The 113,585-nt window shown below is 68.2% G+C and carries 95 protein-coding genes (1 of these 95 running past the window's edge); 58 read left to right on the forward strand and 37 right to left on the reverse strand.

The annotated features are described in order from the left end of the window. Positions 1-204: 204 nt before the first annotated feature. The 4 genes from ACJ8AT_RS11245 to ACJ8AT_RS11260 all read right to left on the reverse strand — a co-directional run bounded on the left by ACJ8AT_RS11245 (position 205) and on the right by ACJ8AT_RS11260 (position 6,285). Entirely contained in the window at positions 205-1,902 is a 1,698-nt protein-coding gene (locus ACJ8AT_RS11245) for a vWA domain-containing protein (RefSeq protein WP_407737678.1), read from the reverse strand. Positions 1,903-1,999: 97 nt separating this feature from the next. Beyond that, positions 2,000-4,738: a hypothetical protein gene (locus tag ACJ8AT_RS11250; protein ID WP_407737679.1), complete on the reverse strand. Its 2,739-nt coding sequence runs from the start codon at positions 4,736-4,738 to the stop codon at positions 2,000-2,002. Between the two features lie 82 nt (positions 4,739-4,820). Beyond that, positions 4,821-5,531 (reverse strand): lytic transglycosylase domain-containing protein, encoded by a 711-nt coding sequence (locus ACJ8AT_RS11255; RefSeq protein WP_407737680.1) that lies wholly within the window; start codon positions 5,529-5,531, stop codon positions 4,821-4,823. 10 nt (positions 5,532-5,541) lie between these two features. After that, positions 5,542-6,285 carry a TetR/AcrR family transcriptional regulator gene (locus tag ACJ8AT_RS11260; RefSeq protein WP_407737681.1) on the reverse strand — a complete coding sequence of 248 codons (744 nt, stop codon included), beginning with the start codon at positions 6,283-6,285 and terminating at the stop codon, positions 5,542-5,544. Positions 6,286-6,374: 89 nt separating this feature from the next. Here ACJ8AT_RS11260 and ACJ8AT_RS11265 point away from each other — a divergent pair, with 89 nt between their 5' ends. Further along, entirely contained in the window at positions 6,375-6,923 is a 549-nt protein-coding gene (locus ACJ8AT_RS11265) for a hypothetical protein (protein WP_407737682.1), read from the forward strand. Positions 6,924-6,977: 54 nt separating this feature from the next. Here ACJ8AT_RS11265 and ACJ8AT_RS11270 read toward each other — a convergent pair whose 3' ends face one another. Next, positions 6,978-7,514 (reverse strand): CBS domain-containing protein, encoded by a 537-nt coding sequence (locus ACJ8AT_RS11270; RefSeq protein WP_407737683.1) that lies wholly within the window; start codon positions 7,512-7,514, stop codon positions 6,978-6,980. 219 nt (positions 7,515-7,733) lie between these two features. On the opposite strand from ACJ8AT_RS11270, the gene ACJ8AT_RS11275 reads away from it, so the two are divergent. Continuing rightward, positions 7,734-8,273 carry a hypothetical protein gene (locus ACJ8AT_RS11275; protein ID WP_407737684.1) on the forward strand — a complete coding sequence of 180 codons (540 nt, stop codon included), beginning with the start codon at positions 7,734-7,736 and terminating at the stop codon, positions 8,271-8,273. Between the two features lie 15 nt (positions 8,274-8,288). Here the strand turns inward: ACJ8AT_RS11275 and ACJ8AT_RS11280 are convergent, their stop codons facing one another. Both ACJ8AT_RS11280 and ACJ8AT_RS11285 read right to left on the reverse strand, forming a co-directional pair. Beyond that, entirely contained in the window at positions 8,289-8,837 is a 549-nt protein-coding gene (locus ACJ8AT_RS11280; RefSeq protein ID WP_407737685.1) for a hypothetical protein, read from the reverse strand. 11 nt (positions 8,838-8,848) lie between these two features. Then, the gene (locus ACJ8AT_RS11285) at positions 8,849-9,499 is read right to left on the reverse strand and encodes an autotransporter outer membrane beta-barrel domain-containing protein (RefSeq protein WP_407737686.1); all 651 of its coding nucleotides are present in this window, start codon (positions 9,497-9,499) and stop codon (positions 8,849-8,851) included. Between the two features lie 174 nt (positions 9,500-9,673). Between ACJ8AT_RS11285 and ACJ8AT_RS11290 the strand changes: the two genes are divergently transcribed. The 12 genes from ACJ8AT_RS11290 (at position 9,674) to ACJ8AT_RS11345 (ending at position 20,841) form a co-directional block, all read left to right on the forward strand. After that, positions 9,674-10,357 carry a carboxypeptidase-like regulatory domain-containing protein gene (locus tag ACJ8AT_RS11290; protein WP_407737687.1) on the forward strand — a complete coding sequence of 228 codons (684 nt, stop codon included), beginning with the start codon at positions 9,674-9,676 and terminating at the stop codon, positions 10,355-10,357. A gap of 1 nt (position 10,358) precedes the next feature. After that, the gene (locus tag ACJ8AT_RS11295; RefSeq protein ID WP_407737688.1) at positions 10,359-11,573 is read left to right on the forward strand and encodes a phage tail sheath family protein; all 1,215 of its coding nucleotides are present in this window, start codon (positions 10,359-10,361) and stop codon (positions 11,571-11,573) included. After that, on the forward strand, positions 11,566-12,054 hold the full coding sequence (locus ACJ8AT_RS11300; RefSeq protein ID WP_407737689.1) for a phage tail protein: 489 nt from the start codon (positions 11,566-11,568) through the stop codon (positions 12,052-12,054). Before ACJ8AT_RS11295 ends, ACJ8AT_RS11300 begins: the two co-directional genes overlap by 8 nt. 814 nt (positions 12,055-12,868) lie before the next feature. Then, positions 12,869-13,135 (forward strand): hypothetical protein, encoded by a 267-nt coding sequence (locus ACJ8AT_RS11305; protein WP_407737690.1) that lies wholly within the window; start codon positions 12,869-12,871, stop codon positions 13,133-13,135. 8 nt (positions 13,136-13,143) lie between these two features. Next, positions 13,144-13,887, forward strand: coding sequence for a hypothetical protein (locus ACJ8AT_RS11310; RefSeq protein WP_407737691.1), 744 nt, complete (start codon positions 13,144-13,146; stop codon positions 13,885-13,887). Next, positions 13,884-15,401, forward strand: a complete 1,518-nt coding sequence (locus ACJ8AT_RS11315; protein WP_407737692.1) for a phage baseplate assembly protein V — start codon at positions 13,884-13,886, stop codon at positions 15,399-15,401. The genes ACJ8AT_RS11310 and ACJ8AT_RS11315 overlap by 4 nt, the downstream gene beginning before the upstream one ends. Further along, positions 15,402-15,743 carry a hypothetical protein gene (locus tag ACJ8AT_RS11320; RefSeq protein ID WP_407737693.1) on the forward strand — a complete coding sequence of 114 codons (342 nt, stop codon included), beginning with the start codon at positions 15,402-15,404 and terminating at the stop codon, positions 15,741-15,743. Then, a complete protein-coding gene (locus ACJ8AT_RS11325; protein ID WP_407737694.1) occupies positions 15,740-16,171 on the forward strand; it encodes a GPW/gp25 family protein in 432 nt (143 codons plus the stop codon). Before ACJ8AT_RS11320 ends, ACJ8AT_RS11325 begins: the two co-directional genes overlap by 4 nt. Continuing rightward, the gene (locus tag ACJ8AT_RS11330; protein ID WP_407737695.1) at positions 16,171-18,762 is read left to right on the forward strand and encodes a putative baseplate assembly protein; all 2,592 of its coding nucleotides are present in this window, start codon (positions 16,171-16,173) and stop codon (positions 18,760-18,762) included. The genes ACJ8AT_RS11325 and ACJ8AT_RS11330 overlap by 1 nt, the downstream gene beginning before the upstream one ends. Next, positions 18,749-19,267 carry a phage tail protein gene (locus ACJ8AT_RS11335; RefSeq protein WP_407737696.1) on the forward strand — a complete coding sequence of 173 codons (519 nt, stop codon included), beginning with the start codon at positions 18,749-18,751 and terminating at the stop codon, positions 19,265-19,267. The genes ACJ8AT_RS11330 and ACJ8AT_RS11335 overlap by 14 nt, the downstream gene beginning before the upstream one ends. Next, entirely contained in the window at positions 19,267-20,337 is a 1,071-nt protein-coding gene (locus ACJ8AT_RS11340; RefSeq protein WP_407737697.1) for a hypothetical protein, read from the forward strand. Before ACJ8AT_RS11335 ends, ACJ8AT_RS11340 begins: the two co-directional genes overlap by 1 nt. Positions 20,338-20,364: 27 nt before the next feature. Continuing rightward, positions 20,365-20,841, forward strand: coding sequence for a hypothetical protein (locus tag ACJ8AT_RS11345; protein ID WP_407737698.1), 477 nt, complete (start codon positions 20,365-20,367; stop codon positions 20,839-20,841). Positions 20,842-20,844: 3 nt separating this feature from the next. Here ACJ8AT_RS11345 and ACJ8AT_RS11350 read toward each other — a convergent pair whose 3' ends face one another. Next, a complete protein-coding gene (locus tag ACJ8AT_RS11350; protein WP_407737699.1) occupies positions 20,845-21,621 on the reverse strand; it encodes a hypothetical protein in 777 nt (258 codons plus the stop codon). A gap of 276 nt (positions 21,622-21,897) precedes the next feature. Between ACJ8AT_RS11350 and ACJ8AT_RS11355 the strand changes: the two genes are divergently transcribed. From ACJ8AT_RS11355 to ACJ8AT_RS11365, 3 genes are all read left to right on the forward strand, one after another. Beyond that, entirely contained in the window at positions 21,898-23,319 is a 1,422-nt protein-coding gene (locus tag ACJ8AT_RS11355) for a vWA domain-containing protein (RefSeq protein WP_407737700.1), read from the forward strand. Positions 23,320-23,397: 78 nt separating this feature from the next. Next, a complete protein-coding gene (locus ACJ8AT_RS11360; RefSeq protein WP_407737777.1) occupies positions 23,398-24,807 on the forward strand; it encodes an FAD-binding oxidoreductase in 1,410 nt (469 codons plus the stop codon). Positions 24,808-24,892: 85 nt separating this feature from the next. Next, a complete protein-coding gene (locus ACJ8AT_RS11365; RefSeq protein WP_407737701.1) occupies positions 24,893-25,627 on the forward strand; it encodes a hypothetical protein in 735 nt (244 codons plus the stop codon). Positions 25,628-25,708: 81 nt separating this feature from the next. Here ACJ8AT_RS11365 and serA read toward each other — a convergent pair whose 3' ends face one another. Both serA and ACJ8AT_RS11375 read right to left on the reverse strand, forming a co-directional pair. Then, entirely contained in the window at positions 25,709-26,959 is a 1,251-nt protein-coding gene (gene serA / locus ACJ8AT_RS11370) for a phosphoglycerate dehydrogenase (protein ID WP_407737702.1), read from the reverse strand. 40 nt (positions 26,960-26,999) lie between these two features. Continuing rightward, positions 27,000-27,377 (reverse strand): STAS/SEC14 domain-containing protein, encoded by a 378-nt coding sequence (locus ACJ8AT_RS11375; protein WP_407737703.1) that lies wholly within the window; start codon positions 27,375-27,377, stop codon positions 27,000-27,002. A gap of 245 nt (positions 27,378-27,622) precedes the next feature. Between ACJ8AT_RS11375 and ACJ8AT_RS11380 the strand changes: the two genes are divergently transcribed. The 3 genes from ACJ8AT_RS11380 to ACJ8AT_RS11390 all read left to right on the forward strand — a co-directional run bounded on the left by ACJ8AT_RS11380 (position 27,623) and on the right by ACJ8AT_RS11390 (position 30,290). After that, positions 27,623-28,090, forward strand: a complete 468-nt coding sequence (locus ACJ8AT_RS11380) for a pilus assembly protein PilB (protein ID WP_407737704.1) — start codon at positions 27,623-27,625, stop codon at positions 28,088-28,090. Positions 28,091-28,295: 205 nt separating this feature from the next. Further along, positions 28,296-29,144 carry an alpha/beta fold hydrolase gene (locus ACJ8AT_RS11385; RefSeq protein WP_407737705.1) on the forward strand — a complete coding sequence of 283 codons (849 nt, stop codon included), beginning with the start codon at positions 28,296-28,298 and terminating at the stop codon, positions 29,142-29,144. A 234-nt stretch (positions 29,145-29,378) separates the two neighbouring features. Further along, on the forward strand, positions 29,379-30,290 hold the full coding sequence (locus ACJ8AT_RS11390; protein ID WP_407737706.1) for a class I SAM-dependent methyltransferase: 912 nt from the start codon (positions 29,379-29,381) through the stop codon (positions 30,288-30,290). On the opposite strand, the gene ACJ8AT_RS11395 is transcribed toward ACJ8AT_RS11390, so the two are convergent. Next, the gene (locus ACJ8AT_RS11395) at positions 30,262-35,274 is read right to left on the reverse strand and encodes an ATP-binding protein (protein ID WP_407737707.1); all 5,013 of its coding nucleotides are present in this window, start codon (positions 35,272-35,274) and stop codon (positions 30,262-30,264) included. The genes ACJ8AT_RS11390 and ACJ8AT_RS11395 overlap by 29 nt on opposite strands. Before the next feature lie 390 nt (positions 35,275-35,664). On the opposite strand from ACJ8AT_RS11395, the gene ACJ8AT_RS11400 reads away from it, so the two are divergent. The 6 genes from ACJ8AT_RS11400 (at position 35,665) to ACJ8AT_RS11425 (ending at position 41,395) form a co-directional block, all read left to right on the forward strand. Continuing rightward, positions 35,665-36,639, forward strand: a complete 975-nt coding sequence (locus ACJ8AT_RS11400; RefSeq protein ID WP_407737708.1) for a fumarylacetoacetate hydrolase family protein — start codon at positions 35,665-35,667, stop codon at positions 36,637-36,639. Beyond that, on the forward strand, positions 36,636-37,283 hold the full coding sequence (maiA, locus tag ACJ8AT_RS11405; RefSeq protein WP_407737709.1) for a maleylacetoacetate isomerase: 648 nt from the start codon (positions 36,636-36,638) through the stop codon (positions 37,281-37,283). The genes ACJ8AT_RS11400 and maiA overlap by 4 nt, the downstream gene beginning before the upstream one ends. A 29-nt stretch (positions 37,284-37,312) precedes the next feature. Continuing rightward, positions 37,313-38,479, forward strand: coding sequence for a 4-hydroxyphenylpyruvate dioxygenase (gene hppD / locus ACJ8AT_RS11410; RefSeq protein ID WP_407737710.1), 1,167 nt, complete (start codon positions 37,313-37,315; stop codon positions 38,477-38,479). A 3-nt stretch (positions 38,480-38,482) separates the two neighbouring features. Further along, positions 38,483-39,643 (forward strand): homogentisate 1,2-dioxygenase, encoded by a 1,161-nt coding sequence (locus tag ACJ8AT_RS11415; RefSeq protein WP_407737711.1) that lies wholly within the window; start codon positions 38,483-38,485, stop codon positions 39,641-39,643. A 48-nt stretch (positions 39,644-39,691) separates the two neighbouring features. Beyond that, positions 39,692-40,564: a HEPN domain-containing protein gene (locus ACJ8AT_RS11420; protein ID WP_407737712.1), complete on the forward strand. Its 873-nt coding sequence runs from the start codon at positions 39,692-39,694 to the stop codon at positions 40,562-40,564. Between the two features lie 72 nt (positions 40,565-40,636). Next, entirely contained in the window at positions 40,637-41,395 is a 759-nt protein-coding gene (locus ACJ8AT_RS11425; protein ID WP_407737713.1) for a hypothetical protein, read from the forward strand. Positions 41,396-41,467: 72 nt separating this feature from the next. Here ACJ8AT_RS11425 and ACJ8AT_RS11430 read toward each other — a convergent pair whose 3' ends face one another. Both ACJ8AT_RS11430 and ACJ8AT_RS11435 read right to left on the reverse strand, forming a co-directional pair. Then, positions 41,468-43,267, reverse strand: coding sequence for a serine/threonine protein kinase (locus ACJ8AT_RS11430; protein WP_407737714.1), 1,800 nt, complete (start codon positions 43,265-43,267; stop codon positions 41,468-41,470). A gap of 13 nt (positions 43,268-43,280) precedes the next feature. Beyond that, positions 43,281-44,165, reverse strand: a complete 885-nt coding sequence (locus ACJ8AT_RS11435; protein ID WP_407737715.1) for a DUF2381 family protein — start codon at positions 44,163-44,165, stop codon at positions 43,281-43,283. An 88-nt stretch (positions 44,166-44,253) separates the two neighbouring features. Between ACJ8AT_RS11435 and ACJ8AT_RS11440 the strand changes: the two genes are divergently transcribed. Both ACJ8AT_RS11440 and ACJ8AT_RS11445 read left to right on the forward strand, forming a co-directional pair. Next, positions 44,254-44,817: an imm11 family protein gene (locus tag ACJ8AT_RS11440; RefSeq protein ID WP_407737716.1), complete on the forward strand. Its 564-nt coding sequence runs from the start codon at positions 44,254-44,256 to the stop codon at positions 44,815-44,817. Between the two features lie 114 nt (positions 44,818-44,931). Continuing rightward, positions 44,932-45,495, forward strand: coding sequence for a hypothetical protein (locus ACJ8AT_RS11445; protein WP_407737717.1), 564 nt, complete (start codon positions 44,932-44,934; stop codon positions 45,493-45,495). Between the two features lie 24 nt (positions 45,496-45,519). Here the strand turns inward: ACJ8AT_RS11445 and ACJ8AT_RS11450 are convergent, their stop codons facing one another. Then, positions 45,520-46,584, reverse strand: coding sequence for a YgfZ/GcvT domain-containing protein (locus ACJ8AT_RS11450; protein WP_407737718.1), 1,065 nt, complete (start codon positions 46,582-46,584; stop codon positions 45,520-45,522). 38 nt (positions 46,585-46,622) lie between these two features. Here ACJ8AT_RS11450 and ACJ8AT_RS11455 point away from each other — a divergent pair, with 38 nt between their 5' ends. The 4 genes from ACJ8AT_RS11455 (at position 46,623) to ACJ8AT_RS11470 (ending at position 49,246) form a co-directional block, all read left to right on the forward strand. Next, a complete protein-coding gene (locus ACJ8AT_RS11455; protein WP_407737719.1) occupies positions 46,623-46,949 on the forward strand; it encodes a cupin domain-containing protein in 327 nt (108 codons plus the stop codon). Then, the gene (locus ACJ8AT_RS11460; RefSeq protein WP_407737720.1) at positions 46,946-48,271 is read left to right on the forward strand and encodes a thioredoxin domain-containing protein; all 1,326 of its coding nucleotides are present in this window, start codon (positions 46,946-46,948) and stop codon (positions 48,269-48,271) included. Before ACJ8AT_RS11455 ends, ACJ8AT_RS11460 begins: the two co-directional genes overlap by 4 nt. 9 nt (positions 48,272-48,280) lie before the next feature. Beyond that, the gene (locus tag ACJ8AT_RS11465; RefSeq protein WP_407737721.1) at positions 48,281-48,664 is read left to right on the forward strand and encodes a translation initiation factor; all 384 of its coding nucleotides are present in this window, start codon (positions 48,281-48,283) and stop codon (positions 48,662-48,664) included. Between the two features lie 90 nt (positions 48,665-48,754). Beyond that, a complete protein-coding gene (locus ACJ8AT_RS11470; protein WP_407737722.1) occupies positions 48,755-49,246 on the forward strand; it encodes a DUF4437 domain-containing protein in 492 nt (163 codons plus the stop codon). A gap of 51 nt (positions 49,247-49,297) precedes the next feature. Here ACJ8AT_RS11470 and ACJ8AT_RS11475 read toward each other — a convergent pair whose 3' ends face one another. Then, positions 49,298-51,073, reverse strand: coding sequence for a protein kinase domain-containing protein (locus tag ACJ8AT_RS11475; RefSeq protein WP_407737723.1), 1,776 nt, complete (start codon positions 51,071-51,073; stop codon positions 49,298-49,300). 133 nt (positions 51,074-51,206) lie between these two features. On the opposite strand from ACJ8AT_RS11475, the gene ACJ8AT_RS11480 reads away from it, so the two are divergent. Next, positions 51,207-51,662, forward strand: coding sequence for a YaiI/YqxD family protein (locus ACJ8AT_RS11480; RefSeq protein ID WP_407737724.1), 456 nt, complete (start codon positions 51,207-51,209; stop codon positions 51,660-51,662). 466 nt (positions 51,663-52,128) lie between these two features. On the opposite strand, the gene ACJ8AT_RS11485 is transcribed toward ACJ8AT_RS11480, so the two are convergent. Genes ACJ8AT_RS11485 through ACJ8AT_RS11495 form a run of 3 tightly spaced genes read right to left on the reverse strand, consistent with a single transcriptional unit; the run spans position 52,129 to position 58,293 of the window. After that, entirely contained in the window at positions 52,129-56,313 is a 4,185-nt protein-coding gene (locus ACJ8AT_RS11485) for a protein kinase domain-containing protein (protein ID WP_407737725.1), read from the reverse strand. Between the two features lie 57 nt (positions 56,314-56,370). Continuing rightward, complete coding sequence (locus tag ACJ8AT_RS11490; protein ID WP_407737726.1) at positions 56,371-57,012, reverse strand: hypothetical protein; 642 nt, start codon at positions 57,010-57,012, stop codon at positions 56,371-56,373. 12 nt (positions 57,013-57,024) lie between these two features. Next, positions 57,025-58,293, reverse strand: coding sequence for a hypothetical protein (locus ACJ8AT_RS11495; RefSeq protein ID WP_407737727.1), 1,269 nt, complete (start codon positions 58,291-58,293; stop codon positions 57,025-57,027). 138 nt (positions 58,294-58,431) lie between these two features. Here ACJ8AT_RS11495 and ACJ8AT_RS11500 point away from each other — a divergent pair, with 138 nt between their 5' ends. From ACJ8AT_RS11500 to ACJ8AT_RS11515, 4 genes are all read left to right on the forward strand, one after another. After that, positions 58,432-59,484 carry a saccharopine dehydrogenase family protein gene (locus tag ACJ8AT_RS11500; protein ID WP_407737728.1) on the forward strand — a complete coding sequence of 351 codons (1,053 nt, stop codon included), beginning with the start codon at positions 58,432-58,434 and terminating at the stop codon, positions 59,482-59,484. Between the two features lie 93 nt (positions 59,485-59,577). Next, a complete protein-coding gene (locus ACJ8AT_RS11505) occupies positions 59,578-61,743 on the forward strand; it encodes an FAD-dependent oxidoreductase (protein ID WP_407737729.1) in 2,166 nt (721 codons plus the stop codon). Positions 61,744-61,748: 5 nt separating this feature from the next. After that, on the forward strand, positions 61,749-62,543 hold the full coding sequence (locus ACJ8AT_RS11510) for a hypothetical protein (protein ID WP_407737730.1): 795 nt from the start codon (positions 61,749-61,751) through the stop codon (positions 62,541-62,543). Between the two features lie 11 nt (positions 62,544-62,554). Next, positions 62,555-63,592, forward strand: a complete 1,038-nt coding sequence (locus ACJ8AT_RS11515; RefSeq protein ID WP_407737731.1) for a polyprenyl synthetase family protein — start codon at positions 62,555-62,557, stop codon at positions 63,590-63,592. A gap of 61 nt (positions 63,593-63,653) precedes the next feature. Here the strand turns inward: ACJ8AT_RS11515 and ACJ8AT_RS11520 are convergent, their stop codons facing one another. From ACJ8AT_RS11520 to ACJ8AT_RS11545, 6 genes are all read right to left on the reverse strand, one after another. Then, positions 63,654-65,228 (reverse strand): M36 family metallopeptidase, encoded by a 1,575-nt coding sequence (locus ACJ8AT_RS11520; RefSeq protein ID WP_407737732.1) that lies wholly within the window; start codon positions 65,226-65,228, stop codon positions 63,654-63,656. A 131-nt stretch (positions 65,229-65,359) separates the two neighbouring features. Beyond that, a complete protein-coding gene (locus ACJ8AT_RS11525) occupies positions 65,360-67,585 on the reverse strand; it encodes a peptidase domain-containing ABC transporter (protein WP_407737733.1) in 2,226 nt (741 codons plus the stop codon). After that, the gene (locus ACJ8AT_RS11530; protein ID WP_407737734.1) at positions 67,572-68,519 is read right to left on the reverse strand and encodes an HlyD family efflux transporter periplasmic adaptor subunit; all 948 of its coding nucleotides are present in this window, start codon (positions 68,517-68,519) and stop codon (positions 67,572-67,574) included. Before ACJ8AT_RS11530 ends, ACJ8AT_RS11525 begins: the two co-directional genes overlap by 14 nt. Before the next feature lie 57 nt (positions 68,520-68,576). Beyond that, a complete protein-coding gene (locus ACJ8AT_RS11535) occupies positions 68,577-69,488 on the reverse strand; it encodes an efflux RND transporter periplasmic adaptor subunit (RefSeq protein WP_407737735.1) in 912 nt (303 codons plus the stop codon). Positions 69,489-69,609: 121 nt separating this feature from the next. Continuing rightward, the gene (locus ACJ8AT_RS11540; RefSeq protein ID WP_407737736.1) at positions 69,610-71,133 is read right to left on the reverse strand and encodes a Dyp-type peroxidase; all 1,524 of its coding nucleotides are present in this window, start codon (positions 71,131-71,133) and stop codon (positions 69,610-69,612) included. Positions 71,134-72,624: 1,491 nt separating this feature from the next. Next, on the reverse strand, positions 72,625-73,071 hold the full coding sequence (locus tag ACJ8AT_RS11545; protein WP_407737737.1) for a response regulator: 447 nt from the start codon (positions 73,069-73,071) through the stop codon (positions 72,625-72,627). A gap of 338 nt (positions 73,072-73,409) precedes the next feature. On the opposite strand from ACJ8AT_RS11545, the gene ACJ8AT_RS11550 reads away from it, so the two are divergent. Continuing rightward, on the forward strand, positions 73,410-77,474 hold the full coding sequence (locus ACJ8AT_RS11550; protein ID WP_407737738.1) for a protein kinase domain-containing protein: 4,065 nt from the start codon (positions 73,410-73,412) through the stop codon (positions 77,472-77,474). An 84-nt stretch (positions 77,475-77,558) separates the two neighbouring features. After that, on the forward strand, positions 77,559-78,206 hold the full coding sequence (locus tag ACJ8AT_RS11555; protein WP_407737739.1) for an RNA polymerase sigma factor: 648 nt from the start codon (positions 77,559-77,561) through the stop codon (positions 78,204-78,206). A 30-nt stretch (positions 78,207-78,236) separates the two neighbouring features. On the opposite strand, the gene ACJ8AT_RS11560 is transcribed toward ACJ8AT_RS11555, so the two are convergent. Then, the gene (locus ACJ8AT_RS11560) at positions 78,237-78,962 is read right to left on the reverse strand and encodes a class I SAM-dependent methyltransferase (RefSeq protein ID WP_407737740.1); all 726 of its coding nucleotides are present in this window, start codon (positions 78,960-78,962) and stop codon (positions 78,237-78,239) included. Positions 78,963-79,006: 44 nt separating this feature from the next. Between ACJ8AT_RS11560 and ACJ8AT_RS11565 the strand changes: the two genes are divergently transcribed. Together ACJ8AT_RS11565 and ACJ8AT_RS11570 are read left to right on the forward strand one after the other, a co-directional pair. Further along, positions 79,007-80,059 carry a hypothetical protein gene (locus tag ACJ8AT_RS11565; RefSeq protein WP_407737741.1) on the forward strand — a complete coding sequence of 351 codons (1,053 nt, stop codon included), beginning with the start codon at positions 79,007-79,009 and terminating at the stop codon, positions 80,057-80,059. 33 nt (positions 80,060-80,092) lie between these two features. Further along, positions 80,093-81,748 (forward strand): DUF692 family multinuclear iron-containing protein, encoded by a 1,656-nt coding sequence (locus ACJ8AT_RS11570; RefSeq protein ID WP_407737742.1) that lies wholly within the window; start codon positions 80,093-80,095, stop codon positions 81,746-81,748. A 321-nt stretch (positions 81,749-82,069) separates the two neighbouring features. Here the strand turns inward: ACJ8AT_RS11570 and ACJ8AT_RS11575 are convergent, their stop codons facing one another. Continuing rightward, positions 82,070-83,449, reverse strand: a complete 1,380-nt coding sequence (locus tag ACJ8AT_RS11575) for a cytochrome P450 (protein ID WP_407737743.1) — start codon at positions 83,447-83,449, stop codon at positions 82,070-82,072. Between the two features lie 177 nt (positions 83,450-83,626). Here ACJ8AT_RS11575 and udk point away from each other — a divergent pair, with 177 nt between their 5' ends. Next, entirely contained in the window at positions 83,627-84,271 is a 645-nt protein-coding gene (gene udk / locus ACJ8AT_RS11580; RefSeq protein WP_407737744.1) for a uridine kinase, read from the forward strand. A gap of 10 nt (positions 84,272-84,281) precedes the next feature. Here the strand turns inward: udk and ACJ8AT_RS11585 are convergent, their stop codons facing one another. Next, complete coding sequence (locus tag ACJ8AT_RS11585; RefSeq protein WP_407737745.1) at positions 84,282-85,316, reverse strand: alpha/beta fold hydrolase; 1,035 nt, start codon at positions 85,314-85,316, stop codon at positions 84,282-84,284. Positions 85,317-85,372: 56 nt separating this feature from the next. On the opposite strand from ACJ8AT_RS11585, the gene ACJ8AT_RS11590 reads away from it, so the two are divergent. Continuing rightward, entirely contained in the window at positions 85,373-86,287 is a 915-nt protein-coding gene (locus tag ACJ8AT_RS11590) for a hypothetical protein (protein ID WP_407737778.1), read from the forward strand. A gap of 42 nt (positions 86,288-86,329) precedes the next feature. Here the strand turns inward: ACJ8AT_RS11590 and ACJ8AT_RS11595 are convergent, their stop codons facing one another. Next, the gene (locus ACJ8AT_RS11595; RefSeq protein ID WP_407737746.1) at positions 86,330-88,522 is read right to left on the reverse strand and encodes a PQQ-binding-like beta-propeller repeat protein; all 2,193 of its coding nucleotides are present in this window, start codon (positions 88,520-88,522) and stop codon (positions 86,330-86,332) included. A 122-nt stretch (positions 88,523-88,644) separates the two neighbouring features. Here ACJ8AT_RS11595 and ACJ8AT_RS11600 point away from each other — a divergent pair, with 122 nt between their 5' ends. The 10 genes from ACJ8AT_RS11600 to ACJ8AT_RS11645 all read left to right on the forward strand — a co-directional run bounded on the left by ACJ8AT_RS11600 (position 88,645) and on the right by ACJ8AT_RS11645 (position 97,996). After that, positions 88,645-90,549 carry an HTH domain-containing protein gene (locus ACJ8AT_RS11600; protein WP_407737747.1) on the forward strand — a complete coding sequence of 635 codons (1,905 nt, stop codon included), beginning with the start codon at positions 88,645-88,647 and terminating at the stop codon, positions 90,547-90,549. Positions 90,550-90,596: 47 nt separating this feature from the next. Further along, a complete protein-coding gene (locus ACJ8AT_RS11605) occupies positions 90,597-91,511 on the forward strand; it encodes a HEAT repeat domain-containing protein (RefSeq protein ID WP_407737748.1) in 915 nt (304 codons plus the stop codon). Positions 91,512-91,514: 3 nt separating this feature from the next. Next, on the forward strand, positions 91,515-92,105 hold the full coding sequence (locus ACJ8AT_RS11610; RefSeq protein WP_407737749.1) for a hypothetical protein: 591 nt from the start codon (positions 91,515-91,517) through the stop codon (positions 92,103-92,105). A 9-nt stretch (positions 92,106-92,114) separates the two neighbouring features. After that, a complete protein-coding gene (locus ACJ8AT_RS11615; protein ID WP_407737750.1) occupies positions 92,115-93,440 on the forward strand; it encodes a homoserine dehydrogenase in 1,326 nt (441 codons plus the stop codon). 95 nt (positions 93,441-93,535) lie between these two features. Next, positions 93,536-94,552: a biotin--[acetyl-CoA-carboxylase] ligase gene (locus ACJ8AT_RS11620; protein WP_407737751.1), complete on the forward strand. Its 1,017-nt coding sequence runs from the start codon at positions 93,536-93,538 to the stop codon at positions 94,550-94,552. A gap of 42 nt (positions 94,553-94,594) precedes the next feature. Continuing rightward, a complete protein-coding gene (locus tag ACJ8AT_RS11625) occupies positions 94,595-95,365 on the forward strand; it encodes a type III pantothenate kinase (protein WP_407737779.1) in 771 nt (256 codons plus the stop codon). Then, positions 95,362-96,492, forward strand: coding sequence for a hypothetical protein (locus ACJ8AT_RS11630; protein WP_407737752.1), 1,131 nt, complete (start codon positions 95,362-95,364; stop codon positions 96,490-96,492). Before ACJ8AT_RS11625 ends, ACJ8AT_RS11630 begins: the two co-directional genes overlap by 4 nt. Before the next feature lie 57 nt (positions 96,493-96,549). Further along, positions 96,550-97,104, forward strand: coding sequence for a Wall-associated protein precursor (locus ACJ8AT_RS11635; protein ID WP_407737753.1), 555 nt, complete (start codon positions 96,550-96,552; stop codon positions 97,102-97,104). After that, positions 97,094-97,786 carry an imm11 family protein gene (locus tag ACJ8AT_RS11640; protein ID WP_407737754.1) on the forward strand — a complete coding sequence of 231 codons (693 nt, stop codon included), beginning with the start codon at positions 97,094-97,096 and terminating at the stop codon, positions 97,784-97,786. Before ACJ8AT_RS11635 ends, ACJ8AT_RS11640 begins: the two co-directional genes overlap by 11 nt. Before the next feature lie 57 nt (positions 97,787-97,843). Further along, positions 97,844-97,996 carry a hypothetical protein gene (locus ACJ8AT_RS11645; protein ID WP_407737755.1) on the forward strand — a complete coding sequence of 51 codons (153 nt, stop codon included), beginning with the start codon at positions 97,844-97,846 and terminating at the stop codon, positions 97,994-97,996. A 146-nt stretch (positions 97,997-98,142) separates the two neighbouring features. Here ACJ8AT_RS11645 and ACJ8AT_RS11650 read toward each other — a convergent pair whose 3' ends face one another. From ACJ8AT_RS11650 to ald, 6 genes are all read right to left on the reverse strand, one after another. Then, positions 98,143-98,736: a hypothetical protein gene (locus tag ACJ8AT_RS11650; RefSeq protein ID WP_407737756.1), complete on the reverse strand. Its 594-nt coding sequence runs from the start codon at positions 98,734-98,736 to the stop codon at positions 98,143-98,145. Positions 98,737-98,744: 8 nt separating this feature from the next. After that, positions 98,745-99,464 carry a hypothetical protein gene (locus ACJ8AT_RS11655; RefSeq protein WP_407737757.1) on the reverse strand — a complete coding sequence of 240 codons (720 nt, stop codon included), beginning with the start codon at positions 99,462-99,464 and terminating at the stop codon, positions 98,745-98,747. 403 nt (positions 99,465-99,867) lie between these two features. Continuing rightward, complete coding sequence (locus ACJ8AT_RS11660) at positions 99,868-101,718, reverse strand: response regulator (protein WP_407737758.1); 1,851 nt, start codon at positions 101,716-101,718, stop codon at positions 99,868-99,870. A gap of 216 nt (positions 101,719-101,934) precedes the next feature. Next, positions 101,935-102,768, reverse strand: a complete 834-nt coding sequence (locus ACJ8AT_RS11665; protein ID WP_407737759.1) for an anti-sigma factor family protein — start codon at positions 102,766-102,768, stop codon at positions 101,935-101,937. Between the two features lie 71 nt (positions 102,769-102,839). Then, complete coding sequence (locus ACJ8AT_RS11670; protein WP_407737760.1) at positions 102,840-103,481, reverse strand: sigma-70 family RNA polymerase sigma factor; 642 nt, start codon at positions 103,479-103,481, stop codon at positions 102,840-102,842. A gap of 231 nt (positions 103,482-103,712) precedes the next feature. Continuing rightward, complete coding sequence (gene ald, locus ACJ8AT_RS11675) at positions 103,713-104,843, reverse strand: alanine dehydrogenase (protein WP_407737761.1); 1,131 nt, start codon at positions 104,841-104,843, stop codon at positions 103,713-103,715. A gap of 206 nt (positions 104,844-105,049) precedes the next feature. On the opposite strand from ald, the gene ACJ8AT_RS11680 reads away from it, so the two are divergent. Then, complete coding sequence (locus tag ACJ8AT_RS11680) at positions 105,050-106,354, forward strand: radical SAM protein (RefSeq protein ID WP_407737762.1); 1,305 nt, start codon at positions 105,050-105,052, stop codon at positions 106,352-106,354. Between the two features lie 342 nt (positions 106,355-106,696). Here ACJ8AT_RS11680 and ACJ8AT_RS11685 read toward each other — a convergent pair whose 3' ends face one another. The 3 genes from ACJ8AT_RS11685 to ACJ8AT_RS11695 all read right to left on the reverse strand — a co-directional run bounded on the left by ACJ8AT_RS11685 (position 106,697) and on the right by ACJ8AT_RS11695 (position 110,553). Then, complete coding sequence (locus ACJ8AT_RS11685) at positions 106,697-107,821, reverse strand: cytochrome-c peroxidase (RefSeq protein ID WP_407737763.1); 1,125 nt, start codon at positions 107,819-107,821, stop codon at positions 106,697-106,699. 659 nt (positions 107,822-108,480) lie between these two features. Next, positions 108,481-109,368 (reverse strand): hypothetical protein, encoded by an 888-nt coding sequence (locus ACJ8AT_RS11690; RefSeq protein WP_407737764.1) that lies wholly within the window; start codon positions 109,366-109,368, stop codon positions 108,481-108,483. A 315-nt stretch (positions 109,369-109,683) separates the two neighbouring features. Further along, positions 109,684-110,553, reverse strand: a complete 870-nt coding sequence (locus ACJ8AT_RS11695; RefSeq protein WP_407737765.1) for a response regulator — start codon at positions 110,551-110,553, stop codon at positions 109,684-109,686. A 162-nt stretch (positions 110,554-110,715) separates the two neighbouring features. Between ACJ8AT_RS11695 and ACJ8AT_RS11700 the strand changes: the two genes are divergently transcribed. The 4 genes from ACJ8AT_RS11700 to ACJ8AT_RS11715 all read left to right on the forward strand — a co-directional run. Beyond that, positions 110,716-111,198 (forward strand): chemotaxis protein CheW, encoded by a 483-nt coding sequence (locus tag ACJ8AT_RS11700; protein ID WP_407737780.1) that lies wholly within the window; start codon positions 110,716-110,718, stop codon positions 111,196-111,198. Then, positions 111,195-111,569, forward strand: a complete 375-nt coding sequence (locus ACJ8AT_RS11705; RefSeq protein WP_407737766.1) for a Frizzy aggregation protein FrzB — start codon at positions 111,195-111,197, stop codon at positions 111,567-111,569. The genes ACJ8AT_RS11700 and ACJ8AT_RS11705 overlap by 4 nt, the downstream gene beginning before the upstream one ends. Positions 111,570-111,574: 5 nt before the next feature. Beyond that, positions 111,575-112,831 carry a methyl-accepting chemotaxis protein gene (locus ACJ8AT_RS11710; RefSeq protein WP_407737767.1) on the forward strand — a complete coding sequence of 419 codons (1,257 nt, stop codon included), beginning with the start codon at positions 111,575-111,577 and terminating at the stop codon, positions 112,829-112,831. Positions 112,832-112,893: 62 nt separating this feature from the next. Beyond that, positions 112,894-113,585, forward strand: the start of a protein-coding gene (locus tag ACJ8AT_RS11715) for a hybrid sensor histidine kinase/response regulator (RefSeq protein ID WP_407737768.1). 1,576 nt of this gene lie beyond the right edge of the window; only the first 692 of its 2,268 coding nucleotides appear in the window; the start codon lies at positions 112,894-112,896; its stop codon lies beyond the right edge, outside the window.

A 113,585-nucleotide genomic window follows, 5' to 3' on the forward strand; every position in this document is an offset into this window, starting at 1 on the left:
AGGGACGGCAGGTGCACCTGATCGCCTTCGGCGCGAGCAAGGGGGCGGCGGTCACGGCCATGGTGCACGGCCCCATCAGCCCGCGGTGCCCGGCGTCCTTCCTCCAACTCCACCAGAACGTGCACCTGTGGCTGGACTCGGTCGCGGCCCGCGGAGTGCAGCGCCGCTGAGTCTTGAAGCGCAGCGGCGCCTGTGGACTTTGGATCAGTAGGTGTTGTTGGCGGACACGCTCTGCAGCTTCGCCTCGCGCACGCGGCGCAGCAGCGAGACGAACTCCTGGCGATCCTCCATGCCGTCGGTGGCGCCCTGGGCGAGCTCCTCCGCCACGGCGAGGCTCCAGTCGCTGGCCTGCGGCGCGCCTCGGAGGATGTCCGCCGTGCCGGCCACCGCCGTGGCGAAGCGCATGTCCGCCGAGGCCTCGGCCAGCTTGCTCCGGAGCTGCTCTCGCGCGAACGAGAAGCTCTGCTCGGCCGCCTCGCTGCCCGAGGGCGTCTTGGCGCGCACGCGCACCGTCGCCACCTTCGTGCCCTCGCCCGTCAGCTCCACCTCGTACAGCGCCGTGACGGTGTGGCCCGCGCCGATCTCGCCCGCGTCCACCTTGTCGTTGCGGAAGTCCCGGTCCGCGATGGCCCGGTTCTCGTAGCCGATCAGCCGGTAGCCGCGCACCGCCGTCTTGTCGAACTCCACCTGCACCTTCACGTCCTTGGCGATCACCTCCAGCACCCCCGCGAGCTGCTCCTGGAACACCCGGCGGGCCTCCTTCTCGCTGTCGATGTAGAAGCAGTTGCCGTTGCCCTTGTCGGCCAGCCGCTCCATCAGGTCATCGCGGTAGTTGCCCATGCCGAAGCCGATGGTCGACAGCGTCACCCCCTCGTCCACGTAGCCGTGGATGGCCTCCAGCATCTCGTTCGCGCTGCGGAAGTGCCCCAGGTTGGTATCTCCATCCGTGAGGACGATCACGCGCGAGACGGCGTTCGGCCCCGCGTACTTCACCGCGTGCTGATAGGCCAGCTTCAGCCCATCCCCCATGGCGGTGCCGCCTCTCGCGCTCAGCGAGTCGAGCGCGGCGAAGATCTCCTGACGCTGCGAGGCCGGCGTGGGCGGCAGCACGTCACGCACGTCCCCCGCGTAGGTGGTGATGGCCACGGTGTCCGCCTCGTTGAGCCCGTCCACCGCCAGCTTGATCGAGCGCACGGCCAGCGGCAGCTTGTCCGGCTGACCCATGGAGCCGCTGGTGTCCACCAGGAAGACGATATGGGTCGGCTTGCGCTCGCTGCGGCCCAACCGGCGGCCCTGGAGCCCCACCTTGAGCAGCTGCCTCCCCGGTGAGAAGGGAGAGGGCGCGCCCTCGAGATCCACCCGGAAGTCCCCCTCCGTGGGCGCCGGGAGGTGATACTTGAAATAGTTCACCCACTCCTCCACGCGGACCGAGTCCCGGGGCGGCAGCGAGCCCTCGTTCACGTAGCGGCGGAACAGGGCGTAGGAGGCCGTGTCCACGTCCACCGCGAAGGTGGAGAGGGCGTCCTCGGAGGTGAGGGTGAACGGGTTGGGGCGCGTCCCGGCGTGGGTGTTGCCGGTGGGCAGCGGCTCGGCGGCCAGCATGGCCTTCTTCGAGGACGGGCTGGTGAAGCCGTGGATGGATCTGAGCGCCACGGGAGGAGGCGCAGTCGGCGAGGGGGCCGAGCCGTACTCGTTGTTCTCCGCGAAGCTCTTCATCGTCTTGCGGCTGAGGCTGTCCGCTCGCACCGGGTACGCCTCGGGGGAAGCCGAGCCCAGTGATGACGCGCTCGCGCCCATGAGCTTACGGAAGTTGTCACCGAACAGGGTGATGGCGCCTACCAGGACCACGACTGCCGCCAAGGTGAAGAAGATGACCTTGGACATCCTTCCGGAACCCTTCATGTGCGCGAACCTCATTGAAGCGTGGGGGGTGGCACCAACGCAGGCATGATTCGCACGTCGCGCCGCCGCGCGCGTCCGTCATTCGACCGAGGGTCGGTCATCGGGAGGATGGGGCAGGCGCTGACCCAGGGATCGGCTCGAGCCACACGGAGTGGCCGTCCGTATCCTGCTCGCTCAAGTCGATGACCCAGGTGCGATACCAGGTGTGGTCCTGCACGATCAGGTGGTCGCGCTCATCGAACGCGAGATCTCCCGGGGCTCCCATGGGCAATCGGATGGTCGCGTCCGGTGACTGCTGATGGAGCGGGTCGCGGTAGAAGTAGAGCTGTTTCCAGGCCCGGGCCCGAGCATCGGGGTAGTAGCCATCGTTGCCGATGACGGCCTCGTTCCGGCTGTTGAAGGCGATCGTGACGGGCGAGTAGGGGACATTCTCGGGGCCCCAGCCGCAGCTCTGCGGCGAAGCCGGGTCACCGTTCAGGTGGGCGTTGAAGATGTTCCGGGCCTTCACCTGGGGGAACAGCCCCTTCGCGTCCGCCAGATCCTGCGCGAAGAAGACGGAGATGCGATCGTTGCCGTGGCACTCGTAGGTGTTCTCCACGACGTAGAGGTTGCCGAGACGGTCGAACTGGATCTTCAGCGGCTCGCACAGCGTGGTGGCGTCAGGGTGGTCCTGGCCTCGGCCCTGGTTGCACTCGACGCCCGTCCTGTCCGTCTGCCCCAACACCATGTCCACGTGCAGCCGGCCACCGAGGTTGCCGGAGTCACTCACTCGCAGCATCCGGCTGTGGCCTCGGTCGGCGATCCAGAGCTTGCGCTGGCGCGGATCGAAGGCCACCCCCTCGGCGCGGTAGTCCACGGGCGCCTCGGTGTCCGCCCAGTACAGCGGGACGCGAGGGGCCAACGGCCTGGAGGTGTTCGTGAGGGGGAGCTGGAAGACCATGAGCGGCCCGCCTGAGTTGAGGGTCCACAGCCGCTGCGCGTCATCGATCGCGGAGAAGGCCCGGCTTGGCATCTGGAAGAGGTTGTCGTCGCGGGTGTTGGGCCGGCGCTGGTTCACCACTACATCCGCGGGGGCACCCCAGGGCTTGTGGAGGTAGTCGTTCCATACGAGCAGCCGAAGCTCGTCCTGGACGATGAGCTGGTCGCGGAAGACGGCCACTCCCACCGCCTCGCCCACCTTGCGGTTTGCTACCGCTGGACGGCCCAGCAGGACCGCGTCCGGGTGCGGCGGGCAGCTCTGGCCCCCCACGGTGACGAAGTCATACGGCAGGCGGTGGCGCACGACGTTGGACAGGGGAATGAACTCATTGGCGAAGTACAGGTTGCCCGCGTCGTCCTGGCCGATGGATCCACCGGGATTCATCAGCCCCTTGTCCTGGTAGAGGTTGTAGGGGCACCCCGCGTACTGCTGATCTCCACCGAGCTCGGCCATGGAGCGCGAGCCGATGATGTGCACCACGTTCCCCTCGTCGTCGAGCAGCAGGGCCCGCTGGCCGCTGTGCTCGTTGACCCAGAAGACGCCCTGCCCATAGGGGGCCTGCGTGGAGCGGTTGAACTCGAGCCCCGTGGCTTGGAAGTAGTAGGAGTCGATCCACTGAGCCACGGGCCCCTTGTACTGAGGGGTGATCACGCGAGTGGCGGACATTCCGTTGGAGAAGGGCGGCTCGAACACCAGCAGGCGGGCGGCGAACGGGCCCTCTGTGCCCGTCTCGTCGAGGACGTAGAGTGCCCCGGTGGCGGGGTTCACCTTGGCCAGGGTGGGGTGGCAGAGGCGATTGAGTTCGAACGCCGAGGGCTGGGGAGGGCTGCAGCCCTCCTCATTGAAGGAGGTGAAGTCGCTCTGTCCCAGCACCAGATCCGCCGTCTGCTCCCCAGGAGGGAAGCGCAAGACGCGCCGGTTGCCCAGGTCCGCCACCCACACGTTCCCCTTTGGATCGATCGACACCGAGCCCTTGTTGGTGCTGTCCCACCAGGTGTCGAAGCTGAGCGAGCGCGCATCGCGCTGGGTCCGGCCCTTCCCACGGTTGGGCCCGGTGGTGGTGAAGTCCTCCTGGCCGATGACCCGGTCCGCGAGCGTGTCGCCCTTGCCCTCCGTCTTGTCCGGGCTGAAGGGCTGATCGAAGCGCAGGACGCGGTGGTTGTACGCGTCTCCCAGGTAGAGGTTGCCCTGCGCGTCGACATCGAAGTTGAAGCGCCCCCATTGCTCGGCGGTGTTGGTGCCGTGGGGATAGTTCAGCAGGCACAGGGAGCTGGCGCTCGCTGGCCCATCCGAGCCGAGGTTGACGTCTCCGTTGCAGGCCCCGCTCGAAGGGTCTGGCTGGCCGAAGATCAAGTCGGCGTCGCGCGCCGGGTTGATCACACAGCGATTGTTGGGGGCACAGTCCGTGTCGTTGGTGCACTCCTGCGTCCGGGTGCCCTGGCAGGTGCCCAGTGCTCGGAAGCCCAGCACCCGGCTGTTTCCCGCGTCCACCACGTAGACGTGGTTGGGCTTGGCGCTCCGGTCCACCACCACGCCCGCCGGGTGGTACGCGGAGTGTCCGTTGGGCAGGTCGCGCGAGGCCTCGCGGTACGTCTTCTGCCCGAAGAGCTTCAGCAGGCGCACCGGGCGCCCGTAGAAGACGATGCTTTCATCCTCGCCACCAATGGCCACGCCTTGGGTGCCCGCGTCCACGGAGCTCGTTGCTCCCGTGGTACCTGGCGCTCCCGCGTCCCAGGGGGCCTCCTGAGAGAGGCCAGGACCGGGCTCAGCAGTGGAGAGCCTCCGCAGGTACAGGAAGGCAAACCATGCGAGCAGCACCGCGGTTCCCAGCAGGAGGCTTGCCTTGCGAGCGTTCACGAGGATCTCCTGAACATCAGGCCGGGCGCGACGCTAGCACGCGCCCTTCTCAACCCAGGGCATGGTCTCGATCGAGTTCGCGCTATCGCCGGGCTTGAGGCTCCAGCCGAGCCTTGGGAGCGGCAGGAGGCGCGGGGCGTGGCGCGGGACGCGTGGCCACGGCGGGCCTGCTCTTCGAGGCGAGCACCGGGCGCGGGGGTGGAGGCGGAGGCCGCAGGCGCTCGTAGGCGGACATCACCTTCGCTACGTAGAACTCCGTCTCTCCGTTGTGCGGCACCTGCCCATCCACCGCGCCCGGCCCCGCGTTGTACGCCGCGACGGCCAGGCGTACGTCGTTGAACCGCGCGAGCTGCTCGGACAGGTAGCGCGCGCTGGCCTCCACTGCGGGCCCGGGCTCGAAGGGATCCTCCACCTTCAGCATCTGCGCGGTGCCGGGCATGAGCTGGCCAGGACCCATGGCGCCCGCGGGGGAGATGCGGTGCGGGTGCACCTCGGACTCCACCTCCACGAGCGCATGGAGCAGCCCCGCGGGCAGGTGGTGACGGTGCTCGGCCTGGGCGATGAGGGGCTCCATCGGCGCGTGCCCGCTCAGCAGGCACGCGGGCCGGTGCCGCGCGTACGCCCCCAGCGCGTGCAGCTTCGCCTCCAGGAACGAGAAGGAGAGGGGAGACACCGCGCTCTCACCAAAGAACCCGACCGCCAGGTTGAGCAGCACCAGCGGCCCCAGGACGCACAGCCCCAGCCACACCCACCCCGGAATGGGGAGTCCGCTCCTGACCCGCTTGCGCGCCACGGCTCTACCCTTAAGGGCGCTTGGGCTTGCCGTCCATCTTCCGGCGGCCCGGCGCCTCGCCCGGAGGCAGCCGCAGGCCGTCCAGCACCAGCGTGGTGAGGGCGTCCGGCAGCTCCAGCGGATTGCCGATCTCCTCCTCGCTGAGCAGCGCTAGCAGCAGCCGCTCCACCGCGCCCACCACCGCGAGCCCGCTCACCGCCGGGCGGATCGGGCGCAGCAGCCCATGGGTGTGGGCCTTCTCGGTGATGTCCACCGCGTGCCGGGACAGCAGCCGCGCCAGCTCCACGACTTTTACTCGCGCCCCCACGGCGGGGCCTCGGCACTCCTGCAGGTAGAGCCGCACCACGTCCGGATACTGCAGCAGCGAGCCAGCGATGATGGCCGCCACCGCCCGGTACGCATCGAACATGGCCTCCACGTCACGCGCCGCGGCCAGGGCTCGGCCGCACGTCTCCAGGCCGGTGAGCAGCTCCCGCCGCACCGGTTCCAGCAGCGCGTCCACCAGGGCCGTCTGATCCTCGAAGTACCGGTAGAACGTCCCCTTGGCGACTCCCGCGGCCTGGGTGATGTCGTCAATCGTCACCCCGTCCAACCCCCGCTCGACGAACAGGCGCAGGCCCGCCTCGCTCAGCTCCTTCATCCGCTCGCGGCGGTTGGTGTCCCTCGCCCCTCCCTGAGGTCCAGGGCGGCGCCGAGGCGATGCGGCGGGTGGAGTGGTGGCGGACGGACGGTGCGGGTTTCGTGGCGAGCGCATTTCGTTGCGATTTATAAAAAAAGTGACCAAATAGTCATTATTTGGTGCGGTAAGCCGTGGGGGCCAGGACGCGCCAGGGGAGAAGAACCATGATCGGCATTCCACTGGGCTTGCTCTACAGCAACTTCGGCGAGTGGTTGCTGCATAAGTACGTGCTGCACGGGCTGGGAAAGAACCCCAAGAGTTTCTGGAGCTTCCACTGGCACGAGCACCACCAGAAGTCTCGCCGTCACGACATGGTGGACGACCAGTACACCGGGCCCTTGTGGTCCTGGACCCCCCAATCGAAGGAGCTGCTGGGGCTGGCCGCCGTCGTGGTGGGCCACCTGCCGCTGCTCCCCGTGGCGCCCTTCTTCACCGCGACGGTCTGGTTCTCGACGGTGAGGTACTACCGCATCCACAAGCGGGCTCACCTCGACTCGCAGTGGGCGAAGGAGCACCTGCCGTGGCACTACGATCACCACATGGGGCGTGACCAGAACTCGAACTGGTGTGTCACCCATCCGTTCTTCGACATCATCCTGGGCACGCGCAAGGAGTTCCTCGGCGTGCAGCCGAGTGCGCCCCCGGCCCCGAAGCCGGAGCGTCACCCGGAGCCAGCCTCCGAGCCGCTTGTCACCGCCGCGCCTGCCGCTTGAGCCCGCGCCCCTCGCGTCGAGCGAGGGACGTGGAGGCTGTAGCGCTCTCGGGGCTCAGCGCCGCGAGCGCTTGGCGGCCTGCCCGGAGCCCTTCCGGCTCTTCGACGCGCTGCGCCGCGCCGGGGCCTTCGCCGCGGCCTTTCGGGATGCCGGCTTGGAGGCCTTGCGAGCGACCGCCTTCTTCGTCACGGGCTCCTGCTGCGCGGCGCTGAGGACCGTGTCCAGCGCCCGGAGCGCATCCGTGGTGGTGAAGATGCCCAGCACCTGAGCGCCGCGGCTGACCACGGCCGAGCCGTACTTGTGCAGCGCCATCTCCCGAGCCACGGCGGCCAGCTCCGTCTCCGGAGTGACCGTATAGGCGTCCTGGGACATGGCCTCCTCGACGAGGACCTCCTTGGGGTCCACGTCCTTGAGCGTCTCGATCAGGTGCAGATCCCGCTGCGAGAGCAGGCCCACGAGCCGCCCTCCCTCGAGCACGGGGAGGTGACGGATGGCGTGGTCGTTCATCATCCGGTGCGCTTCGGCGAGCGGGCTCTTCGTCCCAATGGTGTGGACGGAGCGGGTCATGAAGTTCTCGATGGCGTCATTCATTGGGCTCTTCCCTCTGGGGAAGGTGGATGCAGGCCGCGGCGCGCGCATCCGGTGCGCCCAGGGCCACGCCACCCGGGCGCAGTGTCAGCCCCTGAAAAGACCTGGCACGTCAGGTGGGGGAGCAGGCTGGCGGCGGGTGGCGCGTCCACGGTATTCCCGGTGCATAGCTTCTCCGAGCGCGTGCGGACCCGGTCCCAGGCCGGGAGGAGGTGGCCGGTCATGAAGAAGCTGGCGGAGAAGAAGCCGGAGAAGCTCATCGATCTGCTTCACGAGCGGCTCACGTTCGAGCGGACGGGCGTGAAGCTCTACGATCGGGTCCTGTCCTTGATGGCCGCCTCCAAGGAGCCGCAGATCCTCGGGATGCTGGACACCATGCAGGCCTACCGGGACGAGGAGGCCGAGCACCAGCAGTGGCTGGAGGAGCAGATCCGGGCGCTGGGCGGAGACGCGAACGGTGTGTCCGAGCGCTCGCGCCTGGTGGCCACCGAGTCCCGCGGGATCGAAGAGGTCATCCTGCGAGAGGATGTGGACCTGCACCACCTCTTCCACGCGCTGCTGGCCGCGGAGCTGGTGGACAACGCGGGGTGGGATCTCCTGGTGGCGCTGGCGGAGGAGGCGGACGACGACGACGCGCTGGACGCCTTCACGCTCCGCCAGGCCGAGGAGGAGGATCACCTGGAGTACCTGAGCCAGACGATCGCCCGGTACGCCGAGAGCCAGGTGTTCGGCGAGCAGCTCCAGCTGCCCACCGAGCCGTAGCGAGCCGCGGGGGGCTCAGAAGATCAGATCGAGGATGTTGGTCCTCATCCACAGGCCCGAGCAGATGCGCAGGTCTCCGGTCCAGTCCTTCGTGGGCAGGGTGCCGCTGGCCTCGAAGGTCAGCTCCAGGTTGTCCTGACGGATGAGATCATTGAGATCCAGCACGCCGCTGCCGGTGGCGCTGATCTTCTGCGTCGAGGTCTGATTGGCGGCGCGCTTGTACTCGAGCAGCTTGGTGGGGGTGCTCTGGTTCGGCAGGCGCAGGGCCACGCTGGCGTGATCGATGCCGTTCAGATCCACGTTGCTGCTGGTGGCGGTGAGCTCGAAGAGCCTCACGCGCAGTTGGGCCTGGGTGCTGCCCGTGGGGATGGTGGCGCTGATGTCTCCGACCGGGAAGTTGATCGTCTGCGAGACGGTGCCCGGGATGGGGATGCTGGCCGGGAAGGAGATGTTGCGCTGCGTCTTGCAGATCTCCTCGGTCTCCGCCTCGACGTAGAAGAGATCGCTACAGCCGGTGGTGAGCAGCGGCAGGGCGATGAGCAGGATGCGGTAGGAAGGGCTCATGGGTCGATCGCTCACAGGAAGTAGAGGAGGAAGCCCAGCTTGGCGGTGGGGGTGGTGAAGCGGAGGTTCAGGGGCTTGGCGGTGACGTCCGGATCTCCCGTCACGTCCTGCAGGAGCTTCTCCGCGTCCTGGATCACCATCGAGCCGTGGGCCAGCCCGACGCGGAGGTAGACGGAGAAGCGCTCGGGCTTGCCGATCTCCAGCCCCAGGCTGGCGCCGCCGTAGTTGTAGCCCACGTCATCAATGGGCACGGTGGTCTTCAAGGGGATGCCGCCCAGCCTGTCGATGAGCTTGTTGTAGTTGGTGTTGAAGTAGTGGCCCACGTCCAGGTTGATGGAGGGGGAGACGATGGCCGTCAGCGGGATCAGGCTGATGCCCCCGCGCACCCCGAGGCTGAGGGTGTTCGTTGTGACGCCGCCGTTGATGCGCAGCCAGCGCGCCGGGCGCACCACCGCGGAGACACCGATGCCGTCCGGGGCACCGACGTCCAGCATCGCGCCGAGCTTGAACGGGCTCGAGGGGTTGGAGGTTTCCGCCTGGGTTTCCGCCGAGGCGGGGGCGCTGGAGTCCTGCGCTCGGGCCTCCATGTGGGTGCCGAGCGCCAGCAAGCAGGCCAGCACGGCACCGTGGCGGGAGAGAACGAAGGCGACACGTCTGATCATCGAAGTGGCTGTCATAGGGAGCATTCGGCCGAAGTGGCCAGGGCCCATCATACGTGTTGAGCCTTGAACGCGTGGCTGCCCCGCGGGGCAGTTTCCGTTCAAGGGATCGGGATCAACTTTTCCTGCCGTCCTGCGCGTCAAGGGTCGGGGCTGACGCCAGGCGGGGGAGCCAGGATGATCGAGGAAGTCGACCAGCGCCTCAAGGCTTGGGTAGGCGAGGTGGCGGGTGACGCCCCTGTGTCCTTCACGGTGCCTGACCGCAATAACGTGGGGCAGGGCGTGAGCCTCTACCTGTTGGAGCTGGGCACCGCGCCGCCCGCCCGCTCGGTGCGCCGCGTCCCGCTGCAGTTCTCCGTCTGCTACCTCATCACTGTTGGCGCGGAGACACCGGAGCGCGCGCACCAGCTCCTGGGGGAGCTTGTGTTCTCGGCGCTGGAGACCCCTGAGTTCGAGGTGGACCTCGGCCCCGTCCCGCTGCAGCTGTGGACCGCGCTGGCCATTCCTCCGCAGCCGGCCTTCCGCGTGCGGCTGCCCGTGCGGCGCGAGCGTCCAGAGCCGCAGATCCGGCGCGTGCACTTCCCGCTCGTCACCCAGACGGTTCCCAACGAGGTGCTGCTGGGACGCGTGGTGGGGCCCGGGGAGGTGCCCATCCCCGGAGCGCTGGTGGAGCTGCCTGCGCTGAAGCTCACCACGCGGACGGATGCCCGAGGTTGTTTCCGCTTCCCGCTCGTGCCCTCCCGCGCGGCGCTTGGCCGGCTGGAGGTTCGCGCCAAGGGCGAGGTGCTCCGCGTGGGCGCGGAGGCGCTCAGCGCCGAAGAGGGTCCGCTGGTGATCCGCATGCCGTTGAAGGAGGGGTGACGTGCCGAACTACCTGACGCCCGGTGTCTACGTGGAGGAGGTCTCCACCGGGACACGCTCCATCCAAGGGGTGGGAACGACGACGGCGGCCTTCGTGGGCCGTGCTCCTCTGGCGGATGCGCGCCCGCACGAGGCCGTGGCCATCAATGGCTGGCCCCAGTTCCTCAAGGAGTACACCCGGCCAGACACCCCAGGTACCGCCCTGTCTCGCGCCGTCTATGGCTTCTTCCAGAATGGCGGGCGGCGCTGCTTCATCGTCAACATCGGCGAGGGCCAGCGGCTCACGGGCGGCACGCGCCGGCGCGAGGGGCTGGCGGTGCTCGAGGAGGTCAGCGAGGTGGCCATGGTGGCGGCCCCTGGCTTCTCGGATCCGGCGGCCCATGATGCGCTGCTCTCGCACGCGGAGAAGATGAAGGATCGCGTCGCCATCCTGGATCCACCCGAGGACGTGGACGACATCGCGCAGCTCACCCGGATCGCGCTGCTGGAGGCGCCTGGAAAGGGGCCCGCGACGCCAGCAAGTGGCGAGCAGCCACAGAAGGGGCTGCGCCCGCGCATGTCCGACCAGGGCTTCGGCGCCTTCTACTTCCCGTGGATCACCATCGTGGACCCGATGTCTGGCGAGCGGGTGAACGTGCCGCCCTCGGGACACGTGGCGGGCATCTACGCGCGGACGGATGTGACTCGCGGGGTGCACAAGGCGCCGGCCAACGAGGTGGTGTTCGGCGCGGGCAACCTCGTGCGCCACATCACTCCCGACGAGCAGGCGGAGCTCAACTCCAACGGCGTCAACTGCATCCGCTACTTCCCCAACCGGGGCATCCGCGTGTGGGGGGCTCGCACGGTGGCGGGCGCCGACAGCGAGTGGCGCTACCTGAACGTGCGCCGGCTCTTCAACTTCGTGGAGGAGTCCATCGCCCTGGGCACGGGCTGGACGGTGTTCGAGCCGAATGATCCCACGCTCTGGGGCAACATCCGCCGGGACGTGGGCGCCTTCCTGCTGCGGCTGTGGCGCGACGGGGCCCTGCTGGGGCGCACTCCGGAAGAGGCGTTCTTCGTGCAGTGCGACGAGCAGACCAACCCGCCCGAGAGCATCGACGCGGGGCAGGTGGTGGCGCTGGTGGGCCTGGCGCCGGTGAAACCCGCTGAGTTCATCATCTTCCGCATCGGCCAGCACGCAGGCGGCGCGGAGGTGGAGGAGGTGAAGAATGGCTGACGCCAATCCCCCCGAGACTCCACCGCCCCCGCAGGATCCGGGGGCGCAGCCGGGTGCCCTGGTGGACCCGTTCCGGGCGTACAACTTCAAGCTGCTCATCGACGGGGTGAACGAGGGGCACTTCACCCAGTGCACGGGGCTGCACGCCAAGGTCGAGGTCATCAACTACCGCGAGGCCGGAGGCGGCTCCGTGGTGCGCAAGCTGGCCGGCCCGCTCCGGCTGGGCGAGGTGACGCTGCGCTACGGGCTCACGCAGTCGCCGGAGCTGTGGAGCTGGTTCCAGGCCTCGGTGAGCGGCCAGCCCCAGCGCAAGAACGTCTCCATCCTCATGGTCGGGATGGATGGCGTGACGGAGGTCATGCGCTGGAACCTGCTGGAGGCCTGGCCCGCCGAGTGGCTCGGCGCGCCGCTGGATGCGCTCGGGCAGATGGTGGCCATCGAGTCCCTCGTCATCACCTTCGAGTCCTTCAACCGTGGATGAGCGTTCCCAGAGCCGCTGGCGCGATGTGCTCGTGCGCTCCGTGGCGCGGCGGGTGAAGGCCTGGGCCGAGGCCGTCCTCGCGCAGGCCTCCGAGCCTTCCGAGCCTTCTCAGCCTCCCGAGCCAGCTCCGGCTCCGCGCGAAGCCGTGCCTGTGACGGCTCCGGGAGGCCCTCCGGCACAGTGGCTCCGGGACGTTCAGGCGCTGCGGATGGGGCCTCCCGCGGACTGGGTAGAGCGTGTCCGCCGAGGGGCACCGCATCTGCTCGCCCGCGTCGCGAGGGGGGCGATTCCGCCTCCCGCTTTGGTGCCAGCTCGGCCCGCTGGGCCTCCATTGGAATCCCGATCCCCGGAGCCGCGAGCCCGCGAGCCGGCGGGCACGGAAGGGAATGCTGTGCCTTCCGAGCCTCTGCCATCAGCGCGGTCCCATGAGCCGGTGCAAACCGAGATGTTCGAGCCGCGGGCGCTCGAGCAGGGAAGGGCCTCCGCTCCTCGTGTGACACCGGCGCTGGCTTCCCCTGAAGCCGAGCCTGAGCGTTCCGTTGTTCGTCCCGGCCTCGAACCTCGGGAGCTACCCATTGCTGCTCCGCCTCGGAGCGCAGAACCCGCGCCCGTGGCCCACCCGGAGCCTGAGCTCATCCAGGCTCCTCCGAGAGCCGAGGCTGCCGGTCCGACTGAACCGAGGCCCCCAGAAACAGCCGCCCCAGTCCCGCCCCAGACACCGGCTCCCGCGGAGCTGGGCTCCTGGCAGCCGAGTTCTCCTTCGATGGCCGCTGCGGAGCCTCGCGGCGCGTCCTCTCCCTGGGGCACTGAGCCCGTGGCGAAGCCTTCTTCCGCGCCCGAGCTGGCACCCGGAGAGGAGCTGTCGCCGTTGATTCCCTACCCCTGGCCGGAGCTCCCAGAAGAATCCGGGCCCGGGCCGAAGCCTTCTCTCAACGGCTCCTTCGAGGCTTCCGAGGCCCAGCCGAGCAGGCCCTGGCCTGAGCTTCCCCAGGCTCCCGTCACCGAGTCGCCGGAAGCGTCGTCTCTGTTGCTCCAGTGGGAGCGGCTGAGCCGGCTCGACCGTGAACAGCGAGGCGAGTGATGGAGCGCGTGGCCTTTCTCCTCGAGCCGAGCGGCGAGCGCATCGGCGCCCTCCTCAATCCCGAGACGCTCGTGGTGCGCCGTACCGCGGGCCTCCGGCCGAGACGCGCCTTGAGCGGAGGCGTGGCCGGAGGCGGCTCCATGGACGAGCCGCTCCTCTTCACCGGCGGGGGGACCACCGAGCTGCTGCTGGAGCTGCTCTTCGACGTGTCCCTGCTGGGCTCCTCCGTGCAGACCGAGGATGTGCGGGACCTGACCCAGCCGCTCTGGCGGCTCGCGGAGAACAGCGTGGCGGAGGGAGGCTTCGGCCGTCCTCCCCGGGTGCGGCTCGTGTGGGGCAAGCGGCTCAACGAGCCGGCCGTGGTGGCCTCCATCGCCGAGCGGCTGGAGCACTTCACCGCTTCGGGGGCGCCGCGACGCTCGTGGATGCGCATGCGTCTGGTGCGCCTGGAGGAGACCCTCTCCGAGTCCACCGAGGCTCCCCCCGTGCCCGCCGGACTCACCGCCGAGCAGGTGACGGAGCAGCTTCCTCCAGAGTCCTTCGAGGCTCACGAGATCGTGGGGGCGGGGGGCTCGCCAGGACATCCGCCCGTGGCGGGGCAGCGCCTCGATGAGATTGCCCACCAGCTCTATGGAGATTCCTCGCTCTGGCGGCTGGTCGCCTCGCTCAATGGCATTGCCGATCCGATGCATGTCCCGGCGGGGACGGTGCTCCGGTTGCCCTCGGCCAGCGCGCTGCGGAGGGGCTCATGAGCCGCTTTCGCGGACTGCCGGCCGTGACGGTCGAGCTGGGAGGGACGGCGCTCCAGCCCGCGGAGCTGCGGTGCCTGAGCACGGTGCGCGTGCAACAGCGGTTGTCCCTGCCCACGCTGTGTGAGCTGAGCTTCGTCGATCCGCGAGGCGCGCTCGCATCCAATGGCGTGGCTCCTGGCACCTCGTTGCGTGTCTCCACCGCGGCCCAGGTGGAACCCCTGTTCACCGGTGAGGTGACGGCGATCGAATACGCCCATGTCGCCGGTGGCACGCGGGAGGTGCGCGTGCGCGGCTACGACTTGCTCCACCGCTTGCGCAAGCGCCAGCCGGTGCGGGCGCATGTGCAGGTGACGCTGCGAGATGTGGCTCGGGAGCTGGTGGCCGACCTCGGCCTCTCGGTGGACGCCGCCACGCCGGGGCCGCTCTGGCGGCAGCTCGTGCAGCATGGGCAGTCGGATCTCGACTTCCTGGCCGAGCTGGCGGACCGCTGCGGCGTGTACCTGGTGCTCCGAGACGGTGCACTGCGGCTCCTCACGCTGGAGGGAGAAGGCGAACCGATGCCGTTGCTGCTCGGCGAGTCGCTCCTGGAGGCCACGGTGGAGGTGAATGGAGATCCCGCGTGCCGCGTGGTCTCGGCGGACGGTTGGGATCCGCTCCTCGCACGGCACCACTCGGCGCGGGCCTCTCAGGCCCGGCAGGGACGAAGAGTGGAGGTGGAAGCGCCTCCCTCACTGCTGGGAAGCCCAGGCGAGCGCGCCCTCGTCAACGAGCTGGCGGAGGCAGATGCCCACACCGAGGCCGCGGCTCAGGCGGAGCTGGATCACCGGACCGCGCGAGAGGTGGTGCTCACGGCGCTGGCGGAAGGCGATGCGCGGCTGCGTCCCGGAGCACGGGTGGAGGTGCGCGGCATCACCCCCGCGGTGTCCGGGCGCTATGTGCTCACCGCCGTGACCCACGCGCTGGATGCGCAGCGGGGGTTCGTCTCCGAGCTGTCCTCGGCGCCGCCTCCGCGCAGGAACCGGTCGCGCTCCTCGGCCGCGACGTTGGGCGTGGTGAGCCGCGTGGATGATCCCGATGGCCTGGGCCGGGTGCGCGCCACGCTGCCCGCGTATGGCGGCGTGGAGACGGAGTGGATGCAGGTGCTCTGCCTGGGCGCTGGCTCGGGGCGGGGGCTGGTGATGCTGCCGGACGTGGGCGATCAGGTGCTCCTCGTCCTGGCGGACGGAGATCCCGCTCGGGGCATGGTGCTGGGCGGCTTCTTCGGCGACCAGGCTCCCACGGATCCGGGCGTCGATGGCGGTGCGGTGCGGCGCTACTCGGCTCGGACAGCGGGGGGACACAAGATCGTGCTGGATGACACGGGCCGCACCCTGCGAGTGGAGGACGGGACGGGCAGCTACCTGGAGCTGACTCCTTCCGGCGTGCGCCTGCACTCGAAGGTGGCGCTGGACATAGAGGCCCCCGGCCAGCCGGTGGTCATTCGCGGGCAATCCATCGACTTCCGGAGAGGCTGAATGCGCTTCCTGACCCTCGACGCGCTGGTGGTGTGCGCCCATGAGCTGGGGAAGGTGGGGCTCGTGGCCTCGCAGTCCTGGGTGACGGTGGAGGGGCGCCCGGTGCTCGTGCAGGCGGATCCGGAGGGGCGGCCCATCGCCGGGTGTCCCAACATTGGCCCCACCATCAAGCCCTGCACGAACACGCTGGCGGTGAAGGTCGGCTACTCCTCGCTGATCCGCATCGACGGCCGGCCCGTCTGCCTGGATTCGTTGAAGGGGCTGACGGATGGAACGCCTCCCGGAGTGGTCGAGTACAAGGTGAATGCTCCTGGGCAGACGCTGGTGACGGAGGCGGGATGAACACGCACCGGTATCGCGCCTGGCGCTTCCTGCACCCGGACCTCGACTTCGGCGAGGAGGCCCCGGGCCTGCACATCGCCCCGACGGGGGCCGTGGAGATGGCGGAAGAGCACGCCGCCGTCCGTCAGGCCGTGCTGCTGCTGCTGACGACGGTGCCGGGCGAGCGCGTGATGCGCCCCGAGTATGGCTGCGAGCTGCACCGGCTGGCCTTCTCGCCCAACGACGACACCACGGCGGGGTTGGCGATCTACTACGTGCGCCGGGCGCTGGAGCGTTGGGAGCCGCGGATCCAGCTCCTCCACGTGGACGCGGGCCGCAGCCCCGAGGATGCGTGGCGGCTGGACGTCTCGGTGGAGTACCGGGTGCGCGCCACGCAGCGCAGTGAGCGGCTCGTGTATCCCTTCACGCTTGCGGGAGGTGCTCGCTGATGTCGCTCCCGTCTCCACAGTTGGATGATCGGACCTTCCAGCAACTGCTCGAGCAGGCGCGGGCCCACATTACCCAGGCCTGTCCGCAGTGGACCGATCTGAGTCCTCACGATCCGGGCATGGTGTTGCTGGAGGCCTTCGCTCACCTGACGGAGACGATGCTCTACCGGCTCAACCGCCTGCCGGAGAAGGCCTACGTGGAGTTCCTCCGGTTGCTGGGCGTGCGCCTCCAGCCTCCGGCCGCCGCGTCCGTGGCGCTGAGCTTCAGCGTGAGCCGCCCGGCCGAGCGCCCCGTGGACATTCCTCGGGGTACCCGCGTCACCCTGGCGCGTGCGGGTGCGGGCACCGAGCCGGTGATCTTCCTCACCGCGGACGCGGCTCGCATCCTCGCGGGGAAGACCGAGGTGGAGGTGCGGGCCTACCACTGCGATCAGGTGGACGCGGAGCTCGCGGGGCAGGGCACCGGTCAACCGGGTCTGACCGTTCGGGCCCGGCGTCCTCCCATCGTCGCGCCCACGGGGGACTCGCTGGATCTGGTGGTGGGGGTCGAGGCCGCGCCCGGCGAGCTGGATGGCCGGGCCCCCGCACGCCAGCACGAGGGCCGCACGTATCGCATCTGGCGCGAGGTGGATGACTTCGCCTACCTCGCTCCGGACGAGCCCGCTTACGTGGTCGATCGGATGACGGGCACCATCACCTTTGCGCCCGCGGCGCGCATGACCGGAGAGGATGGCGCGCTCACCGAGGCGCGAGCGCTGGCGGCCATCCCCCAAGCCGGGCGAGCCATCCGGCTCTGGTATCGGCGAGGCGGAGGGGCCGCGGGCAACGTCGCCGCGAACACGCTGGAGGTGCTCAAGGATCCCATCCCCGGCGTGAAGGTGACCAACCCCCAGCCCGCGGTGGGAGGCCGGCCCGCGGAGACGGTGGAGAACGCGCTGGTGCGTGGGCCGCAGGAGCTGCACTCGCTGCGGCGGGCCATCACGGCGGAGGACTTCGAGCTGCTCGCGCTGCGCGCCTCGGGAGCGGTGGCGCGCGCCAAGGCCGTCACGCTCGCGCAGATCTGGGCGCACGCGCCCGCGGGGACGGTGGATGTGCTGCTGGTCCCTCACCTGCCTCCGGAGGTGCAGGGCCGCTACGGCGAGGGCGTGACGGTGACAGCGCTTCGCCAGCACGAGACAGAAGAGGCGCGGGCTCGGATCCAACACGAGCTGGAGGAGCGCCGTCCGCTGGGCACGGAGTGCTGGGTGGACTGGGCGCGCTACAAGGTGTTGAGCGTGCTCGCGCGGGTGGTGGCTCACCGGGCGGAGGATGCGGAGGCCCTGCGGCAGCGCCTGCTGGAGCGGCTCTATCGAACGCTCACGCCGTTGCCCTCCGCGCTGCGCCCCGGAGGCTGGGGCTTCGGCCAGGCGCTCCGGGCCTCGCATGTCTACGACATCCTCTTGTCCGAGCCGGGCGTCAGCTTCGTGGACCGCGTGAGGCTGCGCGTGGACGAGGTGCCCCAGGAGGTTCGCACCCTGGCCGCGGACAGCTTCCAGCCGCGCACCTTCTACGCGGGGGGCGGCGAGACGCTGTTCCGCTCGGTGAACGCCGGAGACGGCTGGGAGCCCGCGGGGCGCTTCCCGGGCGAGCAGGTGGATGCGGTGGAGGCGCACCCGAACCGCGCGGGCCTGGTCGCGGTGACGGGGAAGCTTGCCGGGGACGGGCAGCAACGCTCGCGCGTGCACATCTCCACGGACTGCGGAGAGACGTGGGAGCAGGCCACGCACACGCTGGACGCCGTGGAGGATCTCGCGTGGACGCTGAGCGATGGCGTCCCCGTGCTGCTCATCGCCACGCGCGTGGGCCTCTTCGAGCTGGCGATCAAGCCCGGCGCCACGCCGCTGCAGGTGCTGGTGGATCCGAGCAACCAGGACCTGGGCTTCTTCGCGGTGGCCGCCGCTTCGGATGTGCGCGGTGGGACCAGCGTGGCGGTCTCGGCAATGGGACAGGCCGGCGTGTTCCTCTCCAGCACCGGCGGCCGGGGCGGAAGCTTCCGTCCCTTCGGGCTGCGCGGGCAGGACGTGCGCGTGCTGGAGGTGCAGCGGGATGGGCCGCGTGCGTTCCTCTGGGCGGGGCTGGCGGCGGCGAGCGGCTCGGATCCCGGCAAGGGCTGCCTGAGCCGCGAGCTGCTGGGCAACGCGGACTCGCCGGACGGGTGGCGCGCCTACGACAAGGGCTGGGACGGAGGCAGTTGCCTGGCGCTCGCGTTCGCGGGCTCCACCGTGTACGCCGGCTCGCACCGCGCGGGAGTGTTGTGGCAGGACGCGAGCCGCCCCAACACCCAGTGGCAGCGGCCGGACGTGGGCAGCGGCCTGCCACTCCGAGAGGCCGAGCGCCTCTTTCAACCCGTGCACGCGCTGGCCACGGCGCCCGAGGGCACTCCGCTGCTCGCGGGAGGCCCGAGCGGTGTCTTCCGCCGGCCCGCGAACAGTGAGCGGTACGAGCCCTGCTCCACGCGGGAGTTCACCGAGAAGGTGACGCTGCCGCCCACCTGGCTCCTCTGCTCCGGCTCTCACGAGCTGGAGGTGGTGACGGACGATGAGGAGCGCTGAGATCCTTCGCCTGCTGCCCGGCGTCTTCCAGCGGACCGCCCGCGAGGGAAGCCCGCTCCTGGCGCTGCTCGGAGTCATGGACGTGCTCCACGCGCCCTCGGAGGCCACGCTCGAGGAGCTGGACGCACTCTTTGATCCCCGGCGGGCGCCGGATCGCTTCGTGCCCTTCCTCGCGCGCTGGGTGGACCTGGAGCTGCCGGTGACGACGGGCCTGGGGCGCCTGCGCGAGCTGGTGGCGGCGGGAGTCGAGCTGTCCCGTTGGCGAGGCACGGCGCGCGGGCTGCTGCTGTTCCTGTCCACCGCCACGGGCCGCAAGGACTTCGAGCTGGACGAGCGGGTGCCCGGTCCCGGCGGCCGGCCCCGGCCCTTCCACATTCGAGTGCGCGCCTCGGCGGAGCTGGCGCCACACCGGCCGATGTTGGAGCGGATCATCGAGCTGGAGAAGCCCGCCTACGTCACCTACGAGCTGCAGTTCATGCAGCCCCCGCAGCCAGGAGCGAGTTGATGCCACGCGCTTTCGACATCACGGCCGCCACGGAATCAGTGAACCTGAACGCCTCGGGGCAGGGGGAGCTGGCCTTCACCGTGTCCAACGCATTGCGAGTCCCAGTCCGTGTGCGGGCCGCGGTGATGATGGCGGGACAAGGCCGCCCCGAGTGGGTGAGCGTCTCCGGGGGGGCGGAGAGGGATCTCGCGCCGGATGGGACGCAGCAGTTCACGGTGAAGTTCCAGATACCGCCGGGGACGCCGCCGGGCCGCTACACGTTCCACCTGCTGGTGACGAACGTGGCCAACCCGGACGAGCAGTACGCGGAGGGGCCCACGGTGGCCTTCATCGTCCCCGAGGCGGCTCCCGTGACGAAGAAGCCGTTCCCCTGGTGGATCGTCGCGCTGGCGGCGGGGGTGCTCATCATCGTAGGCGCCGTGGTGGCGGTCCTGTCGAGCCGGGGCGGCCCCGATCTGGGCGAGCCCTGCAAGGGGACCGAGTGCGGCAAGGGCCTGGCGTGCTCGGGCGCGGACAAGGGCGTGTGCCTGGGAGAGGATGGCTTCAAGGGCTGCAAGGAGAACAAGCAGTGCCTCTCCGGACGGTGCTCGGAGGGGAAGTGCGCGGAGGCCGAGCTGGGACGCAACTGCGGCGCAGGGGACAGCTGCCCGGCGAGACAGAAGTGCATCCCGCTGCTGGGAGCGCGTACATGCCTGCTGGGGCCGGGCGAGTCCTGCACGGGAGACGGCCAGTGCACGAGCCTCTACTGCAAGGACAACAAGTGCATGCGAGACGATGGCAAGTGCGACAGCAGCGCGGAGTGCCGTCCGCCCACGGAGTGCCAGGCCAGCAAGCTGTGCCTGCTCCCCAACGCCCAGGCCTGTACGAGCAATGGCGTCTGCGCCTCCGGGTTCTGCCTGAATGGGACGTGCCAGCCAGCTCCGATCCGGTGTCCCGTCGCTTGCCCTGCCTTCACCTCCTGCCTCAACGGGTCGTGCGTCCCGATCACCCTGCTTCCCCGAGTCAACGAAGAGATCATCAGGGCACAGCCCAACCGGGGCGTGATCCTCGTCCCGAGGAAGACCCCATAGCCAACACCGCGCCACCTGGGTGCGCCCATGCCTGAGATCAAGCCCTCCACCGTGGTGCTCATCCTGGCGGTCTTCGCCTGCGTCGCCCTCTACGTGCTGGGCCTGGGCCTGGGCGCGACGGACAACTTCCGAGCGGGCCGCACCTCCACGTTGACGGCGGAGTTCCAGCGGCTGCGCGATCGGTTCATGAAGCCGCGTCCGGTGAAGCCGGAGGAGCTGCAAGCCGACTGCACCCTGACGAGCGGGGTACTGGCCGTGCCGCAGGGAAGCTCCTGCCGGGTGACCATCAAGGAGGCGGGGGCACGCGGGCGTACGGTGGAGGTGGCTCCGGCTTCGGGCAGTGTCTCCTTGAACTTCACGCCGAAGACCCAGCCCGGGCTCCCGGTCTCGGAGGATCCACTGAAGGGATCCAAGAAGCTCGACGTAATGAAGGAGGGCGGCGAGCTGAACATCAAGTGTCTCAGCGCCGTCAGCGGCGGGCTCTGCCAGGTGCGGCTGCAGTGAGCTCTATGCCGCCACTCGCGTGAGCTTCAGCACCTTCACGATGGAGACGAGCGCGCCGATGGCCAGCACCACGGCCCAGATGAGCGCGAGCACGGAGACGACGATGGCTCCCAGCGCATCCGTGATGCTCACCAGGATGATGGGCACCAGGCCGTGCAGGAAGCTGACGATGGCGGTCGCCAGCAGCGAGGTGAGGACCAGCAGCACCAGCCCCTTGTTCTGAAGGAAGCGCTGGTGAGCGAGCACCAGGCATACCGCCGCGACGACCTTGAGGAACATGAGCAGGCCGAGCGTGCCAGCGGCGCCTCCGCGGTTGAAGAAGCCCCACACCGCCAGATAGGCGATGGTGCCGAAGGGCACCGCGGTGAAGAGCCCCACCATCAGGAGCAGCAACCCGATCGCCGCGAACAGCATCCCGAACCCCGCCAGCAGCGCCACCACCGAGCCGATGAGCGTCACCAGCCCCTGCACGCGACCGTGCACCCGCTCGGGGATGATCAGGCTGGCGCCCATCAGCGCCAGGGTGAGCAGCAGCAGCCCGTCCAGCAGGGCGAGGTAGGGAATACCGAGTCCGGGATTCGGCGGGTTGTCTTTGTGGAGCTGGAGGACCTGGTTGAGCTTGACGTCCTGTTGCGCCCCCTGCTCATTGATCGAGGCCTGCAGCAGATTGGGATCCGGCTCCTTCGTGGGGAGCAGGAGGGGAGAGCCCACCTCGGCGAGCACCGCGAGCACCAGGCACACCAGCGACACGATGAAGAAGGGTTTTCGCAGCGCGTCCATGCAGCCCCCAGCGGACGCCCAAGGCGTCGCGCCTCGACAAGATAGGCAGTCCGCTCCCAACTCCCGAGCCGCGCTGGGAGCGAATGTCCGGGCGGCTACGTGATCCCTCGGCGCACCCGTCACCTCTTGAACGGGAAGCCACCCTCGGGCCCAGACACTGACACGGCTGTCAGGGAGGGCAGTGCCCACGGGCGCCTCCGCAATGTGAAATCAAGGGCTTCGGGTGGGAACGAAGCTTGCTTCGGCGCGTGCACCCCTGACTCCTCGGAGGAAGACATGACTCGAAGGCTCCTCGTCGCGTTCCTGGCGGCGCTCTCGCTGGCAGGCTGTGGCGTACCGGGAACGGCGGGTGGTTTCGATGCTTACGGAGCCACCCCCGGCGGTACGCAGGACATCGCACTGGCGCGGACGAAGATCGCCCAGGGCCGGGTCCCCGCACCGGAGGACTTCGTCGCCGAGGGCCTCTACTCCGAGCACGATCTCCCGCTGGAGGGCTCGGACTGTGATCAGGTGCTGTGCCTGCGCACCGCGGTGGGAATCGCGCCGGCCATCGACACGGGGCGCCAGGAGCTGTTCGTGCAGGTGGGCTTCTCCTCCAACGTGGATCCGGCCACCTTCCACCGCAAGCCGCTCGATGTGGCGCTGGTCATCGACCACTCCGGCTCCATGACCGGGGCGTCGATCGAGGCGGTGAAGGACGCCGCGCGCAAGCTGGTGGAGAAGCTGGACGAGAACGACACCTTCTCCCTGGTCATCTTCGACGACGATGTCGACACGCTGGTGAAGCAGACGCGCGCCGGGGATCACACCGCGCTCCTGAAGGCCATCGACAAGATCCAGGCGGATGGAAGCACCTGCATCGAGTGTGGCTTGCGCGAGGGCTTCAAGCAGCTCGCCACGAGGCCGGTGGAGGACTCCCGAGCCCGCCGGCTCTTCCTCTTCACGGACGCGATGCCGAACGTGGGCGCCACGGGCGAGGGCGAGTTCATGGACCTGCTGCGCAGCAACTCCGAGCAGGGCCGGGACATGACCCTCTTCGGGGTGAACGAGGTCTTCGGACAGGAGTTCGTCACGAAGGTCTCGGCCGTGCGCGGGGCCAACGCCTTCTACCTGAGCAGCCCCGAGCGGACGAGCCAGGTGTTCGACGAGGACTTCGACTTCCTGGTGACGCCCATCGCCTACGATCTGCACATGGCGCTCACCCCGGCCGAGGGCTTCCGGGTGGAGGCGGTGTACGGCGTGCCGGGCGTGGACCCTGGCGCGAGCTCGGCCACGCTGGACGTGGCCACCGTTTTCCTGTCCCGCCGCCGAGGCGCCATCGTCGCGCGCCTCACCGGCACCGGAGAGGTGCAGCCGGGGCAGCCGGTGGTGGCGGACGGGTTCTCCTTCCAGCCCGCGGCGGGCGAGGCTCCTCCCACGGTCTCCCTCACCGCGAGGTACGAGGGCAGCGAGCCGCTCAGCTCGACGTCGACCTGGTACTCGCAGCGCACGGTGCGCAAGGCGGTGGCGCTGACGAACTTCATCCTGGGGGCTCGGAAGGCCTGCGACCAGTGGCAGAAGGGTGAGAATGCCGCGGCCCGCGAGGTGGCGGATCGGACGGCGGCGCTGCTGCACTCGGAGGCCGAGGCCCTGAACGATGATCCGCTGCGCACCGAGGCGGAACTGGCGAGCAAGCTGGCAGCATTGATGGTGCCCTGAGCCGCCGCGCTCCAGGGCGCTGGACAGGGCCGCACCGTATGGCTTGTCAGGACCGGGCATGTGCAATACGCCTGGGGCATGTCCACCGCCTCGCTCCCTGACGCCTTCCTCCGAGCCATCGCCGAGGGCTTCCCGCCAGACTTCCTCACCCGCGAGCCGGGAGAGCTGGCGGAGTACGGACGTGACTGGACGCGCGTCTACTCGCCGGCTCCGGCTGCCATTGCCTTCCCTCGCACCACGGACGAGGTGGCGCGGTTGCTCGCCCTGTGTGATGCGCACCGCGTGCCGGTGGTGCCCTCGGGCGGGCGTACGGGTCTGGCGGCGGGCGCGGTGGCGGCTCGGGGCGAGCTGGTGCTCTCCCTCCGGCGGATGAACCGGATGGATCCGGTGGATGTGCTCGGCAACACGGTGCGCGTGCAGGCGGGCGCGGTGACGGAGGCGGTACACCAGCACTGCGCCCAGCATGGGCTGACGTGGCCCGTGGACTTCGCCTCCAAGGGCTCCAGCCACGTGGGCGGCAACATCGCCACCAACGCGGGCGGGGTGAAGGTCATCCGCTATGGGCTCACGCGCCAGTGGGTGCTGGGGCTCCAGGTGGTGACGGCGAAGGGGCAGGTGCTGGAGCTCAACGGAGCGCTGGAGAAGAACAACACGGGCGCGGACCTGCGCCAGCTCTTCATCGGCAGCGAGGGCACCCTGGGCATCATCACCGAGGCCACGCTCAAGCTCACCCGGCTGCCGGGCAAGCAGGAGGTGTTCCTCTTCGCGGTGCCGGACGTGGCCGCCGTGCTGCGGCTGTTCCGGGACGCGCGCCAGGCGCCGCTTTCGCTCTCCGCCTACGAGTTCTTCACGGACAAGTGCCTGGCCCGGCTGCAGCGCCACCGCAAGCTGCGCTCGCCCTTCGAGGCCCCCAGCGGCTGCTATGTACTCATGGAGGCCGAGGCCCCGGACGCAGCAGCGGTGGAGAGCTGGCTCGGCTCGCTCTTCGAGCGCGGGCTGGTGACGGACGGCACGCAGGCCCAGAACGCCTCTCAGGCCACCGAGCTGTGGGCGCTGCGCGAGGGCATCAGCGAGAGCCTCTCCGCCACGGGCCTGCCGCACAAGAATGACATCGCCCTGCCCATCGCCGCGCTGGAGGCCTTCTGTGCGGAGCTGGATCAGTTCTTCGGCGCGCGCTACCCGGGCTGGGAGATCTGCCTCTTCGGCCACATCGGCGACGGCAACCTGCACGTCAACGTGATGAAGCCAGACGCCATGGACAAGGCGGAGTTCCTCGCGCACACCAAGCAGGCCGACCACGACATCTTCGCCCTGGTGCGAAAGTACAGCGGCAGCATCTCCGCCGAGCACGGCATCGGCCTGCTGAAGAAGGACTATCTCTCCTACACGCGAGCACCCGCGGAGCTGGAGTTGTTGCGCGCCCTCAAGCGTACTTTGGATCCGAACCTCATCCTCAATCCGGGGAAGATCCTCGATGTGGCCGAATAAACGTTCGTGAGGTCTCTTCGGCACGCGAGCGCAAGAACATCGGGCTGGCCGGGCCCGGTCCCTCGCGTAATACGGAGAGAGAATCATGAAGAAGCTTCTGGGTTCCCTGGTGCTGCTGTCGCTGGTTGCTTGCTCTGGATCCACGGATCAGGTGGGAGTGAGTGTCCGGATGGGGGCTCCTCGCACGGGGGCTGCCACCACGCGGCAGCAGGCGCTGACCGTGGCCACGGGGCTCGATATCACCCGGGTACGGATGGTCATCTCGCGGCTCGACCTGCGGCAGGAGGGCGAGGACGAGACCAAGGAGCAGGAGGACCTGTCCAAGGTCGAGGCGGGCCCGTTCCTGGTGGACCTGTCGTCGGACGCGCTCTCGGGGCAGATCTCCCAGGTGCTCGAGACGAGCGTCGCGGCTGGGCACTACGACAAGCTGGAGATCAAGATCCACAAGGTGGATGACTCGAAGACCCAGGGCGACGCGAGGTTCGCGGACCTGGTGCAGAAGGACGCCTCGGTCATCGTCGACGGCAAGATTGACGGAGCGGACTTCACCTTCGTCACCAGCGTCGATGAGAAGCAGGAGCGCAAGGCGGCCTTCGACGTGGGCACCACCGCGCAGAACATCACCCTGAACGTGGACATCACCAAGTGGTTCACCGGCTCGAACGGCCAGCGGCTGGATCCGCGCGAGAGCTCCAACCGCTCGGCCATCGAGGAGAACATCAAGAACTCCATCGACGCGTTCGATGACCACGATCGCGACGGCGCCGAGGACCACGACGACGACGGCAGTGGCTCTGGGGATGACAGCGGCGGGAAGTAACACGGCGAGGTGTCTCGCCGTGCCCTGCCGTGAGTGAGCCGGCGCGTGGGGCCCGCTCCGTGAGGGGCGGGCCCGCGTGTCTCAGGACACGATGCGCGTCTTGATGTCCGTCTTCAGCCCCGCGATGGCCTCGCACACGGGCGCGGACACGTCCTGATCCAGATCCATCACCAGGTAGCCGATGTTCGCGTCCGTGCTCAGCACCTGCGCGTGGATGTTGGCGTTCAGGTCCGAGACGATGCGGTTGATGTCGCGCAGCACGCCCGGGGTGTTGCGGTGCACGTTGAGGATGCGGTGCGTGCCGGGGATGAGCGGCACCTCCACCTGGGGGAAGTTCACCGCGCCGGTGGTGGCGCCGGACTTCACGAACTTGATCAGCGAGGTGGCCACCTCACGGCCAATGGACTCCTGGGCCTCCTCGGTGGAGCCGCCGATGTGCGGGGTGAGCACCACGTTGGGCAGGTTCTGCAGCTCGGTCTTGAAGCCGTCGCTGTTGGTCTCCGGCTCCTCCGGGTAGACGTCCACCGCGGCGCCGCCCAGGTGCTTGGACTTCAGCGCCTGCGCCAGCGCGGGGATGTCCACCACCGTGCCCCGGCTGGCGTTGATCAGGCACGCGCCCTTCTTCATCCGCGCCAGCTCCGCCGCGCCGATCATCATGTTCGTGGAGGGGGTGGCCGGCACGTGCAGGGTGACGAAGTCCGACTCGGCCAGCAGCTCGCCCAGCGTGGGCACCGAGCGCGAGTTACCCAGCGGCAGCTTCGTCATGACGTCGTAGTAGAGCACGCGCAGGCCGAGCGACTCGGCCAGCACGCCCAGCTGCGAGCCGATGTGCCCGTAGCCGATGATGCCCAGCGTCTTCCCGCGCACCTCGTGGCTGCCGGTGGCCACCTTGCGCCACTGGCCGGTGTGCACCTCGCGGCTGCGATCGAAGAGCTGGCGCGTCAGCACGATGATCTCCGCGATCACCATCTCCGCCACGCTGCGCGTGTTGCTGAAGGGCGCGTTGAAGCAGGGGATGCCGTGCCGGTTGGTGGCCGTCAGCTCGATCTGGTTGGTGCCAATGCAGAAGGCCCCAATGGCCAGCAGGCTCTCCGCGTGGGCCAGGGAGCTCTCCGGCACGTTCGTCTTGCTGCGGATGCCCAGCAGGTGCACGCCCTTGAGCCGCTCGGCCAGCTCCTCGGGCTTGAGCGCCCCGGCCACCCGCTCCACCACGAAGCCCTCGGCCGTGAGCAGTTGCTCGGCGGACATGTGGATGTTCTCCAGCAGGAGAACGCGCAGGGGGACCTGGTGGCTGATGGGGGCGGACGGGCTGGGGAACCGAGATGTGCTCATGGCGCTCCGCGTTAGATCTCACCCCTGAGACTGTCAAGCCCTACTCGTCGTCTGGGTTCTTCAGCCAATTGAGCGCTTCTTCACGCGCCTCGAAGGTGCGCGCGGGGATGGTGAGCATGGCCTGCTTGGTCATCCGCCAGGCCTGGAGGCCGGAGGCCGCCGTGGAGACGATGCGCGCCGAGCGCTTCATGCCCTTGAGCTGCGCGTAGGCGTTGAGCTTGGCCATCACGGCCACCATGTTGGAGGGCATTACCCGCAGCTGGGACTGATCCACCAGCGCGCTCCAGTCTCCCGCCAGGGCTTCGATCTCCGTTCTCACGCGAGCGAGGTAGTCATCCACATCCGCCTGCGTGGGCTGGGATGGGTAGATGACCTCGAGGATACGATCCGGCTGGTGGACGATGATCTGGAAGGGCATGAGGGCGGTGCTCCCATACCACCTCCGGGCCTCCAGTTCGACCCCTGTCTGTAACTCTTGGAGGCACGGCACGGAAAATCCTTCCGCACTCTGAGGAAGCGCGAGAGCAAACCTGTGAAATGTCTGGCCACGGGTATGGCACGCCAGAAGCAATAGCCCGTCTCGCACTGGCAGGAGTGTTTGTCCGGGGGGATGGCGGCGTGCCCAGGATGCGACTTGGAGAGTGGTTGGTTCACAACGGTGCCTTGACGCCAGGGCAGGTGCAGACCGTGCTGGCGTATCAGGCCCAGTGGAAGTGCAAGTTTGGCGAGGCGGTGCTCAGCCTGAACATCGTGCCGAGGGACGTGTTCCTGCGGCTGCTGGCGGGCCACCTCAACGTGCCGTTCATCCGCTCGGAGCAGATGGACAAGGTGCCGGTCTCCATCATCAAGTCGGTACCGGCCGAGGTGCTCGCCTGTCTGCGCATCTGTCCGCTGCGGCTGCAGACCGGCTCGCGGGGGACGATCACCTTCGCCACGCACCAGCCAGAGAACCTGAAGCTCATTGACGAGGTGACGTTCGCCACGAGCCTCGCCGTGGAGCCCGTGCTCGCGTACGCCGAGGACATCGAGCGCACGCTGCGCCGCCACGGCATCATCGCCGGGCGCCACGTTGAGCCCATCGAGCTGCCCCCCGAAGAGGAGTTTCGGGTGGATCACAGCCGCTACAGCTGAGCCCTGGGGGCAGGGGAGGAGAGGTGGCTTCCACCACACAGCCTGGCAAGCGTGGGGACGGCAGCCTCCCTGCCATACCCAGGCGGAGGATCAGGCGGATGCGTTCCCGCGCGGAGACCCGGTGCCGGTGCAGTTTTGGCACGCGGGAAGCATCAGGCGTGCTCCCGGGGTTCCGCTTCCTGGTTGACTCCCTATCCCAGACACCATGCCCTTCCTGTCCATTCGCGGTGTGCAGCTCTATTACGAGGACACTGGCGGTCCCGGTGAGCCGATCGTCTTCAGCCACGGGTTGCTGTGGAACTCGAACCTCTACTCGCGGCAGATCGAGGCCCTCCGGGGCCAGTATCGCTGCATCGCCTATGATCACCGGGGGCAGGGCCGGAGCACGGCTCCCCCGGGCAAGGGCATTGATCTGCGCACGGTCTACGAAGATGCCGTGGCCTTCATCCAGGCCCTGGGGCTGGCGCCCTGTCACTTCGTGGGCCTGTCCCAGGGCGGCATGGTCGGCCTGCGGGTCGCCGCGCGCCACCCGGAGCTGCTGCGCTCGCTCACCCTGCTGGACACGTCCGCCTGCTCGGAGTCGCTGTGGAATCTCTCCCGTTACTGGGTGCTGACAGCCACCATGCACTGGCTGGGCTTGCGGCCGGTGGTGGATCAGATCATGACCGTCTACTTCGGGCGGACCTTCCTCCACGATCCCGCGCGAGCGGCCGAGCGCGAGGAGCTGCGGCGCCAGCTGTTGAAGAACCCACGGGACGCATGGCGGGCCATGCAGGGGGTGATCACCCGCCGGGGGATTACCGAGGAGCTGCCCCGCATCACCACGCCGACGCTCATCCTGGTGGGCGAGGAGGACGTGGCGACGACGCCGGAGATGGCGGAGCTGCTGCACTCGCGCATCCGCGGCTCGCGGCTGGTGCGGCTGCCTCACGTGGGGCACATGTCCAACCTGGAACAACCGGAGCTGGTGAACCGGGCCATTCGCCGGTTCCTGTCCATGCACGCTCCTGCACAGGAGGACTTCAGTCCCATGGCGGTAGCCGCGCCCCCCTAGCAAACTTCGTGGGTTGTGTCTCCAGGCCTGACGCAGGGCGCCATGTCCACTGGCTGCCGAGGGAGCACCCATTCCATCGAGGGGCCCCCTTGGAATGGCCCAAGGGGGGCTCTCGCGTTGAGGTTGTTGATGCACAACCCCTTTCCTCTTGTACTGAAGACGTCCGATTTCGTCCGTGGCTTGGAGCGGAACGCTCTGGTCTCGCCGGTGTCGGACTGGGCGAGCCAGGGTGAAATGCTCGGTCAAGCGAGCTCCTGGCTGGATGGCATCTACAGACAACTCGCCAATGGAGGAGATGTGCAGGCGGGGATGTTGACCCTGCACCACGGGCTCTTTCATCTCCGCCGCCAATGGAGCCGCAAGGACTGGCGCAAGTTCTGTCTGGAGGCGGCGCGGGTCCACCCGCTGCGCGAATTGCTCCACCAATGCCCCTTTACGCGGCATGGCTACGAGCGGCCGCGCGGCTACGCGGGGGATGCGGCGCTGATTGACTACCTCTACGCGGAGCGGGTGGGGCAGGAGCTGCACACAGGCAGCCACATCTACCGCTTCATGTACCAGCAGCCGAGCCCCCGGAGCGTCCGCGAGCGGCGCGTGCTGCTGGCCAAGGAGATCGACACGGTGGCCTCCCAGGTGCACCAGCCTCGGATCCTCTCCGTGGCCTGTGGGCACCTGCGCGAGGCGGAGCTGTCCCACGCCGTGAAGGAGCACCAGGTGGGCGAGTTCATCGCCTTCGATCAGGACCCGATGAGCCTGGCGGAGGTGGCGCGGCAGCATCCGGAGACGGCCATCCGGCCGGTGTGCGGCTCCGTGCGGGCGCTGCTCACCGGGCGCACCGTGTTCGGGCACCTGGATCTGGCGTACTCCGCGGGCCTGTACGACTACCTGTCCGACAACACGGCCCGGCGGCTGACGCAGCTGCTCTTCGACATGCTGAACCCGGGCGGACGCCTGCTGGTGGCCAACTTCGCCACCTGCCCGGAGGCCGGCTACCTCGAGGCCTTCATGGACTGGTGGCTCATCTACCGAGATGAGGACCAGATGCAGTCGCTGACCTTGGACATCGATCCGCTGCAGCTGGCCTCGTGGCGCATGTTCCGCGACAGCGAGCAGAACGTCATCTACCTGGAGCTGACTCGGCGCTGAGGGGCGGGTCCCCGGCCGGGGGCTGCTCCGGGCCGCGCAGGGGCAGGGTGACGGTGAAGGTGGAGCCCTCTCCGGGGACGCTCTGGACCTCCACCGTCCCCCCGAGCGCCTGGACGATCTCTCGCACCAGCCACAGCCCGATGCCAAAGCCGCCGTAGTGCCGCACGGACACGGCGCGCTCGAAGCGCTCGAAGATGCGCTCGGCGTCCTCCGGGGCGATGCCGATGCCCTCGTCCCGGACCTGGATCCGGGCGTGCGTGGTGTCGCTGTCCACCGTCACCCGGATGCGCTTGCCCGCGCCGTACTTCATCGCGTTGGTGAGCAGGTTGCCCACCACCTGCTCCAGCCGCATCGCATCCCAGTGCCCCATCACGCTGGGGCTGGCGTACAGCTCGACGGGGCACTCCGCCCGTGCCAGCGCCTCGCGCATGCGCTCGATGATGCCGCGGACCAGGGGCACCAGATCCACGTCCTCGAGCTTTCCGAGCAGCTGTCCCTGGGCCACGCGGGAGATGTCCAGCAGCTCGTTGACGAGCCGGCCCAGGCGCTGGGTCTGCATGTTGGCCGACTCCAGCTTGTTGGCCACGCGCTCGGGCGGCAGCGTCTGGGCCGTCTGCCGCACCTGGGACATGAGCCCCTGCAGGTGGAGCTGGAGCGAGGTGAGCGGTGTCTTCAGCTCGTGCGCGGCGATGGAGAGGAAGTCATCGCGGCGGCGCACCGCCTCCTGCTCCTCGAGGTAGAGCCGGCCCCGCTCCTCGGAGAGGGCCGTCATTCGCTCGAAGCCCTCGGCGTTCTCCAGCGCCACGCTGGCCAGGGTGGTGATGAAGCCCGTGAGCTTCTCCTCGTCCTCGCCGAACAGCTCGCCCACCTGGCGGTGGCTGGCGCAGACACAGGCCACCGTCTTGCCGCGCACCTGCAGCGGCGCGCACAGCAGCGAGCGGACGCCGATCATCTCCATGCTGTCGCTCACGCCGCCGGGCATGCCCTGGCCCAGGATCGCCGGGCGTCCCGTCTCCAGCGCCTGGGTGATGGCGGTGCGGCTCACGCCTTCGGCCGAGCGGACATCCTCGGGGAGCACGTCCGCGGGATCCAGCACCACGCAGTGCTCCGCGCGCAGCAGCTCCAGCATGGACTGGCGCACTGCCTCGAACACCGCCTCGCGGGTGAGGGCGGAGGCAATGCGCCGGCCCGCCTCCAGCACCCGGGGGAAGCGATCGGCCAGGGACAGCGTCTCCATCCGCTCGGGAGTGGCCCCGGGGGAGAGCGACTCCTCACCCAGGCCCTGCTCCATCTCCTGGAGCTCGCGCGTGGCTGTCTTGAGATCCTCCGCGGCCTCGGGCCAGCCGAGCTCCTTGCCCACCTCTCCCCGCGCCAGCAGCGTCTGGGCGCGCTCGTAGCGCATCTTCTTTTCCTCGGCCACGCTCAGGCTCTGGTCCAGCCACTTTCGGGCCTGCTTCTTCTGCCCGGCCATGGCCGCCAGCAACCCGCGCTCGCGCAGGGCGTGGGGGAGGTTGTTGCGGTAGGTGCGCGCGACCCGGTGGGCTCGCTCGGCGGTTCGCTCGGCTTCCTTGAGCAGCTCGGCGCGGCGCTCCAGGGCAAACGGGGAGACGTTCTCCAGGCGCTTGCGCAGCGCGGTGGTGAGCCAGCCCGGCACGGGCGCCACGTACTCCGAGCGGAGGTGGGCATGCTCCACCAGCCGCTCGGCCTGCATGAGCGTGGTGACGGCGCCCTCCGCGTCTCCTTCATGGAGCTGGCGGATGGCCTCGGACATGAGGACGCCGGCGCGCGACTGGGGATCGGCGCTGGGGTTGGCCAGCTCCACCTCCAGCAGGCTGCGCGGGAGGCGGCCTCCCGAGGCCTTGCCCCACACCTCCAGCGCGAGCCGCACCGCGTAGCGATCTCCGATGGCCAGCGCCGCCTCGTGGAGCTGCTGGGCGGAGGTCAACGCCTCTCTCAGCCTCCCGAGCTGATAGAGCGCCATGGCCCATTGAAAGTGGGCGTTGTTCACCTCCCAGCGATCCCCGGTCCGCTCCAGGAGGCGGATGGCCTCGCGGCAGCGCTCGATGCACTCCTCGAAGCGGCCAGTGCAGTACATGGCCAGCCCGTAGAAGTGGAGCGACTGGCCCTGGCCCCACACGTCGCCCATCTGCCGACGCATCTCCAGGGACTTGGCCACGTAGTCGATGGCGCGCTGGTACCAGGGCAGCACCGTGGCCACGGGCGAGTGCTCGGAGTAGGCCTGGGCCAGCTCGGGGGTGGGCGGGTAGCGCTCGGCGATGTTCAGCTCGCGCAGGTGCGCCCAGAGCACGGCCATGCGCCCCCGGTGGTACCAGTACCCATAGGCCAGCCGGCTGTAGAGGTGGACGGCGAGCAGATCCTCCTCGCTCGCGCTGTCGTCGAGCGATCTGCGCGCCAGCCAGAGCCGAGGGAGCACGGTGTGCCCGGTCTGCACGGCGAGCTCCCAGAGGGCCCCCACGCCGCGCAGGGCGTTGCTGTCCGGCACCCAGCGCCCGAGCAGCTTGAGCCCCTTCTCGAGCGCCGCGTTGCCCTCGTCTCCCCGGCCGCGCTTGAAGGCCAGCTCCCCGAGCTTCGACCAGATGCGCGCCTGCTCCACGCGCTCCGTGGCCAGGCTCTGGGCAACCTCGAGCTGCTGCTGGGCCTCTTCGTACCGGCCACGCAGCATGAGCACGTCCCCCAGCCCCGCGGCGATGCGGTAACGGGTGTTGGTGTCCGCGCCGTCCGAGCCTCGCTCGGCGATACGGTAGTTGAGCTCCGCCGTCGCCAGGGCGAACTGCTGCCGGGCCCGCGCCGCTGCAACCAACGCGTACGGCAGGGCCTGGGTGTACTCGCCCGCGGCGTCGAAGTGGTAGGCCAGCTCGAAGGGATCCGCCATCGGGCTGCTGGCGATGGTGCGCGCCGTCAGCCGGTGCAGCTCCTTGCGCTCCTCGGGCTTGAGCAGCCCCAGCAGCGCCTCGCGCAGCTTGTCGTGGACGAAGGTGTAGCGGTCCCGGCTGTCCTCCCACAGCATGTGCCGGCGGCGAGGCTCGGCCAGCGCCGCGGCCACCCGCTCGCGGTGCGTCCCCGACAGCGCCGCCACCCGCTCCAGATCGAAGCTCTTGCCCAGCACGGCGCCCACCGAGAGCAGCCGCAGGGACTCGGCCGGCAGGCGCTTGATCCGGCGCACCAGGAACGAGGCCGCCTGGCGCGAGGAGCGCACGTGGGCCATGGCGTCCGGATCCACCTGCCACCCGTCGGGGCCGGGCACCAGCGCGCCGTCCTCCACCAGCCCGTGGAGCACCGCCGAGGCCATGAAGGGGTTGCCCTCGGAGAGCCGGGTCACCAGCTCCGTCGCCTCGGGGGGCAGGGCGCCCGCCATGGACTCCGCCATGCGCGTCACCTCGGCGGCGCCGAACGTGGCCAGGCGCAGGTGGACGCTGGGCTTCAGCCGCCGCAGCATGTGCCCGGTGCCCGCCTCCTCGCTGCGGAAGGACACCACGAGCATGGCGTGCCCCTCGCTCCGGGACGCGGCCTGCTGCCAGTTCTCGATCGCCCGCAGCGTCAGCTCGTCCGCCCACTGGCAATCATCCAGCAGCACCACCGCGGGCTCCGCCTCCGTGCCCAGCGCCCCCAACAGCGAGGTGAGGGCGCGGATGCCGCGGCTCTCGCCGAAAGACTCGGGCCCCAGGCTCTGCTGGGGCGCGGGGCGCAGCACCGGCTCGAGCTGGGGCAGCACGGTGGTCAGCGCCGTGGCCTGATCGCCCAAGCGCTGGCGCAGCAGCTCCGCCAGCGCGGGCTTCTCGCGAGCCGCCGCGGCGATGCTGGTCGCCACCCCGGCGAAGAGCTGGAAGGGGCGCTGCGCGGCCTGATCCAGCGCCTGGCCCTGGAGCACCCAGGCCCGGTGGTGCACGGCGCGCGCGGAGAGCTCCTCCAGCAGCCGGCTCTTGCCGCCCCCGGACTCGGCCTCCACCACCACCAGCCGCCCTGGCTCCGAGCGGGTCCGATCCAGCTCGCGCTCCAGCACCGCCAGCTCCTCGTGGCGGCCCACGAAGGAGGGCTCGGTGAGGCTGCGGCGCTGATCATGCGCGCCGGTGACGAGCTCCGGCTCCGCCTCGCCATGCGAGAGCGCTTCGTCCAGGGCGCGCAGATCGGCGAGCGCGGACTCGGCGGACTGGTAGCGATCCGTCGGATCCGTCTGCAGCAGCCGGCCCACCAGCTCCTCCAGCGCGCGAGGCACCTCCACGCCGCCGCTGCGCAGCTTGGGCCGCGCCGCCAGGTGCTGCCGCAGCACTTCGCCCACGGAGGTTCCATCGAACGCGGGGCGGCCCGAGAGCGCCTCGAAGAGCACGATGCCCACCGAGTACAGATCCGATGTGGTCTCCACCGAACGGTTGAGCAGCCCTGCCTGCTCCGGCGAGAGGTAGCGCGCGGTCCCCACCGGCAGATCCCTCAGCGAGGGATCCAACCGTTCGCTGCGGGACAGGCCAAAGTCCACCAGCGTGGCGCGCTCCAGCGGGTGGCCCTCGATGATGATGTTGGAGGGCTTCACGTCCCGGTGGAGCACGCCGTGGCGGTGCGCCTCCGCCAGCGCGGCCAGCACGCACTGTCCCAGGGTGAGCACTTCCGCCAGCGTGAGGCTGCCGTGCGTGAGCCGCTCCTCGAGCGTCTCTCCGGGGATGTAAGGCGTCACCACATAGAGGAGATCGCCCGACACGCCCAGGTGGAGGAGAGGCGCGAGGAAGCTGCTCCGCAGCTCCGCCAGCACCGAGGCCTCGTGCTCCAGCCGCTGGCGCGCCGTAGGGGCCATGGTGCTGGTGAGTGTCACCTTGGTGACGACCCGGCTCCCGGTCCGCAGGTCGCTCCCCAGCCAGGTCGAAATCCCCCGTCCCGCCTTCATTCGCTGAAGCAGTTCGAAGCGATTGCCCAGCCGTCTTCCAGGGAGCGGTTCTCCAGGAGCGGCGCTGGCCTGTGGAAAGCCGTCTGCCATTCGTACCCTCGCCCTCCCAGCGCATTGCGTTGGCAATGCGGTCGGCTTTGCGTCGTCCCTGCGACAAGCTTGGTGCCGGGGCGGTCTATGCCAAGGGGTCACCGGCGATCGATGCGAGCCGTCGTCCTGGCTTTCAACAAAGATGAATGGGATCCATCCCACTTGGACGCATGGCCGACCCTGATGGCTCGGAGACCAGCCAGGCGTGCACGATGACGCACTGCGCACTGCCCTCAGGAGCACGTCTTGAGGTTGCGCTTCTGGCAGCGACAACACGCACGCGAGGTATTCCGCCTTCGTGTTGCTTGACACTCCAGAGCCCAGAGCCCAAAAGCCCGGCGCAAGGCGGCGGCCTGGCAGTTCCTCTCTCGGCCGCCCGGGAGCCTGGGATTGAAGCTCGCCACCCTGAAGGACGGGACTCGCGACGGACGGCTGATCGTCGTCAACCGCGACAGCTCCGCGTATGCGCTGGCCACCCCCGTGGCCCTCACCCTCCAGGCCGCGCTGGATGACTGGGCGCGGGCGGAGCCTCAGCTGCGCACGCTGGCGGATCAGCTCGAGGCCGGCGCCGTGCAGAGCCGCCCGCTGGATGTGAACGCGCTGCTGGCCCCGCTGCCTCGCGCCTACGAGTGGGTGGACGGCAGCGCCTTCCTCAACCACGTCATCCTCGTGCGCAAGGCGCGCAACGCCGAGCCGCCGGCCACGCTGAAGACGGATCCGCTCGTCTACCAAGGCGGCTCGGGCGAGTTCCTGGCGCCCACGGCGGACATCCCCCTGGGTGACGAGGCGTGGGGCCTGGACTTCGAGAGCGAGGTCTGCGTCATCCTCGGAGACACGCCGCAGGGCACGAAGGCCGCCGAGGCGGGCAAGCACATCCGGCTGCTGATGCTGTGCAATGACGTGTCGCTGCGCAACCTCATCCCCGACGAGCTGGCCAAGGGCTTCGGCTTCTTCCAGAGCAAGCCCGCCACGGCGTTCAGCCCCTTCGCGCTCACGCCGGATGAGCTGGGGCCGGCCTGGAGAGAGGGGCGCCTGCATATGCGCGTGCGCTCCACGCTCAACGGCCAGCTGGTGGGCGACACGGAGGCGGGCGAGATGCACTTCTCCTTCCCCGAGCTCATCCAGCACATCTCCAAGACGCGCGGCTTCACCGCGGGGACCATCCTGGGCAGCGGCACCGTGTCCAATGAGGATCGGGCTCGCGGCATCTCCTGCCTCGCCGAGCGGCGGATGATCGAGACCATCGAGGAGGGCAAGCCGAAGACGCCCTTCATGAAGCCGGGCGACACCATCCAGATCGAGGTGCTGGATGCGGCGGGCAAGAGCCTCTTTGGCCGGATCTCCCAGAAGGTGGTGAAGCGATGAAGCTGTACAGCTACTGGCGCTCCTCGTGTTCGTGGCGCGTTCGCATCGCGCTGAACCTCAAGGGGCTGGCGTACACCTACGAGGCCGTGCACCTGCTGAAGGACGGCGGGCAGCAGCACTCGGAGGCCTACCGCGCCCTCAACCCCATGCGCACCGTGCCCACCCTGGAGTGGGAAGAGGGAGGGGTGGTGCGACGGCTCTCCCAGTCGGTCGCCATCCTCGAGTACCTGGAGGAGCGCTACCGCACGCCCGCGCTGCTGCCGGCCGAGCCGCTGCTGCGCGCCCGGACCCGGATGTTGTCCGAGATGGTGAACTCGGGGATTCAACCCCTGCAGAACCTCTCCGTGCTCCAGTTCGTGAAGCACGAGCTCAAGGGCGACGACAAGGTCTTCGCGGCGCACTGGAACGCTCGGGGCCTGGCGGCGCTGGAGGCCGCGGTGAAGGAGACGGCGGGCACCTATTGCGTGGGGGACGCAGTGTCTTTCGCGGACATCTTCCTGGTGCCCCAACTCTACGGTGCTCGGCGTTATGGAGTAGACCTGACGCCGTACCCCACGCTCACGCGCATCGAAGCCGCGTGCGACAAGCTTCCCGCCTTCCAGGCGGCCCACCCCGACCGGCAGCCCGACGCGGCGCTGGCCTGATGTTTCACGAGCCTTAGAAGGAGTCGACCATGGCCAACAAGATCGAATCGCTGGGCATCAAGATGATCGAGAGCGTGCACTGGTACGTGCACGATCTGGATCGCAGCCGCCGCTTCTACACGCAGGCGCTGGACTTCGCCGAGCTGGGCGTGTCCTCGCCGGAGCTGGAGAAGGCGGGCAAGCAGAAGTCGGCCGTCTTCCAGGCGGGGGACGTGCTCCTGATCGTCAGCCAGCCGGTGGGCGAGGGCGGGCGCGCGTGGCGCTTCCTGCGCAAGCACCCGGACGGAGTGGGCACCATCAACTACGAGGTGGAGGACGTCGAGAAGGCCTTCCGGCTGCTCGAGAAGCGGGATGCCACCTTCATCACGGACATCCAGCGCTTCACCGATGAGCAGGGCGGCAAGCTGGCGATGTTCTCCATCACCACGCCGTTCGGTGACACCACCTTCCGCTTCATCCAGCGCGATGGCTACCGCGCGCTGTACCCGGGCTTCCAGGCGCACCCCACGCCTCAGGGCGGGAAGAACCGCTTCGGCTTTGGCCGGATCGATCACCTCACCAGCAACTTCCAGACGATGAAGCCCATGATCCTCTGGATGGAGCACGTGATGGGCTTCGAGTCGTTCTGGGGCATCCAGTTCCACACCGAGGATGTGGCCGGGAAGAAGATGCTGGGCCACGGCTCGGGTCTGCGCTCCACGGTGGTGTGGGATCCGAACAGCCAGGTGAAGTTCGCCAACAACGAGCCGCTGCGGCCCTTCTTCAAGTCCTCGCAGATCAACATCTTCAACGAGGATCACCGCGGCGACGGCGTGCAGCACCTGGCGCTCACCGTGAACGACATCATCAGCACGGTGAAGGCCATGCGCGAGAGCTCGGGCATCCAGTTCATGCCCACGCCGGGCTCCTATTACGACGCGCTGCCCGAGCGCATCGAGCGCATGGGCATCAAGAAGATCGACGAGGACATCCAGGCGCTGCGCAACCTGGAGATCCTCATCGACGGCGACAAGGAGCATAAGTACCTGCTGCAGATCTTCATGAAGGACGCGGCCAGCCTCTACAAGGATCCGAACGCGGGGCCGTTCTTCTACGAGATCATCCAGCGCAAGGGAGACCAGGGCTTCGGCGGCGGAAACTTCCGCGCGCTCTTCGAGAGCATCGAGCGCCAGCAGAAGGCAGAAGGGCGGATCTAGGCCATGTTCGAGCGTCGCGTCGTCGGGAAGGTGCCCCGCAAGCACCACATCCAGCTGAGGGATGAGAAGGGCACCTTGATGTACGAGGAGTGCATCACCCGCGACGGGTTCGAGGGGCCCTACACCATTGCCTACCACCAGAAGGCTCCGCACACGCAGGGCCTGTCGGAGGTGGGGCACGGGTGGAAGACGCCGGAGCCCGTGACGGGACGGCCCCTGGCCAAGCGGCACTACAAGACGCAGGAGCTCCAGCGCGTGGGGGGCCCGCCCATCGATGCGCGGGTGCCGCTGCTCTTCAACGCCGACGTGACGCTCGGAGTGCTGCACCCCACTGAGCCTGATCCCGTCTACTTCACCAACGCGGACGGGGATGATCTGTTCTACATCCACGAGGGCAGCGGGGTGCTGCGCTCGCCGCTCGGGGACCTGCGCTTCACGGCGCAGGACTACGTCTTCGTCCCGCACGGGCTGGCGCACCGCTTCATCCCGGACAAGGGCGTGGCGCAGTACTGGCTCTCCATCGAGTGCAAGGGCGGGCTGCACCTGCCTCGGCAGTGGCGCAACGACGTGGGGCAGCTGCGCATGGACGCGCCCTACAGCCACCGGGACTTCAAGGCGGTGGAGTTCACCGGGCCGCAGGACGAGGGGATCCGCGAGCTGGTGGTGAAGCGCGGGGACACGTTCCACGGGTTCCGCTACCAGAGCTCGCCGCTGGACGTGGTGGGCTGGGACGGGACGGTGTACCCGTGGGTGTTCCCCATCCTGAACTTCCAGCCGAGAGCGGGCCTGGTGCACCTGCCGCCCACGTGGCACGGCACCTTTGCTTCGCGGGGAGCGCTGATCTGCTCGTTCGTGCCGCGCGTGGTGGACTTCCACCCGGAGGCCATCCCGTGCCCGTACCCGCACAGCTCGGTGGACTGCGACGAGTTCCTCTTCTACTGCAAGGGCAACTTCACCAGCCGGCGCGGCGTGGGGCCGGGCAGTGTGAGCCACCACCCGGCGGGCGTGGCGCACGGGCCGCACCCCGGAGCGTATGAGGCGAGCATCGGCCACAAGACGACGGACGAGCTGGCGGTGATGCTCGATACGACGCTGCCGCTGCACCCGACGGGGGCGGCGCTCTCAGTCGAGGATCCGAATTACCAGAACAGCTTCATCCCGTAGTCATCGCCTTTTGATGCTCAATCCATGAGCATTGTGGATGCATAGATTATGCAGATTAAGAATGTCAGAATCGCTGGTAGCGGTGGGCCGGTAAGAACGATATCGCTTAATTTTGAATTAAGATGGTATATGCGTCCGGCTATAGTTGTGGTGACAGAAGCGACGCTGAGGTGCGCAGACCAGCTTGTCGCCATGCCCTTTCAGCTCCCCGACTTCCCATATGTATTCAAAAAGGAAGACGAAACCATTGGGCGAATGGCTGTTGTTCAATTGTCTGATGCATCTATCAGGTTCATTGAGGAGCAAAGAGCGCAAAGAAAAGGCAATGACGTAGTTCTTAAAGTGGAAGTCAAATACCGTTACCGGGATGTTGACCCGCAAAAGCCCTCCCCTGCTCTAGAGTACGTCGACCTTTTTACATCCAGTAACTTTAATACCACCGATTTCACGCCGATCATTCCTCGATCTGAATGGGTAAGGATTCTGCAGTTTCTCGGCTGGAATGAGACGGAGTTCTTCGAAGTCAACATCAAAGGTTTTCGAGGAGATCCTCATCTAGAGGATGCGATCGAAAAACTCCAAGAGGCAGATACCCTTTTTCGTGAAGGGGAATATGATGCGACTCTTTCTGCTTGCCAGCAATCACTTGCTGCTCTGGAATCAGTACGAATCGCTGGGACACAAGTGCCCGGTGTAGACGCCATTCTGGCTCGGTGCTTCCGCGATGAGTCCAAGCGCGAGCATGTCAAGTCGACCATTGAAGCCACTCGCCTGTTGTGCGGACTGGGCGCAAAAGAAACGTATCCAGCCCAGTCTTTTTCCCGAGCAGAGGTTGAATATTGCCTAAGTACGACTTTGGGCATCTTTGCGCTGCTCGGTCATCGGTTGGCGGAAGGGACCGGCTTGAAGATAACGGAGTGAGTTTAAAAGATGCATGCCCACCCAGATGATCTACGTCAGATTTTGGCAATTCGGCAGGTGCCTAATTCAGCCTTGCGTCAGAGCGAGTTTGGTGCGCTCGATGCCTTCGTGCGCGTGTGTGAGTTGCTCGAGCCACAATTAGTCTGGCCAAAGAATGATGCCCGTGTGAGGTGGCTCACTGGCTTGTCTCATGCCAAGTTCTATCTTACTAACTGGGGGACAGTCGGTCCTATACCGTCTGATAAGTATCCCCAGCTTGAATTTGTCGTTGTAGACGAACTCGCTAGGTTGGCCCAACGCTATTGGAGGGCACCTACCGAAGGCCCGGTTAGGCAACTCCCCTTTCTGCTGAACCCTGAGCTTCGTGCAATTGTGGAGAGGGATTTGGCATCTCTCAGTGCCGCGCGCAAGGCTGATGAAGTAAAGGTTGCGCTGGTGCTTGCAGGGTCCATTGTTGAGGCAACACTGCTTGATGTGCTTGAGCGGAATCTTCAGGAATCTGAAGCGGCGGCTCGAAGAGTGATGCAAACTCCAGGTAATCGGTGGGGGCGGTTCGATCCAACAGATGTATCTGAGTGGAAGTTCTTCCAGCAGATCGCTATCTGCGGGCCAATTGGATTGGGCGTTCTTAGTGCCAAGACGGAGAAGATTGCTCAAGAAGTGCGCGACTGGAGAAACTTTGTGCATCCTGGCAAGGAGCGTGACGAGTCGCGCCAAGCCCCAATTCGCCCTTCGGATGCAGCGGTATCAGATGCGCTCGTTGAGAAGGTTCTCGATGAAGTCGAGGCATGGACACGAAAAGGCCAGCCTGTGGTGCCGCCCAGCCCGTGAATCTCTTGGACTCAGAGGAGTGACGCCACAAGTTTCTTCATTGGAGATGCGCTTTCGATAGACGCGCTCCACTCACGGCCACATTCGGACGGCCTGAGCAAGATTCTCTCGCGGCAGGCGCGCCTCGCCGGGCTTTGAGCCTTCATCCTTGCGGATAAGTCCAGTCTGGTCCCCCAGAATGATGCACACTGGGATGCGATGCCCATCCGGCAGGAGAGCGCTGGTGTAGCGAGCGTAGACGGCCTCGTCTCCTTCCTTGAGAAGTCCCTTTGTCCAGAGTTGCCCGTAGAGCAGGGTGCCATCGGGCAGGGGCCCCGTAAACGGGTACTTCACCACCCGGCCCACGATGGGCCCTGAGTGGTAGACCCCTCGTTCCGTCGGTTTGCCGGGTTGGTTGATGTCGATGATGACTTGGTAGCTTCTTTTGAGGAGGTTCATCTCCTCCATGTTCCGGACAGCCTCCTGGGGGCAGTCTTCCGGCAGGGGCCGCACCTGGGCTGCGGTGCAGCCCACGCTGAAAGTAGTGCACAGCCATGCGGCGATGGCCCTGGTGGGCCGGGAGTTGCTGAAGGTGGACACGAGCGAACTTCCTTTCTCAGAAGCAATGGTGGAGGTCGGGGCCGGAGCGAGCCACACCTGCCAGGCAGTGAAGAGGATCAGGACCAGCAGGAGCAAGCTCGCAGCGAGCGCGATTCTCCACCATGTCTTCTTGCGGCGGGCGGCCTTCTGCTCGGAGAGGAGCAACTGTTCCTGGATTCCCTGGGTGAGGAAGGAGAGGTGCTCCAGCGCCTCCTGGTGAGAAAGCTCTTCTGCTTCCTGCTCGCGGGCCTCCTTGGCTTTGCGCTCGGCTTCCTGCTTCTGGAGGCGGCGCTCCTCCACCTCATCCTGAGTCACGGGGGCCGGGCCCTCCGCAGATAGCTCGAGTGGCACCTTCCAGGTCAGCTTGGAGCGCTCCTTGGCCGCATCCCACAGGGCCTGAAGCAGGGCCTCGGCACTCTCGAAACGGTCTTCCGGCCGCTTCTCGAGCAGTCGCAGGGCGATGCGGCTGAGCGACTCGGGTACTTCCGGGTTGATGCGGTGAGGAGCGCGGGGGATGACGTTCTCGATGGCCACCAGCAGCTCGTCCTGCGTCAGTCGCGGATCGAAGGGCCAGCCATCCGCGAGTGCTTCGTAGATGAAGACGCCGAGCTGGTAGAGGTCGCCCGCCTGCGTCGCGTCGAACCGGGCGCCCTGCTTCCAGGAGCCCTCTCGGATGAAGGCGATGCACTCGGGTGGCAGGGCATAGGGAGTCCCAGGTGCCAGGCCCACCGTGAGGGTGGAGCCGCCCGGCAGCCACGCACTGCCCAGGTCCACGAGCACCGGCTTGTTGTCCGTAGGGTCGATGATGACGTGCTGGCTCTTGAAGTCCCGGATGAGGATGCCGCGGCTGTGCAGCTTGGCCACCACGCGCACCACGTCGATGAAGATGTCTACGAGCAGGGTAGCAGTGGGGCGGGTCTTCTCGCGCCACGCGTGGAAGGGCTCGCCGGGCACGTAATCCGTGACGATGTAGAGGTAGCCCTTGGTGGGGTGCGGCCACCTGTCTATGGCGCGTAGGTGAGGCAGGCCCGGCTGGCTGGCGTTGGCCATGAGGATGGCGGCCTCGTGGCGCATGCGCCCATCCACTTGCCGCTCCTCCAAGTCCTTCTCGGGAGTCTCCTGGGGTAGCTCAGGAGCCGGCCGTACAGCCATCTTGAGCGTGAAGAAATCCCCGTCGCGCTCGGCTTTGAAGGTACGGCCGAAGTTGCCGCTGCCCAGCGACTCGACAATCCGCCAGGGGCCCACCATGTCCCTCGGCTTGAGGTGGTCGGGGTGAAAGGCGTTCGACGTCATGGGCAGTGGCTTCCTATTGGGTCTCAAGGGTGAAGGACAGGCGGCGCTGGCCGCTGGCATCCATGAGTTCCACGCTGAATGGCTTGCTGGCTATCCAGGGTGGCTCCTTCGTCTCCACTACCAGCAGGCCCTGCTCACCAGGAGCCAGTTCCTCCGGCCTCATCTGCACCGAGAGAACCCTCACCGGCGCACCTCGTGAACTCGTGAGGTGGGCTTGCCCGGGAGCCCAAGGCTTCTGGCTTGGCAGGTTGTGCAACTGGATGGCCACCAGCGTCGAGGACGTACCCTCGTAGCCAACGCCTCGTTGCGCTTCCAGGCCACTGGACTCTGCGGCGGATGCCTTGGCGACTAAAACTACTGGGTGCATTTTCTCAGTGAGCCACTCAGAGAAGACGATCCCGGCAGGACCGTTCCCCGCGCATCGGGCCTTGAGTCCCTCCAGTTCAGCTTCCTTCTGGGAGAGGGCCGCGAGCAAAGCCTCAGGGGTGTTTGCCCGTCGATCCACCTCCACCTTCCCGTCCATCACGTCCGCCTTGGAGACGACGGCGATGACGGCCTTCGCGGGCAGCGCCCTGTCCTTGAAGCCGACCTGCATGATGAGCCTCTCGCCGGGACCGAGATCTGCGAAGGGCTCCAGGGCGAGAATGCGGTCACCGACGTCCACCCACTTGAAGCGGGTACGGTCCACGATGAGGCTGTCGCGGTCCAGGGGGCCATTGAACGCCGCCATGGTGAGGTTGTTCGCGGCCACATACAGCTCGAGCATGGGCTCGGTAGGAGTGGTAGGCAGCGCGGCGCGCCGGTCTTGGCGCTGGCGGACAGGGAGTTGGGGCTGGGCAGCGACCGTGCTTGCCACCAGCAGTGGGGCGAGGAGCAGCCACTTCGTGGGTAGTACCAAGGAAGTAGAACCTCCGAGGTTGGTACCATACCATAAGAGCATCGCTCGCGGAGTGTCCGCGAAGTCTTTGGAACATAGTCACTGCCCTATGACCCAGCGCTTCTTCGATCTAGCCGACGACGTCTACATCCCCCACCGCTGGCACCTGGATACTCCAATCGACAGCCAGGGCCAGCGGGTGCACGACTGGGACTTCAAGCGAGGAACGCCCGTGCACGTGGAGGGGCGGCTAAAAATTCCCATCGAGATTGCGGGCAGGCCGCTGGACTTCACCGAGGCGGGAATCCGGATCCCCGTCGTCCACGTCAAGGTGGCCTCCATGTTGGCAGAGCGGGCTCGTGGTGATGTGCAACTGATCCCCGCAGACATTGAGGGCCAACCGGATCAATACCTCGTCCTTGTGGCAACGCGCCTCATCCGCTGCATCGACGAGAAGGCATCTAGAATTCTGCTCTGGACCCATGAGGATGGAGAGCCGGACAGGGTTGGCCAATACCGGGATGTTCGGGACATGCGCATCGATAGGGCCAAGGTGGGCAGCGCAAAGGTGTTTCGTCCCGAGGGCTGGGAGGTCGCCCTTATCGTCTCCGAGGAGATCAAGGACGCCTTGGAACGCATGGGCGCCACGGGAACAAGATTTACAGAGGTCTAATGAAGCAGGCAGGGGGGAAGGCCTCTGCCTGTCTCCCTTCGCGAGCGGGCATTGCCGCGTGATTCCCCGGGTTCGAAGGGCCACGGCCTTTCCACTCCGAGGAGACACCGGCACATGAAGATCATCGCGACGCTCACCTGCCTGTTGGGTCTGCTGGGAGCCATCCCAGCCCATGCCGCAGAGACGGACATCCTCGGCAGGGAGGTCCCCATCGGGCAGGGGAGGCCGGCGGTGGTGCTGTACGCCAACCGTGGCAACCGCGATGAGCTACGGGGCACGGCCTACGACTTCATCTATGGGCTGCGCGCGGCGCGCCCGATCATCGTGGTTCACGTGGACCTGCGTGACGTCCCCGGGCTCTTCAAGGGGCTGGCGCGCAAGGAGATCGCCAAGAGCTACCGCTCGTCGCTCGAGCAGATGCAGAAGTTGTTCAGCGACAAGGGCGAGCAGCCGCCAGCCGATCTCCAGTCGTCGTTCTTCATGGTGGCAGACTCCCAGGGCGAATCACACCAGGCGCTGGGCCTGAAAAAGGGCTTCGACACTGTCGTCGCCCAGGCGGTGAGCGCCTCGGGCCAGGAGCTGGCTCGCGGGCCGTTCCCCCAGGCGGCCAATGCGATTGGCCGGGCCATCGGAGCGGCCACGGGTATCTCTCCCACGCAGCTAGCCGGCGTGCGCTGAGCCCGCGGAACCGCGCGGGAGGCGTCAGGCGAAGGGCAGGGGAGCCACCTTCACCGTGGGCCCCTCGGCCAGCGTCAGCTCCGTGCCGGGCTCCAGGTGGTCACGGTGCACGTAGGCCAGCGCCACCCGCTGCCCCTGCGCCGGCGAGCGCACCACGCTGGTAATCCAGCCCACCTTCTTCTCGCCCTTGCGCAGCTCGGTGCCGGGCGCCGCCTCCACCTCTCCCAGCAGCAGGCCCGCCAGCTTGCGGTTCATGTGGCCTCGGAAGGTGGCGCGGGCAATCACCTCCTGCCCGATGTAGCAGCCCTTGTTGTACGAGATGGCGTGCGTGAGGTTGGCCTCCAGCGGGATGGTGGTGTCCACCATGTCCTGCCCGTAGCGCGGCACCCCCGCCTCCACCCGGAGCAGCTCCAGCGCCTGGAAGCCCAGCGGCTTCAGCCCTTGCGCTCCTCCGGCCTGGACGAGCGCCTTCCACACCCCCTCCAGCGCCCCTCGCGGCACCAGCAGATCCACCCCGTGCTTCTCGAAGCTCGCGTGTCCCACGAGCAGCACCTGCGCCCCCGCCAGTGAGACTCCCCGGGAAGCGTTGGGCGCCAGGGGCTCGAAAGCGCTCCCGAGCGCCGTGCCCAGCACCTCCGCCGTCCGGGGGCCGAGCAGCCTCAGCAGGCCCCACTCGCTCGAGACATCATGGATCTCGGCGTCCTCGGAGATGAGGTACTTCTCCAGGAACTCCTTGACCTTGGCGCCCATCCCCGGCTCCACGTCCAGCAGCAGATCCGCCTCGCGCTTGAGGAGCCGGGCGTCCGCCACCATGGCGCCCTTGGCCGTGACCATCGCCGTGTAGGCCGCCGCGCCAGGGGGCAGGCCGTTCACCTCCTGCGTCACCATGCCGTGCAGGAAGCTGGCCCGGTCCTCCCCCGTTATCCGGAGCGTCTCGCGGTAGGAGGCATCATGCAGCGCCACGGCCTCTCGTGCCGCTCGATACTCGGCCTCCAAATCTCCATAATCGGCCGCCACCTCACGGCCACCCACCACCGAGAAGCGGGCGCCCGCCTGCTCGTGAAGAAAATGAAGCGTCAGCGGTTCCATGCCCGTCGCTATATAGACGCCCCAGAGGGAATGCCACGATGGATGTGAAGCACCTGTCCGCCTTCCAAGGTTTCTCCCCGGAGAAGCTCCAGAAGCACAACGTGTTCCAGTCCGGGCGCTTCTTCCTGGACGTGTACTGCTTGTCCCCCGGCCAGGCCCAGAAGCCTCACCGACACCCCATGTCCGACAAGGTGTACGTCGTCCTCGAGGGCCGCTGCCGCTTCCGCATTGGCGCCGAGGAGGAGGCCCATGGCCCTGGCGCCTCCGTGTTCGCCCCCGCGGGGGTGGAGCACGGCGTAACCAACGAGGGGCCGGACAATGCCCGGCTGCTCGTGTTGATGACCCCGCCCCCGGAGCACGCATGAGCAAGAAGGCCAATCCGCCCCCTCCCGTCCCCTCGCGCGGCGCCACGGCGCTGCTGGCGCTGGGGCTCGCCGAGTGCGCGCTGTCCGTCTTCCAGTGGTCCCAGCTCATTACGTTGCGCAACGGTGGCTCCACCGTGTGCAGCGTGTCCGAGCACGTGAACTGTGAAGTGATCTGGAACACCCCCTTCGCCAGCCGCGTGCACGAGCTGATCGGCATCCCCGTGGCGGGCCTGGGCCTGCTGTGGGGCGTGGTGGCCACCGCGCTGGCCGGCCTCTACCTGACGTGGCGCAGCGGGGGCCACACCGTGCGGCCCGCCGCCAACGGGCTGCGGCTCACGGCCGCCGCCGGAGCGCTGACCACGGTGGTGCTCGCCAGCGTGAGCGCCTCGGCCGGGGCGCTGTGCCTCACGTGCCTGGGCACCTACGTGTTGGTGATTGCCTTCGCCCTCATCGCCTGGCGCGGGCTCCCTGGCCCGGTGGTGCCTCAGGCCGGCGAGTGGGGACGCACGTTGAAGTGGACGCTGGGGCTCACCCTGGCCGGCTTCGTCGCCCTGAGCATCCCGGGCCGGGCCACCCCGAAGGCCACCGCCGCCGAGGAGCAATTGCCGCAGATCTCCTCCGAGCCCGGCTCGATCGAGTCGTACCTGCGCAGCCTGTCGCCAAGGGATCAGCAGTGGGTGGCCAACGCCCGCGAGCAATACATTCATGAGACGCCGCTGTCGGCCAAGGCTCCCGCGCGCCGCCGTGACGGCGCGGTGGATGCGCCGGTGAAGATCGTCGAGTGGACCGATCCCATGTGCCCCCACTGCAAGATCCTGGTGGAGTCCATGGCCGCCATGAGGAAGCGCGTGCCCGAGGGCAAGCTGTCCATCGAGGCCCGTCATTACCCGCTGGATGGCGGGTGCAACCCCACCATCTCGCCCGAGCGCACCGACGGCGGGCTGCGGTGCCTGGCGGCCAAGGCGACCATCTGTCTGGAGGACGCGCCGGACTACTGGCAGCTGCGCGAGAAGCTCTTCGAGGCCCAGCGCACGCTCACCGTCGGCAACGTCATGCAGATCGCCTCGTCCGGGACGGTGAGCCGCTCGCAGCTCGAGGCGTGCGTGAACAGCGCGGAGACCACCCGGCGCCTGCAGGAGGACATCGCCTACGCGCAGCAGCACCAGATCGAGGGCACGCCGCTCGTCGTGGTGAATGGCCGCCAGGTAGTCCCCAGCGTGCCGTTCCTCTACGCGCTGGCGATGGCCGGGGGGGATGTGAATGCTCCGGCGTTCCGGGTGCTGCCGCCGCCCAACCTCCCGCCCATGGCGGGCACCCAGTAAGTCTCGGCGATGGGGAAGAAAGACAAGAAGCCCGAGCCGGCCGCTCCGGCCGCCCCGTTCCACAACCCGTTCGGGGCGCTCGCGGGCAAGCGCGAGGAGCTGCCTTCGAAGCCCGAGCCCGTGAAGGCTCCCGAGAAGGCGGACGAGCGCAAGGGGCCGGCGCGCGCCGTGGTGCGCATGGAGCGCAAGGGCCGTGGCGGCAAGGAGGTGACGGTGGTGGAGCAGCTCGGGCTGCGGCCGCCGGAGCGGGAGGTGTGGCTCAAAGCGCTGAAGGGCGCGCTGGGCTGTGGCGGGGTCGTGGAGGAGGAGTCGCTGGTGTTGCAGGGAGACCAGCGCGATCGGCTGCCCGCGTTGTTGGAGGCCCGGGGCGTGCGGCGCGTCATCATGGGCTGAGCCTCCGCCTCCCGGCCAAAATCGAGACCGACCCCGCTTCTGCTGCTAAGGGTGGGCCCACCTCATTCCAAACCCGAGGGGGTTACCATAATGAAGGCACTGAAGCTGTTCGTGGCGGTCGTGTCGGTGGCGATGGTTGGGGCCGTGTCGTACGCGGCCGGGGCGAGCAAGAGCGTGAGCAAGGCGGCCAGCGAGCTGAAGTGGGAGCCGATGGCGCCGAACGTTCCGATCCAGGTCGCCACGCTGTGGGGTGATCGCACCAAGGGCGAGTCCGGCGTCCTGCTGAAGTTCCCGGGCGGCTTCGACTCGGGCATGCACGCCCACACCGCCGACTACCATGCGGTGCTCATCCAGGGCACCTGGATGCACACCGAGGAGGGCGCCAAGGAGACCAAGGAGCTGTCGCCGGGCTCGTATGTGATGCAGGCCGGTAAGGTCATGCACAACGACACGTGCAAGGCGGGCTCGGAGTGCATCATCTTCGTCCACCAGCACGCCAAGGCCGACTTCATCCCGGGCAAGGCCGCGCCCGCGCCCACCCCTGCGCCCGCGCCGACGCCCGCGCCCAAGGGCACGAAGTAACGCTCGCGCGAGCCACGAGCCGTGGGGCGCTGCGCTCCGCGGCTTCGTGGCTCAGGGCGGGTTCTGACTGGCCCCAAACGGGGAGAGCGGCTTGCGCGGCAGATCGGGCGGCCGCTCCGTCGGAGGATTGTGGAGGTACTGCCGCATCTGCTCCTCCGCTCGCTCCGGCTCCCCGAGCTGCATGAGCACGTTGGCGTAGAGCCTTCTGCACTCGCCGTTGCTCGGATCGAGCTCGAGGCAGCGGGAGAGCGCCGCGGCGGCCTCGGTGTACTTCGCCGCTTGCATGAGCGAGCGCCCATCCTCTGCCAGGGTCCACGCGGCATATCGTTGAGAGGGTGAGACCTCTCGCGGTGGAGCTGTGGTCACGGCAGGCTCCACGGAGGCGTGCCCATCCGCGGCCCTTCCGTTGCCAGCGGGCGGGTCCTGAGGAGGGGACGTGTTCTGCGCCGTCTTCGCGCCGGTCGCCTGGGAAGCGGCAGGTGTCACCGGTGAGTCCCCGGCTCGCGGAGAAGGCTTGTCACCCGAGCTCGCCTCGGCCGGTGGCCCAGGCTTCTGCGGGGCGAGCGGGGGAAGGGTGGATTCCCACCACGCGGCGATGAACCTGTCGGGACGGAGCCGGATCCCGGCGAAGGCCAGCCCTGCGATCGCGGCCACCGCGAGCAGCGCCCACCCCTTGCGCGAGTGGCGCCGGAGCAGCGGAACCCGCGTGAGGCCAACGGGCTCCAGCGGCAGGGGCTCGGTCTCCAGCCGTGGCCGGGGCTCGGTCTCCACCCCGGGCCGGGGTTCGGTCACCGGTGCCTGCGCCCGCACGGAAGCGGTGGGCGGTGAGCGCCAGTGGGTCATCTCCTCCAGGAACGAGGCGGGCACCTGCACCGCGCGTCCCTCGGTGCTCAGGTCCTCTCGGAACAACTCCTGGACGAAGTGGGACAGCGACAGCGCCGAGAAGCGCGGCGTGGAGGCGTAGAGGTACCCGGTGAGCGCATCTCCGAAGGCGTGGCTGGACTCGAAGCGCTCCTCGCGCTTGAGCGCCAGGGCCTTCATCAGCAGGGACTCCAGCTCGGAGGGCAGCTCGGGGCGCAGCACGCTGGGGCGGGGGAACGCGCCGTTGATCAGCCTGGGGAGCGCGGCGTACTCCGGGCCTTCCACCGGGAGCCGGCCGCACAGCAGCTCATAGAGCACCACGCCGGTGGCCCACACATCCGTGCGCCCATCCACCTCCTCGCCGCGCGCCTGCTCGGGAGAGAAGAACAGGTACTTGCCCTTCACCACGCCCGGAGCGGTGTTGAAGTTGCGCTGCATGCGGGCCTTGGCGATGCCGAAGTCCACGAGCTTGACCTGGCCCTCGTAGCTGACCAGCACGTTGTCCGGAGAGATGTCCCGGTGGACGATGCCCAGGGGCTTGCCGCTGTCATCCACCCGGGTGTGGGCGTAGTGCAGGCCCCGGCACATCTCGATGGCGATGAAGGTGGCCAGCGGCGCGGGCAGGTGGCCGAGGCCGGAGCGGAGCGCGCGCTTGATGATGCGATCGAGCGGCTTGCCGTCCACGAACTCCATGGCCAGGAAGTACTCGCCGTCCAGCTCTCCGAAGTCGTGAACCTGGGCGATGTTGCCGTGGGACAGCGTGGCGGAGATGCGCGCCTCGCTGATGAACATGGAGATGAAGGCGTCGTCGCTGGCGTACTCGGGGAGGATGCGCTTGATGAGCACGGGCTTGGTGATGCCGGCGGCGGCCAGGAGCCTGGCGCGCCAGGTCTCGGCCATGCCCCCGTGGCCGAGCCGCGACACCAGCTCGTACCGGCCGAAGCGATCTCCAGGTTGAAGCCCCATGTGGGGGCCATCCTACCCGTCACGGCCAGGGACTTCACAGCCAGGCAGGGGCCTCGGCTCTCGAAGGCAGAGGGCAGAGCGCGGGCCTCTCGGGCTGGACGCCAGCCGGGGCACTCGCGAGGATGCACGGCGCATGAAGATCTGGGTCGACGCCGATGCGTGTCCGGGGCCGGTGAGGGACATCCTGCTGCGCGCCTCACAGCGCCTGGGGATCTCCACCGTCTTCGTGGCCAACAAGCGCCTCACGCTGCCGCGCTCGGAGCTCGTCTCCACGGTGCAGGTGGGCGCGGGGCTCGACGTGGCGGACAGCCACATCGCCGCCTCGGCTCAGGCAGGAGATCTCGCCGTCACGCAGGACATCCCGCTGGCGGCGCTGCTGGTTCCCAAGGGAGTGGTGGTGCTTGATCCGCGCGGGGAGCTCTTCAGCGAGGAGAACATCGCCGAGCGCCTCTCCGTGCGGAACTTCATGCAGGAGCTGCGCGACAGCGGCGTGATGACAGGCGGTCCTTCCAGTTTCTCGGCTCAGGACCGTCAGCAGTTCGCCGCTACGCTGGACCGCGAGCTCACCCGATTGCTCAAGACACGGTGAAGGGCTCGCGAGATCCGGACGGCCGAAGACTACGGCTTCTGCGGCGGGCGCGGCGGCACGAAGGCACCGGGAAAGAGGCTCGGGGCTTCACTGGCATGCACAGGCGACATGATGAATCCTCCTCAAGAAAGGGCCGTAGCCTCGGCCCACAAAGCAATCCAAGCAAAACAGGCATCACAAGTCAACCGGAACTTTTGGGTAATACTGTTCTCCCCAATTGCCGGACAGGGAGTATAGCCCAAGACTTTGCAAGGCGTACTTTAAGTCCTGAATACATCAGCTCCGGAGTGAGATCAAGAAGGTCTTCTCCGCAGAGTTCCTGACAGAGGCGGGAAAGGTGGGGTAGTTGCTCCCCCTGGAGATTGAAGCGCGCTCGCTACAATCTGCTGTCGCCCGAGCTGAAGGCCAACCCCTACCCCGCGGCCCCGGGGTGCTCCCGCTCGTGCTGCACGCGGCGGGAGGAGGCTCAGCCGGGTGTCACCCCCGGCGATGGCCCGTGGCCTGAGAGCTCTGTCAGCAGCTCACGGGCGGCCTGGTAGTCCCGGAGCTTGGGCTCGCGGGTGAACCTGCCGCAGACCTCCGAGAGGAGCTCGGAGGCCTCGGGGGCGCGGCCGGATTGTCGCAGGAGCCGAGCCAGATGCACGGCCGCGCGCAGCTCGTGGAGCTTCGAGCCGGAGTCACGCGCCTCCGCCAGGGATTGCTCCAGCGCCACTCGCGCGGCCTCCAGCTCTCCCCGTTGGAGGAGGAGCTCTCCCTGGAGCCGCAGCAACTCCCCCCGCGCCCTGCCGGCCAGGAGGGTCTCGAGCATGTCCAGTCCCTCCTTTGTGGCGGCCAGACCTGCCTCGCTCTGCCCGGCGAGGAACTGGGCCTTGATCAGGCACACCAGACACGTCGGGTAGATGATCCGAGCGCCCATGGCCTGGATGAGTCCGAGCCCCTGCTGGATGGTGGCGATCCCCACCTGAGGATCCCCGAGCCGCGCGGTGGCCCAGCCCAGGAGGCAGGAGCCGATGGCCAGCGTGAACAGGAACCCGTTCTTCGTGGAGACGGCGATCAGCCGGTTCGCCAGATCTCTCGCCGCCTCGGGCTCATCCACCTCGTACTCGATCGACGCGCAGAATGAGAGCGTGACCGCGACGGCGTACGGGTGTTGCATCGCCTCGGCCAGGGCGAGCGCCTCCTGGCTGATCGCGCGGGCGCGCTCGATGTCTCCCAGCATCGCCTCGCTGAAGGCCGCATACAGGTGCGCGTGGAGCACCTGCTCGGAGACATAGCTCTGGCTGCCGCCGCCCCGGATGGGCGCCAGGACCTTCAAGGAGGGATCCTCGCGGCTCAGCTGGTTGGCCAGGGCGCAGTGCCGCAGGGCGCTGGCGTAGTGGCCTCGCCAGAACTCCAGGGCCCCGAGCGCGGCATGGACGACGACTTGGGTCGTCGCGTCCGCGCCGGCCTCCATGCGCTGCTGGAAGATCGCCTCCATCTTCCCCGCGTCTTCGCGGCTCCCCCGGACCAGCGCGACGACCCAGATGCCCCAGAGGACGGAGAAGGGGACCTCGCCGTAGCGCTCGCACAGCTCGCGCGCATGGGCATAGACCTCTTCGACCTCGGGGGCGGCGAAGCCCTTCGTCGAGACGAGCGCCTGCCCCAGCTCGACCCGCAGGGCGATCTCCCGCTCGTCCCGCTCCCGCGAGGCCGGCAGGAAGGCGAGCTGCTCGAGCGCCAGGGTGAAGTGGTGGAGGGCCTCGGCCAGCGCGGACTTCGCCGCCGCGTGCTGGCCTGCCCGCTGCCACAAGAGCACGGCCTGCTCCGAGAGGCCCGCGCGGGTGGCGTGGTTCGCCAGCAGCTCCGGCTGCTCCTCTGGCATCCGAGGGAAGTGCTCGGTCAGCACGTGGAAGAGGCGCCGGTGGTACTGCTGGCGCGTGCTCCGCGTGAGTGACTGGTAGGCGGCGTCCTGGATGAGCGCGTGCTTGAAGGCATACGTCAGGTGCGGCGGCCACCCCTGCTGGAAGAGCAGACCGGCGCGCTCGAGCCGCTCGATGTCCTGTCGCAGCGCATCCTCTTCGAGGAAGGAGACGGCGCGGATCACCTCGTGGCTGAACTCCCGGCCCAGCAGCGCCGCGAGCTGCGCCAGCGCCTTCGTCTGGGGCGGGAGTTGATCGAGCCGGGCCTGGAGCAGCTCGTGCAGGGTGGTGGGGATGGGCTGCGGCGCGCCCCGGGCGAGGGTCTCCACGCCACCCCGCTCCAGCACCATGCGGGTCAGCTCCTCGACGAACAGGGGGACTCCGTCCGTCCTGGCCACGAGCTGCTCGATCGACTCCGGCGACAGGGGCGTGCCGCGGGCGGCCTCCTGGATCAGGGCCGCGGTGGCCTTGGGCGGTAGAGGCTCCAGCCGCAGCTCATGGAAGCCAGGACGGTCCGCCCAGGGCTGGGTGAAATCAGGCCGGGCGGTGAGCAGGAAGCAGGCCCGGAGGCGTCCAAGGTTCTCCAGCAGGAAGCCCAGGAACTGGAGGGTGGAGGGATCAGCCCAGTGCACGTCCTCCATGAGGAAGACGAGCGGCCGCTTCTCGCTCAACACCTGGAGCAATGCCGCGAGCGCCCGCACACCCTGCTCTCGCTGGTGCTCGGGCGGGAGCCGCGGGAAGGGATCGTTCTCGGGCAGGGGCAGGGAGAGGAGCGAGGCGAGCGGCGGCACATGCTCCCCGGGCAGGCCGGAGGCGCTCAGCTGCTCCTGCAGCGTCCGCAGCTTCTGCGCGGGGGTGTCCTCCGGCGAGAGCTCCAGGAAACGCTGGAGCCAGTCGATGAAGGGATGGAAGGCGCTGTCCCGGAACTGCGGCCAGCACTGGCTCTGGAACCAGGTGCTCGCGCCCGAAGGTTCGCGATCGTGCAGCTCCTGGACGAGGCGGGACTTGCCAATGCCTGCTTCGCCTCGGAGCAGGATGAACGCGCCATGCTCTTGCGTGGCCTCCGCGCGCAGCCGGGTGAGCCGCTCCAGCTCCGAGTCCCGCCCCACCAGCGGCGTGAGCGCGCCCAGCACGAGCGCCCGGTCGAAGCGCGTCGCGTTCCTGCGCTCATGAAGCACCTGGTGGACGCCCACGGACTGGAGGCCCGAGAGCCCCGTGAAGGTCCGCTGGCCAAGAAACCGGGTCTGGAAGCGGCCTCGCACGAGCGCGTGCGCCTGGTCGCTGAGGAGCACCATGCCGGGCTCGGCCTCCGTGGCCAGCCACGAGGCGATCCGGGGCGCCTCGCCCTGCATGGCGGGGGTCATCCCATGGAATTGAGGCATGACGTCGGCCAGGGCCACGATCTCCGTGTGGACGCCAGCCCTCACGGACAGCCCCTGGCGCCACGAGCACAGCAGCTCTCTCGGCAGCTCCTGGGTCTGACGCAGCGCCGCGCGGACCGCCTGCTCCGCGTCCTCCTCGTGCAGGTGCGGATAGCCGAAGCTCGCCAGCACCTCGGCTCCCACCGCCGTGATGATGCTCCCCCCCGCCTGCTGGACGATGCGCAGGCACGCGCGGTGGAAGGCCTCCTCCAGGTCGCTGAAGTCCTCGGGATCCACGGCCCCGGTGCCGGAGGCCAGCGAGAGCCGACAGGCCACCAGGGTCACCTGCCGCCGCTCCGCCACGCCTCGCGGGCGCTGGGGCCGCAGGGCGAGGCGCTCCTGCAACTCGCACAGCTTCTTGAGCAGCTCGGAGCCGTCGGCGGGGCGCTTCGCCGGATCCTTGTCCAGCGTCGTGGCGATGAAGCGATCCACCTCCTCGGGCAGCGCGGCGCGGCGCTCACGTACCGAGGGCATGGGGCGGCTCGAGGTGACGTGCTCCTCGATCTCGTGCTCCTCCAGCCCCGGAAAGGGCAGCTCGCCCGTGAGCATCTCGAAGAGGAGGATGCCGCAGGACCAGGTGTCGTCGCACGAGTGGGGAGGCTCCCGCCGCCACTGGGCCGGAGACATATAAGGAGGCGTCCCCGAGCCGCTGGTCACGAGCGCGGAGTCACTGCCGGTCAGCAGCCGCGACAGGCCGAAGTCGAGCAGCTTCGCCCGGCCTTGGGTGAGGAAGACATTGCCCGGCTTCAGATCCAGGTGGACGAGGTGCCGCTGGTGGGCATGGGCCAGGGCCGCCGCCACATCGAGCAGGATGTCGAGCGCGCGCCGCAGCTCCAGTCTCCCCCGTCGCAGGAGCGAGCTCAGGGTCTCGCCATCCAGGTACTCCATCACCAGGAAGGGGACCTTCGTCGCGGACAGCCCGCTGCTCTGCCGGAAGCCGGTGTTCCACAAGGACACGTCGTAGATCCGGACGATGTTGTTGTGATCCAGCCGGGCGATGGCCTGGGCCTCCTCCCGCACCAGCACCGCCACCTGCTGCGGCGACAGGTGCAGGACCGAGAGGATGAACTTCAAGGCGACCGTTCGCTGCAGCTCGTGGTCCAGGGCCCGGAACACCTGGCCCATGCCTCCCTGGCCAATCCGCTCGAGGATCTCGTACCGGCTCCCATCCAGCCCCCCCAGCCGCTCGCCCACGACGGGCATGGGCACCGCGATGGGCTGCCAGGCGACCTCTCGCAGGAACGAGTCGCCGAACTCAGAGTCCTCGAGCGGGAAAGCGCTCTCGGCCAGGAGCCGCGAGCCTCCTCCTTCATGACCGACGATGTTGCCCATCTCGTTCCCCAGTTCTGGTGCGCTCCTTGTCGCGAGAGGGACTGTGTGGCGTGAGTGCTACGGCACCTCGGAAGCCTCGACGAGCGCGTAGATGACCGCGAGGGGGCGGCGTGTGGCCACCTCCGTGGCATAGACGGCACCCACATAGAGGCCCGGGTTGATGCCCTGCACCGTGCGCCGGCTCTGGCCGCGGCCGAGATCCACGAGGGTGACCTCCACCCGATCGCTCTGCGGCGACAGCTGGGCCTGGACATGATCGTTGGCGTTGATGCTGCGCTTTCCCACGGCCTGACCGCCTCCGGTCCCATCTCCTCCAATGAGGTAGAGATCCGTCACGGTGATTGTGACGCCCGGGGGCAGGAAGACAGCGGTGGAGGCATCCATGGGGCCCACGAACTCGGTATCTCCATCCACGACGAACAGGAAGGTGGGCAGCTGCCGCTCCGCTGACTGGGGCATCCACTGGAAAGGGAGCGCTATCAACAAGGTCAACTCATCCAGGGTCCCGGTCATGTCCTGCATCCACGACGAGGGAGCGTAGGTCCCAGTCCTCATCTGATCGAGGGCTCGGGACCAGCGGCCGACCTGGCCCAGCAAGAAGGTGGAGGAGCCCTGCAGCATGTCGGTCCAGTAGCGGGTGACGGTGGCGGCGTCCGGTGCCGGCGTGCCTGTGTTGCTGTCTCGGGGGGGCGTGGCCATGGTGGCCTCCTTTCAGGGGGGGGCAGCGGGTAGGCAGTAGAGGCGCCGGATGAGCTCGTTCATCCAGAGCCCCACGACGGCCGGCGCCACGTAGCGGAGGGCCTGGCCCGCGCCCACGGGCCCCTGGTCCGGAGTGCTCCTGTCCAGGAAGTCCGCGTAGCGGATGTTCTTCACGGTGCGGATCCGGAAGGGAGCGTCCTCCTGGCCGGCGGAGGCCGGGAGCGGTGCGACGCACTGGAAGCCGCAGTCCACCTCGATCCCCCGCTTCGGGTATTGCAGCGCGGAGAACTGGCTGCCCTCACACGAGTAGAGGGCGAAGTCCAACCGGAGCTGCTGCTTCTCGGGGTCCACCTCGTAGCGAATGTCGAGGTAGTTCTTGAACGCGGCGATGTTCGCCAGGTTCCAGTTGAACTCGACATGCTCGAAGAGATACCCCTTCCAGCTCTCACCCCGCTGGCTGGTGGTGCCTGTGGCCTCCGAGAAGCTGAGTCCATCCTTGCTCCGCTCCACCTGGTAGCTCGCGGGCCAGAACGGCGAGCGGCTCCAGCTGCGGGGATCGAGGGCGCGGGCGAGGAAGTCGAAGCTGCAGTAGGACTTCGAGGGAATGTCCACCGTCGTGACCAGTGACGAGAGGTTCAGCGTGCTCTGAGGGGAGGGGGGCAGTTGCTGGAGGGCCTCCTCGTCGAAGCACGTCCCGAGGCTCACCGGCTCGTCGCGGGTGATGAGCTTCTGGGTGATCTTCTTGAGCCCCTTCAGCGCTTCCTTTCCGGGGCCCGGGCCGGGCTTGCTGCTCTCTGGAGGAGGGGCCTGAGTGGTGGGAGCGGGCGCGGGAGAGCTCGGCCTGGTGCGGAACGCCGCCCGGATCTCTGGGGCCTCCCCGCCATAGAAGACCTGCCGGAGCTGATCATAGGAGAAGCTCAGGGGTCTATCCGAGGGTTGTTGGGGCAACGTCCTCCGCAGGCGCTCCGTGAGCTCCTGGGCGCTGATGCCCAGGAACTCCGCGAGATAGGGCTCGAACTCCTGCTTGTGCTCGATGAGGACGGCGAACGCCAGCTTGCATCCCGCCACGTCCCGCGCGGGCTCGTAGTGCTCTGGGGGCAGCTCGTCGATGAGCGCGAGGGCGCTCGGCAGAGGGAGTGGTTGCTTGTCCGGGGTGAGGAGTTCGGAGAGCTCCCCTCGGACGCTCGTGTGCAGGAAGACACTGAACAGGGCCGCACGGTATTCATGAACGCCCGGAGCACGCTCTGGAAGGGCGCTCTCGGATTGTTTCAGTACGCGCATCAGGCTCCTCCCAGCGGCGGGCTCGGATCCCACGCCGAGGCCCACTGAGTGGAAAATGAGTCAGGTCGCCGCGTCCTCAACGGACGGCCATGCGACGGGTTGGGTGGCCTGTCGTAGGTTGCTGGTGGGGGTGACCCGATGGCGACCTCGCATCCTTTCCTGCTCTATGGAGCCACGGGCTTCACGGGCCGGTTGCTGGCACGAGCGGCCCAGGAGCGTGGCTTGCGCCCCATCCTCGGGGGCCGGAACGAGGCAAGGCTGGCGGCGCTCGCCTCGGAGCTGGGGCTGGAGTACCGGGTGGCCTCCCTGGGCTCTGGCCTGGACACGGCGCTGCGGGAGGTGGGGGCCGTGCTCCATGCCGCGGGGCCGTTCTCCTCGACGTTCCGCCCCATGGTCGAGGCCTGTCTGCGCACGGCGACGCATTACCTGGACTTCAGCGGCGAGGTCCTGGCCATCGAGGGCGTCTTCCAGCACGACGCGGAGGCCCGCCGGCGCGGGGTGATGCTCATGCCCGGAGTCGGGTTCGACGTCGTCCCTTCGGACTGCCTGGCGCTCCATGTAGCGCGCCGGTTGCGAGGGGCGCGGCGGCTCCTGCTGGGCATCTCCGGGCTCGAGGTGATCTCCCGTGGCTCGTTCCGCACGCTCGCCGAGGGCGCTGGGCAGCCGATTCGTCTCCGCCGAGGAGGGAGGATCTCCGAGGCCGCCCCGGGCTCGCTCCAGCGTGAGCTCGACTTCGGCGCCGGGCCTCGCCCGAGCCTCGCGATGAGCTGGGGAGACGTCAGCTCCGCGTACTACTCGACGGGGATCCCCGACATCGAGGTCTACTGCGAGGCGATCCCCGCCCTGCAGATGATGGTGATGGCCAATCGCTGGGCCGGTGGGCTGCTCGCGGCGCCCCCAGGCCGGCTCTGGCTCGAGCTCCAGGCGCAGGCGCTGCCGGAGGGGCCCACCGATGCGGAGCGAGCCGGGCGCCACGGCGTCATCGTCGCGGAGGTGGAGGACGCCGCGGGACGTCGTGTCCGGGCGCGCCTGCGCACTCCGGAGGCGTACGCGTTCAGCTGCATCACCGGGCTGGCCATCGTCGAGCGCGTGCTCGCGGGAGACTGGGAGCCGGGGGCCCAGACGCCCGCCCGGGTCTATGGGCCGGACTTCGTGCTCGCGTTCCCAGGTGTCCTCCGGGAGGAGCTCTGATCGCCCTGGGGTGCAGGGAGGCGTCCGCGCACCGACGCTCGAGGGAGGGCGTGGATTGACGGGGCTGGCGTGCTTCTTCATGAAGGAGCGGCCATGAGCACCAAGCGTCCCATCGATGTCGCCATCGTCGGAGGAGGGTGCGCGGGCATCTCCGCCGCCTTCGAGTTGACGCGGCCCGAGCACCAGGGGCGCTATCGCGTCACGGTGTACCAGCTCGGCTGGAGGCTGGGAGGCAAGGGCGCGTCGGGCCGAGGGGCGGCGGACCGGATCCAGGAGCACGGCCTCCACCTGTGGATGGGCTTCTATGAGAATGCCTTCCGGTTGATCCGGGAGTGCTACGCGGAGCTGAAGCGAGACCCGGCCACCTGCCGCATCGCGGACTGGCGCCAGGCCTTCACGCCGGATCCCTTCAATGGGGTCATGGACTGGTCCCCGCGAGGGGAGTGGTCCCCCTGGACAGCGCGGATGCCTCCCTTCGAAGGGCTGCCCGGTGATCCGGGGAACGAGATCCCCCGGTGGACCATCGCCGACTATCTGGCGAGGAGCCTGGAGCTGGTGCGCGCCCTGGTGGTGTCGGCGCAGCAGACCGTGACCGGGACGGCGCCCCAGGCTCCTTCCGCTCCGGTGGGAGCGGGGAGTCCGGAGGCGCTCCTGGAAGCCATGTCACGCCTCCTCAAGTACGGGCAGCTCGCCACGCTGGCCGCGGTGCTCGAGGCGCTGGGGCTGATGGAGGTCGCGCTCGCCACGCTGCGCCGCTATCCCGAGAACCTGCTCCTGCGCTTCCATGACACGGTGGCCGCCGCGCTCCGCGAGCAGTTCGTGAAGCTGCTCGAGGGCGACGACAAGCTCCGCCGCATCTGGGAGATCGTCGACATGATGCTGGCGGTCGTCCGTGGGGGGCTGCGCTTCCGGCTGCTGACGGATCCGCGCGGCTTCGACGCCATTGATGACTACGACTGCCGGGAGTGGTTGCGTCTCAATGGGGCCTCGGAGGGGACGATCAACGGCGCCTTCGTCCGGGCGCTGTACGATCTCACCTTCGCCTACGAGGACGGCGACATCCGCAAGCCACGGGTGGCCGCCGGGCAAGGCCTGCGGGGCGCGTTCCGCGCGTTCTTCACCTACCGGGGCGCCTTCTTCTGGAAGATGCAATCCGGAATGGGGGACGTGGTCTTTGCTCCCTTCTACGAGGTGCTGAAGCGGCGAGGCGTTCGCTTCGAGTTCTTCCACCGGCTGGAGAATGTCCGGCTCGTGGCTCCCGAGCAGCTCGCGCCGGGCGAGCGCCCCTACGTGGAGGCGCTCGAGTTCGACGTGCAGGCCCAGGTGGTGGGAGGAGGAGAGTACCAACCACTCGTGGACGTGCGCGGGCTGCCCTGCTGGCCCGCGGCTCCCGACTACCGGCAGCTCGTGGAGGGCGAGCGGCTCGAGCGCGAGGGGTGGGCGTTCGAGTCGTACTGGGATCGGCGCAAGGTGGAGACGCGGACTCTGCGCGTGGGGAAGGACTTTGATCTCGTCCTGCTCGCGGTGGGCGGCGGAGCCATTCCCTTCGTGTGCAAGCAACTGGTGGAGCGGGATGAGCGCTGGCGAGCCATGATCGAGCGCGTGAAGACCGTGCCGACCCAGGCCTGTCAGCTCTGGCTGAGCGAGAGCATGAGCGAGCTGGGCTGGCACGAGCCGCCGATCAACATCTCCGGCTTCGTCGAGCCCTTCGACACCTGGGCGGATATGTCCCATCTGGCCTCGGAAGAGAGCTGGCCCCAGCCTCCGGCGGCCATCGCCTACTTCTGCAGCGTGTTGCGGGATGTCCCCGAGCAGGAGCGGCTCCGGCCCGCGTTCCCCCAGGATCAGCACGAGCGGGTACGGCGCAACACCGTCCGCTTCATTCAGAAGGATCTCCTCCATTTGTGGCCGAAGGCCTATGAGGACTCCGGCGAGTTCCGGTGGGAGCTGCTCATGGAGGCCCCCGCCTCGCGGGAGCCTGGCGCGAGCGCTCAGGGCGAGGCCCGTGTGTCCTCGCAGTACTGGACCGCCAACGTGAACCCCTCGGACCGGTACACCCTCACGCTGCCTGGGAGTCTGAAGTACCGCCTGTCGCCGCTGGACAACACCTACGACAACCTCACCGTCGCCGGGGATTGGACGGACTGTGGCTTCAACCAGGGGTGCGTCGAAGCCGCGGTGATGTCGGGCCGGCTGGCGGCCCATGCCATCTCGGGCGCCCCCCGGCTCGAGGAGATCGTGGGGTTTGATCACCCGTGAGCACCATGGACACCCAAGACAGAGTGAAGAAGCAGGAGCCCGAGCGCACGCAGCCCATCCGCAACTGGGGTGTGTTGTCTGGGACGCCGGGAGCACCTCCGCCGCGCACGCCGCCGGGTGGGTCTGCCTCATCGGGAGGGAGCGCATCACCGGGCAATCCTGTCTCCCGAGGCGTGGAGCTGGGCTACCAGGTGATCGAAGAGTACCTGCGCCAGGGCCGCAACGTGGCGAGCGCGATGGGGATTCCCTCCTTCGGTGAGGCCCCGGCCGATGACGGGCTCCAGGGCCGCATGGGAGCGCTGCTTCGGAGCTTCACGGACTTCGCCAGCCTGTGGATGGAGCTGATGAGCAGGGTGGGAGGGGGAGGAGTCGCCTCGGCCGCTCCTGGCATCACGCCCGCGAAGGGCACGGCGGGCCCTTTCCCGACGGGTGGAGGTCCAGGCGCCAGCGAGCCCCCGAAGGCGGCGGCTCCGGAACCGCCCGTGTCCTCGGAGCCGCTGGGAGCGGCGCCCGTGGAGCTGACCCTCGACATCCAATCCTCCCGGCGCGTCGAGGTCTCGGTGGAGCTGCGTCCGCGCTCCGCGGGGCTGCCGCTCGTGGTTCACGATCTGCGCGCTCCCGAGCCGGACAAGCCGCGCCTGACGGGCGTGAGGCTCGAGACCCAGCCGGAGGAGGAGCGGGTGTGCCTGCGCCTCCAGGTTCCGGTGGACCACCCTGCCGGGATCTACAGTGGCCTCATCCTCGATGAGCGGACGAGCCTTCCGCGCGGCACGCTCACCGTGCGCATTCCTCCCGCGTAAGAGGAGGAGCCATGTCCACCACGGCGGCAACAGCGCGGGTTCGGGAGCGACTCGAGGACTACGGCGCCGCGGCGCGGGTGCGCATGCGGGAGTACCTGCGAGAGGGCCAGTCCCGCCATGAGTTCTACGCGCTCGTCTCGGACTATCCCGAGCGGGGAGGGCGGGCCTTGCGCGCCAGCCTCTGCCTGGCCACCGCACGCGCCTTTGGAGCCCACCCCACGGAGGCCTTGAACTCGGCGGTGGCGCTCGAGCTGCTCCACAATGCGTTCCTGGTCCACGATGATCTCGAAGACGAGAGCGAGGAGCGGCGAGGCCATCCCACCTTGCACCTGCGCCACGGGGCTCCCCTGGCCATCAACGCCGGGGACGCTCTGGCGGTGCTGAGCCTGCGTCCGTTGATCGAGAACGTGGGCATGTTGGGCCCACGGCTCACCTTGCGGATCCTCGAGGAGGCGGAGCGCATGGCGCGCGAGTCCGTCGAGGGACAGGCGCTGGAGCTGTGGTGGCGCCAGCACCACGTGCTCGAGCTCGGCGAGGTCGACTACCTGCGGATGGTCCTGAAAAAAACCTGCTGGTACAGCACCATCTACCCGATGCGAGTGGGGGCGCTCATTGGCACCCGGGATGGCGTGAAGCTGGACCGCTACCTCCACTTCGGCTTCTTCGTCGGCGCCGCCTTCCAGATCCAGGATGATCTCCTCAACCTCGTGGGCGACGAGGCCCGGTACGGCAAGGAGCTCAATGGGGATCTCTGGGAGGGCAAGCGGACGCTGATGCTCATCCACCTGCTCAACGTGACGGCCCCCGACGAGCGGGCGCGGCTCTCGCGGGTGCTCGGGACGTCGCGAGCGGCGCGGACGGGGGAGGAGGTCCGGTGGATCCGCGAGCGCATGGAGCAATATGGCTCGCTCGACTACGCGCGGCAGGTGGCCCACGGGCTGGCAGGGGCGGCGCTCCACGAGTTCTCGCGGGTGTTCGCCGAGCTGCCGGATTCACCGGACAAGGACTTCCTGGAGGCGCTGCCCACCTGGGTCATCGAGCGGACCTGAGGTGGGCCTCACCGCCGCGCCCCGGGAGCTGGTCCCGGGGCGCTCACGGCACGGCTTCAGCTCACGGGCAGAGCGCGGTGACGGTGAAGCCGCGGTTCTGCAGGTGCGTCTTCACCGTGCCGCAATCGGCGGACGTGTAGCCCAGGTTCACCGCCGCCGTGACGAGCGCGTTCGCCGCGGTGTTGAAGGACGGGTTCGTGGGCAGCAGGAAGTGGTGCTGGAGGATCAGCGTGTCCGCGCGCGTCGCGCCCAGCGAGGTGCGGATGTTCCACAGCGCGCCGGACCAGATCTCTCCATCGGCGTGCACCTCGCCCGCCACGCTCTCGGGGTAGTGCTTGGTGGTGTCCAGCCGGCGCAGGCAGGGCGGGTTGGAGCTGCTGTACGAGGTGGAGTCCCAGTCCGCCACGCACGTGTCCTGGAAGCCGCCGCTGGTCTGCGCGTTCACCGAGGCGCCCCAGTAGTCGCCGAAGCCCTCGCCCATGGCGCCGGACTCGGCGCCCGAGCCGAAGCCGGGCACCTGGTTGTCCTGGATGGAGTGGCCGTACTCATGGAGGATGACCTCGGAGTCCTCGGCGTCATCCACGCCTCCGGTGCCGTAGGTGATGATCTTCGTGTTCGGCGTGTACCAGGAGTTGTCCTGCGTGGTGCCGTTGGCGCTGAACACCTGCTGGCGGTTGTTCACGTTGGTGAACCCCAGCGACTGGATGTAGCGCTCGGCGAAGTCGATGTGGAAGTAGCCCATCGTCTCGGTGAAGCCCGCCTGGCCATGGCCGTAGCTGAAGGCGTTGGTGGACGAGGACACGCGCTTCTTGGTGGACGAGCTGGAGGCGTAGCTGCCATCCAGGAAGCCGTTGCCCGTCAGGCCTTGCAGCGTCACGGTGCGGTAGGCGGTGCTGGGGATGGTGGAGGTGTCGCGCAGCGAGATGTCATGGGTGCCGACGACGGCGTTGGAGCCCACGTAGACGCGGCCGCTGCCGGTGGCGTAGCGGTTGAGGTCGCGCGGGTTGGAGAGCTGCTCGCCGGTGTTGGCGTCCACCAGCGTCTCCCAGGTGGGGCCGTCCTCGGAGGGCTCCACCACCTTATAGGCGAGCCGCGGCGTGGCGCCGCGCGAGACGACGAGCGTGGCCGAGCCATTGGGGTTCGCGGAGGCCAGGCCCAGGGTAGTGCGAGCGGCGCCACGGGCCTGATCGGCGGTGAGCGCCGGCTTCACGCTGGCCAGCGAGGGCACGGGCACCGAGTCGTTGTTGAGGCCCACCACCTCACCGGCGCGGTTGAAGTGCACCCGCACCTCGGCGCCGTCCACGGGCACTCCGCGGTGCACCTGCTGGAAGGTGTAGTGCCAGCCCATGGGGCTCTCGACGGCGCGCACCAGCTCGAGGTCTCCCACGGCCTGCACTCCATAGCGCGCGCCTTGGGTGCGGAGGAACTCGCGGGCCGCCAGCTCCGAGGGCTGTCCGAAGCTCGCGGCGAGCACGCCATAGGCGCTGGCGGGCTGGCCATCGGCCCGGAGCTCCGAGACCGCCGTCTGGGAGTCCGCGGAGGGCTGTGCCTCCTCGGCCAGGCCGCCGCAGGCCGACAGGGTGAACAGGCTCAGGGCCCCTACCAGGGTGGAACGCTTCAGGAAACCACGCTGCATGCAGTACCTCCGGCGCACATCGAATGAGCGGAGGCACTATAACGCAGTTAGGCTGGAAAAACTCATTAAAACCGAAAACGTGAATTGACCGATTGCGTCGTCCGGGGCTTGGCGATGATTTCGAAGCGCGCCTACTCCAGGCGGCCGGTCTTCTCGATCTGCGCTCGGACCAGCTCGGCGTAGGACCCACGCTTGAGGAGCAGCTCCTCGTGGCGTCCGGCCTCCACGAGCTGGCCTTCGTCCATCACCAGGATCAGATCCGCGTCCACCACCGTGCTCAGCCGGTGGGCGATGACGACGCGCGTGCAGCGCAGCGACGCGAGCGCCTCCTGCACGCGGCTCTCCGTGATGGCGTCGAGCGCGCTCGTGGCCTCGTCCAGCAGCAGCACCGCCGGGTTGTGCACCAGCGCCCGCGCCAGCGCCAGCCGCTGACGCTGCCCGCCGGACAGCGACGCGCCTCGATCGACCAGCGGCGTGTCATAGCCCATGGGCATGGTCATCACGTCCTCGTGGAGCCTCGCCAGCCGGGAGGCCTCGACGATGGCCTCCAGGGGCAGCGTGGGATCCCTCAGCGCGATGTTCGCGCGCAGCGTGGTGCTGAAGAACGCCGGCTCCTGGGGCACGACGCCCATCTGGCCGCGCACCGACCGCAGATCCAGATCGCCCATGTCCGCGCCGTCATAGAGGACTCGGCCCGAGGTGGGCAGGTACAGGCCCAGCAGCAGGTTGGCCAGCGTGGACTTCCCAGCCCCCGAGCGGCCCACGATGGCCACGAACTGGCCGGGCTCGATCTGAATCGACACATCCTTCACCACCAGCGGCGACGTGGGCGCGTAGCGGAAGGAGACTCGATCCAGCTCGATGCCGCCATTCAGCTGCGCGGCTTGGCCGGGCTTGGAAGGATCCCGCTCGGGCGGTGTGTCGAACACGTCGTCGATGCGCTCGATGTAGCTGCCCAGGAGCTGGAGCTGGCTGCCTGTGCTCACCAGGTTGGAGAGCGGCACCAGCAGCGCTCCCGCCAGGGCGTTGAGGCCCAGCATCGTCCCCAGCGTCATGTTCCCGCTCAGCACCTGCATGGCGCCGAAGCTCAGCAGCACCAGGGGGGCGGCCACGCGCAGGCAGCTATTGAGGGACTCTATCCATGCCGACAGGCGGCCGCGCCGCAGGGACACGTTGAGCACGTTCACGAACAGCTCCGAGAAGCGCTGCACGGCCTGATGCTCCACGCCGAAGGCCTTGAGCGTCTGGATGCCCGTGAGCATCTCCACCTGGTAGCTCTGGCTCTTGGCCTCCACCTCCAGGCTCTCCGAGAGCAGGGTGCGCTGCCGCTTCGTCGAGAACACCAGGATCAGCACCTGCAACAGCCCCAGCCCCAGGACAATCAACCCCAGCACCGGGCTCACCAGGAACATCAGCAGCATGTAGAGGACCACGAGCGCCCCGTCGAGCACGCCCGAGAGCGCGCTGGAGGAGAGGATCTCTCGCACCGTCGCGTTGCTGCTCATCCGGTTCAGCAGGTCGCCCGCCGCGCGCACCTGGAAGAAGGACCACGCCAACCCGACCAGGTGCTCCACGAAGCTCAAGGTCATGTTCGAGTCCAGCCGCGTGCGCAGCTCCAGCAGCAGGTGGCTGCGGATGAGCGTCGTCAGCAGCTGGAAGCCCATCAGCGCGATCAGCCCTACCGCCACCACGGTCAGCAGGTGCACGTCTCCCCTCGGGACGACGCGATCGATGATCAACCCCGTCAGGATGGGGATGGCCAGCGCGAACAGCTGCAGCACCAGCGACATCACCACCACGCGCGTGAGGGTGTGGGACTGCTGGAGCACCTGCAGCGCGTAGCGTGAGGCGTTTCGCGGACGCGCCTTGCCCGGCTCGAAGTTCTCACCGGGCTCGAGCATCAGCGCCACGCCCGTGAACGCCTGGCGGAAGCGCTCCATCGACACGCGCCGCCGGCCCTGGCCCGGATCCACCAGGTACACACCGTCCCGGCCCAGCCGCTCGAAGACCACGAAGTGCGAGAACTGCCAGTGGAGGATGGTGCCCGGTGGCAGGTACTTCAGCGCGTCCTCGTCAATGGACACACCGCGGCCTCGCAGGCCGAACGTGCGCGCCGCTCGGAGGATGTCCAGCGCCGACACTCCGTCGCGCGCCACGCCCATGGACTGCCGCACCTCCTCCAGCCTCACGGGCCTGCCGTGGAAGCCCAGCACCATGGCGATGCACGCCGCGCCGCACTCGGTCTCCGAGAGCTGGCGGATCAGGGGGATGCGCCCTTTCACCCGTGTCTGGAGGTTGCGCAGGGCCGGAAAGCGAGCGGTCAGCCCTGTCGTTACGTTGTTCTCAGCGGTCCTCATGTCCCAGTGCTCCCTTCAGGCCCGGCACGAGCGCCACGAGGATGCGCTCCGCGCGCACCCGCGCGTCCGCTCGCGCCAGCATCCCGTCGAAGTAGTTGAAAGTCCGGCCCTTGCTCTTGAAGGTGGGGGAGGGCAGCCGCGCCCTCACCACCACCATGGGCCCGTTGAGCTGCAGCGCGTCCGCGATCTCCGGCCCCAGGTAGCGGCGCACCTCGGCCGGCCCGACGATCTGGTCTCCCACCGACTCGATCGTGAACGTGTGGTACTCGTGCTGGAAGCCATCCAGCTCCACGCGCAGGGGACGGCCCGGCGCCAGCGTGGGCCGGTAGCCGCCCGGCAGCAGCGCCACCATCGACACCGAGACGTTGTCGCCCAGCACGGAGACGACGCTCTCTCCCGGAGAGACGTACTGGCCTGGGCGGATCCGCAGGTCGCTCACCACGCCCGCCTGGGGCGCTCGCAGCGTCCGGGCCTGTTGCCGCGCCACCGCCTGCTCTCGCTCCGCGCGCAGCGAAGTCAACGTCTGCCGGGCGCTCTCGTCCGAGGGATCCCTCAGCACCCGGATGAGCTGGAGATCGAACTCGCGCTGGATGCGGTCCAAAGAGACCGTCTCTTCCTGTGAATGGAAGCTGACCAGCGCCTGCCCCTTCTCCACGCGCTGGCCGGGGCGGACCTCCACGGACGACACGACGCCGGGCTGATCCACGGTCAGGTGGCTCTGCCCGTCCACCTTCACGATGGCGGGGCCCGAGGCGTACTCGGGCAGCGTGCCCAACAGCGAGTACCCCAGCGCCCCGAGCAGCAACCCCAGCAGCGTCCAGTACGTCCACCGGGTCCACGCCGGGGAGATGCGTAGGACGTCCCCCTCCTGCTGTGCGCCCTCATGGTGGCGCAGGGCTTCCTCTCGGAAGATCTTTGAACGAACGGCTTCCATGTCTCGTGCTCCTGGCTGGGGCGCGTCGGGACACGCCTGCCTGCTCTCGGTGAAGCGCTACGGCCCACTCCGCGTCGGGGTGGGAGCGCTGGGCTCCAACTGCACCACGCCGCCTTGCGCCGGGCCCGGCTGGACGTGGGCCACCATGCCGGTGGCGACCGTCTCCGGCGGCGACTGCTCGAAGGAGGCGACGGCGAAGACCATGCGGGCCGCCGCATCCACCTCGGGGGCGATGCTCTCCACGCGCCCCGCGAGCGTCAGGCCCGGCTGATCGATGGACAGCTTCAGTGGGGTGCCGGCGTCGAGCTGCCGCGCCTGGTCCTCGGGGACGGCGAAGCGGATCTTCCGGCCTTCGGTGCCGAGCAGCCGGAGGATGGGTTGGCCCGCGGCCACTCGCGCGCCGGGGCTCACGGGGCGCGTGGCCACCACACCATCGAAGGGCGCCACGAGGGTTGCCTCGCTGACGTTCTGCTCCAGCTCCACGACGCGAGCCTGCTGCTCCTGCGTGCGAGCCTGGGCCGCCTGCAGCCGAGCCAGGGCGGTGCTCTCCTGGTAGCGGATGGTGGCCAGCTCCTCCTGGGAGTAGACGCCCAGCTCCAGCGAGCGCGGGGTGAAGTACCGGCCCTTCTTCTCGCGGGCCTCGGCGAGCGCCAGTCCAGCGGCCTGCGCATCGGCTCGAGAGCTCTGCAGGGTGGCTCTCGCGGCGGCGAGGTCCTGCTCCAGCGGGCGCACGTCGAGCAGCGCCAGGACGGCTCCCTTGCTCACGCGGGCCCCCACGTCGACCGTCACACGCTCCAGCCGGCCTTCGAACTTCGAGGTCAGGTCCACGGAGTCATGGGGAATGACGACGCCCAGGAATGGAGCGGGAACACCCGTGCGGGGAGCCCCACCGTCCGACGCCGGGACGGGCGGTGAAGCCTCCTCGCTCCGGGCTTCCGCGACTGCGCAGAAGAACGTCAACACTGCCATCCATGTCCATCCCCATCGCATCCGGTGCGCTCCCTGGAAGGTCCAAGCGGATGGAGAGGGCTGAGGTGGGTTGTGACGGGGTGCGTGTCATGCCCAGCGACGTGCGGCCGGGCTCAGGGGCTCAAGAAACAGCCTGCTTGGGCTCCAGGTGTGCCAGGAACTCCAGAGCCCTCAAGCTCGGCAGGAAGAAATAGCCGCCGCCCTTCATCGTGACGAAGCGCGCAATGCCCTCCACACACCTGCGCACGGGCTGGCTGGGCAACGTCAACCGGCCCGCCCCGTGCGTGGTGAGCGGATCCCGCTCGTCATACCGCCCGCCGAATTTGCCGTTGTTCAGCCACGTCTGCTGGAGGAACTCGAACTGCCGGGCGATGTTGGCGTTGATGGCGATGAAGAGCATCCCCTTGCCGGTGTCATCGGAGTAGGTGATGCCCCGGCGCAGGATGCGGTGCCGCCGGCTCACCTGCAGGGACAGCTCCGCGCTTGGAGGCAGCGAGTCGCGTGGATTGGCCCGCCGTATGTGCGAGGCCACCGGGCAGCCGTAGCCATCCGGATCCTTCTCGTTGAAGCCGAAGCTGTTGTCGATCCAGTGCTTCTCACTCCGGGCGTGGGTGGGCGGGGCATCCTCGCCGGGCCGGAGGGGCTCGCCGCTGGGCCACCGCCCCATGAGCTTCGCGGCCAGCCACTGCTTCTTCCGTTCGTCGGTGTCGCCGACGGCCAGCTCCTTGTGCGCCTCCAGGAAGCGCTGGAAGTCCTCCACGTTCTGCTGGAGCTTGCGCACCACCACGAAGCTGCCGTCGCGCCCGAACTCCTTCCAGTCTGGGCGGTCGGCGCGAGGCGAGAGCGTCCCCTTCACGTCCAGGGTGGCTGGGACGCTCGGTGAGTCCGGAGTCTCCGCGTACTCATTCTCGTAGCCCAGCAGGAACTCGCCAGGCTTGATGGCGTCGGTGTGGTCCGGAGCTTCGTGCTTTCCCTCCCGGAAGCCTTGGATCTGGGGCTGGGAGAGCCCGTCGCGGAAGCCAAAGTGCTCCACGATGCCGCCCTCGGCATTCCGCATCCGCGCGGCCTGCTGGGAGCCGAGTTCCCGCAGTCCTCCCTCCTCGAGCCGACGCCTGTGCTCGGCAACCAGTGAGGACACTTCCTTCGGGGTGGTCCCATACAGCATCAGCAGCAGGTGGAGCTCTCCCTGCTGCGCGGGGCCCGAGCTGCCTCCGAAGTCCCACTTGTCAGGGGCACTCTCGTCGCTGTCACCCAGAATGTCCGCGCGTGCCGGCATGCCCTCCTGGAACTCGGTGGGGAAGGTGTCCAGCGCCGCCTGGGGCAAGCCCAGGGCCTTCAGCCCGCTCCAGGTGAGCGCGAGGTTCAGGCTCGTCTTCCACGCCGAGCGCTGCTCGGAGGACTTGTCCGACGAGGTCGTCACCTCAGGGAGAATCTCCCGTAACCACCTCCTGGCCTTGCTGGGCTCTTCAATCCTCAGCAGCAGGAAGCAGGCGGCGTCCATGATCTTGTAGCCGTGGAGCACCAGCCCCTGGATATCGCTCTGGGGCCGCCGCGGATCGATGCGCGGACGCTTCCGCAGGAACGGCGGCAGCAGCCGGTGGGCTCGCTGGAGCACCGGTGTGCGTGAATGGTCGGGTCGCGACATGATCCCTCCTCCATTGCGGCAGGCGGCGGCCCAGCTCTCGCGGAGCGCGTCGCGTCAGGATGTAGCCCAGCCACTCCCGAGCGCTCATCAGGGGAGGCTCGGGCTCGAAGACACCTCGGGACAAGAAGGAGCGCAGCGCCTGCTCGGCGGCTGGCGCGGAGACGTCGCCTCGAGCGAGCAGCCCCCTCAGCTGGAGCGTGTGGTGGAGATCCGTGATCGCGGGCTCCACGCGGCCCTGGGGCCCATGGAAGTGGGCGCTGTACCAGACGCGCGTGTGCACCTGCTTCTGCTGGATCCACGCCTTGAAGGGTTCCAGGAAGGGCCTGTCGCTCTTCTTCGGCGGGAAGTCCTCCGTGTCCTTCCAGATCTCCACCAGGAACTTCCGGATCTCCGGATCATCGATGAACGAGTCGATGTACGACTCCCAGCTCCCGTCGTAGTTGCTGAAGAACAGCAGCCGGCGCGTCTTGGGACGGAAGAGGGAGCCTCTGCTGCCACGAGGCGTCTTCAACAGCACCCAGCGCGCACAGTGGATGGAGCGGATGTGGCTGAGGCCGGCCACGTAGCGCTTCAGCCGCAGGTTCACGCTCCGCAGCGTCATCCACAGCGCGAGCCAGTTGCTCCACCCCGGCTTCAGCGTCGCCACATGGATCATGGGGTTCTGGACCGGCCCCTGGGGCTCGCGTTGATAGCGGAGGCCCGCCACACGCGGGCTGGCCGCGCCCGCCGCTCCGGAGTCCAGGCGCTGCAGGCCGCTTCGCACTCGCTGCTCGACCCAACCCAGCGCCGTGAAGAGGCCCACCGTCGGGAACGCCACGACGTAGCGGAGCGCGGGGTAGACAAGGGTGGCGAGCGCCGCGCTGCGCCGCGCTTGATACCAGCTCCGCCGCCACTCCGGGTCCGCCCGCACGGCTCGAAGCGCCTGGAGGCGCTCTTGCAGATCCTGGCACACCCGCTCGATCCAGTGGGCGCCGTCCCGAGTCATCCTCTCCACCCGGTGACGCGAGGTGTTCAGGTAGTGCTCGACCGCCTCGCTCAGCGCCAGCAACCGGTGCATGCCCTCCGCCGTCTCCACGCGGTACGCGAGGTCGACGTGGCGCGCCGTGTACGGGACGGAGCTGGCTTGAAGGAACTCGCGCACCCGCGTCGGCTTGCGCAGCCCCTTGGCGGGGTAGCCCACGCAGCTTCGGTAGATGGCATCGAAGAGCTGGGCGCCGGGCTCCCGCCGGTGCCCGGCGAGCGTGTCCACCAGCCGTGCGATGAACGCGTTTACCCGCTTCCGGTACCGCCCATCCTCCGTGCTGAAGTCCAGGCCCAGCATGAGCAGCCGCGCGCCATCCGCTCCGGGCGAGAGGATTCCCCAGCGCCCGAAGTACAGCCCGTCCATCTGCTCGAAGGGATGCGGCGCTCCCTGGCGGATGCGCTGATCCACCTCCTTCAGGAGGGACTCGAGCGCCTCCACCTTCGAGGGGCGGATCTTCGTCACGACGGTCAATGTGCCGTGGAGCATGCGGCCTCGCCTTCCAGGTCGAACCTGTGAGCCCGGCTCGCCGAGGGCCGGGGCGTGTTGGCGCTAGGAGGAGCGCGCGATCCCTCGGGCCCGAGAGATGAGGTCCTCCTCTGCGAGTGGGTGCTGGCCAGCAGCCGGCTCACGAGCTGCTCGAACTCTTCCAGCGCACAGCTCTTGGGGACGAACTGAACCCCGGGGGCGTGCGGGTTGCCCGCGGAGCTGTGCAGGATGATGGGGATGTCGCGCAGGTGCTCGTCCTCGTGCAGCTCGTGGCACAGCTCGAGCCCGCTCATGCGCGGCATGTTCCAGTCCGTCACCACGAGATCCGGCGAAATCTCTCGCGCCATGGAGAGCGCCTCGCTCCCATCACGCGCGTTGAGGACGCGGTGATCCATCAGCTCGAGCACCTCGGTGAAGAGGTCGAGCATTTCCTGTTCATCGTCGACTAAGAGGATCGTGCTCATGGTGTGGCCTGCCTTCGGGTTTCAGTTCTTGGTTCTTGGTTCAATGTCTCTCTATCTGGAGAGAGTTCATGCACCCCTTGTGTGATGTGGTACGGGCCGCCCGTGGATCAGGATGCGCGTGGACGCCTCGGGTAGCAGGCCTGGTTTGGCGAGCGGCCCCAGGATGGCCAGGCCACCGCTTGCTTGCGTGGCCAGGCAGGCGGATCGCCCCGCGGATCAGTTGCGTTGCTCGCACCCTCCACGGTCCCTAACGTTGGCGAGGCGCTGCGCCGAGGGGCAAGAAGTGCCCGAAGGGCGGGGAGATGCGTCCAGGTGAGGAGCACCCAGACGAGCAGGCGTGCGGGCTCGAGGACCCGTGGGGCGAGGCCGAGGATGCGGACCTCGATGACTCCCTGTTGTCTCAAGTGGCCCAGGTCTCCGTCCCGGTGCGTGTCCCCGTCCGGGGCGAGCGGATGGGCGGGCCGGATGGCCAGCGTTTCGAGATCCTCGATCAGCTCGGCTCGGGCGCCATGGGCCTGGTCTTCCGGGCTCGGGACAAGGAGCTCCAGCGCGAGGTAGCCCTCAAATTCCTGCTCCCGCGCGAGGGCGGGGGCGAGGTGCCCATGAGCGCCCTGCTTCGCCAGGAGGCGAGGGCGATTGCGCAGCTCGATCATGACAACATCGTCCGGATCTTCGACGTGGCGGAGTGGAGCGGCGCGCCCTGGGAGCCCAAGGTCCCCTTCCTGATCATGGAGTGCCTGGAGGGGGAATGCCTCTCCGCGCTGCTCAAGCGCGAGAGCCCTTCGCTGAGCCGGGCCGTGGAACTCATGATGGCCGTGGCCGCCGGGTTGGCGCATGCCCACGAGCACCACGTCGTCCACCGCGATCTCAAGCCGGGCAACGTCTTCATTACCCGGAAGGATCAGGTGAAGATCCTCGACTTCGGGCTGGCGTGGCTCACCGCCTCCATGTTCTCCGCGGTGCCGAACCTGCCTGCCGCCGGGACGCCGGCCTATATGTCGCCGGAGCAGTGGAGGGGCGAGGAACAGGACGAGCGCACGGATATCTGGGCGGCGGGCATCCTGCTGTTCGAGCTGCTCACCGGCGAGCCGCCCTACATGGATACGAGCCTGGCCGAGCTGCGCGAGCATGTGCTGTCCGAGACACCCGTGCCCTCGATGCGCGAGCGGCGGCCAGGGCTGCCCGAGGAGCTGGACAGGCTCGTGGCCTCCATGCTGGCCAAGGATCGCACGAAGCGGCTCGGCAGCGCCTTGGAGCTCCGGGAGCGCCTGCACCGCGTCGAGGAGAGCCTCACGCCCTGGAAGGACGAGCCTCGGAGCCTGGCGCCCCAGCGCCGGCAGGTGACGCTGGTGGCGTGCTGGCTGGCGGATCTCGCGGGCCTGGCCGAGCACCTGGACGCGGAGGACTTCGGCGAGCTGGAGGGCGCCTTCCACCAATCCTGCACGGAGATCATCCATCAGCACGGAGGCTTCATCGCCACGTGCGTGGGGGATGAGGTGCTCGCCTGCTTCGGCTATCCCCAGGCCCGAGAGGAGGACTCGGACAAGGCCGCGCGGGCGGCGCTCTTCCTGGTGACCAATCTGGGCACGGCGATCCAGCAGAAGCTGCCGTACCTGCCGCGCCGCAAGCTCATCGTGAAGGTGGGGCTGCACACGGACACCGTGGTGCTCGACAACCTCTCGCTGGAGCTGCGGGGGCGTGCCTCCGCGCTCCAGGGCGAGGCTCCCAAGGTGGCCCTCTGGCTGGCGCACGAAGCCGAGCCGGACACGGTGTGCCTCAGCCACACCACGTGGAGGCTCGTGCGCGGCGCCTTCCGGACCGAGCCGCTGGGCCCGCGCTCCTTCCAGGGGCTGGCCGGCGTGGCGAAGCTGGAGCTCTACCGTCTCCTGCGAGAGAAGCGGGTGGTGAGCCGCTTCGAGCGGACCCATGCCCTGGGCCCGCTCACCCCGATGGTGGGCCGCGAGCCCGAGCTGCGCCAGCTGCTCGACTGTTGGGAGAGGGCCCGCGAGGGGCAGGGCGCCTTCGTGCTCCTTCGAGGCGAGGCGGGCATCGGCAAGTCGCGGCTGATCCAGGAGCTGCGCGAGCGGATCTCCTCGGATGGAGTCATCCGTCTGCGGTGCCAGTGCTGGATCCAGTTCAGCACCAGCGCCTTCTATCCCATCATCGAGCTGCTCCAGCACCTGCTGCGGCTCGATCCCGAGGGCAGCCCTCAGGTGAACTTGCGGAAGGTGGAGGGGCGCATGCTTGCGGCGGGCCTTCCTCAGGAGCACGTGTTCCTGCTGGCCAGCCTCCTCTCGCTGCCCGTCACCGAGGCATCCCCCCACCTGCGGCTCACGCCCGAGCGGTTGAAGGAGAAGACCCTCGAGGCCCTCACGGCGCTGCTGCTGCGGATGACCGAGGATCGCCCCGTCTTCGCCGTCGTCGAGGATCTGCACTGGGCCGATCCCTCCACGCTGGAGCTGCTCGGCTTCCTGCTGAACCGGCTCGACAGGGCCCGGCTCTGCGTCTTCCTCACCGCCCGCCCGGACTTCCAACCCTCCTGGAAGGTGTTGGATCGGCTCCAGGTGCACGCGATCGAGCGTCTGTCGCCCCGGCTCACCGCGGAGCTGGTTCGCCGGACCGCGAGCGGGCGGGAGCTGGCGGAGGAGACCATCGAGCAGCTCGTGGCCAAGACGGACGGGGTGCCGCTCTTCGTCGAGGAGATGACGCGCATGGTGGTGGAGCGGAGCGCCGCGGACTCCACGGGCGTGGAGACGTCCTCCATCCCCCTCACCCTGGGCGGCCTGCTGCTGGCCCGGTTGGACATGCTCCCGCGAAGGCAGAAGGCACTGGCTCAGCTCTGCGCCGTGGTGGGCCGTGGCTTCAGCCACGCCCTGCTTGCCACACTCTCGGGACACAACGAGCTGGCGCTCACGCAGGATCTCTCGGGGTTGTTGCAGGCCGGCCTGCTCCAGCCCGTGGAGGACACCGCCGAGCCCCGGTACCAGTTCCGCCACGCCCTCATCCAGGACGCGGCCTACCAATCCCTGCTGCGGCGCACGCGGCGGGAGTACCACCGGCGCATCTCCCAGGTGCTGGCCACCCAGTTCCCCGAGCTCGCCGAGACCCAGCCGGAGATGCTCGCCCACCACTACACCGAGGCGGGTGAGCTGGAGCCGGCCATCCACTGCTGGGCCAGGGCGGGAGAGCGCGCCAGCCGGCGCTCGGCCAACGTGGAGGCCATCAGCCACTTGAATCAGGCGCTGCGGTTGCTGCGCAGCCTCCCGGAGGAGTCACGGCAGCCCGAGCAGGAGCTCCAGTTGCTGGTGGCCCTGGGGCTCCCGCTCATGCAGACGCGCAGCGTCCGCTCCCGCGAGGTGGAGCAGACCTACAGCCGCGCCCTGGAGCTGTTCCACCAGGTGGGTGACAGGCTGCCGCAGCTGGAGGCCTCCACCTGGGGCTCGTTCGCCTACTACTTCATGCGAGCGAAGTTCCACGTGGCCCAGGAGCTGGCCGAGCTGCTCGTGGACGTGGGCGAGCGCCAGCACAGCCTCGGGATGCTCGCGCTGGGCCACCGGATGATGGCCACCAACTTCGTCACCTCGGGCCAGATGACCGCCGCCCTGGAGCACATCGAGCGCGCGCTGGAGTACTCGGACTGTGATCTCGAGCGGCACCGCAAGCTCGCGGTGAGCCAATGGGTGGATCCGCGCGTGGCGGCGCTGGCCTATGGCGCCGTCGTCCAGTCCATCGTCGGCCACCCGGAGCTGGCCGAGCGCTATGGCCGGGAGGGCGTGGAGCTGGCCGAGAAGATCGAACACCCTCACACGCTGGCCTTCGCGCTGAACTACTTCGCCCTGGCCTGCCAGCTCCGCGGGGAGGTGGCGTGCGCTCGTGAGCACGCGGAGCGGTGCATCGCGATCTCCACCGAGCACCGCTTCCGGCTGTGGCTGGGCTGGTCCCTCTTCATCAAGAGCTGGGTGCTGTCCGAGCAGGGCTCGCCTCGGGAGGGCCTGGCGCTGCTGCACGCCAACCTCATGAAGTGGCGCAACGCGGGGGTCCGCGCCGGCATGCCGCTCTTCCTGGGCATGCTCGCGGAGATCCACCTGAAGCTGGGCCAGTACTCCCAGGGGCTCTCCGCGGTGAGCCATGCGCTGGGGTGGGCGGATGCGCTCGGCGAGCACTCCTATGAGGTGGAGCTGCACCGGATCGAGGGCGAGCTGCTCCGGGCGCTCGGCCATGATCCGGCGGCCACGGTGTCCTTCATGCACGCGCTCGATGTGGCGCGGCAGCAGGGGGCGCATGGGTTCGGGAGGCGAGTGGAGCGGGCGCTGGAGAACCAGCTCCGAGAGATGGCGAGAGAGCATCCGGTCCTGGAGCCGCACTAGGGACCCAGGCCTGACATCACAACGAAGGGCCCGGGACTCGAACCACCAAGAGACGAGCCAGGGGCAGATCTACAGGGGGCGACGATGGCGATGGAGCGCGAGAAGCTGGAGCAGGAGATTCGAGAGCTGTGTCAGCGCGGGGACACGGGAGGGGCCGTGGAGCGAGCGCTGCAGGGCTACGGCATGGAGATCATGCGGCTGATGGCCTCGGTGCTTCACAACCCGGAGCTGGCCAAGGATGCCTTCAGCGTCTTCTGCGAGAGCCTGCTCAAGGGGCTGCCGTCGTTCCGCTGGGAGAGCTCCTTCCGCACGTGGGCCTATCGCCTGGCGCGCAACGCTTGCTACCAGCTGGTGCACGCGCCGTCCGCCCGGGAGACGCCCGTCAGCTCCTCGGGGATTCCCGAGGCGCCGCTGCGGCACCGCTCCGACACGCGGCCCTGGCAGCGGACCTCGGTGAAGGAGCGCTTCCGCGCGCTGCGCGAGAGCCTCGAGCCCGACGAGCGGATGTTGCTGCTGCTGCGCGTGGATCAGCGGCTGGCGTGGACGGAGGTGGCGCGCGTCATGTGGGACTCGGACGAGGCGCCCACCAGCGCGGCGCTCTCGCGCAAGGCCACCGCGCTGCGCCAGCAGTTCCAGCGCATCAAGGTCCACCTGCGGCAGATGGCCATCGAGCAAGGGCTCATCGAGCAGGAGGACCAGCAGCCTGCCGAGCCGAACGAGCCCACCCCCTAGGCCGCTCTGCACACTTCATAACGAGGAGGCTCACGTCCCGGGCTTCTTCGTGGCGACGACGATGCTGTACGGCGTGAACGGAGGCGGCATCAGCCCATCCCGCACGTCCACCTCGAGGCCCTGGGCCTCCAGCAGCTCGCGGGCTCGCGGCACCAGGAACGTCAGGTAGTACATGACGAACGGTGGCTTCCACAGCGCGTTACGCACGCGCATCGCCGCGTTGAAGCCCTTGGCCATCCAGTAGCCCGGGTTCAGCTTGGACGGCGGGTGCGCCGTGACGAAGACGAACCGCCCTCCGGGACGCAGGGCCCGGGCGATGACCTCGACGAGCCGCGGCTCCTCCTGCTCGAGGATGTGGCCGAAGGCTCCGAAGCTCGTCACCACGTCGAACTCGGCTTCGTACGTCAGCTCCAGCGCGTTGCCCTGAACCAGCGTGAGCGTTGCTTCGCCGGGCGTGGCCGCCAGCAACTGGCGAGCCTCGTCCAGCATGCCCTGGCTCAGATCCACCCCCACCACCTCCCGGCGGCACAGCGGCCGCAAGAAGCGCAGCGCCGCGCCCGTGCCGCAGCACAGATCCAGCGCGCGCTCGATGGAGGCCGGTGGCCCCACCTGTGCCATCGCCACCTTCAGCACCGGATCCGGCGTGCGGAACGGCGTGTATTCGAACTTGGGCGCGAGCAGATCGTAGCCCCGCTCCACGGACGTCATGGCCTGCCGCGCCAATTCGAAAAACGTCGGACCCTTGCGGTGGAACATGTCAATCCGTGTAACATCCGCCCTCCTTGCAAGGGAGGGAAAACATGTCGAGTCGAAACGCGTGGTGGAGTGCCGCGGTGATCAGCTTGGCCGTCACCGCCGGCTGCGGCCCCGACCATGAGCCGCTGGATTCCGAGCTGAAGACCGCGAAGCAGAACCTGATCGCCGGCTGTGCCACGACCGCCGTGGACGCGGACTCCGATGGCATCGATGACGGCGTCGAGAGCTGTCTGTTGCAGCGCCACGCGCCCGTGGTCTACCTGCCCACGTCGCTCGACTGGACGAGGCCCGCGAACGTGGACTGGTACCTGGCTCGGACCACGCTGCGCTTCAGCCATGACGGCTGCCCCGACTGCTCCATCCTCGCCGTGGGCAGCGTGACGCAGTCCAACCTGATCAACCGCTCGCACAACGAGAAGGACTGGCTCTGCTCGCACGACAGCACCGCGCGCTACTCGTACGGCTCCACCTGGAACGAGAACGAGACCTTCTTCCTCCAGCCGCCGGATGACACCACCCACAACGGCAGCTCCACCCCCGCCGACTGGAAGGTCTACGGCCACGTCTACAAGAACAGCCTGGGCGGCGCGAACGTTCAGTACTGGTTCTTCTACGCGTACAACGACGGTCAGGTGGGCTTCAACCACGAGGCGGACTGGGAGCACATCAACGTTCGGCTCAACCCGGACTACTCCGTCGCGGGCGTCTACTACGCGCACCACAAGTCGGTGACGTACTACGCCAAGGCCAGCGTGCAGTGGTTCGACACCACGCACCCGTACGTGTGGGCCGCCGACGGCAGCCACGCCAGCTATGCCTCCGAGTCGGTGTGCGACTCCACCATCGAGGAGGCCGGCTGGGGCGCCAGCAGCTGCGAGACGAACGCCAGCTATCGCTGGTTCACCTGGGCTGGCGGTAAGGGCACCCTGGCGGGCTACCAGGGAGGCGGCGTCGTCAACGTGGGCGAGAAGACCCTGCCGCTCAACGGTCAGAACTTCATCAAGTACAACTCGCGCTGGGGAGAGATTGGCAACACCAGCGATACCTCGGGCGTGCGTGGCCCCTCATTCAACGGCAACTGGCTGCTCGACGGGTGAGGGCGGAGGGAGGCTCGGATATAGGGTAGCGCCATGCCTTCTCCTTCCGAATTCTGGACGCTGCCCTGGCGTGGGCTCGGCCTGAGCAGCAACCTCAGCGCGGGTGATCAGCCCCATCCGTACCGGCTGCTCGACGAGGAGCCTGAGCTGTTCGACTTCGTCGAGTACAGCGCTCCGCTGTCGCTCGGAGAGACGAAGAAGCACGCCACCCTGTTCCCGGAGATGTACCGGCGCCTCAAGGAGGTGCCGGTGCTCTTCCACCCGGTGCACCTCAACCTCTATGGGCCGGAGCTCGAGCCCGCCCAGGCGCTCTCGGAGCTGGATGCCCATGCGCGCACCGTGGGCAGCGCGTGGGTGGGCAACGACGTGGGGTGGTGGCACTCGGGCGGGCAGCCCTTCCCGGGATACCTCTATGTCTCGCCGCCGCTCACCAATGAGGGCCTCCAGGACTGTGCGGCGCATGCGCTCCATGTGCAGGCCGGGCTGAGCATGCCCCTGGCGCTGGAGAACCCCGCCGTGCTCGCCCGGCGCGGCGACATGCACGTGCTCGAGTTCATGGCCCGGCTGCAGGCGCGCACCGGGCTGCCCCTGCTGCTCGATCTGGGGCACCTGTTCAGCTACCAGCTCGCCGCGGAGCTGCCGCTGGAGGCCGGATTCGAGGGCTTCCCGTTCGATCGTGTCATCGAGATCCACATCGCCGGAGGCGTGGTGACGCGCCGGTGGGCTCGCCGCTTCTATGTGGACGACCACACCCAGCCCGTGCGCGAGGAGCTGTTCCAGTTGCTCGAGGCGGTGTTACCGCGCTGCACCTCGCTGCGCGCGGTGACCTTCGAGGGAGATGGACACCCGCCGGAGGTGGCCATGTTGACGCTGCGCCGCCTGCGCAACCTGGTGCCTGTGCAGGAGCGCGCGCCTCTGCGCCTGACGCCCGTGGACAGCTCGCCGCCGCCCCTGAGCCACGTGAGCCGGCCCTGGGAGCTGTTCGATCTGGGCTATGGCGTGCGCCCTGCCGCGGTCTCGGATGACGTGGAGGGTACTTTCTCCGAGACGAACTTCCGGCTCGCGGTGGTCGCCGAGCAGCTCGACCGGGACTTTCCCATCTCCCGGCTGATGCTGGCGGGCACGCGTGAAGGGCTGCTGCTCTTCACCACGTCCGACGAGTTCCGAGAGCTGTTCGAGGGCTCGGGGCGCTCGTTGGGCCACGCGTTCCTGGACTACGCGAGGAGGCGGCTCCGGGAGTATCCGGAGGAGGGGAGCGCGGCGGCGGCGGCGGCGCTCTCGTTCGAGATGTTCCTGCCCTCCCTGATGCAGCGGCCGGTGCCTCCTCCAGGACCGGGAGAGGTGGGGCTTGCGGAGGAGGTGAGGGTGGGCACGTTCCCGGCGGATCTGTCCGAGCTCGTCTACGCCGCGCGGGCGCTGCGCCGCCACCTCACCGGGCGGGCCTGGGCGAACGGCGTGGTGGAGCTGAGCGGGCTGGAGACGCTGACGCAGACGGCTCGGCGGACGGTGTCCCGGCCGTGGCGCTTCGCGGCGCGCCGCAGGCGGGGTGGAGGGATGGAGGTGCACACGGTGCCTCCGGGGCTCGCCGAGGTGCTGCGCGCGCTCGCCCAGGGGCCCATGCTGGAGAAGGACATCACTCCCGGGCTGCTCGCCGAGGCCATGGGCCGGGGGCTCGTGCGCCGAGGGTGAGGTTTGACGGGGCGGCGGGGAGTGGCCGGAATGCGTCCCATGCGAATCGCTCCTCTGCTGGTCCTGCTCTATGTGCTGCCGGCTCTGGCGGCTGAGCCCGCCAAACCCCTCGTCCTCAAGGCCGCGCGCCTCTTCGATGCGAACCACGCTCATGGCGGGCTTCACCACCGTGCGCGAGGTGGGCGCCGAGGACTTCATCGACTTGGGGCTGCGCAACGCGATTGCTCGGGGCAAGGTGGTGGGGCCGCGCATCTTCGCTTCCACCACCGCAACGACCGCTCGGCCACGCCGGTCGTGGCGCGCTGAGCGAGCCGTCAGCGCTCACGCCAAGGCCACGATGTCGCGAATCGACCCGCGCACCTCCGAGCGCTCGAAGTGCTTGTCCTGCGCGTGGATGCGCATGGGCAGCCCTCCTTTCGGCTGGAGCGTGGCTCGCACCCGGAGATCCACGCGCGCTCCGGGCGGAATGGAGAGCCGGAAGCGGGGCAGCAGCATGGACAGCATCAGCTTGATCTCCAGCAGCGCCAGAGTCGCGCCGATGCACCGACGCGGCCCGTTGCTGAAGGGGATGTAGCCGTACACCGGCGGCTCGGTCCGCAACCAGCGATCCGGGCGGAACCGATCCGGCTCCGGGTAGAGGTCCGGCAGGCGGTGGGTGATGTACGGGCTGTAGATCACCATGGTCCCTACTTCGAAAGAGTGGCCGCCTAGCTCGAAGGGCGCTGAGCCGACGCGGAAGGACGATGGCACTGGCGGAAGGATGCGCAGGCTCTCCTTCACTACCCGGTCCAGCAGCGGGAGCCGCTCGAGCTGTTCAATGGTGGGGGGCGCTCCTCTCAGCTCGCCCTCCAACTCCTCCACCAGCGCGGCGCGTACCTCCGGGTGCTGATCGAGCAGGAAGAGCGTCCAGGTGAGGCTGGTCGTCGTCGTCTCGTGGCCTGCGACGAAGAGGATGTTGGTCTGGCCCACCAGCTCCGCATCGGACATCGAGCCTCCCTCCTCGTCGCGCGCGTGGATCAGCATGGAGAGCACGTCATCCCCGCTCGCCCCCTGCGCGCGCTTTCGTCCGATGAGGCTCCGGATGGCGGCCTCTCCCCGCTCCGAGAGCCGGAGCAGGTCACGGAACGGCAGCCCGGGCTTGTCGAAAGGGAGCAGGTGGTTGACCGGAGCGGTATAGCGCTCCAGCCATTCCGCCATCAGCCGCCCTATCCGCAGCGTCTCCTGGTCGTCCTCCAGCCCGAAGAGCACCTTGGTGACGATGAGCAGCGTCACCTGCCGCATCTCCACGAAGATGTCCCGCACCTCGCCCGGCTTCCAGGCGCTCAGCATCCGATCGATGCGGGCCACCATCTCGTCGCGGTAGCCCTCCACCTTCTTCTTGTGGAAGGCGGGCATCATCATCCGGCGGTGCTGCTTGTGCAGCTCTCCGTTGATGGTGAGCAGCCCGGTCCACAGCCTGCTCAGGGATGAGCCCTCGGGCGCCGCGCGCCAGAGCTCCAGCGGACGGAAGAGCGCCGGGTTGCTCAGCACCTGCATGTTGAAGTCGGGGTGGAAGATGAACAGGTGGCGGGAGATCCCCCGGGCCAGCGTCACCAGCGGACCGTAGCGGCTCAGGTCCGTGAGCCAGCGCAGCTGATCCGCGATGAAGCGGATGTAATTGCCGCGCACTCCGAGTAGCGGCGTCGCGCGCGGGCCGGGCAAGCTCGCGCGGGTTCCAGGGGGGGCCGGTGAGGCTGTGAGTGGCATCTGGATGTTCTGTTTATTCTTGTTCTGGCGAGGCGGATGTGGCGTCTCGCCGCGCAGTCCCGGAGCGCGGGAGCTGTGTCCGGTTTCAGACGCAGCCTTGCGCCGGCCGGTCCGCTGCGGTAGGTGCGCGCCATGTCGTCACCCCTCGTCGTTGGCATCGCGGGCGGTACCGCCTCGGGCAAGACCACGGTCTGCCGGAAGGTCCGCGAGGCCCTGGCCGACTGCCGTGTCGCCTTCATCGATCAGGACTCGTACTACCGGGACCTGCAGGACATGCCGCTCGAGGAGCGCCGCCAGGTCAACTTCGATCACCCGGACGCCTTCGACACCGAGCTGCTCGTCAGCCACCTGCGCGAGCTGAAGGCCGGGCGGGCCGTCGACAAGCCCGTCTACGACTTCCGCACCTCCTCGCGCCAGCCGAACACCGGTCGCGTGGACCCCGGGGACATCATCCTCATCGAGGGCATCCTCGTGCTGCACATGAAGGAGGTGCGCGACGAGATGGACGTGAAGATCTACGTCGACGCCGATGATGACCTGCGCATCCTTCGGCGCCTCACTCGCGACATCAAGGAGCGCGGCCGCGACTTCGATCACGTCGTCAGCCAGTACCTGCGGCACGTGCGCCCCATGCACATGGGCTTCGTCGAGCCGTCCAAGCACCACGCGGACATCATCATCCCCCACGGTGGCAACAACGACATCGCCATCGGGATGCTCGTGGGCGCCCTGCGCGCGAGGCTGGCCGTGATGGCCATGCCCTCCGCGTCGAAGTGAGTCCGCGGGCTCAGCGCAGCCGGCGCAGGAAGTCTTTCACCGGGCCGTGCATGCGGCGCGTCTCGATGAGCAGGGCGCCGTGATCTCCCGCACCCTGCAGCTCGTGGTAGCGCGCGTTCACCCCCGCGGCGCTCAGCAGGTGGTACGTCTCTCGCACTCTCGCCGGCGGGGCGAGCACGTCCGATGCCCCCGCGATCAGCAGCACCTTCGCCTGGATCTTCGGCAGGTACTCCGTCAGGTCCGCCCCCGCGTAGGCGGCGCACATGAGGATCCACGCGTTCGGATCGAACATCGTCGCGAAGGACTCGGAGTCCGCCTCCAGCGCCTTCTCGGCGGCGTCGAGGTCCCGGTAGCGCGCCGTGAGGTACTCGCGGCCGTAGACCAGCCTCAGGTACTCCAGCCGCAGCTTGCGCATCGTCTTCAGCGGCCCGCTGCCCGGCCGGTAGAAGCCTTCCTTGTACTCGGGGTCCATCCACAGCATCTGGTGAAACATCCCGATGCGCTCGCGGAGCGCCTCTGGCAGTGCGCGCGCCGTGCCGATGGTCACCACACCCGCCATCATCTCGGGGAAGAGGGCGGCCAGGCGCAGCGCCACCATCCCCCCGAGCCCCACTCCCACCAGCGCTCGCACGCGCTTCAGGCCCATGCCTCGCAGCAGCGCGGACACGGAGCGCGCCATGTCCAGTGGCGTCAGCAGCGGCAGGGCTGGCCCCAGCATCTGCCCCGTGAACGGGTCCTCGGTGATGGGCGAGGTGGTGCCAAACGGGCTGCCCAGCAGGTTGGCGGAGATGACGTGCAGGTGGGAGGGATCCAGCGGCCGCTTGTCCCCAATCAGCTCCCGCCCCCAGCCGGAGGGCGGGTAGGCCGTGGACTCGGGAGTGGCCAGCGCTCGGTGAGAGTTGGCCAGGTCGTGCAGCAATACCACCGAGTTCTCGCCCGACGGTTCTCCATAGGTCTCATAGGCGACCTGGGTGCCGTCTAGCAGCCCCCCCTCCTCAAGGGGGAGCGGTACTGTCAGCAGGTGGGTTCCCGTGGCCTGGATCACTCAGGGGAATTCTTCTATCACTGTGTGCCCGAACGCCTAAGGAGAGTCTCCGCTTGATGCGTTACTTCGGTGTCCTCGTCGTTGTCGCCGGTGTGTTCGTCGCCTCGGCCCTGTTCTATCGCCGGCTGAGCGCCCAGACCCTGGAGGCCCAGAACGAGGCAGACATGGCCCGGATCCAGAAGGACTACCTGGAGCGGGTCGGGTGGCTCCGTACCAACCCGGACGAGAAGTCGTACCGCGAGGAGGTGCGCCCCTTCATGAAGACCTACTTCGAGGAGGTGGACGCGCACCTGGACAAGTTCAAGGGCAACAAGGAATTCGACAGCTACATCCAGGAGGTGGAGCGCAAGGCGGAGGGCGGCAAGGACGAGAAGGTCGCCGACCGCAAGGCCACCTACGAGTACACGCGCAAGGTGTTCGACACGTTCCGCAAGGGCCGCTACGAGCCGGTGTGGACGGCCACGGACAAGGGGATGCGCCTGGATGTCATCTCCTCGGACGTGGTGATGGTGAAGGGCCAGCCGCAGGTGCGCTTCCAGCTGGCGCTCTGGGGCGCTCAGCGCGCGATGAAGGACGAGGGCAAGGTGAAGAAGATGGTCACCAGCGCCACCTTCGAGGCCGCGTGGAAGCTCACCGACGCCAGGGGCAAGCTGATTGGCGAGATGCACGGCGGCGATCCGGCCAACAAGATCGACTTCCCCGAGCGCTACATCGCCGAGTTCCCGCCGCAGATGGTGCTGGGCCACTACGACATGGATCTGGTGCCCAACGACGTCTCCAAGATGGAGATCTCCTTCAAGGTGAGCTCGCGCGCCGCCTCGGGAGGCACCGCGGCGGCCTCGTACCTGTGGAAGCTGGACACCGTGCCCTCCGAGTGGAAGCTCGGCGCGGGTATGAAGTGGGAGGGCGCCACCGAGGAGCAGCGCCCCGAGGAGGAGATCGATCCCTCCAAGGCCGCCAACGGCAAGTGACGGTGAGCGGGGAGGCGAGGGCCGGTGGAGGCCCTCCGCCGCTCACTGCTCCACGACGGTGAAGTGGGACATGAGCTGGTACGCCGTGAGGCTGCCGGCCTCGTCCAGCAGGTAGAGCCCGAGCCGGGCGTCCGTCTGGAGCGCCAGGAGCCCCGCTCCGGCGCGAACCTCCGCCAGCACCTGGCCGCCGCGGGGATCCACCGCGCGGACCCGCTCTCCCGGGATGAGCACCACGCCGCGGGAGACCCTCGCAGGCAGGGCCCGGGCGAGCGGCTCGCCCACCGCACCGACGCGCCAGGCCAGATCTCCGGCCGTGTCCACCCGCGCCGCGGCTCCGCTCGCCGAGGTGACGATCACTCCGTGTTGCACGGCGGTGAGCGCGAAGGGTCCCGCTCCCAGGTGCAGCGGGCGCTCCCAGAGCTCCCTCCCGCGCGAGTCCATGCACGCGAGGATGCCCTCGCGATCCCGCTCTCCGGCGATGTAGACGCGGGTCCGGGCCGGCAGCGGCGCGGAGGGCAGGGAGAGCTGGAACTCGCGCGTCCACACCACGTCCCCGCTGTGCGCGTCCGCGAGCAGCAGCGCGTGCTGCGTGCCTCGGCCGAGCACCGTCACGAAGCGCTTGCCCCACGCCACCGGCGTCCCATGGAAGGGCAGGGGTGTGGCCCGCATCCGGAAGCGCACCTGGCCATCCGCCACATCCATCCCGTACAGGTACCCCGAGTCCGTGGCCAGCAGCGCCCGGTGGCCCTGGATCGCCAGCCAGCTCTTCTGGGTGCGCGAGGGCGCCAGGCGCCACACCTCACGGCCTCCCACCTCGGCGAAGGCCAGCACCGTGCGGTCATCGGACACCGTGAGCAGCAGCCCGTCCTGGCGCATCAGCTGGGGGCCGAGCGGCAGCCCATCGTGGTCGTGCAGCCACCGCGCGCTCGCGCCCGCACCGATGAAGCAGTAGACGCGCTCCGAGTCCGTCGTCACCACGTACCCGTCCGCCGTCGCCGCCACGCCCTGGCTGCCCTCGCGCCGCCAGAGCGGCTGCCCGTCCTTCCGCGCGAAGGCGCAGGCCAGCTCACGCGAGCAGAACACCGGCCCCTGGCGCCCCAACATCAGGATTCCGGACTCGGCCCCGGCCAGCCCCTTCAGCTTCCACCGCTGCTCGAAGCGCAGCCGGCGCAGACGCCCGGGCACCGGCAGCGGACTCCCCGTGCGGCGCGACGCGCGGGATTTGCCTCTCGCCTCTCCGTCGCCCTCGGGAGGTTGCACCGCGCCTCGGAGATGGGACAGGCCCTCCCGGCACCGCTCCGTCAGCTCCACCAGATAGGGGTTGCTGGACTGGCTCCGCTCCCGCTCGGCAAAGGCGAGCGCCAGCGCCTGCCCCAGGTGGAACATCGCCGCCGCCAGCGCCGTGCCGTCCATCTCGAAGGCCGAGCTGGTGCCCACCCGTCCCTTGCCCGCGCTCAACTCCAGCGTCAGCCCCGGACGCACGCCCGCGGGCTCGAAGGAGAAGCGCGGCTCGCCCAGCTCCACCGCTCGCGCCAGCTCCACCGCCTGCCGGGAGAGCTCCAGGGCCGTGAGGAAGGGGGGGCCCGCCGCACGCCAGGCCTGCTCCCGGCCCGGCAGCGACAGCCACACCTCCCCCGAGCACAGGAGCGAGCCCAGCGCCGCATCCTGCCCCCGCTCATAGGCGCGCAGCAGATCCGAGGGATCCTTCAGCTCGAAGCCGAAGCCCGGCTCCTCGGAGGGCTCCACGCGGTGGGCGAAGGGCACTGGCAGCGTCACACGCGGGGGGCTGACCACGCCGCTCAGCAGGCGCAGCGCCTCGTTCATCTCCTGGGCGAGCGAGGCGGTGAGCGCTTCGGGCGCCGCCTGCGAAATGTCTCGCAGGAAACTCTCGCCGCACTCCCGGGCGGCCTTGGCGAACTCCTCCATCTCCACCCGGACGGGGGGCCGCATCATGCGCGCCGGACGCCCCAGGCTGGCCACGCTCAGATCCACGTCCATCCCGGCCCGGCGCAGCACCAGCTCCAGATGGGCCTCGGGCAGCGACACCTGGCCCAGGCGGCGCTTGCCCGCACGGAGGGCCGCCGCCACCCCGAGCAGGGCAGGGACCACCTCCGCCAGCGGCTCCTCCACCGCCCCGGCCAGTAGGTTCACCCCGTCCAGCTCCAGGGCGATGGAATCCTGTGGGTCGGTTGTGGGTTCGCGCTTCCAGCGCTGTCCGAGTCGGAACCGGGTCATCCTTTCCCTTCGTCTTTCCCTTCGTCTCCATTCGTTGACAAGCCAGAATACCGGTGGCTACCATCCGCCGCCCATACGGACCTACATTTTTGTAACCGTTCGAAATTCTTGGGGAATAGTCGATGACATTTTACGAGGCCGCGCTCCGTATCCTGGAGAGCGAAGGTCGTCCCCTCCACTTCCTGGAAATCACCGAGAAGTCTATCGCTCAGAGCCTGCTCTCCCACGTCGGGAAGACGCCTGAAGTCACGATGTTGTCGCGGCTGGCCGCGATGGCACGAAGGACGCGCGATCGCAAGGTGATCGTCACGGCGAAGGACACCTTCGCCCTGGTGGACTGGGCAGTTCCGGAGGATCCCGAAGCACTGGCGCAGACGGGCGTGGTGGAGCCCCATCCAGAGGAGGATCTGCCTCCGCTGCGCCCCGTGGAGCGCCACCCCGATCCGCGCAACGACAACGTGCGCGTGGCCGGCCGAGGCAGCGACCGCAAGCGCCGCCGCGAGGAGGAGGAGGAGCAGAAGGGCCGCAAGCGCCGCTTCCCGCCGCTGCCCGAGGTGGTGTTCGAGATCCTCAGCGAGGGCGAGGGCGGCTTGCGCGCCGAGCAGATCATCGATCGCGCCCGCACGCGCGAGCTGTGCGGCGAGGAAGTCACCGTGGAGGCCGTGCTGACCGCGCTGCTGGAGGACAACCAGCGCCGCATTGACGCCGGCCGCCGCCCGCAGTTCGCCTTCAACAAGCAGACGAGCGAGGTGGTGACGCTGGAGCGCGCGGGCGCCCCCAGCGAGCCGCCCCCGCTGGATCTGCAGGCCGCGTTCGCCGCCGCGCTGGGCATCCCGTTGCAGGATGGGCGGCCGGTGCTCGGCAAGCCCGCGGCGGCCACGGGCGAGGCGCCGGTGGATCAGGCGCTGCTCGCCACGCTCAAGACGACGCTCAAGGATGCTCGGCGCTCGGTGGCTCGCGCGCTGCGCAAGCGCCTGGGCGACGCGGACGTGGGCACCTTCGAGAAGTCCGTCGTGAAGACGATGCACGCGCTGCACTTCCGCGAGCTGAAGGTGGCCAAGCGCTCCAAGGAGGGGCCGCTGCTCACCGCCCGCAAGCGCGAGGGCAGCGTGGAGCTGCGCTACGCGGTGCGGATGCTCAAGGGCTCGCCCTCGATCGATCGCAAGATGGTGCAGGAACTGCGGCGGGATCTCGGCCACTACTCGGCGCAGGTGGGCCTGCTGGTGAGCGCGGGCGACGTGCGCGGCGATGCGCGCGCCGAGGCCCAGGCCAGCGGCGCGCTGGTGATGCTGTGGTGCGGAGACGCGCTCGGCGAGAAGTTCCTCGAGGCGAAGACGGCCGTCACCGTTACCCAGGTGGAGCTGTTCGACGTGGACGAGAGCTTCTTCGAGGCGGCCCGGCTTGATGCCGAGGAGGCCCAGAAGCGCCGCGAGGAGCGTCAGCGCGAGAAGCAGCAGGCTCGTGGCGACGAGGAAGAGCCGGAGAAGCCGCCCCGCAAGGCCAAGGCCCGGCCGGCACCCGAGGCCGAGCGCGAGGAGCCCGCCGCCGCCGAGGAGCCCAAGGCCGCGGAGGCGGAAGCGGAGGAAGAGCACGGCGTGGCCGCGGCTCCGCCCGAGCCTCCCGCCGAGTCCCTGGCCGCGTCCGAGGAGGACGAGGAGGAAGGGGACGAGGAGGGCGAGGGCGAGGACGAGGATCTCGAGGCCGCCAGCGCCTTCGTGGCGGGAGCGGGCCGTCCGGAAGGGGCCCCTGGCGCGGAGGGAGGCGCCGCGGGTGAGCGCAAGCGCCGCCGCCGTCGCCGCCGGGGCCGTCGCGGCCGTGGAAATCGTGGACCCGAGGCCGGTGCGACTCCCGCGGGAGGGACTCCGGCTGTCGGCGGAGCTCCCTCCGAAGGGGCAGCGCCCGCCGCGGCGGCACCTTCGGGTGAGAGCGCTCCTTCCTCGGGTAGCGAGGCGCCCCGCGCGCCGGAGCCGCCTCCGCCTCCCCCGAGCACATCCAGCAATGGCTCGTCCGAGGGGAGCCCCACCTGACGCATCCTGGGACGCAAGTGGGGGGAGTGGGGTACCGTAAGAGGGCTATGAAGCCGGCCCTGCTCCTCACCGCCTGCGTCCTGCTGCTCGGTGCCTGCCGCGATCAAGGGTCTCGCTACCCCGTGGAGGATGTGCGGCTGTCGGGCGCGACGCTCACCGACAACTCCCTGCTCGCGCTGGGGCAGGACCAGGTGCGCGCCCTGCTGCGCCAGCAACTGGAGGCCACCAAGCGGTTCGAGCCCACCGAGGGCAAGTCGCTGGGCCAGAGCCGCCCGTGGAGGATGACGCTGGATCTGCCCTTCACCCGCGAGGTGCTGAAGGACGACGGCCAGCACACCTACGCCGAGGTCGGCGCCACCCTGGTGCTGGAGCGCTTCGGCGGCGATCTGCCCGAGCGCTACGAGGTGGTGGGCCTGGGAGAGATCCGCCTGGACTCGGAGAAGCCCGAGGCCCGGCGCAAGGCGCTGCGCGAGGCGCTCGAGGCGGCGCTGCGGCAAGTGTCCGAGTCCGCGGTGCTGCAGCTGTCCGCGCTGGATCGGGACAACGGCGCGCTGGTGCAGGATCTCCATGCGACGGATCCTCGCGTGCGCGAGTTCGCCCTGCGCACGCTGGCCGAGCGTCATCACCCGGCGGCCGCGCCGCTGCTGATCGAGCAGCTCAAGTCGAACGACGCGGACACGGTGCGGCGAGCCATCGGCGCGCTGGTGGAGATGCGCGCGGCGAGCGCCGTGCCCGCGCTGATCGATCTGGCCCGAGGCAAGGAGGTGGGCTTCCTGCAGGAGATCGTCTTCGCGCTCGGAGAGATCGGCGGCAGCGAGGCGGAGGCCTACCTCTACACGGTGGCGCAGGGGCACGATCAGCCGGCCATCCAGGCCGCGGCGCAGCAGGCGCTGGACACGCTCTACGCATCACGCAAGCACGGTACACCGGAGGCGCGTGGTACGGACCACGCGGATCATTGAGCTATGAAGGTCTCTTCTGTCGTTGGGGGGTTGCTGCTGGCCGCGGCGGCCCTGGGGTGGGGCGGCTGCGCCAAGCACGTCGAGGTGGATGAGAAGCCGAAGGACTCGGCCAGGCTCTCCGAGTACTACCCGCTGGCCGTGGGCAATCATTGGACGTACACGGTGAACGGCCGGACTGACAGGCCGGTGGACGTGAAGATCGTCAAGGAAGAGGACGGCTTCTTCCACGACAGCCAGGGCGGCCAGCTCATGGTGGACACCTTCGGGATCCGCGATCAGAAGCGCTACCTGCTGCGCGGTCCCGTGGAGCCTGGGCGCACGTGGACGAACGTGGTGTCCGTGTCCTCCACGGAGCGCTACCAGATCCTCCAGGCCGGCTTCCCCTGCCAGGCGCCCGCGGGCTCGTTCGAGAACTGCGTCCAGGTGGAGGGGCGCAACCGCGTGGACGCGGAGACCACCCTCATCAACACCCTCACCTTCGCGCCCGGCGTGGGCCTGGTGCGCATCCAGGTGGAGGCCGAGCGGGAGGGCCGTCGCATTCCCCAGACGTGGCTGGAGCTGACTTCATACAAGGTGAAGCCGGGGCAGGGCTGAGAGGGGCGTATGAAAGAGATCGGCATCGCGCTGCTGGGGCTGGGCAACGTGGGACTCGGGACGTACCGGATCCTCGCGGATCACGCTCGGGACATTGAGCGGCGCCTGGGGGCTCGGGTGAGGGTGCGCCACATCCTCGTGAGGGAGGGAGGCCGCCCGCGCCCCGAGGATGTGCCCGCCGCGCTCATCACCCGCGACATCGCTCCGATCCTCGCGGATCCCGAGGTGTCCATGGTGGTGGAGCTGATGGGCGGCCTGTCCCCCGCGAAGGACTACCTGGAGCGGGCCATCGCCTCGGGCCGCAGCATCGTCACCGCCAACAAGGCGCTGCTCACCGCCCATGGCGAGGCGCTGTTCTCCCAGGCGCTCGCCCGCGGCGTGGACCTGCACTTCGAGGGCGCCGTCTGCGGCGGCATCCCCATCATTCGCACCCTGCGCGAGGCGCTCGCGTCGGACCGGGTGTCCTCCATCCACGGCATCGTCAACGGGACGACGAACTTCATCCTGTCGGCCATGGCGGACGAGGGCTCCACGTACGAGGCCGCGCTCGCCCAGGCGCAGAAGCTCGGCTACGCCGAGGCGGACCCGACGTTGGATGTGAACGGCATGGACGCGGCGCAGAAGCTGTGCCTGCTGGCGTCGCTGGCGTTCGCCGCGAAGGTGTCTCCGCAGGATGTGCACGTGGAGGGCATCACCTCGCTGCGCCCGGTGGACATCGCCCTGGGCAAGGAGGCGGGCTACGTGCTCAAGCTGCTCGCCATCGCCCGGCGCCTGCCCGAGGGCCTGGACGTGCGCGTCCACCCGGCCTTCATCCCCGAGGCCAGCCCGCTGGCGGACGTGCGTGGCGCCTTCAACGCCGTGCTGCTCCAGTCCGCGGCGCTCGGCGCGTCGCTGTTCTCCGGCCTGGGCGCGGGCTCGCTGCCCACCGGCAGCGCGGTGGTGTCGGACATCATCGACATCTGCCGCAACCTGCTGGCCGGCGTGTCCGGACGGTTGCCCATGCTGTGCTCGCCGCACGTGCAGGAGCAGCCCCGCATCCCCTCGAGCGAGCGGCGCGGGCCCTTCTACCTGCGCTTCTCCGTGAGCGATGAGCCGGGCGTGCTCGGGCGCATCGCCACCGTGCTCGGCGAGAAGGGCGTGAGCCTGGCCTCCGTGCTCCAGCGCCCGTCGCGGCCGGAGGATCCTCACGCCACCATCGTCGTCTTCACCCACGGCGCTCGCGAGCGGGACGTCCAGGCCGCGGTGCAGTGGATTGACGCGCTGCGTAGCACACGCGCTCCCACCCAGGTCATCCGGATCGAGGAAGGGCCGGGGGTGCTCCGGACCGGCGGCTGACCAGCCGAGCACACGGCACGCTTCCCGGAAGGCCCGTCCCGTTGCGTGCGAGGGCGGGCCTTTCTACCCTGGGCCTCCTTTCCGAAGAGGCCGCCGTGGCTCCTGAGACTTCCGAGCAGACGCAGGAGGAGCTGATCCTCAGCTTCCTCGCCGATGGAGGTGAGGACTTCACCTCGGGCGAGGCGCTCTCCAGCAAGCTGGGCCTGTCCCGCACCGCCGTGTGGAAACACGTGGAGGCGCTGCGCGGCAAGGGCTACCGCATCGAGGCCCTGCCCGCGCGAGGCTACCGGCTGGTGGAGGTGCCGGATCGGCTGACGGCGCTGGAGCTGTCGCCGCTGCTCGCCACGCATGATCTTGGCCACACCATCCACTTCCACGAGACGCTGGGCTCCACGAACGAGCTGGCCTTCCGGCTGGCGCATGACGGGGCGGAGCACGGTGAGGTGGTCATCACCGAGCAGCAGACGGCGGGCAAGGGCCGGCGGGGCCGGGCGTGGGTGTCTCCGCCAGGGCTCAACCTCTACTTCTCGGCCATTCTTCGCCCGGAGCTGCCGCCCCAGCGCGCTCCGGAGCTGACGCTGGTGGCCGCGGTGGCGCTCACCGAGGTGCTGCGCGAGGCCGGCGCCGAGGCCTTCATCAAGTGGCCCAATGACGTGCAGATCGACGGGCGCAAGGTGGCGGGCATCCTCACGGAGCTGTCCGCGGAGCCCGAGCGCGTGCACTTCGTGGTGCTGGGCGTGGGAGTGAACCTCAACGCACAGCCGGAGCACTTCCCCGAGGAGCTGCGCGCCACGGCCACTTCGCTGGCGCAGGCCCGAGGGCAGAAGGTGCCTCGGGCGCTGTTTGCCGCCTCGCTCTGGAACCGCCTGGAGGAGTGGCTGGATCTGCACCTGGAGACGGGCTTTGACGCCATCCGTCAGCGCTGGAAGGAGCTGTCCTCCACGCTGGGGCAGGACGTGCTGGTCCGCACCGACCGCCGCGAGTTCCGGGGGCTGGCCGAGGACATCGACGCCTCGGGCGCGCTCCTCGTGCGGACAGAGGACGGCTCGGTCGAGCGGGTGCTGGCGGGCGATGTGGAGCGGCTGCGGCCTCGGGTGACGGGCCAGCCCTGAACCCGTCCGCTGAGGGCGCCTTCGCGGTAGAGTGCGCGCGTGATGCTCCTCACGATCGACGTCGGCAACACCAACACCGTGCTTGGGGTGTACGACGGCAAGAAGCTGTTGGCTCACTGGCGCATGGAGACCAACGCCCGCCGCACCTCGGATGAGTACGGCATCTTCGTGCGGCAGCTCTGCCAGTACAGCGGCATTGACGCGGACAAGGTGCACGCGGTGGCGGTGTCCAGCGTGGTGCCGCCGCTCCAGTTCAACCTGGAGAAGATGAGCGAGCGCTACTTCAAGACGCGCCCCATGTTCGTCGGCCCGGGAGTGAAGACGGGCATGCCCATCCTCTACGACAACCCGAAGGAGGTGGGCGCGGACCGGATCGTCAACTCGGTGGCCGCCTTCGAGAAGCACCACACGGGGCTGATCGTCGTGGACTTCGGTACGGCCACCACGTTCGACGCGGTGTCTCCCAAGGGCGAGTACCTGGGCGGCGCCATCTGCCCGGGCATCAACATCGCCATGGAGGCGCTCTTCCAGAACGCCTCCAAGCTGCCGCGCGTGGAGTTCGCCCGGCCGCCGCACGTGGTGGGCCGCAACACGGTGCACTCCATGCAGTCCGGCTTCGTCTACGGGTACGTGGGGCTGGTGGACGGGCTGTGCGCGCGCATGCAGGCGGAGCTGGGCTTCACCGCGCGAGTCATCGCCACCGGAGGCCTGGCGCCGCTGGTGGCCAGCGAGTCCAAGGCCATCCACGAAGTGGACGAGTTCCTCACGCTCGAGGGTCTGCGCATCATCTACGGAAGGAATCACGCCTCATGACGACCGCCGCTCCCGTGGCACCCGCTCCCGCGGGCTGTCCCTTCACCTCGGAGTTTCTGCCGCCCAACATGCGCAAGCACGTGGATCCGGCCGCGCCCGTGCCGCTGCGGATGATGGCCGCCAAGGCCCTGGTGCCGCTGAACCCCTCGGACATGCTGGGCGCGCTCTTCATGCTCACGTTTGACGCCGAGCAGGGCGTGCGCGACGCGGCGGCCAAGACGGCCGCGGGGCTGACGGACAAGATCCTCGGCTCGGCGCTGCGGGACGAGGGCGTCCAGGGGCCGGTGCTCGGGTGGTTCCTGGGGCTGCTGAAGGCCAACGACACCTACTCCGAGATGCTGGTGCTCAACGCCACCACGCCGGACGAGGCGGTGGCGGACGTGGCCTCCGGGTGCAGCGCGAAGGTGGCGGAGATCATCGGCCAGAACCAGCTGCGCCTGCTGCGGCACGAGGACATCATCCGCAAGCTGTGCACCAACGCCAACGCGAGCCAGGCGCTGATCGACTCGGTGTGCGACTTCGCGGTGCGCAGCGGGTTGACGCTGGTGGACGTGCCGCAGATGCAGGCGGCGCGGGTGCGCCTGTTCGGGCCGCAGGCGGTGCAGGCGCCGCCGGATCCGGGCACCACCGCCGCTCAGGTGCTACAGGACTTCCAGGAGGTGAAGGAGGAGGGCGCACCGCCCATGGAGGAGGGCAAGCGGCTCAACCTCACCCAGCGCATCATGAAGATGAGCATCGCCGAGAAGATCAAGCTGGCGACGCTGGGCAACAAGGAAGCGCGCACGCTGCTGATCCGCGACTCGAACAAGCTGGTGTGCACGGCGGTGATCCGCAGCCCGCGAATCACCGATGGCGAGGTGCTCGCGTGCGCCTCCAACCGCGCGGCGAACGACGAGGTGCTGCGCATCATCTACAACAACCGCGAGTGGACGAAGAAGCAGAAGATCAAGCTGGCGCTGGTGAAGAACCCGAAGATCCCGCTCACGGTGGTGTCGAAGTTCCTCAACACGCTGCGAGACGCGGAGCTGAAGGATCTGGCGCGCGATCGCAACGTGCCCTCGGGCGTGTCCATGTTCGCCAAGAAGCTGGTAGAGAAGAAGACGGCGCCCAAGAAGGAAGAGAAGTAGGCCCGGGGACTTGGGAGGTCGTTGGGAAACTCTGATCTGTTACCTATCATGAGGAGCATGATCCAGCTCCTTCTGCTCCTCGTGTCGGCACAAATCCCGGCTGTTCCAGGTGAGACCACCCTGGTGTCTTTCTGCAAGCAGGGCAGTCTCTCCGCCTGCGAGGCCCTGCGGCAGGTCAACCCCAAACTTGCTGCTGATATCGAGGCAGAGGTCGCGAAGGTCGCGCTGGCACGTGAGGCACTGAAGGTCGCGGAAGAGGCCCGCGAAAAAGGGGATGCCAAGGCCGAAGAATCCTCCGAAGCCGAAGCTTCGGACGAGCCTCCTAACTGCAAGGGCCAGGAACATCACATCATCTCTCGGCCTATCGCCGAGGAGTTGGAGAAACATCGGGTCCTGCGAGGGCTCTACAAGCCTCGGGATGCGCGCTTCAAGACCCGGGCGAAGGACCTGGAGTCGCACTGCGGCTACCAGGAGTGGCACCGCAAAGTGGATGAGGAAGTGATCAAATGGCTTAGGGACTTCCCCAACGCAACGCCGGAGCAGTTCATGAGGATGTTGCGCGAGATCTATAGCCGCAAGGAGATGCTGGAGAGGTTTCCTTATGGCTTCTGAGGCATCCCTGGCATCACGCTTCTTCGTGCTCGAACATGACCTGCTCGGGCCTCATGACACCCAGTTCCGTGACGTCAAGCCGATCAATCTTGGAGATGCCTTCCTGTGCCCACGGTGCGGTGACGCCATCAGCATGCTGACGTGGATGCCTCCGTACCGAGTCGAGTTGGAACTGCATGGACAGGGCTTTGGTGACTTCGTAGAGGGTACTGGGTACGACGTACTCATCTCCGAGCGCATGGCCGAGGCCTTCCGAGCAGAAGAGCTGACGGGACTGCTCGGCTTTCACCCCGTCGAGGTGGTTAGGGTGCGTCGGAAGCGCAAGGGGGCCAAGCCCGGCGCGGTGCCTCGTTACTTCGCCGTCACCGCATGCTTCGGCCGTGGAGCGGTAGATGAGGAACGGAGCCGGTTGCGTCGTGCCGAGGCCGTGACGTGTCCCGAGTGCCGCAACCCCGGAAGAGACTCCATCCACGGCTTCGTCCTAGAGCCGGACACATGGCGGGGCGAGGATGTGTTCCGGCCCCGCGGTCTCCAGGGCCGTATCCTCGTCTCAGAGCGCTTTGCCGAGTTTGTCCGGTGCCATGGGTTCACGAACATGAAGCTGATCCCCACCGAGGAGTTCGTCTGGGATCCACTTCATTTGGGCCCGCCCGCAACTACCCCTGAAATTCCCACCCACTGAACTCGCAACGCCTCTGGGAGGCGAGATGGCTCCATCTGCCCAGGCATCAGCATCCCAATGGATCTGGCGCGCGATCGCAACGTGCCCTCGGGCGTGACCATGCTCGCCAAGAAACTCGTGGAGAAGAAGACAGCGCCCAAGAAGGAGGAGAAGCAGGCTCGGGCCGCTGGTCCTCTGCGCTCTCTGAGAGAGAGCAGGGGTGATTTCTGAATGGGAGTTCTGCGCCAGCGTAAGCGCCTGGAAGCCCTGGGGAATCTCCCCTGCATTCGGGTGCCCGGACGGTGGGACCCGTCTCTTCAGTTTGAATAGTCGGACAGGAAATCTCGGAGTCCAGGAAGCGCGCGCAACAAAGCCCTTCAGGCAGCCTCCAGACGTCTAAGTGTCCAGCCAAGGCTGTCAGCGCCACCTTGCGTTCGTCTCAAACCTTTCGCGCGCATTAAGAGGACTGTCTGTGCATCTTGCGAAAGGCCGATATTTTTCAGAGCGGTCACAGACAGACCAACATCCTCAAGTCTGGTCACCCACTCAGTGTCCGTTCTTGCTCCGAGTGCCCAACTCAACAATTCCATGCCGGGACGGTGCTGTTCCTCCGGCAGGTTTTCGTCCGGCATTTCCTCAAGAGGTAATGCTGCAGCATCCCCCCCGAAGTAGTCATTCTCCCGCTTTGCTTCCACCTTAAGACGTCTCACGACCTTTCTCAGGTATTCCCTGGGGTTGGATGCCAACTGCCAGCCAGTATTCCCGTGTCTAAACCCTAGCTTGCCTCCGTCGAAGAGAGCGAGGGCCACATAAACAACGTCACTAACTGGCAATTCTAAGACTGCTACCGTGAACGCTTTTAAACTGGCGATATCGTTCCTCTGGGCAGCAAGCAATGCCTGCTTGTAACGTGAGGCGTCCAGTTCCTCTTCAGAGAGGAATTCCTCAGCTTCGGCGGGGGGCCATGCCAACCCCTGGGCTATCCTGTCGGCTGCGCCGCGAGCAAGATCACAAGATCAAAAGCCCACGCGACACTCATGGACCCTGACACCGGGCGGAGTTGCTCTGCCCAAGTCAAAGGCGTGGAGAATGCGCCCATGCCCACCAGTGGCAACTGGGGTCGTTCCAGGTTTGGTAGCGGCGAAAAGGTTCGCTCCACATCTGCCCGCGAGGACAGGGCGTGCTCCATGCCTGCCAGCGAGGCCCAAGTGCGCTCCATACCGGCCAGAGGGGACAGGGCGCGCTCCATACTGGCCTGGAAGGGCAGGAACTGCTCCATGCCTGCCAGTGGCGATAGAGCGCGCTCCAGACCTGCCAGCGGGGACAGAATCCGTTCCATACTGTCCTGCGAGAACAGGGACTGCTCCAAGCATACCAACGGGGACAGGGCCTTTTCCATGCCAGCGATCGGGGATACGGCCTGTTCCATTCCCAGCATGGTTGCCGTAAACGTCTGGATTGTTTTCAGCGGCGACAGGAACTGTTCCATGCCCGCCAGCGGCGACAGAGTTCGCTCGATGCCCGCTAGCGGCAACAGGGCGCGCTCCATGCCTGCCAGCGGCGACAGGGCGCGCTCCATGCCTGCCAGCGGGCGGTTCAGCTTATCGAGCACCTCGAAGGGCTTGAACACTTTGTCGTACATCTCGAAAAAGCTCTTCACAGTCTGGTCCTTCCCGGACACGGTGAAATGGAGCCGCATGCCGGTCTGTCTGGCTCCACTAGAGTAGAGGCGCGGACTGACCATTTGGGGACACGCTCTTTTTTTCCTTTTCTCGTCGATTTTCGACGCGGGAACTGCTCCTCGTGGGAGAGCATCCTGAATTCCTGGAGCAGGGACGCACTCGGAAGAGTAAGGCAGGGTCGATCCTCAACCGCACCGCCAGAAGCCGAGTCCTGGACCCTCGCAGCACGGGTGCAGCAAAATCCTTGTGAAGCCCTGTGAACGGCTGAACCGATTGGACAGAAACCGGTACTGCCGCCTCAGAGGTTCCGAGGGTTTGCGAAGGGCTGATAAGGTCTGGGTCCGATCCTTTCCCTCTCCGGCAGAGGGCAGGGGCCGGGGTCCGTCGCTGTTGAGGCGGCCTCCAGCAGGCAGATGCGGCTCAGGCGGCGGCTTCGTCCGCGTCCTCCGTGGCGGAGGGCGCCTCCTCCAGGAGCTGCTGGGCGATGCCGAGCGCCTTCTTCGCGCGCTCGCGGAGCTTCTCGTCGTTCTTGATGCGCGTGTAGAGCTTCGTCACGCGCTCCTCGTTGCGCACCGCCGCCTCCTCCAGCTCGGTGATGCGCTTGCGCAGGCTCTCGGCCTCCTCGGAGGCCTGGGTGGCCTGGCTCTCCAGCTCGCCGCGGACCGTCTCCAGCTCGCTGCGCGCCGTCTCCAGCTCGCCGCGCGCCGCCTCCAGCTCGGACTGCACCGCCTCGAGCTGGCCACGCACCTCGCTGACCTCCGACTGAGCGCTCTCCACCTGGCCGCGCAGCCCGTCCGCCTCGCCGCGGGCCGTCTCCAGCTCGGACTCGGCCTGGCTCACCTTGGCGCGCAGCTCCTCCAGCTCCGCCTGCGCCGAGGCCTGCTGCTCGTTGTGCGCGTCCACCTCGGCCTGCAGGGCGGTGAGCTTCGAGGAGGCACTGCGCGCCTCCTCCTTCGCCGCGGTGAGCTGCTGATCCACCTTCTTCTTGTCAGCGGTGAGCTGATCCACCTTGCCGGTAAGCGTCTTGATCTGCGCGTCGCGGCGGGCCATCTCCGCGGCGGACTCGGTGTGCTGCTGCTCCAGCTGTAGCTGCTTGTCCTGGAGCTCGACGAAGTCGTGCTCCTTCTGGGACAGCTCGCCCTTGAGCCGGTTGATCTCCTTGTCCTTCTCCTGCTCCTTGAGGTTCAGCTCGCTCTTGAGCCGGAGGATCTCCTTGTCCTTCTTGTTGACCGCGTCCTTGAGCGCGAACGAGTCCTTGTCGTTCTTGCCGGCGGCGGCGCGCGCCGTCTCCAGCTCCGTGCTCTGGGACTCAATCTGGGACTCGAGCTCCTGGACGCGGCTCTCCGCGGTGGAGGCCTGGGACTGCGCGTCCGTGAGGGCGCTCTGCAGCTCCGCCACCTTGGCGCGCAGGCTGCGCAGCTCGGCCGCGTCCGCCGCGGACATGGCGGGGGCCGCCGCGGGCCGGGACACAGAGCTGGGCGCCGCTGGCACCGCGGGCAGCGTCATCGCAGGGCGGGAGGGCGCGGGAGCCGGCGCGGCCTTCACGGGCTCGGGAGCCGGAGCCGGAGCCAGAGCCGCGAAGCCGATCTGCGTCTTCTCGTCGTCCCCGAGCGAGTCCAGCGCGTCCTCGGCATCCCGGCCCAGGTTGTCGAGCGCGTCGAACTCCTCGTCGCCTCCGGAAGCCTCCGGCGGCGCCACCACGGCCTCCTCCTCGGAGGAGGCGCTCGTGCCGGACATGTCACCGAAGGCCTCGTCCAGGTCCAGATCCTCGCCCCCGGAGGCGTCGCTGACGGCGATCTCCTCGGCCCCGCCCGAGAGCGGCTCGTCCTCGACGAGCGGTTCATCCGTCAGCTCGTCCAGGGACAGGCCCTCGTCCTCCACCACATCGCCTGCGACGACCTCGGGAAAGCCGATCAGCGCGCCCACGCGCTCCACCAGCTGGCCCGAGTCCACCGGCTTGGCCACGTACTCATCCGCGTGGGCCTTGAGCTTGCGGTGCGCCGCGAAGCCGTCCGGGTTGCCGATGATGACGACGGGGACGTTCTTGAGATCGTCGTCCTTCTTCAGCTTGCCGCAGATCAGGTAGCCATTCTGTCCGCCGGACAGGTCCACCGCGAGCACCACCAGATCCGGCCGATCCCGGCGGATCTGATCCACGCTCCCCTTGCCGTCGGTGGTCTCGTCCACCGCGAAGCCCTTGGCCTCGAGCGCCGCGCGCAGGGTGGAGGAGAGGGCGGAGTCACTTTCGACAATGAGGATTTTCTTGGACATGAACGGGCGGCCCGACCTGGGGAGCCGCGCGAGAGGAGAGCCTCGCGCGAGCGGCAGCATGCAACGAACAGACAGTTCCCCAGAGGCTATCGGCCATGGTGGGGACGGTCAATGTTCGGGCCGGGCAATGTCCGTTGGTGATCCCCCGCCAGACAGGCGAGCGTCCGGGGGTGGAAAGATCCCCTCGGGGCCTGAGAGCAGGGCAGGCGAGCCGCCTTACTGCGAGTGGGAGACGGTGGTGATAGGCAGAACCGGCTCGGGGGAACGCGGCGCGGGGGCCCTGCGAGCCGCGCGCTCCTGGTCCAACAGCATCTTGCGGATGTCCGCCTCGCTCAGATCCGAGACGAGCTCGTAGACGACCTCTCCGTCGCGCCACACGGCCACGTTGTAGCCCTGGCTGGAGTCCACCTGCACGGCGGGCAACGCCTGGGCATCCACATCACGCCGCGAGTCATCGAAGACGAAGACGCCGATGCGGCGGGCCTGCTGGCCCTCGCCCTCGGGGCGCGTCTCATAGCTGATGTAGGCCGCGGGGCGATCCTTCACGTTGGAGATGCGCGCGCCGGAGAAGGCGGTGTTGGGCAGATCCGGGATGGAGACCTGGTGATCCAGCTTGTCCCTGAACCAGGCCTCCGCGTGCTGGGGCGTCACGTTGGCGATCTCATAGGGCAGCCGCTTGGTGTGACGCCTCACCGCGTCGTCCACGAAGCGCTGGCGCTCCTCGGGGCGCAGGGCGAACCAGCCACCGCCCACCGCTACCACCACCAGCGCCGCGGCGCTCAGCCGCAGCCACTGGAGCTGCAGGGCCCGGCGCTGCTCGCGGCGCAGGCCCACCTGGATCCCCGCGCGCAGCGACTGCGGGGCGCGGCTCGTCTGGACGGAGTGGCGCGCGGCACGGCGCAGCGTCTGCTGAATCTCCCGCTCCTTCTCCACCCGGCGCGCGCAGTCCGCGCACGTCTCCAGGTGGGACTCCACATCCATTCGCTCCTCGGGCTGAAACTCGCCGTCGAGGTAGGGGTAGAGCAGGCGATCGAGTTCCTGGCAGGTCATGAGCGCTCGAAAGAGGGCGGTAAATGCCACGGGCCCTCGGAGTGAAAATCCTCGGGCCCGTCAACCTCCTTCTACCCCGTCTTCTTCCTTTGCCGGTACTCTTCCAGATTCGCAGGCGCCCCGACGGGCTCGCCCTCGTGGCGGAATACGCCCTGACCCTCGGCGTACTCGCGCAGCGTCTTCTGGAGCAGCTTGCGGCCGCGGAATAGCCGGCTCATCACCGTGCCCACGGGGCACTCGAGGATCTCGGCGATCTCCTTGTAGGAGAACTCCTGGAGATCCGCGAGGATCACCACCAACCGGAAGTCGATGGGCAGCGAGTCGATGGCGCGCAGCACGTCATCCGACAGCAACCGGTCGAAGAAGTACTGCTCGGGGTTGGCCGCGAAGTCCGTGGCGTCCCGGCTGACGAAGCGCTCGTGAACGGCCTCGCGCTCCACGCCCTCCACCACCGTGCGCTCCTTCACCTTGCGCCGATAGCGGTTGATGAAGGTGTTGGTGAGGATCTTGAACAGCCAGGCCTTGATGTTGGTCCCGCGTTCGAACTTGTCGAAAAAGCGGTAGGCCCGCATGCAGGTGTCCTGCACGAGATCCTCAGCGTCGCGCTCGTTCTTCGTCAGGCGCAGCGCGGCGGAGTAGAGCGGGTCCAGGTGGGCCAGGGCCAGCTCCTCGAATTCCTGCTTCGTCCGGTTTGGTTGCCTGAAGTCCAACATGTCCCGCCTTCCAAGGGCCTGAATTTATAGGCGAATGCGTCGTTGTCTGCCCATCAATGTATGCACGGGAACAGAGTGGTCAACAACGCTTTCCGCCTCCCTTGCCGTTCGCACGGCTGCTCCTAAAGGCTGGATACATTCGGCGGCAACGTTTATTCCCAACAGCCGCCTTGGGGAGGTAGGAGTCCAGGCGACCCTACCTCCCATGGTGTACCAGGGTACGGGCTTGAACTACTTGGCCTTGGCGCCGAGGGCGTCCATCAGGGGCACGTAGGTGTAGCCCATGTCCTTGGCGACGGCCTCGTAGGTGATCTTGCCGTCGTAGGTGTTCATGGCGCGAGCCAGGGCCTTGTCGGACTTGACGGCCTCCACCAGGCCCATGTCGGCGATCTTCTTGGCGTAGGGGCGGGTGGTGTTGGTGAGGGCGAAGGTGGAGGTCTGCGGCACGGCGCCGGGCATGTTGGCCACGCAGTAGTGGACCACGTCGTGCACGGTGTAGGTGGGGTTGTCGTGGGTGGTGGGCTTGCAGGTCTCGATGCAGCCGCCCTGATCCACCGCCACGTCCACCACCACGGAGCCCGGCTGCATCTCCTTGATCAGCGCCTCGGAGACGAGCTTGGGCGCCTTGCCGCCGGGGATGAGCACGCCGCCGATGACGAGATCCGACTCGCGCACGGTGCGGGCGATGGACTCGGTGTCCGAGGCCAGGGTGGCCACGCGGCCCAGGAACACGTCATCCAGGTAGGTGAGGCGCTCGAGGTTCACGTCGAGGATGGTGACCTCGGCGCCCATGCCCACGGCGACCTTGGCCGCGCACAGGCCCACCACGCCACCGCCGATGACGGCGACGCGGCCGCGGCGCACGCCAGGCACGCCGCCCAGGAGGATGCCCTTGCCGCCGTGCGCCTTCTCCAGGCAGGTGGCGCCCACCTGGATGGCCATCTTGCCGGCCACCTCGCTCATGGGCTTGAGCAGGGGGAGGCTGCCGTCATCCAGCTGCAGCGTCTCGTAGGCCACCGCGGCGGCCTTCTTCTTCACCAGCGTCTTGGTGAGCTCGGGGTCCACGCCGGCCAGGTGGAAGTACGTGTAGATGATCTGGCCGGGCTGGATGCGCTCGTACTCGGGGGCGATGGGCTCCTTGACCTTGACGATCATCTCCGAGCGCGACCACACCTCGTCCGCGCTCTTGACGAGCTGCGCGCCCACGCGCTGGTACTCGGAGTCCGGGATGCCAGAACCGACGCCGGCATTCTGCTCGACGAGAACCGTATGGCCAGCGCTGGTCAGCGCACGCACGCCCGCGGGCACCATGCCGACGCGGTACTCACGGGTTTTGATCTCCTTGGGAACTCCGACGATCACGACGTGCCTCCAGGGGAAAAAAGCGGGCGGACCATACCAGCGGATCTCCCGGAATCAAGGCAGCCCCCCGAGCGCGGCTCATGGCTCCAGCAAGCAGGAGAGCGTGGCGCGGCGCGGCGAGCCATGACGCAGGGCGGCTAGGGCGAGCGCCTGGGCAGACAGGCAATCATCGAAGGGAAGCGGCGGCGATGGTAGTTAACGAAGGCATGACGTCGGGCCCCAAGTTGCTGTTCGCTGATTCGAAGGGCCGGGTGATGGAGCACCCGTCCCTGATTGCCACCCTGCGCAGTGGGGAGGAGCTCGTTCCGCCGCAGGATCGGCCCATACCGCTGCCCTCCGCGGGGCGGCTCGTGCACCTGCCTGGCCGGCTGCCGGTGGGGCTGCACCCGGAGACGGGCGAGCTGGAGCTGGTGCGCGAGATGAAGGTGGGCGGGAAGACCTTCGTGCCCAACGCGGTGGGAGCGCTGCTGCCGCCGGGCTACACGCGCACCTTCCTGCCAGGAGAGGTGAAGGGAGACGGGCCCATTCTTCCGCAGTGGGCGTATACGGCGGCGGCCTGGGGCAAGGACGGGCCGGTGGCGTGGGCCATCCACACGGACACGCGCAGCCACTGGGAGCCGGAGAAGTACTCGACGCCGGAGATGCGTTCGCTGGTGGACAGTCACATGGCGCGCTTCCCGGGCAGCCGGGTGCTCAAGCAGCTCAAGACGTGCGCGCTGCTGTACCGGTGCTTCACCTCGCAGAACACGTTCTACGTGCGAGACGAGGCGGCGATCCCCGCCTCGGTGATGTGCAACGCGCGCTGCGTGGGCTGCATCTCGGATCAGCCGGAGGACGGACCGCCGGCCTCGCACGAGCGCATGGAGGATGGGCCCTCGGGGGAGGAGATGGGAGCCATTGGCCTCTACCACCTGGAGCACGCGCCGGGCCGGACGATGGTGAGCTTCGGCCAGGGCTGCGAGGGCGAGCCGCTCACGCGCTACAAGGCCATCGCCGAGGCCATCCGCTACATGCGGGCGCGGACGGACAAGGGCTCGATCAACATCAACACCAACGCGAGCCTGACGCACGGGTTGGCGGCGCTGTTCGACGCGGGGCTGGACGCGGTGCGCGTGTCGCTGAACTCGGCGGTGAAGGAGCTGTACGAGGCCTACTACAAGCCGGTGAAGTACACGTGGGAGGACGTGGAGGCGTCGATCGCGCTGGCGCGGGAGCGGGGCGCATACCTGGCGTTGAACCTGTTGCTGTTTCCCGGCGTCACCGATCGCGAGGGCGAGGTGCAGGCCCTGGAGCGGCTGGTGAGCAAGTACCAGGTGGATCAGGTGCAGACGCGCTCGCTGTGCATTGATCCGATCCAGTACCTGGAGGTGGCGCGAGGCCGGGGCGCGGGGGGCGAGCCCGTGGGCATCCGCACGCTGCTCAAGCGCCTGAAGGCGGCGCGGCCCGGGCTGATCATCGGCAACTTCGCGCGAGGGCTGGACGAGCGGGACAACGCCGCGGGCCCCGCGTAGGGCGCACGGCCCACCCATGGTTTAGAGCCGAGCCCCCCGCAAATAGCGAGGCGCTACCCATCCCCCGACGGGTAGCGCCTCGCCCTCCGCACAAATTGTCCAATCGGGAATTCCAGCAAAAGATGGAGGCCCGTGAAACGCGGCCTATCTAGGATAAATGCCGGGGGATTGCAATATGAACGTCTGAGCAGTGCCTGCGCGTCCTCTGGCCCCACTTCCCGGCCCGCACATGGCGACGCGCCACCCGGTCGGGGCTCGGGTGGCGCTCGCTCTAACGACGTTCCGCGTTCTGCAATAGGTAAGAGCCCGTTGACCGCGCAGTGATGCGCCGAAGCTGACGCGTCACTTCTTCATGTAGCCGTCGGTGAGCGTGTTCAGGAAGGCGACGATGTCATCGACCTCCTGGTCCGTCAGGCCGATGTTGCCCACCGTCTCGTCCATGTTGTCGAGCATCTCGGGCGCGGGCCAGCCGGCCTCCGGCACGTCACGCGTGTTGTAGAAGGCCACCACCGAGCGCAGGTCCTTGAAGTACCCGTTGTGCATGTACGGCGCCGTGAGGGCGATGTTGCGCAGCGTGGGCACCCGGAACTTGCCCTGCTCGGTGTCCGATCCGAGGATGCCGCCGAGCCCGTGGTCCACGTAGCTCTCGCCCGCCGGGTTGTACGGAGGCGGCACGCGGTAGAAGGGGTTGTGCGGGTTCCTCGGCACGCCGATGTTGTTGTAGTTGAAGTTGGTGAACAGCGGCCTGCTGCCACCGCTCGGGTGGCAGTCGCCGCAGTCGGCCCGCTCCGGATCGTTGAAGAGATCCAGGCCTCGCTGCTCCTGGGCCGTCAGCTGGACCTTGCCCTGCAGGTAGGCGTCGTACTTCGAGGTGAAGGGCGCGAAGAACGGCGTGCGCTCGAACGCGGCGATGGCCTGGACCGTCGAGTCATACGCCGTGTCCACGTCGTCGAACGCCGTGTCTCCGAACACCTTGCGGAAGAGGTGCGCGTAGGACGATTGGCTGATCTTGTTCACCACGCTGGCCTTGTCCGGGTTGTTCATCTCCACCGGGTTGAGCAGCGGCAGCCTGGCCTGATCCTCCAGGCTGGAGACGCGGCCATCCCAGAACAAGCCGCCCACGTAGGGGTGTCCGCGGAGCGGGTTGAACTGGAAGCGCGGGGCGAACTGCACATACGCCGCGCTCGGCGCGTTGCGGCTACCGAAGAGCCCGGGCACGGCGCCCTGGGACGTGGGGAAGCGGTGATCCGGATCCGTGAAGCCGGCGGACGGCAGGTGGCAGCTTGCGCACGACTGGCCCGCGGGGTTCGACAGGTCGGTGTCAAAGTAGATCTTGCTTCCCAGCTCCTCCAGCTTGGCCTGGGCCTCTTTATCCGAGAGCCTGGCTTCACTGACCGCCAGCGTGGCGGACGTGCTGTTCTGGGAGGGGGACTCTGACGCGGCCGGCTCTCCACCGCAGGCCGTCATCGTGAGGAGCGTGAGGAGACTCGCGGAAGGAAGCAAAAGCTTTGATGTCATAGCTATCCCGGTTTATTCGATTTCAGGTGAAATCGAATAAAACGCTGATAGCAGATAATGAAACCTTAAGCCAGCACCAATCGCTGTCTCGGTGCTGCCACGGCCCATGCTCGCGCAGCCCACTGCGAGTGCTTGGGGATTGCTGAATGCAATCACTAGTCCACGCAGAGGTGGTTGACGGTGCAGCGCTCTGGTCCAGAGTTCAGGTCCAGCGTGTAATCCGCCGGGCAGTGGGGGGGGGCCTTGAGGTGTACTGTCTTGGGGCAGCAGGTGGGCATTGTCTCGCACCCCCCCGTGGGGAGCGCGCGATAGCAGATGCCAGCACAGTCTGCCGAGGCTGGAGGCTGCGCGGGAGCGGCCTCGGGCGCGGGTGCGGGAGGCGGACGCTCCGCGTCACGAGTATTGCTGCACCCCAGCATGCTCAACCACGCCAGTGCTACCACTCCACTCCAGATCGCGCGCTGTGTTTGCATGGATGCGAGTGTGTTGCCAGGGATTGAGCCGTCAAGAATTGAAACGGCGGGGGGAACACACGCGATCGTGTCTCCCCACCGCCGTGACACTGCTGGGCCCGGGCTTACACCCGGTCCCCGTTGCCGCGGATCAAACTAGTTGGTCGTGCAGACGCCCTTCGAGTTGGACCACTCCTTCTGCACCACGTAGGAGGTGGTGCCGACCGTGATGGTGGCCTGCGAAGCGTTGCAGATGTCGCCGATCTCGCCGTAGGTCGGATCGTACCAAGCCAGGGGCGGGGCGTAGTCAAGGGCCAGGCCCACGGCCGGGTCCGTCGTCGCCTCGACCAGCTCGTGGGAGGACACGGAGGTCAGGTTGTTGACGCGCTGCGAGTTGCTGCCGCAGCCGCCGGCGCAGCCGCCGCCCTGGTCCGGGATGATGCCGTAGTTGACGTTCACGCCGTTACGCACGTAGGTGCCGTGGTAGGCGCACCACTGGGTGCAGGACGCCGAGCCGCTCGAGTCAACGACCGTGACGCCCGAGGGGAAGTGCACCGGGTAGTAGTTGCTGCCGTTCGGCTGCGGGATCACGCCGGCGGTGAACAGGCGGTTGAGCTCGGCCTGGACCTGCGCGTCGGTATAGGTACCGGTGGTCTTGGTGTCGACGTACGGAGTTCCGCGCGTGCCGGTGCCGATGCCAGAGTACTGGCCCAGCAGGGTGGTGTAGATGGTGGAGGAGGCCGGGATGGCCGAGTAGAAGCTGTTCAGGTTGCTCTGGTAGGCAACGCTGGAGTTCCAATACACCGGGATGACGTTGACGTGAGTCAGCACCGGGCCGCCGTAATAGTTCAGGTGCGCAGCAACCTGAGCCGTCCGCGTGTTCGCCTCATCGCCGGGCTGAGTCTTCTTCATCACGTGGATGCGGCTGCCGGGCTGCTGGACCGCATCGGCCTGATCGACATCGTCCATCGCGCCGCCGCAAGCAGAGGCCAGGGCCAGGACGCCAACGCTCGCAACGAGGTGCTTCTGGAACAGACGCTTCATGGAAACTCCTGGAAACGGGGGATTGGGGTGAAGCGCGGGCTTTATAGAATTTGACGCAACGCTGTTGCAAATTAAAAACCTCTCCTTTGGGGAATAATCAGGCATGCCATGAATGAGGGAACTCTCATTTAAAGGCGTGTCTTGACTGGATTGATTTGTGCTGCAGGAGTGACGCAAGGAGATGAAGTCCGGCGGCGGCGGCGCAGCGCACACCGAGGCCGCGGGCCGGCGAGCGGAGCCGGCGCGGCAGTGGCCATCAGACAGGAAGGGGGTGCTGCGTGGAGTTCGGCGCGGCGCTCACGGGGCGCCTGGCGCTCACTCCTGGCTGGGCGCGGGCCCCAGCTCCTTGGCCACCAGGCTGCTCATCACCGCGTCCTTGGGGACGTAGCCGTCCGCCCCGGCCTCGCGGCAGATGCGCTGCAGCTCCTCGACGTTCTCTCCTGAACAGAGCAGCACCTTGATGCCTCGGAACAGGCTGTTGCTCTTGATGAAGCGGCAGAACTGCTCGCCGTTCACGTTCGGCATCCGCACGTCCAGCAGCACCAGGTCCGGCCGGGTCTGCTTCTTGAGGATGATCTTCGTCGCCTTGTCCGCCGTGTCCGCCACGTGGACCTCGAAGCCCTTGGTCACCAGGTCCGCTTCGATGATCCGCGCCGTCATCTCGCTGTCGTCCACGATCAGGATGCGCGGCTTGCGCTTGCCGGGGGCCTGGGGGCCAGCGGCCGGAAACCCCGCGGCCGGGCTCGCGGCGGGCGCCGGAGAGGCGCTGGGAGCCGGGGCCGCGGCTGGAACGGGGGAGGCCGGGGCCACTGGAGTCACCGCGGGCGGCCCGATCAGCTTGATCACCCCGTCGAGCACCGCCTCCAGGCCTCCGCCCTTGAGGATGTAGCCGTCCGCTCCCGAGTTACGGGCCTTGGTGGCCAGATCCTGCTCCGGGATGTCCGAATAGAGGACCAGCTTGGAGGTCACCTTCTTCTGGCTGCGCAGGTACTCGACGACGTCGTCACCGAACATCTCCGGCATGTTGACGTCCATCAGGATCAGCGCGAAGGGGCCCTCGGTGAGCTTCTGCTCGAGGCTCGCCAGATCCATCGCGCCGCTTGCCTGGTAGCCTGCCGCGGTGAGCGCCCGCACGGTGAGCTCCACCAGCATCGGGCTGTCGTCGATGACCAGTACTCGGGACATCTGCCTCCTCAAGAATCCTGAAACAACCCTACACTGTTGAGGCGTGGGGGACCATCGAAACGGCATGCAGGCAGGCGGGCGAGCAAGTCCCCTTGACCCGTTTTGAGCGCCTCCGGATACTTTGTCGCCTTGAATTCGACTCCCCTCCAACGCGCTCTCCGGATCGCGCCCGATCGGGCCGTCACCGCCCAGGCCCGGCCAGAACAAGAGTTCTTCTGCTTCCGCGTCGGCGGCTTGCGGCTCGGCGTGCCCAGCGAGAACGTGCTCGAGGTGCTGCGCGCGGGGCTGCTGACGCCGCTGCCTCGGGCGCCGTCGTTCCTGCTGGGCGTCACCGGCCACCGCGGCGAGGTGCTCCCCGTCGTGGACCTGCTGCGCTTCCTGGCCAAGGGCGAGGCGCACCTCATGCCGCGCACCCGGATCTTCGTGGGCGTCAGCGGCAGCTACGTGGCCGGGGTGGTGGCGGACACGGTGCTGGGGCTGCGCCGCATCCTCGTCTCGGACATCCTGCCGCCCCCGATGGGCGCGGACGCCGCCACCGAGCACATGCTGGGCGTCGTCGCCGGGCCCACCGCCGAGGAGACCATCAACCTGCTGAACTTCTCCAAGCTGCTGCAGACGGCGCGGCAGCGGGCGGTGGCGCGATGATGGACGAACAGACGCGCGCCGAAGAGGAGGTGGACATCCTCTTCTTCGCCATCGGCGAGCACCTGTACGGCACGGATGCCTCGCAGGTGCTGCGCATTGATCGCTCGCTGCCGGAGGATCTCTCCCGGCCGGAGCTGGGGGCGCTCCACCGCGGCGGACGCGCGCTCGTGTTCGCCACCTCCGAGGGAGAGGCCCACCTCAAGGTGGATGCGGTGCGCGGCGTGCGCCCCATCCCCGTCTCGGATCTGCGGCGGCTGCCGCCGGCCGTGAACGCCGCTCGCTTTACCATTGGGGCGTGCCTGGATCAGGCCCGCCTCGTGTTGCTCATCGATCTGGTCGAAACCGCAAAGACGCAAGAAGGAAGGCACTGACAGCAATGGCCCTGGACACCACCAACGACAAGCCCACGAAGGCCCGCGCGGCGAAGAAGCCCGCGGCGTCCAAGACCGCGGCCAAGCCCCAAGGGAACGGCAACAGCCTGTCCCTCAAGCCCCTCTCCGACACGCTCAAGTCGGTGCTGGCCGGCAACCTCCAGGCCCGCGTGGCCTCGGAGATCGTCACCGGCGAGATGGCGGAGGTCGCCGGCCTCTTCAACCAGGTCCTCGATCGCTTCTCGGACTCCGAGCACCGCAAGCAGGTGGCGGCGCAGGAGATCGATCAGGCGCTGGACGCGCTCATCGCCCTGGTGCGCGAGGGCGATCTGTCCCGCTGGAACACCACCACCGAGGATCCCCAGCTCGCGCCGCTGCTGGAGGGCTTCGGCAAGGTGATCGAGACGCTGCGCACCTTCGTGCGCGAGATCAACGAGGCGGCCCTGCGCCTGTCCTCGTCCGCCAACCAGGTGCTGGCGGCCTCCACCCAGCACGAGACGTCCTCCACCGAGCAGGCCGCCGCCATCCATGAGACGACGGCGACCATGGAGGAGCTGAAGCACGCCTCGGCGCAGATCGCCGAGAACGCGGGCGCGGTGGCTCGCGTGGCCGAGGAGACGCTGGGTGCGGCGCGCGCGGGCCGTGGCGCCATCGCCGAGTTCATCCAGGCCATGCAGCAGATCCGCAGTGATGGGATCGCCGTGGCGGACTCCATCGCCAAGCTGTCCAAGCGCGTGGAGCGCATCGGCACGGTGGTGGAGGTGATTGACGAGATCGCCGACCGCTCGGACCTGCTGGCGCTCAACGCCGCGCTCGAGGGCAGCCGCGCGGGCGAGGCCGGCAAGGGCTTCTCCATCGTCGCCGCGGAGATGCGGCGGCTGGCGGAGAACGTGTTGGAGTCCACCAAGGAGATCAAGAGCCTCATCACCGAGATCCGCGAGGCCACGGCCAACGCGGGTAGCGCGGCGGAGGCCTCCAAGGTGGCCACCGAGTCCGGCGAGAAGCTGGGCGCCGTGGCGGCGCAGGCCGTCGAGGGCATCCTCGCGGGCGTCCAGGAGACCAGCGACGCGGCGCGCGTCATCAACCTCGCCACCCAGCAGCAGCGCACCGCCACCGAGCAGGTGGTGGCGTCCATGGCGGAGATCGAGGACGTGACACGGCAGACGACTCAAGCGTCGAAGCAGGCCACGGGCGCCTCGGCCGAGCTGTCGCAGCTCGCGGGCCGGTTGGCTGAGCTCATCAAGCGCTTCAAGGCTGACTAGGACAGAGCGGCGGGGAAGGGTCGCCCTCCGGCGCACCCACTCTCCCCGGCGCACCCCTGGCCATGGATACTGAGGCCCTCAAGAAATCCCTCCTGAAGAAGTTCCAGGAGGTCACCGCCGACCGGCTGCAGAAGATCCAGCTCGGGGTCCTCGACCTCGAGAAGGAGACTGCGGCGCAGGCCGCGGACGACGTCGCACGTGAGCTGCACACGATGAAGGGCGAGGCCCGGATGTTGGGGCTCGCCGCCATCGGCCAGCTGGCGCACGCCGCCGAGGACGTGCTGCGCGCCGAGCGCGACGGCAAGACCGCCACCGAGGTGGCCACGGACCTGCTCCTGCGGGCCTGTGACGTCCTCTCGGATCTGATCGAGGATCTGCCGGCCGCGCACACCGGCTCGCAGTCCAGCGAGGACATGGTCAAGGCGCTCGCGGATGCCTCCGGTCATCCGGCCCCGCTCCTCAGCGGGAAGGCTCCGCCCGCAAAGCCCGCTCCCACGCCCGCCGCGCCCGCTGCCACGACGGCGGCTGCGGCCCCGGCGCCGGCTGCGCGCCCGGCGTCTGCCGCTCCGGCCGCACCTCCCCGCGCTGACGAAGAGGCTCCGGCCCCGGCGCCGGGCGCCAAGACGGCCATCGCCGATCGCAGCATCCGGGTGAACGTCGAGGTCCTCGACTCGCTCGGAGTTCTCGCGGGCGATCTGCTCGTGGAGAGCGCGCGGGGACGGCTCCGGGGACTGGAGACCGCCCACCTGTTCGA

Source organism: Hyalangium sp., from assembly GCF_045802625.1.
In the GTDB taxonomy this organism is placed as follows: domain Bacteria; phylum Myxococcota; class Myxococcia; order Myxococcales; family Myxococcaceae; genus Hyalangium.

Coding starts and splice junctions, on each gene's coding strand:
- ACJ8AT_RS11245 (WP_407737678.1), bottom strand. CDS start 1,902: ATGAAGGGTTCCGGAAGGATGTCCAAGGTCATCTTCTTCACCTTGGCG.
- ACJ8AT_RS11260 (WP_407737681.1), bottom strand. CDS start 6,285: ATGCGCTCGCCACGAAACCCGCACCGTCCGTCCGCCACCACTCCACCC.
- ACJ8AT_RS11265 (WP_407737682.1), top strand. CDS start 6,375: ATGATCGGCATTCCACTGGGCTTGCTCTACAGCAACTTCGGCGAGTGG.
- ACJ8AT_RS11270 (WP_407737683.1), bottom strand. CDS start 7,514: ATGAATGACGCCATCGAGAACTTCATGACCCGCTCCGTCCACACCATT.
- ACJ8AT_RS11275 (WP_407737684.1), top strand. CDS start 7,734: ATGAAGAAGCTGGCGGAGAAGAAGCCGGAGAAGCTCATCGATCTGCTT.
- ACJ8AT_RS11280 (WP_407737685.1), bottom strand. CDS start 8,837: ATGAGCCCTTCCTACCGCATCCTGCTCATCGCCCTGCCGCTGCTCACC.
- ACJ8AT_RS11285 (WP_407737686.1), bottom strand. CDS start 9,499: ATGATCAGACGTGTCGCCTTCGTTCTCTCCCGCCACGGTGCCGTGCTG.
- ACJ8AT_RS11290 (WP_407737687.1), top strand. CDS start 9,674: ATGATCGAGGAAGTCGACCAGCGCCTCAAGGCTTGGGTAGGCGAGGTG.
- ACJ8AT_RS11300 (WP_407737689.1), top strand. CDS start 11,566: ATGGCTGACGCCAATCCCCCCGAGACTCCACCGCCCCCGCAGGATCCG.
- ACJ8AT_RS11315 (WP_407737692.1), top strand. CDS start 13,884: ATGAGCCGCTTTCGCGGACTGCCGGCCGTGACGGTCGAGCTGGGAGGG.
- ACJ8AT_RS11320 (WP_407737693.1), top strand. CDS start 15,402: ATGCGCTTCCTGACCCTCGACGCGCTGGTGGTGTGCGCCCATGAGCTG.
- ACJ8AT_RS11325 (WP_407737694.1), top strand. CDS start 15,740: ATGAACACGCACCGGTATCGCGCCTGGCGCTTCCTGCACCCGGACCTC.
- ACJ8AT_RS11330 (WP_407737695.1), top strand. CDS start 16,171: ATGTCGCTCCCGTCTCCACAGTTGGATGATCGGACCTTCCAGCAACTG.
- ACJ8AT_RS11335 (WP_407737696.1), top strand. CDS start 18,749: ATGAGGAGCGCTGAGATCCTTCGCCTGCTGCCCGGCGTCTTCCAGCGG.
- ACJ8AT_RS11340 (WP_407737697.1), top strand. CDS start 19,267: ATGCCACGCGCTTTCGACATCACGGCCGCCACGGAATCAGTGAACCTG.
- ACJ8AT_RS11345 (WP_407737698.1), top strand. CDS start 20,365: ATGCCTGAGATCAAGCCCTCCACCGTGGTGCTCATCCTGGCGGTCTTC.
- ACJ8AT_RS11350 (WP_407737699.1), bottom strand. CDS start 21,621: ATGGACGCGCTGCGAAAACCCTTCTTCATCGTGTCGCTGGTGTGCCTG.
- ACJ8AT_RS11355 (WP_407737700.1), top strand. CDS start 21,898: ATGACTCGAAGGCTCCTCGTCGCGTTCCTGGCGGCGCTCTCGCTGGCA.
- ACJ8AT_RS11360 (WP_407737777.1), top strand. CDS start 23,398: ATGTCCACCGCCTCGCTCCCTGACGCCTTCCTCCGAGCCATCGCCGAG.
- ACJ8AT_RS11365 (WP_407737701.1), top strand. CDS start 24,893: ATGAAGAAGCTTCTGGGTTCCCTGGTGCTGCTGTCGCTGGTTGCTTGC.
- serA (WP_407737702.1), bottom strand. CDS start 26,959: ATGAGCACATCTCGGTTCCCCAGCCCGTCCGCCCCCATCAGCCACCAG.
- ACJ8AT_RS11375 (WP_407737703.1), bottom strand. CDS start 27,377: ATGCCCTTCCAGATCATCGTCCACCAGCCGGATCGTATCCTCGAGGTC.
- ACJ8AT_RS11385 (WP_407737705.1), top strand. CDS start 28,296: ATGCCCTTCCTGTCCATTCGCGGTGTGCAGCTCTATTACGAGGACACT.
- ACJ8AT_RS11390 (WP_407737706.1), top strand. CDS start 29,379: ATGCTCGGTCAAGCGAGCTCCTGGCTGGATGGCATCTACAGACAACTC.
- ACJ8AT_RS11395 (WP_407737707.1), bottom strand. CDS start 35,274: ATGGCAGACGGCTTTCCACAGGCCAGCGCCGCTCCTGGAGAACCGCTC.
- maiA (WP_407737709.1), top strand. CDS start 36,636: ATGAAGCTGTACAGCTACTGGCGCTCCTCGTGTTCGTGGCGCGTTCGC.
- hppD (WP_407737710.1), top strand. CDS start 37,313: ATGGCCAACAAGATCGAATCGCTGGGCATCAAGATGATCGAGAGCGTG.
- ACJ8AT_RS11415 (WP_407737711.1), top strand. CDS start 38,483: ATGTTCGAGCGTCGCGTCGTCGGGAAGGTGCCCCGCAAGCACCACATC.
- ACJ8AT_RS11420 (WP_407737712.1), top strand. CDS start 39,692: ATGCAGATTAAGAATGTCAGAATCGCTGGTAGCGGTGGGCCGGTAAGA.
- ACJ8AT_RS11430 (WP_407737714.1), bottom strand. CDS start 43,267: ATGACGTCGAACGCCTTTCACCCCGACCACCTCAAGCCGAGGGACATG.
- ACJ8AT_RS11440 (WP_407737716.1), top strand. CDS start 44,254: ATGACCCAGCGCTTCTTCGATCTAGCCGACGACGTCTACATCCCCCAC.
- ACJ8AT_RS11445 (WP_407737717.1), top strand. CDS start 44,932: ATGAAGATCATCGCGACGCTCACCTGCCTGTTGGGTCTGCTGGGAGCC.
- ACJ8AT_RS11450 (WP_407737718.1), bottom strand. CDS start 46,584: ATGGAACCGCTGACGCTTCATTTTCTTCACGAGCAGGCGGGCGCCCGC.
- ACJ8AT_RS11455 (WP_407737719.1), top strand. CDS start 46,623: ATGGATGTGAAGCACCTGTCCGCCTTCCAAGGTTTCTCCCCGGAGAAG.
- ACJ8AT_RS11460 (WP_407737720.1), top strand. CDS start 46,946: ATGAGCAAGAAGGCCAATCCGCCCCCTCCCGTCCCCTCGCGCGGCGCC.
- ACJ8AT_RS11465 (WP_407737721.1), top strand. CDS start 48,281: ATGGGGAAGAAAGACAAGAAGCCCGAGCCGGCCGCTCCGGCCGCCCCG.
- ACJ8AT_RS11470 (WP_407737722.1), top strand. CDS start 48,755: ATGAAGGCACTGAAGCTGTTCGTGGCGGTCGTGTCGGTGGCGATGGTT.
- ACJ8AT_RS11475 (WP_407737723.1), bottom strand. CDS start 51,073: ATGGGGCTTCAACCTGGAGATCGCTTCGGCCGGTACGAGCTGGTGTCG.
- ACJ8AT_RS11480 (WP_407737724.1), top strand. CDS start 51,207: ATGAAGATCTGGGTCGACGCCGATGCGTGTCCGGGGCCGGTGAGGGAC.
- ACJ8AT_RS11485 (WP_407737725.1), bottom strand. CDS start 56,313: ATGGGCAACATCGTCGGTCATGAAGGAGGAGGCTCGCGGCTCCTGGCC.
- ACJ8AT_RS11490 (WP_407737726.1), bottom strand. CDS start 57,012: ATGGCCACGCCCCCCCGAGACAGCAACACAGGCACGCCGGCACCGGAC.
- ACJ8AT_RS11495 (WP_407737727.1), bottom strand. CDS start 58,293: ATGCGCGTACTGAAACAATCCGAGAGCGCCCTTCCAGAGCGTGCTCCG.
- ACJ8AT_RS11500 (WP_407737728.1), top strand. CDS start 58,432: ATGGCGACCTCGCATCCTTTCCTGCTCTATGGAGCCACGGGCTTCACG.
- ACJ8AT_RS11505 (WP_407737729.1), top strand. CDS start 59,578: ATGAGCACCAAGCGTCCCATCGATGTCGCCATCGTCGGAGGAGGGTGC.
- ACJ8AT_RS11510 (WP_407737730.1), top strand. CDS start 61,749: ATGGACACCCAAGACAGAGTGAAGAAGCAGGAGCCCGAGCGCACGCAG.
- ACJ8AT_RS11515 (WP_407737731.1), top strand. CDS start 62,555: ATGTCCACCACGGCGGCAACAGCGCGGGTTCGGGAGCGACTCGAGGAC.
- ACJ8AT_RS11520 (WP_407737732.1), bottom strand. CDS start 65,228: ATGCAGCGTGGTTTCCTGAAGCGTTCCACCCTGGTAGGGGCCCTGAGC.
- ACJ8AT_RS11525 (WP_407737733.1), bottom strand. CDS start 67,585: ATGAGGACCGCTGAGAACAACGTAACGACAGGGCTGACCGCTCGCTTT.
- ACJ8AT_RS11530 (WP_407737734.1), bottom strand. CDS start 68,519: ATGGAAGCCGTTCGTTCAAAGATCTTCCGAGAGGAAGCCCTGCGCCAC.
- ACJ8AT_RS11535 (WP_407737735.1), bottom strand. CDS start 69,488: ATGGCAGTGTTGACGTTCTTCTGCGCAGTCGCGGAAGCCCGGAGCGAG.
- ACJ8AT_RS11540 (WP_407737736.1), bottom strand. CDS start 71,133: ATGTCGCGACCCGACCATTCACGCACACCGGTGCTCCAGCGAGCCCAC.
- ACJ8AT_RS11545 (WP_407737737.1), bottom strand. CDS start 73,071: ATGCTCGACCTCTTCACCGAGGTGCTCGAGCTGATGGATCACCGCGTC.
- ACJ8AT_RS11550 (WP_407737738.1), top strand. CDS start 73,410: ATGCGTCCAGGTGAGGAGCACCCAGACGAGCAGGCGTGCGGGCTCGAG.
- ACJ8AT_RS11555 (WP_407737739.1), top strand. CDS start 77,559: ATGGCGATGGAGCGCGAGAAGCTGGAGCAGGAGATTCGAGAGCTGTGT.
- ACJ8AT_RS11560 (WP_407737740.1), bottom strand. CDS start 78,962: ATGTTCCACCGCAAGGGTCCGACGTTTTTCGAATTGGCGCGGCAGGCC.
- ACJ8AT_RS11565 (WP_407737741.1), top strand. CDS start 79,007: ATGTCGAGTCGAAACGCGTGGTGGAGTGCCGCGGTGATCAGCTTGGCC.
- ACJ8AT_RS11570 (WP_407737742.1), top strand. CDS start 80,093: ATGCCTTCTCCTTCCGAATTCTGGACGCTGCCCTGGCGTGGGCTCGGC.
- udk (WP_407737744.1), top strand. CDS start 83,627: ATGTCGTCACCCCTCGTCGTTGGCATCGCGGGCGGTACCGCCTCGGGC.
- ACJ8AT_RS11590 (WP_407737778.1), top strand. CDS start 85,373: ATGCGTTACTTCGGTGTCCTCGTCGTTGTCGCCGGTGTGTTCGTCGCC.
- ACJ8AT_RS11595 (WP_407737746.1), bottom strand. CDS start 88,522: ATGACCCGGTTCCGACTCGGACAGCGCTGGAAGCGCGAACCCACAACC.
- ACJ8AT_RS11600 (WP_407737747.1), top strand. CDS start 88,645: ATGACATTTTACGAGGCCGCGCTCCGTATCCTGGAGAGCGAAGGTCGT.
- ACJ8AT_RS11605 (WP_407737748.1), top strand. CDS start 90,597: ATGAAGCCGGCCCTGCTCCTCACCGCCTGCGTCCTGCTGCTCGGTGCC.
- ACJ8AT_RS11610 (WP_407737749.1), top strand. CDS start 91,515: ATGAAGGTCTCTTCTGTCGTTGGGGGGTTGCTGCTGGCCGCGGCGGCC.
- ACJ8AT_RS11615 (WP_407737750.1), top strand. CDS start 92,115: ATGAAAGAGATCGGCATCGCGCTGCTGGGGCTGGGCAACGTGGGACTC.
- ACJ8AT_RS11625 (WP_407737779.1), top strand. CDS start 94,595: ATGCTCCTCACGATCGACGTCGGCAACACCAACACCGTGCTTGGGGTG.
- ACJ8AT_RS11630 (WP_407737752.1), top strand. CDS start 95,362: ATGACGACCGCCGCTCCCGTGGCACCCGCTCCCGCGGGCTGTCCCTTC.
- ACJ8AT_RS11635 (WP_407737753.1), top strand. CDS start 96,550: ATGATCCAGCTCCTTCTGCTCCTCGTGTCGGCACAAATCCCGGCTGTT.
- ACJ8AT_RS11640 (WP_407737754.1), top strand. CDS start 97,094: ATGGCTTCTGAGGCATCCCTGGCATCACGCTTCTTCGTGCTCGAACAT.
- ACJ8AT_RS11645 (WP_407737755.1), top strand. CDS start 97,844: ATGGATCTGGCGCGCGATCGCAACGTGCCCTCGGGCGTGACCATGCTC.
- ACJ8AT_RS11655 (WP_407737757.1), bottom strand. CDS start 99,464: ATGCGGCTCCATTTCACCGTGTCCGGGAAGGACCAGACTGTGAAGAGC.
- ACJ8AT_RS11660 (WP_407737758.1), bottom strand. CDS start 101,718: ATGTCCAAGAAAATCCTCATTGTCGAAAGTGACTCCGCCCTCTCCTCC.
- ACJ8AT_RS11665 (WP_407737759.1), bottom strand. CDS start 102,768: ATGACCTGCCAGGAACTCGATCGCCTGCTCTACCCCTACCTCGACGGC.
- ACJ8AT_RS11670 (WP_407737760.1), bottom strand. CDS start 103,481: ATGTTGGACTTCAGGCAACCAAACCGGACGAAGCAGGAATTCGAGGAG.
- ACJ8AT_RS11680 (WP_407737762.1), top strand. CDS start 105,050: ATGACGTCGGGCCCCAAGTTGCTGTTCGCTGATTCGAAGGGCCGGGTG.
- ACJ8AT_RS11685 (WP_407737763.1), bottom strand. CDS start 107,821: ATGACGGCCTGCGGTGGAGAGCCGGCCGCGTCAGAGTCCCCCTCCCAG.
- ACJ8AT_RS11690 (WP_407737764.1), bottom strand. CDS start 109,368: ATGAAGCGTCTGTTCCAGAAGCACCTCGTTGCGAGCGTTGGCGTCCTG.
- ACJ8AT_RS11695 (WP_407737765.1), bottom strand. CDS start 110,553: ATGTCCCGAGTACTGGTCATCGACGACAGCCCGATGCTGGTGGAGCTC.
- ACJ8AT_RS11705 (WP_407737766.1), top strand. CDS start 111,195: ATGATGGACGAACAGACGCGCGCCGAAGAGGAGGTGGACATCCTCTTC.
- ACJ8AT_RS11710 (WP_407737767.1), top strand. CDS start 111,575: ATGGCCCTGGACACCACCAACGACAAGCCCACGAAGGCCCGCGCGGCG.